Genomic DNA, 114,955 nt, shown 5'->3' on the forward strand with positions numbered 1-114,955 from the left:
CCCGACGGCGCCGTCCGGCAGCGCGATATCGGCGTGATGCTGCCGATCGGACTCCTCGACGAGGCGACCGGCCAGCTGTACGGGTACCGCCACGGCACCGACAAGGAGCTGACCACCGTGTACCGCGATGGCCAGTTGCTGGGATCGGCGCCGTCCGCGCAGGCGGCCTTCCCCATGACGCCGGAGCGGGCCCGGTACCGGGTGGTGACGGACGTGCAGCGGAACCGGCCGGGGTGGACCACCTCCACCAAGGTCAACACCGCCTGGACGTTCCACTCCGCGTACGACGGCGACGGCGACCAGTGGGCCAAGCTGCCGGTGATCTCGATCGACTACGACCTGGACGTCGACCTGAACAACAGCGTGCCGGCGCAGTCGACGGTCGGCGTCAAGCTCGGCTTCCGCTATCCGAAGGGTGTGGACGGGCTGCGGATCACCGAGACGAAGCTGTGGGCGTCGTACGACGACGGCGCCACCTGGCAGCAGGTGGCCGTCACCGCCGACGGTGCCACCGGCGCGGCGGCGGCCGTCAAGAACCCCGCGCTGCGCGGCAGCAACGGTTTCGTCACCCTGAAGGTGCAGGCCACCGACGCCGACGGCAACTCCGTCGAGCAGATCGTGACCCGCGCCTACCGGCTGCGATAACCCCCGCCGGGATCGCCCCCGTCCACAACGTGGGCGGGGGCACTCCCATCAGGACGGGATAAGTCCCGACTGGGCGGCGTACCAGGCCAGTTGCATCCGGCTGTCGGTCCCGGCCAGCTTCATCAGCCGCTGGATCCGGCGCTGCACGGTGCGTTCGCTGGTCCCCAGCCGTGTGGCCACCGTCTTGTCCGGCATACCGGAGAGCAGGTACGTCAGCAGCGCGACGTCGACGTCGTCCCACGCCGGCATCCCCTCGGTCACACCAGTGGCGGTGAGCCGCAGCGGCGTGGCGGTCTGCCAGACCCGCTCGAAGAGCGCCACCAGCAGGTGTACCAGTGCCTGACCCCGGACCAGGAGGAACCCGGGATCGATGCCGGCCTGGTCGGGCAGCATCGGCAACAACACCGACGCCCGGTCCACTATGATCATTTTGCTGGGCAGGTCCGCGGCGATCCTGATCTCATAGCCGTGCTTGAGGAACCTGCCGATCTCCTCCGGCGTCCGCGGGTCGTCGAGGGCCGCACGTTCGTACACGTAGCGGTAGCTGGGCACCTCGTCCGAGACCTCGAGCTCGCCGTCCAGCACGTACGGCGGCCGGAAGAACGCCAACACCTCCCGCCGGGCGCCCCGCTCCATGTTGTCGATCCAGGTCGCGAGCTGCTCGGGGGTGGTGAGCGCCTCCACCTCGCTCACCGCGGCGGCCGCTCCCGTCCGGTACACCTCCATCAGCTGGCTCAGCCTGCCCTGGACCCGTTGCAGTGCGGTCTGCTGCTGCACGATCAGGGCGCCGAGCCCCACGTCCGGCGGTACGACCGTGTGCAGGTCGCCCTCGCACGTCACCAACCCGAGCGCGACCAGCCGCGCCAGCACGGACGCCGCAGCCGGTGCCGGCATCCCGAGCACCTCCGCCAGCTCGGCGACGGTCGCCCGGCGCCGCCCCAGCAGCTCGATGTAGACGGACTCGTCCTGCTCGCTGATCCCCAGACCGTGCATCCGTCACCCAATCCCACCGTCGTTACGGCGCTGCCCCCACGCGACCAGGCCGTGTCCCGTCGATCGCGCCGGTGCGCGGCGGAGTCCAGGCGGTCCGATGCCTCGACCCGCCACAGCCGGAACATGATCGACAGGACACCACCATGCCGGGCGGCGAGGGCCGGAGGCAATGGCGGGAGAGCTTGGGTCTCCTGGTCGAGGGCCTGATTCCGGCGATCGTGACGGCGGATGGGATCCGCCGAGCAGTGCGCTGGGTGAGACATGCCGATCCGGCCGTTTTGCCATGCGCGCCGACGGGACCGGGGAGAGTGGACGCAGAGCCTCGCGTGCCGAAGGGGAACTCGTGCGACCGACCCACCGCCGGCTGGCGGCGCTCCTGGCGATCGCCGCGGCGGTTCCGATGGCCGAGGCCCTCGTGCTGGTGCTGATCGGGTTCGTCCCGGCGGAAGGACTTGCCCCGCAGGCCTCGGCGGTCTGGCCGTACGACTCCTACCACGACATGCGCTGGCTGCTGGTCTACCACAATTCGTGGCTGATGTTCGGGTCCGGCCTGCTGGGCCTGATCGCGCTGCGGGCGGTGCTGTCCGCGGCGCTGGTGAGCCTGGCCTGGCCGGGCCGGGTGCCCCGGCCGCCGTACCGTGCGCTCCTGGTGCGCAACATCGGCGTGGCGGCCCTCGGCGCGGTGATCGTCCTGCCCTTCGCCGCGTACTCGATCGCGGCGTCGGTGGTCTCGCTGTCCTGGTTCCTGTTCGCCGCGCTGGTCCCCATGATGTTGCTCGCCCCCTTCCTGCAGCGGATGTCGGTGGGGCGGGGTGGGTGGCGCGGGCTGCCCTCGGCCGAACTGGTCGGCTGGTCGCTGCTCGACTTCGCGGTACTCACCCTGGCCGGCGGGGTGGTGTGGAGCGCCCCCGAGGGGTGGACGCCGCCCGTCGCCGCCATTGCCGGCGCGGCCAACGGGTTGTTGTGGAAACAGTCGGTGCGGGCAGCCCTTCTCCAGACGCGGGTGCGGTGGCCGCGGGTGCCGGTCGTACCGGTCGTCGTGGTGCTGGCCCTGGCCGTCCCGCTGACCTCGCAGGTGCTGTCCGAGCCCGGGCAGCAGATGAACACCTTCGCGCCGCCGATCTTTACCAGGCCGCTGCCCGAGCGGGTGCCCTACGCGTTGGTCCTGCTGGCCGGCCACAACTCCGCCTACGACGGGCGTCCCGCGGCGGACCCGAACGTGCAGGTGTTCTCCTACGTCGGCCTGGACCGGGGTGGCCGTCCGCTGCCGTACCGGGCCGAGGCCACCCATCGGTCGCTGGAGTCCAGCTCCCGGTTGCTCACCGCACAGGTCGACGCGTTGCACCGGCGGACCGGCCGGCCGATCGCCCTGATCGCGCAGAGCGAGGGGGTGATGGTGGCCCGCACCCATCTGCGGGACCGGCCCGACTCTCCGGTGCGGGCGCTGGCCATGTTCAGTCCGCTGATCCGCACCGGGCGGACCTACTACCCACCGCCCGACGCCGGTACCGGTTGGGGAGTGGCGACCGGGTGGCTGCTGCGGCTGATGTTTCATGTGACGACCATCGGTAGCAAGGCACCCACGACGCCCGACGAGCCGTTCATCCGCTCGCTGCTCGACGGGGCGCCCTTCTACCGCTACCAGATGCTGTGCCCGGTCCCGGGCGTACGGATGGTCGCGTTCCTCCCCACGGTGACTGCGGCGGAGGCGCCACCCGGCGAACCGATGCGGATCCCGGTGGTCGAGGTGCCGGCCTTCCACGGCGGCATCATCGGCCGGGTCACCGCCACCGACCAGTTGATCAGCTTTCTTGCCGGTGCGGACATCACGCGCACCCGCCGGGAGTACGGCCCGCTCGAGCGGCTGGGGGAGGCCTGGCAGGCGCCCGCCCTGGCGATCCGGGTGAATCCGGTGTGGCGGGCCGCCGCACAACCCGGCCGGCCCTTCACGCGGACCCGCTTCTGCGGGCCCGTCAGACCGGCCTGACACCGGATGCCTCGGTGTCTCCCGGCGAAAGCAGCCGGAGATAATCCTCCGGACGCCAGCCGGCGATCATCTTGGTGAAGAGCCGCGCGCCGAGCCGGCGGTAGAACCGCTGCGCCGCGGCGTTCTCGGGCTTGACCTCCCACCGGATGGTGAGGCGGTCGACGGCGGCGCGGCGAGCGAGCGCCGTCATCAGCTGTCGCCCCACCCCGCCGTCGCGGGCCTGCGCGCGGACGTACAGGTCGTCCAAGGCGAGGATGTCCCCGCCGGTCCACAGGTGCAACCGGCGCTGCGCCGACACGTAGCCCAGCGGTTCGCCCGCCCGCTCGGCCAGCAGGACGGTGACGTCGGCGCGTGCGAGCAGGTTGCGCCACCCCGCGGCGGTCACGGTGACGTGGGCGCTGTCGCCCTCGTGGGCGGCGATCTCCCGGACCAGGGTGTCCACGGTCGTCGCGTCGTCCGGGCCGGCCCGGCGGATGGTGATGGTGTCGCTCATGGTGCTCTCCTGTTCGTTCGAAGGTGGCGGCCGGGCGGCACCGGCCGCGGCCGGTGCCGCCCGGGAGGGATCACGGGGTGCCGACGGCGGCGAGGACGTCCAGCCGGGCGGCCCGCCGGGCGGGCAGCAGCCCGGCGAGGAGGCCGGCGGCGAGGGCGACCGCCAGCACCAGGAGCAGCCGGCCGGCCGGCACCGTGAGCACGGTCGGGGCGTCGCGGCCCAGCGCCCGGACCGTGGCGGCGGCGAAGCCGCCGCCCAACGCGATCCCGAGGACGCTCGCCAGCGCGGCGACGAGGACCGCCTCGCCCCGGATCATCCAGCGCAGTTGCCGGCGGGTCATCCCCACCGCGCGGAGCAGACCGATCTCTGCGGTGCGTTCGGTGATCGAGAGGGCGAGGGTGTTGGTGATGCCGAGCAGCGCGATCAGCACGGCCAGCATCAGCAGCACCGTCACCAGACCGAGCACCTGGTCGATCATCTGGGTGCGGCCGGCCACCGCGGCGGCCTGGTCGCGCAGTTGCGCGGTCGGAGTCTCGGCCAGGGCCATCCTGATCGCCCGCTCGGCGGCCGCCCGGTCGGTCCCCTCGGCGGTGCGGATCAGCACGCTCGCGTCCATCTCCTCGCTGTAGAGCCGGGCGAAGGTGTCCAGCGAGACCAGGTAGTCGGTGGACAGCGCCCGGGCGTCCCCGTCCCGTAGCAGGCCGACCACCGGAAGGCTGCGGGTGCCGGTGCGGGAGAACGTCATGGGCAGGTCGTCCCCGACGGCCAGGCCCCGGTCCCGGGCGACGTGCTCGGCCAGCACGACGCCCCCGCCGTTCAGCGCCTCCAGGTTGCCGGCGGTGAAGTGCAGGGACGTCACCCGGGGCAGGGTCGACGGGTCCACGGCGGTGAGAGCCTGGGTGGCGTCCCCGTCGCGCCAGTGGCCGTAGCGCAGCCGGGACGCGACGGCGACCTCACGCAGCCGGCTCACCCGGTCATACACCGTGGGGGAGAGGCCGCCGAGCATCTCGTTGCGGGCGCTCTCCACGACGTGATCGGCGGTGATCACCTCGGCGTACGACTGACGGACCGAGCTCTTGACCGACGTGCCGAGGACGGCCATGAAACTGATCAACGCAAGGCCGAGGGCCAGCGCCAGGGCGGTCGCTGCGGTACGGCGCGGGGCGCGGGCCGCCGACGCGGTGGCCAGCCGGCCGGTCACCCCGGCGGCGGAAAGAGGCCGGCCGACGAGGCGTACCAAAGCCGGGGTGATGGCCGGGCCGAGCAACGCCAACCCGCTGACGGCGCCCAGCGCCGCCACGCCGAGGAGCGGAACCGGCGCGTCGACGGTGAGCACCGCCGCGGTCGCGGCCAGGCCGGCCGCGGCGGCCAGCGCACCCGAGACCACCCGGAGCCGTCCGGCGCGGGCGGCGGTCGCCTCCCGCAGCGCCGCGACCGGCGCCACCGCCGCGGCCCGCCGAGCCGGGCCGACCGCCGAGCCGACCGTGACGAGAACGCCGACGGCGAAGGCCACCAGGACGGTCCGGACGGTCAGCACCAGCCCGCCCTCCGGCAGCGGTACGCCGAATGCCCCGGCCAGGTTCCGGATGCCGGTGGCGGCGGCGACGCCGAGGCCGAGCCCGACGGCCGAGGCGGCGAGCCCGACCAGCAGCGCCTCGCCGAGGACGGAGCGCAGCACCTGCCCGCCGGTCGCACCGGCGGCCCGTAGCAGGGCGAGTTCCCGGGTGCGCTGGGTGATGACGATGGAGAACGTGTTGGCGATCAGGAACGCGCCGACCAGCAGGGCCGCCGCCGCCAGGGCGAGCAGCACCAGTTGCAGCCAGCCGAGCTGGTCGCGGGCGGCCGCCGCCCCGGCCGCCGCGATGTCCCGGCTCGGCGTGACCTCGTAGCCGGCACCGACGGCGGCACGGATCCGGTCCCGCAGTTCCTCCGGCGCGACGCCGGGCGCGGCGACCACCGCCACCTCGGAAACGGCGGAGCCGAGCCGGAGCAGGCGCTGCGCCGACGGGAGGGTGACCAGGGCGAGCGTGCTGTTCGGCAGGCCGTCGCGGGCGCCGAATCCGGCCAGTCCGACCACCCGCAACCGCGCGGTGTCGCTCGCCCGGACCGTCACGGTGTCGCCGAGCCCGATCCGGTGGCCGCGAGCGGTGTCCTCGTCGATCACCACCTCGTCGTCCGCGGCCGGCGGCCGGCCGCTGCGGACGGTGAACGCACCCACCGGCGGTGGCAGCCAGGAGGAGAGCACGGACGCCCCGCTCGGCACGACCGCTGTGCCGCCCACCTCCAGCAGGCCCTGGCCCCGGGCCAGTGGCTGGGCGGCGGCCACGCCGGGCACCGCGCCGATCCGCTCCGGCAGGCCCGCCGGCAGCGGGTCCCGGGCGACCTCGACACCCATGGCGGAGTCGAAGGCGACCGCGTCCCGCACGGTCAGGTCCACGCCGGCGGTCGCGGTGCGGAACTGGTCCTCCAGCAGCCGGCCGGACGTGTCGGTGAGGATCAGGCCGCCGGTGGCGAAGGTGACGCCGAGGACGACCGCGAGCAGGGTCAGCGCCAGCCGGGTCCGGCGGGCGAGGGTGGTACGCAGGGTCAGGCGCCACATGTCAGTTCCCTCCGGCGGCGGGCGCGCCGAGGCGCGCCATGTGGGACAGGATGGCCGGCACGGTCGGTGCGTCGAGCTCGCCGTCGATCCGGCCGTCGGCGAGGAACACCACCCGGTCGGCGTACGCGGCGGCGTGCGGGTCGTGGGTGACCATCACGATGGTCTGTCCGAGCTCGTCGACGGCCTGTCGCAGGAAGCCGAGCAGCGCCTCGGCCGCCTGCGAGTCGAGGTTCCCGGTCGGCTCGTCGGCGAAGACGATCTCCGGGCCGGTGACCAGCGCGCGGGCCACCGCGACCCGCTGCTGCTGGCCACCGGAGAGTTCCCCGGGCCGGTGCCGTAACCGGTCGGCCAGGCCGAGGGTGGCGACCAGGTGAGCCAGGCGTCCCTGGTCGGGCCGGCGGCCGGCCAGGGTGAGCGGCAGGACGATGTTCTCCCGCGCGGTCAGGGTCGGCACCAGGTTGAAGGCCTGGAACACGAAACCGATCCGGTCCCGGCGCAGCAGGGTGCGCTGTCGCTCGGTCAGCCGGCCGAGATCCGTCCCGCCGAGCAGCACCTGCCCGGCGTTGACGGTGTCGAGGCCGGCCAGCGCGTGCATGAGCGTGGACTTGCCGGAGCCGGACGGGCCCATGATCGCGGTGAACCGGCCGGCCGGGATGGATACGGTGGCGCCGTCGAGGGCGCGGACGGCGGCGTCGCCGCGGCCGTAGGTACGGACGATGTTCCGGGCCTGCACGGCGACGGTGGTGGCGGGCGCCGGGGCGGTGCTCGTGGTCATCGGGGATCTCCTGGCTGGGTGGGTCGGGGGCGGGTGCTCAGCGGGCGGTTCGGCGGTGCGGCGGGGTGCGGGTCGCGCGAACGGTGGCGACGTGCCGGTCCCGGCGCAGCCGGCGGACCAGCTCGGCGCGCTCCAGCTGAAACAGCTCGGCGGTGAGCAGGTGGTTCATGGCGACTCCTCGGTCTGGTGCGGATCAGCGACACGAGGAGAGTCGCCCGTCGCGCTGTCCGGACGCTGGCTGTCGAACCGGTGGGGGCGGACAGCGGATGGACAGCCGGCCGCCAGCGGCCCCGGCCAGGCTGGCGGCATGGTGGAACGGAACGAGCGCGGGGCATCAACGCGGGTGACGACCGTGCGGCTGCCGCCCGGGATCTGCCGGCGTTGCGTCCGCGCGGTCAGCGGGCGGGTGAGTGACCTGCCCGGGGTGGTGTCGCTGGAGTTCGACGTGGACGCCGCCACGCTGCGGGTGGGCGGGGAGGTGGATCCGGCCGCGCTGCGCCGGGCCGGCCTGGCGGTGTGCCCGGACGGCCCGGACTGCTCCGGTTAGCGGCCCGCCGCCAGGTCTGCGGCGGCTCGCCGGGCCGCGTCGGCCTCCTGCGGTCGACCCGCGGCGGTCGCCGCGTCGGCCGCCAGCGACCAGAGCCGGCGCCGCGCCCACGGGAACTCCTTCTCCCGCAGCAGGTCCAGGGCACGGCGGCACTCGTCCGCCGTGCCGACGGCGTCGCCTTCCGCGTACCGGATCCGGGCCCGGCCCCAGGCGGCCCAGGCCTGGCAGCGTGGGTTGCCGCTGCGCCGGGCGGTGTCGTCCGCCTCGGTGAGCAGTTCCGTCACCCCATCGACCTCGCCCCGGTCCAGAAGGGTGTGCGCGAGCTGCACGAGCGTGAACGCCGTCGCATGGGGGGAGGGGTTGCGCCGTGCCTCGGCCACCGCCTCCTCCAGCGTGGCGATCGCCTCGTCGGGCCGACCGGCCTCGCGCAGCGCGATGCCGAGGTGCGCCAGGATCCCGGCGGGCAGCAGCAGGTCGCCCGCCTTCCGCGTCCACTCGAGGCTGCGGGCCCACTGCTCGGCGGACCGCTCGAAGGCTCCGGTCCGCAGGTCCAGCAGCGCCTCGACGTAGTGGACCGTCCCGTGCCACCAGGGGTCGTCGGTGTCGCCGCGCTCGCGGACCGCCTGGGCGACCATCGTCCGGTACCGGTCCGGGTCGCCGTCGTACTGGCCCTCCCACGCGACGACCAGCCGGGAGGTGGCGCTGTTGACCCGGTCCCCCAGGCGCTCGAACGCCACCACGCTGTCCCGGGCCGCGGCCCGGGTCTGCTCGGTGGGGTAGTAGACGCCGAGCAGGCCGATCCGCTGCAGGGCGGCGGCCCGGGCGGCCGGCGCCGGGACCCCGGCGGCGAGCAGCGCGGTCAGGGCGCGGACCCCCTCGTAGCGCGGGCCGTAGTTCCAGTACAGGAAGAGCGCGTCCGCCAGCCGTAGGCCGGCGTCGACCCCGTCGCGCCGGTCCAGGCAGCGGTCGATCGCCGCGCGGAAGTTGTCGTGCTCCTCGGTCAACCGCGCCCAGGCGTCGGTGTCGGACCGCGCGTGCGGTCCGTACCGCTCGGCCAGTTCGGTGAAATGGGTGAGGTGCCGGTCGCGGGCCACCTCCGTCTCGCCGGCCTCGGCGAGCCGGGCGGCGGCGTACTCCCGGATGGTGACCAGCAGCCGGAACCGGCCGGTCGTCGGATCCGGCACCACGAGGGACCGGTCGACCAGGCGGAAGAGCAAATCGAGGACCTCGTCGGCGGCCAGGCCGTCGAACTCGCAGACCCGCTCGGCGGCCGCCAGGTCCCAGCCGCCACGGAACACCGCCAGCCGGCGCAGCAACCGCCGCTCGGCCTCGGAGAGCAGGTCGTGACTCCAGTCGAGGGTGGCCCGCAGCGTGCGGTGCCGGGCCTCGCTGGTCCGCGCGCCCGCCGTCAGCAGGGCGAACCGGTCGTGCAACCGGGCCGCGATCTCGCCCGGCGGCAGCGCCTTCACCCGCGCGGCGGCCAGCTCGATGGCCAGCGGCATGCCGTCGAGCTGCCGGCAGATGTCCGCCACCACCGGAGCCGTCGTCCCGTCGAGGACGAACCCGGGACGCACGGCCCGCGCCCGGTCCACGAACAGGGCCACCGCCGGGCTGTCGCCCAGTCGCGCGAGATCGGCCGGCCCGTCGGGTACGCCCAGTGGCGCCACCGCGAGCTGGGTCTCGCCGGGTACGGCCAGCGCCTCCCGGCTGGTGGTCAGGACGGTCAACGCCGGGCAGGCCGCGACGAGCTGCTCGACCAGTTCCGCGGCCTCGTCGATGACGTGCTCACAGTTGTCGACCACGAGCAGGATGCGGTCGGCGCCGAGCCAGGCCACGAGCGCGGCGCTCGCCGCCGGCCCCGGCCCCCCGGCGGGCACGCCGAGCTGACCGGCGACCGCCTCGGGCAGGTCCGTCCCGGTCGGCAGGGTGGCCAGGCGGACCAGGTGCACCCGGTCGGCGAGGGCATCGTCGGTGTGGCGTGCCACCTCCAGCGCGAGGGTGGTCTTGCCGACCCCGCCCGGTCCGGTCAGTGTCACCACCCGTGCCTCGCGCAGCCGGTCGAGCACCCGGTGCACGTCGTCCTGGCGGCCGATGATCGAGGCCAGCCGGCGGGGCAGGTCGTCGCGTTGCGGCGCGCGGCGAGCGGGTGTCGGCGCCGCCGCCGTCCGGGTCGGTGCTGCCGCGGGCGGGGCGGACGGTTCGGCCACGGCCGGGGCGGGCACCTGCTGGCGCAGGATCGCCTCGGCGAGCGCCTGGAGTTCCGGTGCCGGGTCGATGCCCAGCTCGTCGGCGAGGCGGTGGCGCAATGCGTGGTAGGCGGTGATCGCATCCGCCTGCCGCCCGCCGTGGTAGAGCGCCAGCATCAGCAGCCGGTGCAGCCGCTCGCGCAGCGGGTGGGTGGCGACCAGGCGTTCGAGGTCGGCCACCGCCTCGGCCTGCCGGCCGGCCTCCAGCAGCAGTTCCAGCCGGTCCTCCACCGCGCCGAGCCGCAGCTCTTCCAGGCGCGCCGCCTCCGCGAGGGCCCAGTCGGCGTCCCCGACGTCAGCCAGTGCCGGCCCACGCCACAGCCGCAGCGCCTCGTCGAAGCGGGCCAGCGCCGTGGCCGGCCCGTCGCCGGTGGTCGCGCTGCGCGCCGATTCCAGCAGCCGCTCGAAGCGGTACGCGTCCACCGCGCCGGCGGTGACGGCGAGCTGGTAGCCGGGGGCGCGGGTGACCAGCAGGTCACCGCCGGCCCCGGCGGACGCCAGGGCGCGGCGCAGCTTGGACACCCGCAGTTGCAGCGCGTTCGCGGCGTCGGACGGCGGCTGCTCGCCCCAGAGCGCGTCGGTCAGCGCGTCGGCGGAGACTACCCGGCCCGCGGCGAGGACCAGCCGGGCCAGCAGCGCGCGGACCGCCGGGGCGAGCGGCGTGGCGGGGCGGCCGGCCACCCGGAGCTCGACGGTGCCGAGCACCCCGAAGCTCACCGTGGGCTCGCTGTCCCGGCTCATCGCGCTCCCGTCCGCCGCGGCGGACGCCATTGGGCCCGCTCCGGTCGCCGGGCGGCTGCCCGGGCGGGCCCCATGGTACGTCCGGACCGTCCTCGCAACGATCATCCGAAGGGCGGTGAGCTGCCCCGATCAGGCCGGGATCACGGATCGGACCGGAGCCGTCCGCCGGTCCTCGGCCAGCCGGGCGGCCAGCACCTCGGCGTCCCGGCCGACCCAGCCGAGCACCGCCGAGCCCCGGGCGCGTTGCCAGGGCAGGCCGAGAAAGTACAGCCCCGGCCAGTCCGTCACGCCTTCCCGCTGGACGGGCGCGCCGGACGGGTCCAGCACCGGCACCTCCAGCCAGGGGTAGTGCGGGCGGAAGCCGGTGGCCCAGAGCACCGCGTCCACACGCCGCCGCCCGCCGTCGGCGAACCGGAGGCTCTCCCCGTCGGCGTCCACCACCCGACCGACCCGGTCGACCCGGCGCAGCAGCCCGGCCACATCGGTGCCGATCACCGGGTTCTGGGCGGCGATCCGGCGGCCCAGAACACTGTCCGGGCTCAGCCGCATGGTGCCCAGCCGGGAGAACCACCAGAAGATGTCCCGGCCCAGCCAGCGCTGGGGCAGCACCGGGCCGAGGGTCGGCGCGGCGAGCGCCACCCGGCGGCCGTCGCCGGCGAGTTCGGCGGCGATCTGCACCCCGGTGTTGCCGCCGCCGACCACCAGCACGTCGTGCCCCGGCAGTTGGCCGGGCCGGCGGTACCGGCTGCTGTGCAGTTGCGCGACCCGCGGCGCGAGCTTCCGGGCCACGTCGGGGATCCGGGGCGTGTGGAACGCCCCGGCGGCGACCACCACCCGCCGGGCGCACAGGCTTCCGGTCGACGTGTCGATCGTGAAGCCGCCCGCCGTGCCGGGGCGGACCGAGGTGACCCGGCAGCCGAGCCGCACCGGTAGGTCGAAGTGGGCGGCGTACCGGGTGAGGTAGTCGGCGACCTCGTCCTTGCCGGGGTGCCCGTCCGGGGCGCCGCGGAAGGGCAGGCCCGGCAGGGCGGAGAAGCGGCGCGGCGTGAACAGGGTCAGCGAGTCCCACCGGTGCCGCCAGGCGTCGCCGACCCGGGCGTGCGCGTCGAGGATCGCGAAGGGCACGCCGGCGCGGCGCAGGTGGTGGCCGAGCGCCAGCCCGGCCTGACCGCCTCCGACGATCACAGTGTCCAGGTCCATCGGTCCGTCTCCTCTCGTACCGGTCAGGCGACCTGGTGGCCGGCTTCGCCGATTGCGGCCACCACCGCGGCCCGGCCGGCGTCGCCGTCGACCCGGACGGTGCGGGTCGCGAGGTCCACCGCCACGGCACGGACCCCGGCGACCAGGCCGACCTCCTCCCGGATCGCCTCGACGCAGCGGCCACAGCTGATGTTCGGCACGGAGAGCACGAGCTGGTGCACGGTTCACTCCTTCGTTCGGCGGGCCGCCCTCGTGGCGGCCCGGCGGTGCGAACCGTGCCGGGCGGCGCTGTCCGCGCCCTGTCACGTACGCCGGAACGGGCAGACGGGTCGCGGACAGCGGGCGGACAGCAGCGGCCGGGAGCGTGGCGTCACCGGCCGGCGAGGGCCGCCGGACCAGCGAGGGCGCCTGCGACGCCCCGGTAACGAGAGGAGCAGTGCGATGACGACACCGACGGTCGTCTCCGGCACGCTGGACATCGGCGGGATGACCTGTGCGTCCTGCGTCCGGCGGGTGGAGCGGGCGGTGAGCCGGGTCGAGGGCGTCGAGCGAGCCGAGGTCAACCTGGCGACCGAGACGGCGACCGTGGTCTACGACCCGGCCCGGGTGACCCCGCCGGCGCTGATCACGGCGGTGGAGCGGGCCGGTTACACGGCCACGGTCCAGGCCGACGAGCCCCGCCGGGCGGACGCCCCGGCCGCGGAGAGCGCGGATGACGACGCCGAGCTGACCCGGACCGGGGATCGCGAGGTCACCCGGCTCAAGCGGACCTGGCAGCTCACCCTGGCCACGGGACTCGCCATGATGGTCCTGATGTACCTGCCGCTGTCCGTCGACGCGATGGACTGGCTGATGCCGGCGCTGCTGGTCGTCGCGACCGTGGTGCAGTTCGGGGCGGGCCGGCCGTTCTACCGGGCGGCGTGGGCCGCGGCCCGGCACGGCGGCGTCAACATGCACACCCTGGTGGCCCTGGGTACCACGGTCGCGTACGCCTACAGCGCCTTCGTCACGCTCTGGCCGGCGGCGGCCGAACGGCTCGGCCTGCCGCTGCACGTCTACTTCGAGATCTCCGTGGTGGTCATCGCGCTGGTGCTGACCGGGCGCTGGATGGAGGCCAGGGCGCGCCGGCAGACCGGTGCCGCGATCGGGGCACTGCTGGGGCTGCGTCCCAGGACCGCCCGGGTGCTCCGCGACAGCACCGAGATCGAGATACCGGTCGACCAGGTCGTCGTGGGTGACCTGGTCCGGGTCCGGCCCGGCGAGAAGGTGCCGGTGGACGGCACCGTCACCGAGGGCGCCTCCACGGTCGACGAGAGCATGCTGACCGGCGAGAGCATGCCGGTGTCGAAGACCGCCGGGGACCATGTCATCGGCTCGACCGTCAACCGGACCGGCGCCCTGGTGTTCCGGGCCACCGCGGTGGGCCAGGACACCACCCTCGCCCAGATCGTTCGCCTGGTCCGGGAGGCGCAGGGCGGCAAGGCGCCGATGCAGCGGCTGGTCGACACCGTCTCCGCCTGGTTCGTCCCGGCGGTGCTCGGGCTGGCGCTGCTCACCTTCGCCGTCTGGGCGATCGCCGGACCCGCCGACGGGCGGCTGACCCTCGGCATCGGCGCCGCCATCGCGGTGCTCATCATCGCCTGCCCCTGCGCGCTCGGCCTGGCCACCCCGACCGCGATCATGGTCGGCACCGGCAAGGCCGCCGAGCTGGGCATCCTCATCTCCGGAGGTGAGGCGCTGGAGCAGGCCCGGCGGATCACCACGGTGGTGCTGGACAAGACCGGCACGCTGACCCGCGGGCGTCCCGACGTCACCGCGGTGCACACCGCCGACGGTGTCGACGCCGACCGTCTGCTGGCCTACGCCGCAGCGGCCGAGACCGGCTCGGAGCATCCGCTCGGCGAGGCGATCGTCCGGCACACCCGCGCCCGCGACCTCGCCGTACCGGCGGCGGACTCCTTCGCGGCGGTGCCCGGGCACGGCGTCGAGGCGCGGGTCGAGGGCCGCGACGTGCTTCTCGGCAACGCCGCCCTGATGCGTCGCCACGGCGTCGACGTGACCGCCCTGTCGGGCCAGGTCACCGCCGTCGCCGCCGCCGGTGGCACCCCCGCGTACGTCGCCCTCGACGGCCGGCTCGCCGGCGTCGTCGGAATCGCCGACACGCTACGGCCCGAGTCCGTGGAGGCCGTGGGCCAGTTGCGGGCGCTGGGCCTGGAGGTGTGGATGCTGACCGGCGACAATCCGGTCACCGCGCAGGTGGTCGCCCGCGAGGTCGGCATCGAACACGTGATCGCCGATGTACGGCCCGAGGAGAAGGCCGCCCGGGTCGCCGCCCTCCAGGATCGGGGCGCGGTGGTGGCGATGGTCGGCGACGGCATCAACGACGCTCCGGCGCTGGCCCGCGCGGACCTGGGCATCGCCATCGGCACCGGCACCGACGTGGCGATCGCCGCATCCGACATCACCCTGGTCGGCGGGGACCTGCGCGGCATCGTCTCGGCGATCGCGCTGTCCCGGCGTACGGTCACCACGATCAAGCAGGGCCTGGGCTGGGCGTTCGGTTACAACGCCCTGCTCATCCCGGTGGCCGCCGGGGTGCTCCACCCGACCTGGGGCATCCTGCTCGACCCGTCGCTCGCCGCAGCCGCCATGGCGATGAGCTCGGTCAGCGTGGTCACCAACGCGCTGCGGCTGCGCCGCTTCCGCCGCCCCGAGACGGCGGCCGCGCTGCGGCCCCGCCTGAGCGCCCGGCTCGGTGAGTGGGCGTACCTGACCGGAGTCGCCGCGCTCGCGCTCGCCGTGGGCGCCGGCTTCACCGCGCTCAGCCGCACCGACGCCGCCGGCCGGGGAATGAACGGGGTGCTGGCCTGGACGCAGGACACCGGCATGCCGATGCGGCCCGCGATGAGCACCATGATGACCGCCGAGACGGAACCGGTGCCCGCGGCGGACGCCGGGGTCCGGGTCGACGTGGGGATGCCCGCCGCGGTGGTGCCCGGCCAGCCCGCCACGCTGCGGATCCGGGTCACCGACGCAGAGAGCGGCCGGCCGGTCCGGGACGTGGGCCGCAGTCACGAGGCGTGGATGCACCTGATCGTCGTGCGCGACGACCTGGCCAGCTTCGCCCACGTCCACCCGCGACCCTCGAGCCGGCCCGGCGAGTTCGACGTGACGCTCACCTTCCCCACCCCCGGCCGGTACATCGTGCACACCGAGTTCCGGCGCAAGGGCGAGCTGACCGACGTGCTGCAGCGGCACGACCTGGTGGTCGGCGACCCCGCGGAGGTCATCCACCAGCGGCCGGTGGTGTCCGGGCGGCAGCAGGTCGTCGACGGCGTGCAGGTGACCCTGGACGGGACCGCGAAGGTCGGCGGCAGCCACTTCACCTACCGCTTCGCCGACGCGGTCACCGGCCGGCCGCTGACCGGGCTGCGGCCGTACCTCGCCGCCGCCGGTCACGTGGTCGTCATGTCGGCGGCGGGCGACAGCTTCGCCCACGAGCACGCCGAGACCTCCGACGCCGACGGCCGGCCCGTCTTCGCCCTGCCGGGTCAGACCTACGGGCCGAACCTGGACCTGCACGTCGACTTCCCCCGGCCGGGCCGCTACCGGCTCTGGGGCCAGTTCCGCCTCGCCGACGGCCACGTGATCACCGCGCCGTTCACCGTCGACGCCCGCTGACCGACCCACACCCGGAAAGGAACACGCCATGCAGATCGCCGTCCTTCTCTTCGACCGGTTCACCGCCCTCGACGCCGTCGGCCCGTACGAGGTGCTCGGCCGGCTCCCCGGCGCCCGTACCGTCTTCGTCGCCGACCGGCCCGGCCCGGTCACCACCGACATGGGCACCCTCGCCCTCACGGCCACCGCCGCCCTGGACGAGGTGACCAGCCCGGACGTGCTGGTGGTCCCGGGTGGCCCCGGGCAGATCGCCCGCATGACCGACGCCCGGTTGCTCGACTGGCTGTGCACCGTCGACGCCACCACCACCTGGACCACCTCGGTCTGCACCGGCTCGCTGCTGCTCGCCGCGGCCGGGCTGCTGGACGGCCGCCGGGCCACCTCGCACTGGCTGGCCCTGGACCAGCTGCCCGCGTTCGGCGCCGAGCCGACCGAGGATCGGGTGGTGGTGGACGGCAAGTACGTCACCGCCGGCGGGGTGTCGGCCGGCGTCGACATGGCGCTGACGCTGGCCGGCCGGATCGCCGGGGACGCCGTCGCCCAGGCGATCCAGCTCGGCATCGAGTACGACCCCCGGCCGCCGTACCGAGCTGGATCCCCGCGTACCGCGCCGGGACCGCTGGTCGCCGCGCTGCGCGCGGACCCGCATCGGGTGCTGGGCTGAGCAGCCTGCCCGGGCGGCTGTCCCTTCGGGAGCCGGCGTGGAACGGAGGGCGGGAGTGTCTCCCGCCCTCCGTCCGGTCTACTGGGTGAGTTCGGCGACCTGTTCGGCCGTCAGCCGAAGCACCTCAGCGGGTGCTTCCGCGCGCATCCGGGCCGCGGCGGGCGGGTCGGCGGGCCGGCGCAGATGCCAGTCCGTCGTCGCCTGGTACGCGGCCACCACCGACAACAGCCGGTCCTCCGCGTACGGCAGGCCGCCCAGAATGGTGCCGATCGGCACGCCGGCGGCCGTGAACCCGATCGGGAAGGCGATCTCCGGCAGACCGAGGATGTCGAACGGCACCGGGTCGGTCTGCACCACCACGTCGCACACGTCGAACAGGTCGTCGAGCACCCGTTCCATCAGCAGCAGCTTGGCTCGCTGGCCGGTGAGGAACTCGTTGCCTCCCATCAGCGCTCCCTGCAGCCAACTGGTCACCGACACACCGAAGCCGCGCAGGTCGGTGCGCAGGTACGGCATGAACGGTTCGCTGCGCTCCGGCAGCCGGATGTTGTTGAAGGTGCCACCGGTCAGCTGGCTCCACCCGTCCGGCAGGGCGACGTCCACGAGCGTGGCGCCGGGTATCTCGGCGAGCTGGGCCAGGTACGCCTGGCGGGCCGCCGCGGTGGCCGAGGTGCCGTTGGTGAATCCGGGCAGCACCCCGATCCTGGTGGCCCACCGCAGCCTGATCCGGTCCCGCCGGTAGACCGGCGTGGCCGCGTCGATCAGGTCGGGCACGTCGGGCAGCCCCTGGCTGCGCGGGTCCGCCGGGTCCTCGCCGGCCATCGCGGTGAGCATGATGGCGGCATCCTTGGCGTCCCGGGCCAGCGGGCCCGGATGGTCGCGGGTGTAGCTGAGCGGGATGACGCCGGTCGCCGGCACCCGGCCCATGGTCGGCTTGAGCCCGGTCAGGTTCTGCGCGTTCGAGGGGGCGGTGATCGAGCCACCGGTCTGGGTGCCGATGCCGGAGGTGGCCAGGCGGCCGGCGACCGCCGTGGCGGTGCCGGTGGATGACCCACCGGGGTCGGTGTTGCGGTTGGTCGGTGTCCAGGCGTTCACGGTGGTGACCACGCCGGCGGGGGTGGTGGCACGGGTGGTGGCCAGCGGGCCCATCTGCGTCTTGCCGAGGACGATGGCGCCGCCCGCCTTGAGCCGGGCCACCGCCGTCGCGTCGTACGGCGGCACGAAGTCCTGGAACAGGAAGGAGTTCGCGGTGGTGAGGACGCCTTCGGTGAAGTAGTTGTCCTTGATCGCCAGTGGTATGCCGTGGAGTGCGCCGGTCCGTGGCCGCTGGGCGGCGTCGCGGGCCGCCGCACCGGCCGCCTCGGCGAGCACCAGGTTGAAGGCCTGGTAGGTGCCGTCGTACGTGGAGATGCGCGCCAGGTACGCCTCGACCAGTTGCTCGGGGGTCAGCTTGCCGGCGCGGATGAGCCACGCCGCCTCGGCGATGGTCAGCTCGGTCGGATCGGTGACGGCCTCCGGCCGGGGCCGGGTGTAGGCGTTGGGCCGGTCCAGGGCCCGGCTCGTCGTCCCCGGGTTCACGGCCAGGGCGCTGTTCGCCACCGCTGTCGAGGGCGCGGCGACGGTGGCGCCCGCGGCGGAGGCGACGGCCAGCGCGGCGGCGCGGGCCAGGAACGCCCGGCGGTCGATCGAGCGGTCGAGTGGTTCGACAGTCATGCCTTCCGCCATTCTGCGCTGTTCGAGGGGTACAGGACCGGCACGTGTTGCTGCGACAGCGCCCTCCCGACAGCGGGGTCCGTCGCGCCGGGGGCGGGCATCTGGTACGCGGCCAGCGCCGTCACGGTGCCGCGCAGGAACGAGCGCAGCGAGGCGAGCACCGACTCCTGGCCGGGCGAGCCGGTCTCCGGGTCGGGGGTGTTGCCGGGCGGGAGTTGGTCGAGGTCGATACCGAGAGCGGCGAGCCGGGCCCGGATCAGGACGTTCAGCTCGGCGTCGGTGGGCGGATTAGCGGCCATGGGTGCTCCTCTGGTGCTGCACGTCGCCGTGTTCCATCGAAGTGAGCCGAACCTAGGTCGGTGGCCGCACGCGGGCGCATGGTCGGCGGTCAATTTGAGGAACTTTTGAGTGCGGCCGTCCGACGTGGACCGGCAGAGGACCGGAAAGGTCACGGGGAGATAACTGTGGGGTCGATGACCGCCGAAGATCACTAGCCTCGATGGCTGACCAGGCGACCTCGTCTGGAGTTGGGTGGAGGATGGATGAACCTTCGGAGGAGACCGGTCTCGCCCGTTGCGGCGGTCGGTGCACTGGCCATCATCACGAGCCTCACCACGGGCGCCCTGCCGTCGGCGGCGCAGGCCGCTCCGGCGTCGGTGACTGCGGACGCCCCGATCACGCACGAGGAGAACCCACGGGTTCCCGAGGGCGCGGCGTGGACGGAGACGTACTTCCCGTCCTCGGACGGCAGTGGCGTCGAGCTGCACGCCGACGTGCTGCGTCCGGCACACCTGTCGCCGGAGACTAAGACGCCGGTGATCCTGTCGGTGGGGCCGTACATCTCGCACGCGGGGGAGACCTCTCCCGCCGGGTGGGACCGGGTCGGACCGTCGGCGCGCTTCCAGGACCTGATCGACGGCGCACGGCTCATGGAGCGTGGATACACCTTCGTGATGGTCGACCTGCGCGGCTTCGGGGGCAGCACGGGCTGCCTGGACTTCCTCGGCCCGGGGGAGCAGGCCGACATCACGGCGGCCGTCGAGTGGGCGGCGAGCCAGCCGTGGTCGACCGGCAGGGTGGGCATGTACGGCAAGTCGTACGACGCCAACACCGGGCTCGCGGCCAACGTCCTCAAGCTCCCGCCCCTGCGGGCGATCGTCGCCCAGGAACCGACGTGGAACAGGTACAACTACCTGTTCAGCAACGGAGTGCCGCGCTCCAACGCGACCAGCAGCCCGCGGAGCTACTACTCGATCGCGACGATGCGGCCGCTGGCCGATGACAGCGACCACTACAAGGCGAACGCGGAGTACGAGAAGAACCACCCCGAGTGCGAGAGCGACAACCGCACCAACACCCAGGACCCCGACCCGAAGTCGGCGTTCTGGCGTGCCCGTGACTTCGCTTCCCGTGCCGCCGGCTCCCAGACGCCGCTGTTCGTCACATCGGGCTTCATCGAGGACAACACCAAGCCCGAGGAGATGCAGAAGTACCTGGCCAATCACCAGGGTCCGGAGCGCGGCTGGCTCGGCCAGTGGGAGCACGTGCGCGGCAACGAGACCAACGGTCAGGGCAAGCTCAAGATGGGCCGGGCGGGCTGGTTCGACGAGGTGATGCGGTTCTACGACCAGCACCTGCGCGGCATCGAACCGACGGTGGCCGACCCGGCGTTCTCCGTCGAGGACAGCCTCGGGAACTGGCGCGCCCAGCCGACCTGGCCGGTGACCAACGACGCGTACAAGGCGAAGCTGTCGCCCGGCCGGTACGTCGACAACGGCGCCCAGACGCAGCGGACCGCGCTGTCGACGGCGGCGCCGGAGGTCCCGGGCTCGGACATCGAGTACGCGCCGGAAACCGGGTCGTTGACGGCCGACCAGGCGGCTCCGGTCGACGCCGACACGCCCGGCAGCAGCTACTGGACCTTCTCCACGTCCGCGTCCGAGCAGGTGCGGATCACGGGCACGCCGGAGGTCACGCTGAAGACCCGGGGAGAGGGCAACGTCTGGGTGCGGCTGTGGGACGTCGCTCCCGACGGCAGGGCGACGATGTTCAACGAGAACGTCGCGGTGCTGGACCACAGCGGATCGACCTCGTTCGCCCTGAAGGCGACGGACTGGACCTTCACGCCGGGACACCGGCTCGGGGTTCAGATCGGCACCATCGCCTCACGGGGCTGGCGTCCCGTTCCCTCGGGTCAGACGATCACGGTCACCGACGCGCGGCTCGCCGTGGAGGTGCAGGACCCGCGGTTCGACACGCCCACCCAGGGTGACCGGTCGCCGTACCTGGACCAGTACGTGGCGGCGAACACGATCACCCTCGACGACGTCGGCGCCCCCACCTTCCCGCTGAGCGTTTCGAAGCACGGCTGACCACCCACCGGCTGCCCGGCACCCGCACGGCGGGTGCCGGGCAGCCGGCTGTGTCCGGTGCGGCGCCTGACTTGACGAACCAGATGTTATCGCTCACAGTCGATGACTGAGGGGCGACGAGCCGGTGGCTTACCGGGTAGGCCTGGCTCGTCAGGAACCTCGGATCGGGCATTGGCCAGGGCATGCCTCCATCCTGTTAGCGCTAACACTGATGGAGGTACGGCCATGCGTCGCGGTCCGCCCGTCCCGGTGGACCGTTCCACTCTTGGTCATTGAAGGAGGATCATGCCTGCCTCTGACAGTTCCCCAGCTCTCGCGCCGCCGCCGCGACGGCCCAGGTGGCTGCCGCGGCTCGTCGCCGCCGCCGTGGCGGCGGTGGTGGTCGGTGGTGCCGCCGCGGTGGCCGTGTCGACACCCGCCAACGCGGCGACGGTCGACACGAGCGCCTGGTACGTGTTGCTCAACCGCAACAGCGGCAAGGCCCTGGACGTGTACAACCTCGCCACGAACGACGGCGCGCGGATCGTGCAGTGGGCCCGGAACAACGGCAACCAGCAGCAGTGGCAGTTCGTGGACTCGGGCGGCGGCTACTACCGGCTGCGGTCACGGCTGTCCGGCAAGGTGCTGGACGTCTACAACTGGTCGACCGCCAACGGCGCCAACGTGGTGCAGTGGACCGACGGCAACCAGGCCAACCAACAGTTCCGGCTGGCCGACTCCGACAGCGGGTACGTCCGCTTGATCAACCGGAATAGCAACAAGGTGGTGGAGGTGCAGGGCGCCTCGACCGCCGACGGCGGAAGCATCGTGCAGTACGACGACTGGAACGGCCCCAACCAGCAGTGGCAGCTCGTCCGGGTCGACGGCGGGAGCAACCCCACCACGCCGCCGCCCAACGGCTCGTGCACCCTCCCGTCGACGTACCGCTGGTCGTCGACGGGCGCCCTGGCGAACCCGAGGTCCGGGTGGGTCTCGCTCAAGGACTTCACCAACGTGGTGCACAACGGCCGGCACCTCGTCTACGCCACGACGCACGACACCGGAACGTCGTGGGGTTCGATGAACTTCAGCCCGTTCACGAACTGGTCCGACATGGCCTCGGCCGGCCAGAACGCGATGCCGTTCGCCGCTGTCGCGCCGACACTGTTCTACTTCGCCCCGAAGAACATCTGGGTGCTCGCCTACCAGTGGGGCGGTACCGCGTTCTCCTACCGGACGTCGAGCGACCCCACCAATGTGAACGGGTGGTCGTCGCCGCAGACGCTCTTCGCCGGAAGCATCTCGGGTTCCGGCACGGGACCCATCGACCAGACGCTCATCGGTGACAGCACCACCATGTACCTGTTCTTCGCCGGGGACAACGGCAAGATCTACCGGGCCAGCATGCCCATCGGGAACTTCCCGGGCAGCTTCGGTACGTCATCGACAGTGATCATGAGCGACTCGACCAACAACCTCTTCGAAGGGGTCCAGGTCTACAAGGTCCAGGGCCAGAACCAGTACCTCATGCTGGTCGAGGCGATCGGCTCGCAGGGCCGCTACTTCCGCTCGTTCACGGCCAGCAGCCTGGGCGGCTCCTGGACGCCGCAGGCCGCTAGCGAGAGCAGCCCCTTCGCGGGCAAGGCCAACAGCGGCGCCACCTGGACCAACGACATCAGTCACGGGGATCTGGTGCGCAACAACCCCGACCAGACCATGACCATCGATCCCTGCAACCTTCAGCTGCTCTACCAGGGGCGTGCCCCGAACTCCGGCGGCGACTACGGCCTCCTGCCGTACCGGCCGGGCGTCCTGACGCTGCAGCGTTAGTGGCGTGACACAGGGTGAGGTTGGGCGGGCTCGGTGCACGGCCGGGCCCGCCCGGCGCCGGCTACCGGGACGCCTGCTTCGGCGGGCGGGATCGGGCCTGGGCGTACACTGGCGCTGGCCTCGTGCCGGGCTGCCCTGGACGCTCGGCCAGGCCGGGTGCAGGGCTGGGGATGGTGCGTCCGGCCGCTCCGGCGTCGACCGCCGGAGCGCGGCCGGGGCTTGGCGGGGAGGGTGAGGGCCGTGCGGGGTCCCGCGATGACGGACGTGGCCCGCCTTGCGGGGGTTTCCCATCAGACCGTGTCGCGGGTGCTCAACGGGCATCCCAACGTCCGTGAGCAGACGCGCCTGCGGGTGCAGGCCGCGATCACCGAGCTGGGCTACCGGCCGAACCGGGCCGCTCGTGCCCTGGTGACCGGCCGATCGCAGGTCATCGGGGTGGTCGCGCAGAACACCACCCTGTACGGCCCGGCGTCGTTGCTGGCCGCGCTGGAGCAGACCGCCGCCGAGGAGGGTTTCGCGGTCACCGTGGGCAGCGTGCGGGACCTGGACCGGGTTTCCATCTCCGCGGCGGTGGAGCGGCACCTGGCGCACCGGGTGGCGGGAATCGTGGTGATCGCTCCGGTCGAGTCGGCCGGTGAGGCGCTGGAGCACCTGCCGAAGGACGTCCCGCTGGTGACGGTCGACGGCGATCCCCGCCGCCCCGTCCCGTTGGTGACGGTGGACCAGGAGGCGGGCGCGCGGGAGGCCACGCGGCACCTGCTGGAGGCGGGGCACCGCACGGTGTGGCACGTGTCCGGCCCGGCCGACTGGTTCGACAGCGCCGGGCGCATCGAGGGCTGGCGGGAGGCGTTGCGTGCGGCCGGGGCCGAGGTGCCACCCCTGGTGCCGGGGGACTGGTCGGCGGCGTCGGGCTACCGGTGCGGGCAGATGCTGGCGCGGATGCCCGAGGTGACCGCGATCTTCACGGCCAACGACCATCTGGCGCTGGGCGTGCTGCGGGCGCTGCACGAGTACGGCCGACGGGTGCCCGACGAGATCAGCGTGGTGGGATTCGACGACGTGCCGGAGGCGGCGTACTTCATCCCGCCGTTGACCACGGTCCGGCCGGACTTCGCCGCCGTGGCGCAGGCCAGCCTCGACCTGCTGCTCGCGCAGATCGAGTCGGGTGCGGTCGGCGAGTTGCGGCAGACCGTCGCGCCGACCCTCATCTCCCGGCAGAGCGTGGCCGCCCCGCCCCGGTGACCTCGCGCGGCCGGGGGCGGCCGCAGGTCGCGCCGGACCGGCGGGGCGGTGCACTCCCAGGTGATGGCGGGGGTGCCGGCCTTTCGGCGTTCAGCCACTCGGGACCGGTTGGCTGGCGTCAGATGTGATCGTTCACAGGCGACGGATGACCCCGGCGTGCTGTGCTTCCGGCGCCATCACCTCCGTGTTACCGGACTGTTGCCGTCGCATCTTGACCGCCGCCGATGTGAGCGCTAACAATGTGACCCACGGCACGCGGAGGTGGACATGGTGGGTGTGGACGGAGCGGGGGACCGCTACGTCGTCGGGATCGACTTCGGGACACTGTCGGGCCGGGCGTTGGTGGTCCGGGTCGGTGACGGGGCGGAACTCGGCACCGCGGTCCACGCGTACCGGCACGGGGTGATCGAGTCCAGCCTCCCGGGCGGGGTGCCACTCCCGCCCGACTGGGCCCTTCAGGACCCCGAGGACTATCGCGACGTGCTGCGCCACGCGGTGCCGGCCGCCGTGGCCGCCGCCGGGGTCGACCCGGCCCGGGTGATCGGTGTCGCCACCGACTTCACCGCCTGCACCGTCCTGCCCACCCTGGTGGACGGCACCCCACTCTGCGAGGTGCCGGAGCTGCGAAACCGGCCGCACGCCTGGGTGAAGCTGTGGAAGCACCACGCCGGGCAACCGCACGCCGACCGGATCAACGCCCTCGCGCGCGAACGCCGCGAGACCTGGCTCCACCGGTACGGCGGCAAGATCTCCGCCGAGTGGCAGTTCGCCAAGGGCCTGCAACTCCTCGACGAGGACCCGGAGACCTACCGCCACGCCGCGCGGTTCGTCGAGGCGGCCGACTGGATCGTCTGGCAGCTGTGCGGAGCGGAGACGCGCAACATCTGCACCGCCGGCTACAAGGGGATCCGCCAGGACGGCCGATACCCGTCCCGGGACTTCCTGGCCGCGCTCGACCCGGGGTTCGCCGACTTCGTCGACAAGCTGGACGGCCCGTTGCTGCCCATGGGCGCCCGGGCCGGTGGCCTGACCGCCCAGGCCGCGGCCTGGACCGGGCTGCCCGAGGGCATCGCCGTCGCGGCCGGCAACGTCGACGCCCACGTCACCGCCGCCTCCGCGCAGGCCCTGGTGCCCGGCCACCTGGTCGCCATCATGGGCACCTCCACCTGCCACGTGGTCAACGGCGCCGAGCTGGCGGAGGTGCCCGGCATGTGCGGCGTCGTCGAGGGTGGACTGAGCCCCGGAGCCTGGGGGTACGAGGCCGGTCAGAGCGGCGTCGGCGACATCTTCGGCTGGTTCGTCGAGCACGCCGCGCCGGCCGGCGCGGACTCGCACCAGCGCCTCTCCGAGCTGGCCGCGGCGCAGCCGGTCGGCGCCCACGGGCTGATCGCGCTGGACTGGTGGAACGGCAACCGCTCGTTGCTGGTCAACCACGACCTGAGCGGCCTCGTCGTGGGGCTGACACTGGCCACCCGGCCGGCGGACGTCTACCGCGCGCTGCTGGAGGCGACGGCCTACGGCACCCGCATGATCATCGAAGCGTTCGTCGCGGCGGGGGTGCCGGTCCGGGAGCTGGTGATGGCGGGCGGCCTGACCGCCAACCGGCTGCTCATGCAGATCTACAGCGACGTCACCAACCGGCCGTTGAGCCTCATCGGGTCTGCGCAGGGACCGGCGTTGGGCTCGGCGATCCACGCAGCGGTCGCCGCCGGCGCCTACCCGGACGTCTACGCGGCCTCGGCCGCGATGGGCCGGGTCGACCGCGACACCTACCGGCCGGACCCCGACCGGGCGCGGGCCTACGACGCGCTCTACGCCGAGTACCGGTCCCTGCACGACCACTTCGGACGCGGCGGCAGCGACGTCATGTCCCGCCTGCGCGCGATCCGCAACGCCGCCGTCGAGTCGACGGCGGCACCGGTCCCCCCGATGGAGGTGGTCGCATGAGCGCCGAGCTCGATCAGCAGCTCCGGCGGCTGCGGGAGAGCGTCGCCCGGTTGCACGGCGAACTCACCCGCCACCGGCTGGTCGCCTGGACGGCGGGCAACGTCTCCGCCCGCGTGCCCGGCCACAACCTGATGGTGATCAAGCCGAGCGGCGTCGACTACGACGACCTCGCCCCGGAGAACATGGTCGTGTGCGACCTCGACGGCGTCGTGGTCGAGGGTGACCTCACGCCGTCGAGCGACACCGCCGCCCACGCCTACGTCTACCGCGCCCTGCCCGAGGTGGGCGGCGTGGTGCACACCCACAGCGCGTACGCGACGGCCTGGGCGGCCCGCGGTGAGCCGATCCCCTGCCACCTCACGGCCCAGGCCGACGAGTTCGGCGGTGAGATCCCGATCGGCCCGTTCGCCCTGATCGGCGGCGACGACATCGGCAAGGGGATCGTGGCGACCCTCGCCGGGCACCGCTCGCCGGCGGTGCTCATGCGCAACCACGGCGTCTTCACCATCGGCCGCGACGCCCGCGCCGCGGTGAAGGCCGCGGTGATGTGTGAGGACATCGCCCGCACCGCGCACCTGGCCCGGGCGCTCGGCGCGCCGCTGCCGATGGCGGCGGCCGACGTCGACGCCCTGCACCACCGCTACCAGACCGTCTACGGACAGCGACCCCCCTCACCGGCGAGCCCCTGACGGCCGCCCCGATCGCGCGGCCGTTCCCCGGACCGGTCGCGTCGCACCACCCACCACCAGCGCAGGCCGTGCGTCCACGGGGGCGCGCGGCCTCTCAGAACGCTTACCCCGAGGAGATTTGCGGTGAAGAGAATGAGGACACACCCGCGGTCCCGCAAGGTCATCGCGGTGCTCACCGCCGCGCTGCTCGCCACCGGCGCGGCGGCCTGCGGCAACAGCGACACGGGCGGCAACGGCGGCGGCGACGACAAGATCACACTCGGCTTCTCCCAGGTCGGCGCGGAAAGCGGCTGGCGTACGGCGAACACCACCTCGATCAAGGAGGCCGCGACGGAGGCCGGGATCGACCTGAAGTTCGACGACGCCCAGCAGAAGCAGGAGAACCAGATCAAGGCCATCCGCAACTTCATCCAGCAGAAGGTCGACGTGATCGCCTTCTCGCCGGTGGTGGAGTCCGGATGGGACACCGTCCTCAAGGAGGCCAAGGACGCCAAGATCCCGGTCATCCTCACCGACCGGTCGGTCGACTCGGCCGACAAGTCCCTCTACAAGACCTTCCTCGGATCGGACTTCGTGAAGGAGGGCCGGCTCGCGGGGGAGTGGCTGGTGCAGAAGGAGCAGGCGGCCGCCGGCCCGGTCAACATCGTCGAGCTGCAGGGCACGACCGGTTCGGCGCCGGCGAACGACCGGAAGAAGGGCTTCGCCGAGGCGATCGCGGCCAACCCGAACCTCAAGATCATCGCTTCGCAGTCCGGTGACTTCACCCGTGCGGGCGGGAAGCAGGTGATGGAGCAGTTCCTGAAGGCCAACCCGAAGATCGACGTGCTGTTCGCGCACAACGACGACATGGGCCTGGGCGCGCTGGAGGCGATCACCGCAGCCGGGAAGATGCCTGGCAAGGACATCACCATCATCACGGTCGACGCGGTCAAGGACGGCATGCAGGCCCTCGCCGACGGCAAATTCAACTTCATCGCCGAGTGCAGCCCGCTGCTCGGTCCCCAGCTCATGGACCTGGTCAAGAAGGTGCACGACGGCGAGGAGGTCCCCGCCCGGATCGAGACCCAGGAGACCACCTTCACCCAGGAGCAGGCGAAGGAAGCACTCCCGAACCGCAAGTACTGACTCCGACCGCGGAGGCCGGGCCCCGGCGTCCCGGAAGCGGCGGCCGGGCCCCAAGGCCCGGCCGCCGCGCCGACACCGCGCACGGCCGCACCGACCAGAAAGGCCCGGTGGCATGACAGGTAGCGATCCAGTGCTGACGATGACCGGGATCAGCAAGTCCTTCCCCGGGGTACGCGCGCTCGACACCGTGGACTTCCGCCTCTTCCCCGGCGAGGTGCACGCCCTGATGGGCGAGAACGGCGCCGGCAAGTCCACCCTGATCAAGGTCTTGACCGGCGTCTACGGCGCCGACCACGGCACGGTCACGCTCGGCGGCGAGCAGGTGTCGTTCGCCGGCCCGATGCAGGCCACCGCCGCCGGGGTGAGCACCGTCTACCAGGAGGTCAACCTCTGCACCAACCTCTCCGTGGCGGAGAACATCTTCATCGGCCGGGAGCCACGCCGGCTCGGCGCCGTCCGGTGGGGTGAGATGCGCCGCCGGGCCCGCGGCCTGCTCGCCCGGCTCGACCTGGACATCGACGTAAACGCACAACTCGGCGGCTACTCGCTGGCCGTGCAGCAGATGGTGGCGATCGCCCGCGCCATCGACATCGAGGCCCGGGTGCTGGTCCTGGACGAGCCCACCTCCAGCCTCGACGCGGGCGAGGTCGCGCAGCTGTTCCGGGTCATGCGGCAGCTACGCGACGACGGCATCGCGATCCTGTTCGTCACCCACTTCCTCGACCAGGTCTACGGCATCGCCGACCGGATCACGGTGCTGCGCAACGGCCAGCTCGTCGGCGAGTACGCGACGAGCGAGCTGCCCCAGCTCAGCCTGGTGGAGAAGATGATCGGCAAGGAACTGCGCGTGCTGGAGCGGCTCGACGAGCAGTCCCGGCAGGACGCCGACCCCTCGGGGGCGAGCACGCCGCTGCTGGACGTGCGCGAGCTGGGCCGCCGGTCCGCGGTCGCTCCCTTCAGCCTCGCCATCCGGGAGGGGGAGGTGGTCGGCCTCGCCGGCCTGCTCGGCTCGGGCCGTACCGAGGTGGCGCGGCTGCTGTTCGGCGCCGACCGCGCCGACCACGGCAGCGTCCGGGTGCACGGCACGCCCACGTCGCTGCGTACGCCGGTGGCCGCCATCGGCCACGGCATCGGCTTCTGCTCGGAGAACCGGCGGGCCGAGGGGATCGTCGCCGACCTTTCGGTGCGGGAGAACATCATCCTCGCCCTGCAGGCCGCCCGGGGCTGGCTGCGGCCCGTGCCCCGCCGGCGGCAGGACGAGTTGGTCGACCGCTACGTGCGGTCCCTCAGCATCCGGCCGGCGGACCCCGACATCCCGGTGGGCAACCTCTCCGGCGGCAACCAGCAGAAGGTGCTGCTCGCGCGCTGGCTCATCACGGAGCCGCGCCTGCTGATCCTCGACGAGCCGACCCGGGGCATCGACATCGGCGCGAAGACCGAGATCCAGCGGCTGGTCGCCCAGCTCGCCGACGGCGGCATGGCGGTGCTGTTCGTCTCCGCCGAGCTGGAGGAGGTGCTCCGCCTCAGCCACACCATCGCCGTGATGCGCGACCGCGAGATGGTCGCGCAATTCGCCAACGACCAGACCGTCGACGCCGACCGGATCATGCAGAGCATCGCCGCCGGCGCGGGGCACGAGGGGGTGCCGTCATGAGCAACCGAAGCGCCGGCTATCGGGCGCTGGCGGCGCACCGGCTCTTCTGGCCGGTCGTCGTCCTCGTCGTCCTGCTGGTCGCCAACACCGTCTACCGTCCCGGCTTCCTGTCCGTGCAGATGCGCGACGGGCACCTGTACGGCAGCCTCATCGACATCCTGCGCCTGAGCGCACCGCTGATCCTGGTCGCGCTCGGCATGACGCTGGTGATCGCCACCGGCGGCATCGACCTGTCGGTCGGCTCGCTCTGCGCGATCAGCGGCGCCATCGCCTGTCTCCACATCAGCCGGCAGCCCGACCAGAACAGCGTCGGCGGCGTGCTGACCGCGCTGGCCCTGGGGCTGGGGGTGGCCCTGGTGCTCGGCGCCTGGAACGGCGTGCTGGTCGCCGTCATCGGCATCCAGCCGATCATCGCCACGCTGATCCTCATGGTCGCCGGGCGGGGCCTCGCCCAGCTCATCACCGAGGGGCAGATCCTGACCATCAACTCCGGCCCGTACAAGGCCATCGGCGTCGGTCACCTGCTGACCCTGCCGCTGGCCATCTTCCTCGCCCTGGCCGTGGCCCTGCTGGTCGCCGCGGTGACCCGGCGGACCGCCCTCGGCCTGATCATCGAGTCGGTCGGGGGCAACGCCCGGGCCAGCCGCCTGGCGGGCATCCGGTCCGCGCGGATCACGTTCCTCGTCTACGTGATCAGCGCGGCCTGCGCCGCGGTCGCCGGCTTCATGATGACCGCCAACGTGTCCAGCGCCGACGGCAACGCGGCCGGCCTCTGGGTCGAGCTCGACGCCATCCTCGCCGTGGTCATCGGCGGCACCTCGCTCGCCGGCGGCCGGTTCTCCCTGAGCGGCACCATCCTCGGCGCGCTGCTCATCCAGACCCTCACCACCACGGTGTACGCCATGAACATCTCGCCCCAGACCTCGCTGCTGTTCAAGGCGGTCGTGGTCATCGCGGTCTGCCTCATCCAGGCGCCGGGCTTCCGGGCCCGCTTCGCCCGACGCCGGGCCCCGGCGGCCGCCCCCACCCCCCTGGCCGAGCAGCCGAAGGAGCAGGTGCCGGCATGACGACCCTGTCCCTCATGGCCACCCGCACCTGGTCGCGGCTGCCGCGCCGACACGTCCCGGTCCTGGCCACCCTCGCGCTGCTGCTCGTCCTGTACGGCGTCGGCGTCTCCCAGTACCGCGCGTTCTCGAACATCCAGGTGATCTTCAACGTCTTCATCGACAACGGCTTCCTGCTGGTCGTCGCGGTCGGGATGACGTTCGTGATCCTCACCGGCGGCATCGACCTCTCCGTCGGCTCGGTCGTCGCGATGACCGCGATGGTGTCGGCGTTCCTGTTGCGGGAGGGGCTGCCCGCCGCGCTGGTGCTACTCATCGCGTTGCTCATCGGGCCGACGCTCGGGTTCCTGATGGGCTGCGTGATCCACTTCTTCGACATCCAGCCGTTCATCGTCACCCTCGCCGGGATGTTCTTCGCCCGCGGAATGTGCACGTTCATCAGCGGCTCGTCGATCCCGATCACCGACGGGTTCTGGACCAGGATGTCACAGCAACGCATCGGCGACCCCGGCGGCAACTTCGTCTCGATCAGCGTGCTCATCGCCTTCGCGGTGGTCGCCGTCGCCGCGTACACGCTGGCCTACACCCGGCTGGGCCGCAACGTGTACGCCATCGGCGGCAACCCGCAGTCGGCGCTGCTGATGGGGCTTCCGGTGGGGCGGACCCGGATCGCCGTCTACACCGTCAGCGGTCTCTGCGCGGCGATCGGCGGCATCCTGCTCTCCTTCTACACCCTCTCCGGCGCGCCGCTGATCGCCGTCGGCATGGAGCTGGACGTCATCGCCGCCGTGGTGATCGGCGGGACCGTGCTCACCGGCGGCTCCGGCTACGTCTTCGGCACCGTGCTCGGCGTGCTGGTCCTCGGCGTCATCCAGACACTGATCACCTTCGACGGCAGCCTCAACTCCTGGTGGACCAAGATCGTGATCGGCGGCCTGCTCTTCGCGTTCATCCTGCTCCAACGTCTGATCGGAATCCGCTACAAGTGACCGACCATCTCGCGGAAGGCAACCCCATGGCATCGCACGCTGGGCCTGAGATCTGGTTCCTGACCGGCAGTCAGGCCATGTACGGCGAGGACACCCTTCGCCAGGTGGCCGACCAGTCGCGGCAGATCGCGGCGGCGCTCGACGACTCGCCGCACATCCCGGCGCGCGTCGTCTGGAAGCCGGTCCTGACCACCAGCGGAGACATCCTGCGGGTCTGCCGCGACGCCGCCGCGCAGGGAGCCGTCGGCGTGATCGCGTGGATGCACACCTTCTCGCCGGCGAAGATGTGGATCGCCGGCCTGGACGCGCTGCGGACGCCGCTGCTGCACCTGCACACCCAGGCCAACGTCCGGCTGCCCTGGGACGAGATCGACATGGACTTCATGAACCTCAACCAGGCCGCGCACGGCGACCGGGAGTTCGGGTTCATCCAGACGCGCCTCGGGGTGGCCCGCAAGACCGTCGCCGGGCACGTCACCGACCCGCGCGTGGTGGCGCGGGTGGGCGCCTGGGCGCGGGCGGCGATCGGCTGGTCGGCGATGCGGTCCCTGCGGCTGGCCCGCTTCGGCGACAACATGCGCGACGTGGCGGTGACCGAGGGCGACAAGGTGGAGGCGGAGCTGCGCTTCGGGGTCTCGGTGAACACCTACGGGGTGAACGACCTCGTCCAGGTGGTCGGCGAGGTCACCGACGCCCAGGTGGACGAGCTAATCAAGGAGTACGACGACAGCTACCGCATGGTGCCCGGGCTGCGGCCCGGCGGCGACCGGCACGACTCGCTGCGCTACGCCGCCCGGTTGGAGCTCGGCCTGCGCGCCTTCCTCGAAGCAGGTGGCTTCCGCGCCTTCACCACCAACTTCGAGGACCTGGGCGGCCTGCGCCAGCTGCCCGGCATCGCGGTGCAGCGACTGATGGCCGACGGCTACGGCTTCGGCGGGGAGGGCGACTGGAAGACCTCCGTCCTGGTGCACACGCTCAAGGCGATGGCGGTCGGCGTCGACGGCGGCACCTCCTTCATGGAGGACTACACCTACGACCTCGCCCCGGGCCGGGAACTGGTCCTGGGCGCGCACATGCTGGAGGTGTGCCCGAGCATCGCCGCGGACGTGCCCTCGGTGGAGATCCATCCGCTGAGCATCGGCGGCCGGGAGGACCCGGTCCGGCTCGTCTTCGACGCCCGGCCCGGTCCCGCGGTCGTGCTCGGCCTGGCCGACATGGGCGAGCGGTTCCGCCTCGTCGCCAACGAGGTCGACGTCGTGGCGCCGCCGCAACCGCTGCGCCGGCTGCCGGTCGCCCGGGCCGTCTGGCGCCCCCGCCCGCACCTGGCCGGCTCCGCCGAGGCGTGGATCACCGCCGGCGCACCGCACCACACCGTGCTCTCGCAGGCCGTGGGAGTGGAGGAGCTGCACGACCTGGCCGAGATGAGCCGCACCGAGCTGCTCGTCATCGACGCCGGCACGGACCCGCGCCGCTTCGCCGAGGAGATCCGCTGGAACCAGGCGTACTACCGGCTCGCGCGGGGGTTCTGAGGCGGGCGGTCAGGTGGCCAGGGCGGCAGCCAGCCGCAGGGTCGCTGCCCGTAGCCGGTCCGCCCCGATGTCGTCGAGGACGGCGCGCACATGCTCGGCGGCAAGCGTCGCGAGCAGGGCGTGCGCGTCCGCGGCCGGATCCGGACGGCCGGCGAGGAGCAGGGTCACGTGCCGGTGCCAGAACCGGTACGCCCCGATCCGGTAGCGGGCGCCGGGCGCGGCGGTCTCCGAGATCCGGACCAGGTCGAGGTGGCCGAGCAGATAGTCCAGGTACGCCTCGACGAAGGCGTGCAGGCGGTCCCGTGCCGGGGGCGACGCCCCGGCCGGACCGGGCCCGAGCGGCGCGGGACCGAACAGGATCGCCTCCTGCAGCGTGCGTTCCTGGGTGTCGAGGAGGGCGGTGGCGAGCCCCGCCTTGTCCCCGAAGCGCCGGAACAGGGTGCCCTTGCCCACTCCCGCCGCGGCGGCCACCGCCTCCATGGAGACGCCCTCGACGCCGTGCTCGCGGAAGAGGGCCGCGGCGGCGTCCAGCACGGCGGCGCGGTTGCGGGCGGCGTCCGCCCGCTCGCGCGGGGGTGTCGTACGCAACTCGACGAGTTCGGCCGGGGGAGTGGCGTAAGCGGACTGCGGTCCGCTATCGTTCCGAGGCATAAACGGACTGTAGTCCACTTCTCTGGAGGTTGTCATGACTGCCCGCATCACCCGCGAGGAACTGCGCACCGCCGTCGACGCCGGGACCGTGACGGTCGTCGACGCTCTCGGCGGCGACTACTACGCCCGGCAGCACCTGCCCGGCGCCATCCCGCTGGTCGAGGCCGACGTGGACGAGCGCGCCGGTGAGCTGCTGCCGGACCGCAACGCGCCCATCGTCACCTACTGCTCCAACCCGGCCTGCCCGAACAGCGGCCGGGTGGCCGACCGCCTCACCGCGCTCGGCTACACGGACGTCCGCAAGTACGCCGAGGGCATCGAGGACTGGGTGGGCGCCGGCCTGCCCACCGAGTCCGGCGCGCTCACCCGTTGAGCCGGCGCGGGGAGGTCGTGCCCGCGACCTCCCCGCGCGATCCGCCCGCGCCGCCGGATCCTCCTCCGGTGGCTAGGGCGTCTCGCCCCGCACGGACCGGTCGGCGGCGCGGCGCAGGCGGTCGTGCCGGGGGAGGTCCTCGGGGGCCGGCATCCGTTGCAGGTCCTCCGTCTCCTGGATCAGGTAGTGCGGCCGGCGTTTGGTCTCGTAGTAGATCCGGCCGATGTACTCCCCGATGACGCCGAGGATCATCATCTGGATCCCGCCGAGGCCGATCACGCTGACGATGATGGTGGTGTAGCCGGGGACGTCGATGCCCTTCTCGACGGCGTCGGCCACCACCCAGATCATGTAGCCCAGCGCGATCAGCGTGAGGAACAGGCCGCCGTAGATGGCCAGTCGCAGCGGCCGGTTGTTGAACGACAGGAGACCGTCGAACGCGTAGTTGAAGAGCTTGCCGAACGTCCACCGGCTCCGGCCGGCCTGGCGTGTCTCGTTGCGGTGCGCGACCACGACGGTCCGGAACCCGATCCAGGAGAACAGCCCCTTGGAGAACCGGTTGTATTCCGGCATGGCCAGCACGGCGTCCACCGCGAGGCGGGACAGCAGCCGGAAGTCACCCGCCCCGTCCAGCAGCCGTACGTCGATCCACCAGTTGACCACCCGGTAGAAGGACCGTGAGGCCAGCATCCGCAGGAACCGGTCACCATGCCGGTCCCGGCGGGCGATCACCTGGTCGAACCCCTGGCGATACAGCGCCACCATGTCGGGCAGCAACCGCGGCGGGTGCTGGAGGTCGGCGTCCATGATGACCACGGCGTCCCCGGTGGCACGCTCCAGGCCGGCCAGCATCGCCGCCTCCTTGCCGAAGTTCCGGCTCAGCGACGTGTACCGCACCGACGGGTCGCGGGCGGCCAGCCGGCGCAGCGCCACGAGGGTGCCGTCCGCGCTCCCGTCGTCGACGTAGACCACCTCGACGTCGACGTCGGACAACTCGGCCAGCGCGGCGGTCACCGCCCGGTGCAGCCCCTCCACCGACGCTTCCTCGTTGAAGCAGGGCACCACCACCGACAGCCGCACGTCGTCACCCCGCCCGGTCAGAGGTGGTAGACCAGCACGCCATCGCGCTCCTCCCGGGTGATGCCCAGCCCGTCGACCGGCCGGGCCGCGATGCCCTCCCACGGCGTACCGGCCGCCCGGTCGGGCAGGGCCACCACCGACCGGATCCCGATCCCGCGCAGGTAGGCCACGCTGGCCGGATCGGGGAAGGAGGTCGCCGCCACCCGGGTCTGCGCAAGGCTGACCGGCTCGAAGCCGGCCAGCCCGTTGGCCACCCGGGGGAACCCGTCGGTCGTCCACAGCATGTAGTGCAGATCGTTCGTGCCGCCGATCGGCAGCAGCAGGACAGGTTCCTCCGCCACCCGCATCGCGGCCGGCGGCCGCGGCACCACCGGGTGCGGCGTGCGGTTGACCCCCTCCACCGCGACCAGGGCCAGCGGCACCAGGAGGGCCGCCGGTGCCAGGACCCGGGTCCACCTGCCGGTGGGCGCTCGTCGCGCCGGCTCGGCGAACGTCGTCACCAGCCCGGCCGCCAGCACCGCCAGCAGCAGGCTGGTCCAGTGCATCATCCGGCCCGGTGTCCGCAGCGCGTCCCAGCCGGGCAGGTGCCGGGACAGCGTGAGGTAGCCGGGGTCGCCGTCGCCACCCAGCGTGGCGCCGAGGCCCAGCAGCACCGTCACGAGGACGCCGAGCCCCAGCGCGACCCGTTGCCGGACCGGGTAGACCGAGACGAACAGGCCCGCCATGGCCATCCCGATCAGGGCCATCCCGGGCAGCAACGCCATCTCGGGGGGCCAGGACAACTGTTCCCGGGCCGCCGCGTGCGGCTCACCCCACAACCAGGAGTCCGCCGGAGCGGTGACGAAGCCGATCAGCGGCGGCGAGAACATCTCCGTCCAGTCCAGGGATCGCACGGCCTGCGGATTGAGGTCCACGACCCGCAGGTAGACCAGCCCCAGCAGCAGCGTGACCGCGCCGAACACGAGCCCGCCGGCCAGATCCGCCAGCAGCAACCGGCGGCCGAACGGGAGCCGCTCCCGTCGCCGCCACCACGACCAGCCGTAGCTGCCGGCGGCCACCAGCACCACGGCGAGCAGGAAGTAGACCAGTGGCAGCCCGATGCCGAAGCCCAGGCTGACCTGCCAGGCGGCGACGATCCACCCGCCCAGTGCCCACCCCGGCCGGCGCCGCTCCGGGCGGTACCCGTGCCGCAACGACCAGCCGTGACCGCGCGCCAGCATCGCCAGGGACAGCGCGATCCCCCCGCTGGACAGGATGTTCAGGTGACCCGCGTGCGCCAGCCGCCACGGCGCGTACGCCCACGCGACCCCGGCGACCGCGCCGCCCCAACGGCCCGCGCCGAGCTGCCGGACCAGCGCGTACGCCCCGACGAACGCCAACGCGTGCACCAGCACGTACAGGACGTTGTAGCGGACCAGGGCGGCCTCGAAGCCCGAGCCGAGCGCACCCAGCGGGGCGTACCCGAGGAGCGTGTCGCTGTAGGCGAACGTGTACCTCTCGGGATAGAACGTGTTCGAGTGCCAGAGGTCGAACGGGTGGCTCAGCAGGGCGTGGCCTGACCAGGCCACCTGCCACGCCTGCAACGTCGGATCGCCGAGGTCGCCCGGAACCGTGCTCGCCGGATGCCGCATGGTGGGCCAGGTCAGCACCACGGCGAGCAGCAGCGCACCGACCGCCGCGGCGGTCCATTCGTGGCGCAACCAACGCCACCGGGCCAGGTGGTCACGGTGGGGCGCGGCGGGGGCCGGGGGGTGGCCGTCGCGCGCGGCGGCCGGCGGGCCGTCGGCGGCTCGGGTGGACATGAATATGCATGATCCTCGATGTTGGGCGCGTTGTCGACGGGTGGTCCGAGATGTGGACCCGGGACGCCGGCCATAGGCGTTGGCTATGACTGCGGTCCGGGAATGCCGGCTACCGGAGACCACCTCCCGCGCGAAGCCTGGAACCGTGATCGTTCTTGCTGACGCGCCCAGCCGTCGCCGCACGCCCGTCAGGGCCACCGGGCTCGGCGCGGCGGTGTTGCTGGGTCTCGCCGCGACGGTCGCCGGCACGCTGGTACCCGTGGTCGGCGCCCCCGTCTTCGCCGTCGTCGCCGGGGTCCTGCTGAGCCCGCTGACGCGGCGCCGGTCCGCGGCGATGGCGCCGGGGCTGAACCTGGCCAAGGGCCCGGTGCTGCAGTTGTCGGTCGTGTTCCTCGGCGCTCAGCTGTCGCTCGGGCAGGTGCTGTCGGTGGGCGCGGGGTCGTTGCCGGTGATGCTGGGCACGCTCGCGGTGTGCCTGCTGCTGGCCTGGTCGGTGGGGCGGCGGCTCGGCGTTCCCCGCGATCTGCGCACGCTGATCGGTGTCGGCACCGGCATCTGCGGCGCCTCCGCCATCGCGGCCACGACACCGGCGATCCGGGCGAAGAGCAACGACGTGGCGTACGCGATCTCGACGATCTTCCTCTTCAACGTGGCGGCCGTGCTGGTGTTTCCGCCGCTCGGGCACGCGCTGGGGCTGAGCGCGCACGAGTTCGGGCTCTTCGCGGGCACCGCCGTCAACGACACCAGTTCGGTGGTGGCCGCCGCGGGCGTGTACGGCCCGGACGCCGCCGGATACGCCGTGGTCGTCAAGCTCGTCCGTACCCTGATGATCATCCCGGTCGTCCTCGTCCTCACCACCCTGACCCGCCGCGGCGCGGACCTGCCGGAGACCTCGAAGGCCCGCCTCGCCGCCTCCCTCGTGCCCTGGTTCCTGGTCGCCTTCCTCGCCGTGGCCGCCCTGAACACCGCTGGGCTGATCCCGGCCACCGCGCAGGCCGCCCTGCACCAGGCGGCGCTGCTGTTCATCGCGGTCGCCCTCGCCGGCGTCGGCCTCTCCACCGACGTGGCCGCCCTCCGCCGCACCGGCGCCCGGCCGCTGCTGCTCGGCCTGATCCTCTGGGCCGCGGTCAGCGCGACCAGCCTGGGCCTGCAGTTCCTGCTGGCTCGATGACGAGGTGCGGGACGGGCCGGACGGTGCAGCACCTGTGACAGACTGCGCGGGATGCCACTGCCGCCCTGGATAAGCGACCTGCCGGCGCTCGACCTCCTGCTGTCCGTCGCCGAGACGGGAAGCGTCGGGCGCGCGGCGCAGGCGCACGGGATCAGCCAGCCCAGCGCCAGCGCGCGACTGGCGAAGCTGGAGCGGCGGCTCGGCGTACCGCTGCTGGTGCGGTCGCGGCGCGGGAGCCTCCTCACGCCCGCCGGCGAGACGGTCGTCGCCTGGTCGCGCACCGTCATCGACGCCGCGCAGACCCTCGCCGACGGAGTTCTCACGCTGCGCGCCGACCGGCAGGCACGGCTGCGTATCGCGGCGAGCCTCACCGTGGCCGAGTACCTGCTGCCGGCCTGGCTGCTGGGCCTGCGCCGCACCCATCCCGGGCTGGACATCTCGGCCGACGTGGCGAACAGCCACGGCGTCGTCGAGGCGGTCCGCTCGGGCGCGGCGGACCTCGGGTTCGTCGAGTCACCCGACATCCCCGCCGACCTGACCGCCCGCGTCGTGGGCGACGACCGGCTCGCCCTGGTCGTCGCCGCCGGCTACCCCCTCGCCGCGCACGCCTGGCGCGCACTACGGCCCACCGATCTCGCCGACCAGCCACTGCTGCTGCGCGAACCGGGCTCCGGCACCCGCGATACGTTCCTGAACGCGATCGCGCACGCCCTCGGCTTCGCGCCGTCGCTGCCGCACGCCATCACCCTCGGCTCGACCACCACGATCCTCGCCACGGTCCGCGCCGGTGGCGGCATCGGTGTGATTAGCGCCCGTGCGGCCGCGCCTGCCGTCGCCGCGGGAGAGCTGGTCGAGCTCCGGGTCGAGGGCCTCCCACTGACCCGCCCGCTGCACGCCCTCTGGCTGGGCCGCACCCCGACCGCCCTCGGCGCGGAACTGCTGGCGATCGCCGCGGCCGCCTCCGCGGACTGACGGCCGGCCGGCTCCACCGGGGCAGGGGACCGGAGGGGGCGGTCAGCCCGGCCGGTGCACGCCCGCGTCGCGTGCCCGGGCCACCGCCTGCGCCCGGTCGGCGACGCCGAGCTTGAGCAGGATGTTCGAGACGTGGTTCTGGACGGTCTTCGTGCTGATCCCGACCCGGGCCGCGACGGCCTGGTTGGACTGCCCGGCGGCCATCCGCGCGAGGATGTCGAACTCCCGGTCGGTGAGCTGCGGGAACGGTCTGGCTGGGCCGGTCTCGGTGAGCGCCGCGAGCATCCGGTCGGCGACCCCCGAGTCGAAGATGGCCTGGTCGGCGTGGACGGCGCGGACCGCGCGGATGATCTCCTCGGGTTCGGCGTCCTTGAGCAGGTAGCCCCGCGCTCCGGCGCGTACCGCCTGGCGGACCATGACGTGGTCGGAGTGCATGGTGAGCACCAGCACCCGGGTCCGCGGGTTCTGGCTGCGGATCTGCTCGGTGGCCTCGACCCCGCCCCCGCCGGGCATGTGCAGGTCGATGATCGCCACGTCAGGATCGTGTTCGCGGACCGTCGCCACCGTCCCGGCGGTGTCCGCCGCCTCGGCCACCACGGCGATCCCGGGCACGCTGTCGAGGAGCCGGTGCAGCCCCATCCGGAAGACGTGATGGTCGTCGGCGATCACCACCCGCAGATCGCTCATCGCCGCCCTCCGGCCGGGAAGACCGCCGCCACCCGGGTGCCGCCACCCGGGCGGGAGCCCAGCTCGAACCGGCCGCCCAGCTCCCGTACCCGTCGTCGCATCGAGCCCGTCCCGACCCCGGCGACGTACCGCTCGCCGATGCCGCACCCGTCGTCGTCCACCCGCACCCCGAGCCCCCCGCCCCCGGTCAGCGACACGGTACAGGTGGCGGCGCGGGCGTGCCGCAGTACGTTCGCCACCGCCTCCAGCACGACCAGATACGCCGCCTCCGCTACCGCCGGCGCCAGGTCGGCGTCCGCCACGCTCCGGTGGACGTACCGGAACGACGGCGCACCAGCCAGCGCCGCGCACCGGTCGAGGTGCTCGGCGACCGCCCGGACCAGGCCGAGGTCGGCCACCGCCGCGGGTTGCATGGCGTCGATGATGCGGCGCACCGCCGTGGCCGCCGAACGCACCTGCCCGGAGATGACCTGCAGGTCGGCGGCGAGCCGAGCGTCCACGCCGGCGTCCCGACGCACCCCGTCCAGCGCCAGCCCGATGCCGGACAGCAGCGGCCCCAGGCCGTCGTGCAGGTCGTGCCGGAGGCGGCGGCGTTCGTCGGCGCGGGCGTGCACCGCCCGCTCCTGGACCACCCGCAACTCGGTCGCGAGGCGGACGGCGTGCAGCGCCGACCCGATCCCGTGCGCCAGTTCGGTCAGCAACGCCAGGTCGGCGCGGGCGTACGGCTCGCCCGGCACCCGGGGGCCGACCGTGAGCGTCCCCACCAGCTCGCCGCGCCACTCCAGCGGCACCTCCACCGAGGGCTCCCCGAGCGGCGTGCCGACCCGGGCCACCTCCTCGCCCACGCCGTCGGCGAGCAGCCGGACCGACACGTACGGGGCGCGCAGCGCGCGGGCCACCACGGTGGCGGTGGTCCCGGGCAGTTCCGCCGGGTCGGCGACGGCCCGCAACTGCCCGCGCAGGGCGGCCAATGCCTCCAACGGCTCCTCCCGCTGGCCGAACAGCCAGCGGGTGACCGCCCGCTGCACCCGCCGCCGCACCGGGTCCGCGGTGGCGGCCACCACGGCGGACGCGATCAGCGCCAGCCCCGGCGCCGGGCCGACCGCGGTACCGAGCACCGAGACCACGCCGAGGTAGACCGCGAAGATCAGCGCGGTGAGCGCGGCGAGGACCACCGTGCGCCGGATGAACGGATCGATGTCGTACAGCCGGTACCGGCGGACGGAGAGCGCGATCGCGCCGACCAGCAGCACCGGGATGAGGAAGTAGCCGACCTGGGCCACCGGGCGCGGCATCAGCCCGCCCACCAGTTCGATGGTGAGCACCAGAGCGACCCCGTACCAGAGGAACTTCAACTGCTGGCGCTGCGTCCGGTTCCCGCGGCGCCAGCGGACGGCGAGGCTGGCGAGCGCCGCCAGAACGGCGGCACCGACGGCGACCGCCGAGGCGAGGGCCAGCGCGGGAGAGAAGCCGACCGCGAGCGGGTTGGCCGGCTGGTCCGGGGTCGGCAGCGGGCCGGGCCCGAGCGCGCCGTCGAGCACGGTCACGGCGGTGGCCGCGACGCCCAGCCAGGGCACCCAGCGCCAGGCCGGCGTCGGCGGCCGCCCGTCCGGGAAGATACCCGGCAGCACCGTGAACAGCGGTACGACGAACATCGCCCACAGCCACAGTTGCACCCAGGCCGCCACCTGCCAGCCCGGCCAGCCGAGCGCGGTCCAGCCGGCTGCGAACACCGCGCCGGCGCCGGAGGCCCCGGCACCGAGCAGCAGCCCGCCCACGGCCCGGCCGTCGGGGCTGCGCCGGAGCCACCAGCCGGCCGCCAGCAGCAGGAGACTGTGGACCATGTTGCTGGCCAGGGTCCAGCTGCCGCCCGGCCCGACGACGATGACGAGCAACCCGCCGGTGACGGCCGCCAGGGCGAAGACCGCGGTGACGGCGGCCGCGCGCAGGCTCCCCCTCAGGCCGCCCGCCCCCGCCGTCACCGCAGCTCCGCTCATCGCGTACCTCCTCAGCGGGCCGGCTCGACGGCCGGCTCGACCGGAACGCCCTCGCCGTGCGACCGGAGTGCGGTGACCAGCAGCAGGAGCCCGAACACGGCGTAGACGGCGGACAGGGCCATGGGCATGACGAGATCCGCCAGCAGGCCGACGATCAGGATGGCCCCCCACCAGCGCACGCCGCGGTCGAGCACGAAGGCCAGACCGGTCACCAGCACGCCGAGCATCATGACGTAGAAGAGCGCCTCGAGCGACATCACCGAGGCGGGCAGGTCACCACGACCGAGGATCCCGCCCCAGACCACGGCGGCGAGCGCGATGAGCAGCGCCGTGACCGGCCCGAAGGCCAGCAGCGCCGCGCCGATCCGGCCCAGGCGGCCGGTGCGCTGCCGCCGCCGGGCCCACAGGGCCAGGAACGCCAGCGGCAGCAACCCCCAGTAGGTCTCGATGGTCAGCCGGGCCACCCACTGCGGCCACTCCTCGCCGCCCGTCTCGTGGACGTGCCGCACGAGCAGCACATGTCCGGCGGCCATCACCGCGCAGGCGGTGATGGCGAGGCCGACGGCGCCCAGTGGGAGCCGGGCCAGTCTTTCGATCAACGTACGCATTGCGCTCTCCTTCCGAGCTGTCCCTGGCTCGAAAGGGTGCGGGCCGGCGTTCCCGGGTGGCACGGGCGCAGGCTCCCGACCGGTCCGGGAATTCCTCTCAGCCCGTCTGACCGGCCGGTTGGAACAGTTCGATCAGGTTGCCGGCGGGGTCGGCCAGCAGGATCTGTTGCCCGCCCGGGCCGGCGACGACCTCGCTGCGGAACGGCAGGCCGGCTGCCCGGTGCCGCGCGATCTCGGCGGCCAGATCGTCGACGGTGAGGTGGATGCGGTTGCGCCCGGGGGTGGCGGCGTCCGCGGGGGTGGCTCGGGCACCCGAGCTGACCGGCCCCGACAGCAGCAGTCGCAGGGGGCCGCGGACCACCTCGGCGAAGGCGGGCGCGGCGTCGGCGCCCAACTGGAAATCGAGGTGGGTGGTGTAGAAGTCGACGGCTGCCGCGACGTCGTCAACCACGTAGCGGACGCTGGCGTACCCGTGGCTTCCGGTCATGGCGCGGACCCCCTTTGCTCGAGGACGGGTAGCAGATGGCGGATGCGGGTGTCGATGTCGGCCGCGGTGCGGGTGAAGGCCCGATGGTCGGCCTGCCCGCGGTCACCGGCCGACGCAGGGTCGGGGATGCTCCAGTGGATGCGGCACGGGTGGTGCGGGAAGTCGGGGCATGCCTCGCGGGCCCGGTCGCACAGGGTGATCACGAAGTCGAACCGGCGTCCGGTCAGCGTGTCCAGGTGGCGCGGGCGCTGACCGGCGACGTCGATGCCGTACCGCTCCCGCAGTACCCGCACGCCACCGGGATGCAGGCGCGGCCCCGGCCGGATCCCGGCACTGCTCGCCTCGACGTGTCCCGCCGTGTGCTGGCCGAGCAGGGCCTCCGCGATCGGTGAGCGGCCGCTGTTGCCCGTGCAGACGAACAGCACGGCGAGGCGGCGCGCCCGCCGCGGGCGGCCGGCGGGCAGCGGCGGGCCGCTGCCTGGCCGCAGGGCCGGGTGCAGGGCGGTGCCGGCGCCGGCGAGCCCTTCGGCGCAGCGGTCCAGATCGAGGTGGTAGTAGCTGTCGCGGCCGTCGAAGCTGCTCCGGGTGACGGTGACCAGACCACCGTCCCGCAGCAGCCGCAGGTGGTAGGAGACCAGGTTCTGCGGCTCGCCGGCGAGCGTGGCCAGCTCGCGGACCCGCAGGTCGCTGCCGGCAAGCTCGGTCAGCAGCCGCCAGCGCAAGGGATGAGCGGCCAGCCGCAGGAACGCTGGGGCGGCCGCCCCGGACGCACCCACGACTGCGAGGATACATCAAACCTGTTTGATCGATAGGACCGTCGCAGTGACCGTACGTCAGCTCCGTTGCTGGCACGGCACGCAGTGGCGGGCGGAGGGCAGGATCTCCAGCCGGGCCGTCGGGATGTCCTGGCCGCAGCCGTCGCAGACGCCGTAGCTGCCCTCGGACATCCGCCTCAGCGCCTGTGCGGTGTCGGCGATGCCGCGCTGGGCCACCTCGATCAGCCGGCGCAGGGTGTCCGGGTCGTGGCCGCCGTGGTCACGCTGCCGCGCGTGCAGCGTCAGTTCCGTGAGTTGGTCGGTGTGCTCTCCGAACTGGCGTTCCAGCAGCTCGCGCAGCATCTCGGTGCGGTCGTTGAGGGTGTGCGTCATGGTGGTGCTCCTCTCCGGAGGATGGTCGGGTTCAGTCGCTCGCCGGGTGCCGCGTCGCCGCGACCGCGGCCATGCCGGCGCCGGTCAGCGCGGCGGTACGCGGTGACGCGGCGCGGTGCACGGTCGCGCCCAGCGTGGCGACCAGCCGCGCGGTCAGGTCGGGCCGGGTCGCTCCGTCGCCGACCACGATCACGCCCCGCGCCAGGGCGGCGCGGACCAGCAGCCGCTGGGCCGGCTCCTGTCGCAGCTCCCGGACCAGCCGCGTCGTCGCGTCGGCGAGCATGGTGGCGGTCACCGAGTGGTTCAGGTCTCGGGTGCCGACCTCGGCGCGCCGGGCGGCGACCACCCGGCCGTTCTCCAGCAGCGCCACCTCGGTGAGCTGGGCGCCGATGTCGGCGAGCAGCAGGGTGCCGGCGGCGGCGCCGGCGCCGATGGCGCCCGCGCGCACGCTGTCGACGAAGAGCAGCCGGGAGGGCGCGAGGACGGCGTTGAGCACGCGGCGTGTCGCTTCCTGGTCGGCCGGAGTGGCGAGGACCGGCCGGCAGGCCACCACGAGCGCCCCCACCGGTACCGGGGCGCGGTGGTCGCGCAGCAGCCGCCGCAGTTCGGTGGCACAGGCCGGGGCGTCGACGACCCGTCCGCGCCGCACGACCGGTGTCCGCAGGCCCTGACCGACCGGGACGCTGAGCACCCCGCCGGGTCCCAGCCAGATCCGTAGCTGGGCGCTGCCGAGGTCCACGGCCAGGGGCTCGGGGCCGACGGCCACCGCCGGGCGGGTGGTGTGGGACCGGCCGACCAGCATCCCGGTGCGGTCCGAAGGGTGAACGGAAGTGACGTTGCCGGACATACCGACCTCTTCTACGGTGGGATTCCCCGCCGTCCGACGGACGGGCGGTGTGCGGTGGGAGGGTGGCCGGGCCGTTCCGGTCGACCGTCAGGCCGCGGCGCTCGGCGGCGTCGGCCTGCCGGGCCTCAGGGCCGCCGGCGTTGCGCCGGCGGCGCGGGCACGTGCCCGGTCCCGCGGACGGGGCCGCCGGGCGGGCCGGGAATCCGGGCCGGTCCGAGCCGGGACAGCCGCGGACGACCGGCGGACACGGGCGGCGTCGTAGCCACCGGCGTGCGGGTCATCATCACCGCCTCCTCGCTGCTCGGGTACCGCGTCGGACCTCCAGCGTCGCGCGGAAGCAGAGGGTTGGCATTGCCCGTGACCGGCCAACAAGTGCCCGCCTGATTGCCGGCTGCCGGAGAACACCATCGCTTGCCGTCCGGCCGCCATCACCGTTGGTGGCGGTCCGCGATGCCGGCCTCCTCCCCGGGGGCGTCCCGGCATCGGGCCTCGAACGATTCTTGGCGGAGGCTATGGTGGCCGCATGCGCAACCACCAGCACCCCGTCGGCGTCGGGCGGCCCTTCGCGCTGTCGATGCTGGCCGTGCTGGCGGTTGTCGTCGCGGCGGTCCGGGCCGGCTGCGCGCTCGGCATGTGCATCGTCGTCCGGCTGGACCGCGCCGTCGCGGGCTGCGTTCCCGCGTGGTCGGCCGATCGGGCGCCGCCGGCCGTCGTGCGAGCCGCCCGACCGTCCACCGTGCTGCCCTAGCGCCGGCCCGCTCCGGGGCAGCCGTCCCGCAAGGAGCTTCCCCTGTGCACATCGAACGCACGACGCTGCCCGGTATCGGAGTACGACACACCTTCACGACCGGGCAGGGCCGCCGGATCGGCGTCGTGGAGTACCAGGCCGGCGACCGCCGGGACGTCGTCCACGACGACCCCGACGATCCCGACTGCATGATCAGCCTCAGCCTCACCCGTGCCGAGGCCAGCGCGTTGGCCGCCCTGCTCGGCTTCCCGGAGCTGGTCGCCGTGCCGGCCTGACCCGCTAGGCAGGCAGCGGCCGGCGCGGCCAGTCCAGTGCCCGCGCGCCGAGCGTGGCGGCGTGCAGGGTGAACCGGTCCCGGGGATCGGCGGGGTCGTAGCCGCTCAGCGCCCGGATCCGGTCCAGTCGATAGGTGACGGTGCGGACGGACACGTGCAGGCGGCGGGCTGCCTCCGTGGCGACCTCGCCGCAGGCGAAGTACTCGTTCAGGGTGTCCAGCAGCGGCTCGGCGCCGCCCCGGGCCTGGCCCAGCGGCGTCAGCACCGCCTGCACGAGGTCCACCATCGCCGCCTGGTCCCGCAGCAGGACGCGGTAGATGAGCAGGTCGTGGGCGTCGATCACCGGCGTGTCGGCGTGCAGTCGCCGCGCCGTGGTGAGCGCCTCGCGGGCCTCCTCGTAGGACCGGGCGATGCCGTACACGCCCGGGTGCGGGCGGCCCACCGCCACCTGCCACGGCCGGCCCCGCACCAGACGGTCCAGCTCGCCGTGCATCAGCCGCCCCAGGTCTGCCGCCGGCCCGCCGTCGCCTCCGCCCCGGTCGGGCGTCACCGTGTCCGCCGGGGCGATCACCACGAGCAGTCCCTCCTTCGTGGCCACCAGCACGTCCCGGTCGCCCAACCGGTCGAAGATCACCCGCTCCAGCGCGCTGATCGCCGCCTCGGTGTCCGGCAGCCGGTGACCCGGCGCGGCGAGCGCGACCTGGTGCACCCGGGCCAGGTCAAGCCCGAACGGCTCGGCCCGCTCCACCAGCCCGCCCAGGTCGGAGTCGCCACGCAGCAGGTCGTCGACGAGTTCGCGGCGCAGCGTCTCCTCCCGGCGGACCAGGTCCCGGCGGGCCGCCGCATAGCCCTCGGCGAGAGTGGCCACGGCGGTGTCGACCACGTGGAGCACGGCGTCCGCGGCCGCGCGTACGGCTTCGCTGTCGGTGGAACGCGCCAGGTGCGGCAGGTGCCGCCAGAGCCGCCGTGCCGCGGACAAGTAGAGACGGACGGCCCGGCCCGCGGACACCCCCTGCTCGGCGGCGCGCCGGCCGAGCGCCCCCACCGCGTCGAGTTCGCCGCGGCGCGGCCGACGGCCGGTCACCGCCGCGTCCGTCAACAGCCGTAGATAGTCGCCGAGCAACTCCACCGGCACGCCGCCGGCATCGGCGCTGGCCCCGCGGGCCACCTCGGTCAGCCAGGCGTCATCGCCGCGGCCCCCGGCCGCAGCCGGTCGGCGGACGCTCTCGGTCATCGCGGTCTCCCCGTGCGGGGCCGGCACCGAACGCCGACCCGATCCGTCCAGCCTATGGCCGGGGCACGGCGTGCCGGCCGGCTCTCGACAGCATCCTGCACGCGGCAAGGGCCGTCCCCCTCACGGGATGACGGCCCTCGCGGTGTACGTGCGGCTCAGCCGGGGATCTCCCGGGGGTCGCGGCTGCGGGGGTACGTGTTCTTCTCGCCGATGGTGCCGTCCTGCTTCTTGATCACGTGTTCGGCGTCCCGCTTCTTGGCCATGTCCCGGCCGGCGGCCTCCGCCTCCTCCTTGGTGCCGTGAACGCTGCTCGCGCGCTGGTTGCCCTCCGGCCGGTTCTTCCACTGGCCGTCCTGCGGATACGTTTCGATGTCGCCCTTCGCCATGGTCGCGGCCTTTCTGGTCGTCATGGTCGGTCACGAATATCTGCCCGGCCCGGGTACACCTTGAAACGTGGTCGTGGCTCCCGCCGCCCCGACGTCGGCCTGCGTATCGTGACCCCGGGGAAGGGCGGTGGCACGGTGCCGACCAGTCGACTTGAGGCGTTCAGTGACGGCGTGCTCGCCATCATCATCACGATCATGGTGCTGGAGCTGAGGACGCCGGAGGGCCACCGGTTCTCCGACCTGCTGCACACGGCCGGCGTGGGGCTGCTGACGTACCTGCTCAGCTTCGTCTACGTCGGCATCTACTGGAACAACCACCACCACATGTTCCACCTGGTACGCAGGATCAGCGGCCGGGTGCTGTGGGCCAACCTCGGGCTGCTGTTCTGCCTGTCGCTGTTCCCGTTCACGACGGGCTGGATGGACGAGTCGAGGTTCGCGCGGACCCCGGTCGTCATCTACGGACTGAACCTGCTCGCTGCCGCCGTCGCGTACTTCGTGCTGCAGACGGTCATCATCCGGCAGGAGGGAGCCGACTCGCCGCTGCGCCGGGCGATCGGCAGGGACGTCAAGGGCAAGATCTCCCCGGCGTTCTACGGCGCGGGAATCCTCAGCGCCCTGCTGGTCGACCGCGGCGGGCGGGTCGGCGTGGGGATCGCCCTGGCGTGCTTCGTCGGCGCCGCGATCCTGTGGATCGTGCCGGACCGGCGCATCGACCGGGCGGTCCGCGAGCACGAGACCCCGGCCTGAGGCGGCGCGGCCACACCTGGCCACACCTGGCCGCACCGGCATCTCCGGCCTCGTCAGCTCAGGTCACGGAACCGCTGCAGGATGATGACGACGAACGCGACCAGCAACGGTGCGGCGACCAGGTCGAGGATCCGCAGGGTCCTCCGCCGCGCCGGCCGCCCGGTGAGCTGCACCACGATCCGGGAGCTGAGGGCCAGCATCAGCAGGGCGAGGACGGCCGCCTGGACGGGCCCGGCCCGGGCCACGGTGAGGGCGACGTCCATCATTCCGCCGCCCTCCGTCGCCTCCGGCGGTGCCGCAGCCCGCACCGGCCCAGCTCGATCAGGGCGGCCAGCGACGCGGTCGCGGTGAGGACGGCGATCCCGAGCGTCGGTGAGAACCGGTGCAGATGGATCATCCCCTGCGCGACCAGGATGCCGAGGGCGAGGCTGAGCGCGACGCCGACGACGAACCGGCTGGAACCGTCCGGTATCCGGATCAGGCGCGCGCACGCCAGCCCCGGCGCCACGGCGAGATAGCCGAGGACGACAACCGCCCGCAGGATGCCCGGCACGTCCCAGAGAACGAGGTTGAGCACGCCGGCGCCGGCGAGGAGCGTCACCAACGGCGGCCAGGGCGAGAGCGGAAGGTCCGTCCGAGCGGAAGCAGGCAGACCCCGATCCTCGGCCGTACGGGATTCAACGATCTCGGTCACCGCCGCCGCCCCTCTCGTCATTGCTGAGGACATAGACCCTCGCCCCGGAGTTGGTGTAGACGAGCCTGAACCGTCCCGAGTCGACGACCTGGCGTTCCAGGGTCTCGCCCCAGCCGCGCGGCTTGCCGAGGAACGACTCCGCGAAGACGAACTGCCCCTTCGTCATGATCAGGTACGCGCCCTTCGGGTTGCGCCGCATCTCCTCCTCGATCGCCACGACGCTCGTCGGCCCGAGGTCCTCGCCGAGGGGCCGGTACCGGTACCGTTCGACGCCCTGCGCCCGCCAGGGGACGTTGGACGTCACCGAGACGAACGAGACGCCCGCCGGAGCGTGTGCGTAGAGCCACTCGACGGCCCGGTGGTCGGCCGGGCGTACCTGCTCGAACGCCTCGTTGCCGTATCGGGCGACGAAGAACGCGCCGATGAGCACGGTGCTCAGCACGCCCGCGACGAGGGCCGAGGCGACGCGACGCCGCGCCGGCCACACCGGGACCAGCAGCGCGGCCAGCAGGATCGCCATGAACGGCAGGGCGAAGGCGTAGACCCGAAGGAAGATCTCGCCGCCGTAGCTCTGCATCCCCAGGAGGAGGAACGGTGCCCCGGCGAGCGCCAGGAGACCCAGGTCGGCATCACCCCGGCGCAGCCGCCGCCACGCGCCGGCGGCCGCCAGCCCCCAGACCGACACCGTGAAGAGGAGCCGCAGCAGCACGACCACCTGGTGACCCGCGTCGCCCCGCACCCGTTCGACCGCCCCGTCGTTGATGGTGCCGCCGACCTGTCCGAAGGAGCCGAACATGTCGTCGAGGTGCCCCGCCCAGTACACGACGGCGCCGTAGCTGATGTAGGCCATGAGCACGACGGCGAGCAGGACCGGCAGCGTACGGAGCGTGCACCGGCGGACCAGCGTCAGCGCACCGACGGACACCACGATCGCGATCGGGGTCAGCTGATGGCTGACGGTGCTGGCCGCGAAGAGGGCGAGGACCACCGCCACCAGGCCGACCAGCGACGCCGGGCCGGCCTGATGGGCCACGGGTTCGAGCGACAGCGGCCTCGGCGGCAGCCGGAGCAGGCGCAGCAGCCGACCGACCGGGCTTCGCCGGGACCGCCTGCTTCGGCTGCCGTCGTGCCGGGCGGGCCGGAACCAGCGCAGCAGCAGCATCAGCAGGACCAGGTAGAAGAGGTAGTTCAGCGCCTGGGGGCCGAAGTAGTCCTGCCCCACCCAGTTGGCGGGAACGAACAGCCAGAGGGCGAGCCACGCCGTCCGGGCGTCGGCCGACGTCAGCCGGGCCAGCCGGAACACCGCGACGCCGTAGAGCAGGTTGAACCCCACGGGCGCCCAGGCGAGCAGCGGCATGGCGTCCGGCAGCCCGGCCGCCCGCGTGGCCATGGCCGTCAGCGCGAAGAATCCGGGCCAGCTGAAGCGGGCGTCCAGCTCCGGCAGCGTCTCACCGGTACGGGCGATGTAGTCGGCGAAGCCGACGTGCAGCCAGCCCGGGATCATGCGCGGCAGCGGCTCGATGATCGGGGCCGCACCGAAGAGCAGGACGACGAGCACGACCACGTGCGCGGCGAGCAGGGCGTCCGAGGCCGGGCGGGTGCGGAGGACGCCCTGCAGGAAACTCCCGGTCAGCAGGGCCAGTGCGGCGTACAGCTCGGGCCGGAGCGCGGTGATGAGGCCGAGCGACCCGATGTCGGCGACGTCCCCCCGCCGCAGGGCCCAGACCCCGAGCGCGAGGGCTGCCGCGGGCACGGCCCACTCGACGCCGGCGAGCAGGCCGTCCCGGATCCGCTGACCGGCGGCTGCCGCGGGGGCGGCGGCCAGCAGCGCCCCGTCACCGCTCACGACGCGCGCCGTAGCAGCCGGATCATCGACGGCAGGACGGCGCCCGCCACCACGACCTGCCCGGCGAGGTAGGCGACGCCGACCCCGACGACCCCGATCTCGTCCATGGCGACCAGCGCCAGCGACAGGACCAGCGTGCTCGTGGCCGCATGCACGGCGATGATCCGCCCGACCCGGCGTTGCACGCGGGAGGCCGCGACGAAGACGGTCAGCACCAGCTTGGGCAGCACCGCGACGGCGAAGAGCCGCAGGATGCCGGAGCCGGTCGCGGCGTAGCCGGTGCCGAACAGGGTCAGCAGCAGCGGCGCCGACACGCAGAGCAGGATGACCGCCGGCACGAACAGCAGCAGGCCCCGCCGCAGCACCTGCCGTGCGTACGCCGCGAGCCGCGATTCGTCGGCGGCGGCCTCCACGGTGAGCGAGGTGCCGAAGTGGTACGCCACCAGCTCCAGGGAGCCGCCGAGCAGCCAGGCCACGTAGAAGACGCCGTTGGCCTCGGCGCCCAGCCGGGCGGTCACGATCAACGGCAGGGCGTTCGTGCCGGCCTGCATGAACAAATATCCGACGTAGTCCAGCGCCACGAACCGGGCGAGCACCCGACGGCCCGGCAGTGGCGTTCCGGTGTGGCGCCCCCGCTGGCGGGGCAGCAGCCGGCGGAAGACCAGCACGTTGATGGGGACGAGCGCCGCGATGACCGCCAGGTTCCACGAGACGAAGATGCCCAGGCTCGGTATGGCCCCGGCGAGCAGCACCAGCAGTGCGATCTTGAGGAGCCCGAAGACGGTGTTCTCGATCGGGACCCAGACGACTCCGCGCAGGGCGGTCAGCACGCTGTCCTGCAGGGTGAAGACGCACCAGCCGGCGACGGACAGGGCGAACGCCAGAGCGAGCAGGGGAGTGCGGTCCAGGAAGCCGAGCCGGTCGCTGACCCGGGGGGCGAGCAGCAGGAAACCGCCGCTCAGGGCGAGCGCTGCGAGACAGGTGAGCCCGTAGGAGTATCCGACCAGCCGACTGCCCTGACCGGCGGCGGCCGGCAGGAACCGGGCGAGGGCTCCGTTCAGATTGAGCTGCGCGAGGTTGCTGAGAAATGTCATCGTGGACACCATCGCCGCCCCCACGCCGAGTTCGGCCGGCGAGTAGAGGCGGGCGGCGAGAGCCCAGTACGTGATGCCGAGCAGTGAGCTGACCGCCGTGTTGAGCATCAGCGCGTAGACGTTGCCGTTCAGCGGGTCGCGCAGGTGCTGCCGCAGCCGGACGCCGATCGGCGCGGCGACGGTGCCGACGGCGGGGGTCGCGCGGCCCACCGACGGGTCCGCCGTCCCGGCTCGTGGGGCGCTCACGACATCAGCCCTCCTCCCGTCCCGCGTGCTCTCCCAACGGTCACGACGTCTGCCGGCTCAGCCGCGGCTGCGCGGCGTGCACCAGGTGGCGGGCCCGTCGGTACGCGCGCCAGCCCCTGGTGAGCAACCGCTCGCCGTGCCAGGCCAGTGGTCGGCCGGTGCCGTCGAGCAGGGCCCCGATGCCGGCCGCACCGGTGTCGCGTTCGATCAGCACCCGGGCGATGGCGAAGACGTTGTCGCCCGGGTGGCTCAGCGCGTTCTTGACGCCACAGGCGGAGGAGTAACCGGCGGCGAGCACCGCGGCCAGCACGGCATCGCTGTGGTAGCCGTACGGGTAGGCGAAGGACCGGATCGGAATTCCCAACCGGTCCTCCAGCACCTGCCGGCTCCCGGCGACCTCCTGCCGCAGTTCGGTGCGGCGAAGGCAGTCGAGGGCGCGGTGGCTGCGGCTGTGCGACCCGATCTCCACGCCGTGCGCGTGCAGGTCCCGTAGTTGGTCCCAGTCGAGGGACGGATCCCCGCCCGGCGACGGCGTCGCGCCCACCCGGGCGGCGATGACGAACGCCGTCGCCGTGAGCCCGTGCCGGCGGAGCACCGGCAGCGCGGTGTCGGCGAGGTCGGGAAAGCCGTCGTCGAAGGTGACCAGCACCGGTCGCGGCGGCAGCGGGGCCAGGCCGCGCAGCACGGCCGCGTAGTCGCTCACGGTCATCGGCGTGCGCTCCCGCGCCCGGATCAGCGCCATCTGCTCGTCGAAGTCGCCCGGCGACACCGACCAGCGCAACGTGCCGTCGCGGCGCAGGTCTCCGACGCTGTGATAGCAGAGGACGGGGACGATCTCCGGTGCCGGGTTCATGGGCGGCTCCTCGCGAATCGGACCGCGGCTGCGGCGTAGTGGACCGGTCCGAGCGCCAGCCCACAGAGTTCAACGGCCGTGAGCCAGGTGGGATAGCCCTTCTGCTTGCGGTCGTTCTTCGCCGACCCGGGCCGCAGGGCGTAGGCGACGCCACGGGGCAGCCGCGCCAGCAGCTCCCGCCGGGTGGTGGGGTCGTTCGCCAGGCATTTCGTCAGCACCGCGCCGAGGCCGGCCCCGTACGAGTACATGGTCCGTCGGAGCGCCCGCATCTCCCGTCGGTGGGTGTGCCAGACGATGGCCCCCGGCTCGTACGCCAGCACGTGTCCGGCCAGCACCGTCCGCAGCAGGACGTCGATGTCCTCCCCGCTGCGCAGCCGCGGATCGAAGCCGCCCAGCCGCAGCAGCGCGTCCCTGCGGAACGCCATGTTGGCGCCGGAGCCGTACGAGCCGGGCAGGTACGGGTGCAGCGACCGTGGGGGAGGGTCCACCCGACGGGTGGCTCCCGCCTCGATCGTGGCGAACCCGGCCCGGTCGAACCGCCGCCGCTGGCAGCCCTTGCCGTAGCCGCCGTACTGCTCCAGCCAGATCTGCGACGGCGTGTCCAGTTCCCGGGCGAGGACCTGGCCGGTCACCGCGGCGACGCCGTCGTCGGTGAAGCCGTCGACGAGGCTGCGCAGCCACCCCCGGTCGAGGACGAGGTCGTCGTCGGCGTAGGCCACGATCGTGCCCCGAGCCTCGGCCAGACCCCGGTTGCGGGCGTGCGCGACGCCGGGTCGCGGCTCTCCGGCGTAGCGGAACCGGGGATCGCCGGCGGCGCGCCGGGCGACGATTCGCGCCGTCTCGGTGACCCGCGGCGCGTTGTCCACGACGATGATCTCGTAGTCGGGGTAGTCGAGCGCGGCGAGCGAGTCGAGGGTGGACTCGAGCAGCGGTGTGCGTCCACAGGTGGGCACCACCACGCTGACGAACGGGGGGTGCTCCGCCGCCGGTGGGCGCGAAGGACACGATCCGGCGCCGCCGGCCTCCGCGGCCGGTGTGGAGTCGAGACGGTCGAGCGTGGACAGGCCGTCGTGCCGCCGGTGCGCGTCGATGGCCGCGGCCAGCCGGGACCGGATGGCGGCGGTGAGCGCCGGCGCCGCCAGCCCGCCGGCTGGCAGCGGGACCTCGACCAGCCCGAGCGGCTGCCCGTGCAGCCGGACCAGGACCTGCGCGACGCCGTACCGGGTGTCGTCCGGCCCGCCGGTGTCGGGTATGTCGGGCACCCCCTCGGACAGTTCGACGGTGACCACCCGAACCGGCGCCGGACCCGCCCGGCGCCGGGGGACCGGCGTGCTCATCGCCTGGGGGGCGCGCAGGGCGTGGGCGGAGACGTAGCCGGCGGCGGTGACCAGCAGCCCGGCGGCGATCGCCGCGGAGCGCACCAGCCCGGCAGGGTCGCCGTGCCGGAGCTGGCGCAGCCCGCGGCGCACGCCGGCGGGCAGGGTGCGGCGGGTGTACGTGCGCTCGGTGGCGAGCCCGGCGTCACTGCCGACCAGCCGGGCGACCACGGCCTTGGAACGCCCCTCGGAGAAGCACCGCTGCCGGAAGTAGCGCCACGTCGCCCGGTCCGCGGTCACCCGGTGCCGCACCCGGGCCGCCGGCTCGTAGAGCACCACGCCGTCCGGTTCGAGGTCCCGGATACGGATGCAGAGTTCCGTCTCCTCGCAGCCGACCGGGGTCCGGCCGACCCGGCCGAGCGCCGGGTCGAAGCCGGCGGTGCGGTCCAGGACCGACCGCCGGAAGGACATGTTGCAGCCGATGACGTTCCGCACGGGGGCGACCTCGGTGGGCTGGCCGGTGAAGCTGCACCCGACCACCCAGTCGAACTCGGGGGGCAGCCACCGTGGCCGTGCCTCCTCCCAGTCCGGCAGGGCGTGGCCGCCGACCGCGAGCACCCGCTCGTCCCGGTAGTGCGGCAGCAGCCGGGCCAGCCAGTCGGGTTCCGCCGCGGCGTCGTCGTCGAGGAAGGCGACGATCTCACCGGTCGCCCGGGCCAGCCCGGTGTTGCGGGCCGCCGAGAGGCCGCGCGGGCCGGTGCTCGGAACGACGGTCAGCTCGGGGAACGTGGCGCGTACCCGCTCCAGCAGCGCCGGGTTGTGGTCGACGACCACGACGACCTGTGCCGGCGGCACCTCCTGCGCCAACGCGGAGCCGACGGCCCGGACGATCTGGTGCCACCGCCGCTCGGTGTAGACGCAGATGACCACGGAGACGGCCGGGGCCGCGCCGGACCCGGCCGGTGCTTCCGGAACGAGGACGGTGATCGGCTCAGACGTTGACGAGGACGCGTTCGACGTTGCTGCGGACCCAGCGTGGATCGTCATGGTCACCTTCGGAGTCGAGGAAGAGCAGGATGTGGCGTAGCCAGTAGAGGAGGAGGGCCGGGCGCGGTGGGATGTCGTCCAGCCAGTCGGCCACCTCGCCGGCGGGGACGTCGAGCGTCCGGTCGATGCCGTGCCGCAGCGCGTGGACGACGATCTCGCCGAGTTCGTCGCCGCGGGCCAGCCGCCGGGCGAGGACGTGCAGGTGCAGCAGATCGTGCAGGGGGAGTTGCCGGTCCGCGGCCTGGTCCCAGTCGACTATTCCGGTCACCTGACCGTCCAGTGAGGTGGCCAGCAGGTTGCCGGGCCAGAAGTCGCCGTGGATCCAGGAGGTGTGCACGGTGCGGCCGACGAGGGCCACCATGAGCTCCTCGCGGAGCCGCCGGACCGGGTCGAGGAGCCGACCGCCGCGCGGATGGCGGGCGAAGAACTCCTCCAGCCGCCGGAGCGGGGCGTCCACCCACCCCGTCACGGCGGCCCGGTCGAGCAGGGTCCGTTCCCGGGTCTGCGCGTGGAGATCGCGGATGACCCGGCCGGCGGAGGCGAGCAGCGCGCCCCGCCGGGTACGCCGCAGCATCATCCCGCTCGCCGGAGCGCCGCGCAGCGCCCCCTCCACGCAGTAGTAGCGCCCGTCGATCTCCCCTTGTGCCGCGCAGTACGGCAGGACCGGGCGCAGGGCGGGCAGGCGCGGGTCCGCCCGCAGCAGGTCGAGCACCTCGGTCTGGCGCCGCAGCCCCTCGACGGCCCGGCCGGTCCAGGGCACCTTGACCATGTATCGGCCGTCGGTGCCGCGGCCCCGTACCGCCGCCACGGCGACGGACGTGCTGGTGAAGGTGACGGTCTCGGTCCGCCACCAGGTGTCGTCGGTGGCGGTCGCCCGGGCGACCAGGCGCGGAGCGACCGTGGCGGTCCAGCTCCGTTCGGGCCGGTGCAGCCAGGAGGCGAGCCGGTCCCGCAGGACCGGCTGCGCCCACTGGACCGCGCTCCTCACCGCGTCCTCCGCTCGACGTAGTGCCGCCAGATCCGGCCGAGCGCGTCGGCGAGCACGAGTTCCGGCGCCCGGTCGGCGTCCACCCGCTCCAGGTGCGGAATGCGCCGGCGCAGCCGCCGGTACTGCTCGCGTTCCCGCTCGAGGTGCTCCGGGTCGTACTCCCCGGAGCGCCGGTACATGACCGATCCCGGGACATCCAGCAGCAGCACCACGTCGGGTGCCGGGCAGAGCCGGCTCAACAGTTGGAAGTACGGCCACTTGAGCCACACCAGCGGCCCGCGCGGCGGGAGCAGCGCGTCGTAGACGTACCGGTCGTAGACCACCGTCCGGCCCAGGAGCCGGTGGCGCAGGGCAGTCAGGTACCGGCGCCACACGGTGAACGGGCGCAGGGAGACACGTACGGCCTGCTCGGCAACGCTGCGCGGCGTCTCGGTCGACGGCCACAGCCCCATGTAGACCCGGCGAACCGGAAAGTAGAACGCCGATTCGAGGCCCTGGGCCAGGGTGGATTTCCCCGCCCCGTCGGGGCCGAGGAGGGCGATGTCCGCGCCTCGGCGGCTCCACGCCTGCAGGGGCCGCTCGATCGCGCGCAGGGTGGCCGAGCCGACGACACGGCGCGCGACGCCGATCGGACGGGCCCGCCACCAGGCGGCGAGCAGCTGCCGGCGTACGGACGGCAGTGCCACCGGACGACCGGCCCGCCAGTACGCCAGGACCATCCGAGCCGTCCGGTCCGGCAGCGCCCGGGGGAGTGGACCGTCGAGGGCGGCGTGGTCCTCCACATGCCGCAGACGACGGAGGTGGTGCCCCGCGACGGTGCCCTTGTCGAGCACGCAGTGCAGCAGCAGCGCCCAGAACTCGTCCCCGGGTGCGAGCACCCACACGTCGTCCTGGCGGACCCGGCGGTCCAGGCACTGCCCGGCGACCGGGATGCGCACCTCGAAATGACGGCCGTAGGCGAGTTCGGTCACCAGGTCGAGTTCGATCCACGAGCTGGTGGCCTCGTCGAGCCCCAGGAAGAACCGGTGACTGCCCCGGCCGTGACCGGCCAGGCGGATCAGGCCGTGGGTCTCGATGACGGCGACCGCCCGCGCGAGATCGGCCGGTGCGATCAGGAGGTCCAGGTCGCCGGGGCCGGTGAGCGCCTCGGGACCGCCCCGCAGCAGGCACCAGCGCACGCCGGCCCCGTCGAGGCCGGCCAGCACCGCCCGGACCAGCCCGTGCGTGGTCCCCGCCGATCGGGGCGGCGGTGGCGGCGCCGGACACTCCGCGGTCCTCGCCGGCATGGTCAGGTCGTCGCCGCTCATCGGGTCTCCGCCGAGGGTGCGGCCGCGTCGGTCACGCGCAGGCACGGGCCCGCCGGTGCGGTGGGCGCCGTCGGCCCGGGGACCCCGAACTCCACCGGCGTGCCGGCCCGCAGCGGGAGGTAGCGGACCTCGTACGGCCCGAGGCTCAACGGCCGTCCCTGGATCTGCAGGTCGATCCGGTCGCCTGCGTTGTGTACCAGGAGGACGCCCTCCCGGCCCCAGGCCAGGCCCAGCTCCGGTGCCGGCCACGAGACGGCGTCGGGTCCGGTACGGCCGGCGAGCACCTGCTGCAACCGGGCGACCGCCTCCCCGTACGCCAGGGGCCGTCCCCCGCCGTCGCCGTTCGTCGAGGTCCAGAGCGCGGGCGCGTGCGGCTGAGCGGTGTCGCCCTGGGGTTCCCAGATCAGTGCCGCCGCCGCGCCCTGGTCGGCCATGTGCAGGAGGGCGGCGACGGCCCGCGCGGTCAGTTTCTGCTGTCCGGCGGCATCGGCCCGGCCCACGTGGAACTCGCTCCACCAGATCGGCAGGGACGTCCGCTGACGCAGCCATCGGGTGAGCGCGCCGAAGAGTTCGCCGCTGGTGGTGGTCGCGGTGATCGTGTCCTGGTCGCGGGTGGACAGCCCGGCGTCCACGGCGACGAAGTCCGCGCCGTGCTTGTGCCGGAGCCAGTAGTCCAGCGCGTCGAGTCCGCGCTGGTCGACGACGCCACAGGTGCCGGCGAGCGCCGACGGGTGACTGGCGTTCTTCGCGTCGGCCCAGATGTCGATGACGACGTACGGGCCACCGACGGCGATGGTGGAGTCCACCGCCTTGAGCGCGTCGTACACGAGGTTGTAGAGCCTGGTGTAGGACTCGTAGTCCCAGCGGTTCCCGGCGGCGTTCCAGAAACCCTTCATCTCGTTCCACACCTGGAAGTGCCGGACGTCCGGATAGCGCCTGGCGACCGCCGCGGCGAGCGCGGCGAAGTCGGCGTAGTGCTCGGGACGGGGCGCGACCTCCAGCCGCTTCCAGTCGGTCTGCCCGGGACGGCCACCCTTCATCCAGTCCGGGGCGCAGCAGAGCGTGATGACCGGGGTGCCGCGGGTCGACCGGATCAGCTTCATCCGCCGGTCCAGGGAGGACCAGTCGAACCTGCCCGGGCTCGGCTGCGGGTTCTCCGCCCCCCAGCCGAGGATGTGCTGATTCTGGTAGCTGGCGGTCGCCGTCAGGACGGCCTTGGCGGAGGTGAGGGCGGGCGCGCTGCCCCAGTCGTCGATCGAGTAGCGGGTATGCGTGACGCCCAGGGACAGGGTGCCCGGGTCGGGACGGTGGCTCTGCGGCGCCGACCAGTCGTATCCGGCCGCGTCCGAGCCGATCGGGAGGCCTCCGGCGTCCTCCGGCCGGTTCGGGGCGGGACGGTCGAACGTCACGAGCAGCGCGATCGCCGCCAGGGCCGCGGCGAGGACGAGCCACCGGCGGCCGGCCGGCCCGGACAGGCCCGGCCGGCGACGGGGGGTACGGGTCATCACTACTCCCGCACCTGCCGGAGCGCCAGGATCCGTCGTACGCCACCGCGGGCGCGCTGGACCAGCGGGGTGATCGGCAAGCGCTCGATCCGGTAGCTGGCGTAGTCCTGGCTGACCGCGCCGAAGCGGCTCTTGAACAGCTCCAACGAGGAGACCCGAGCCGAGTCGCCCATGTTGTAGGACGTGCAGCCCGCCGCGACCGCGTCCGCGATCGCCGTCTTGTGCAGCAGGTAGTTGGCGTAGACCGGGCCGGCGAGCTTCTCCAGCATCGCGCCCCGCCAGTACATGGCCGTCCGCGCGCCGAGCAGCACGACGATCGCGGCGACCGGCCGTCCCTCGTGGTACGCGACGTACACCCGGCACCGGGATCCGAGCGTGGCCGCGACGGTGCTCAGCTTCCGGGGCGGTTCCCGCCGGGCCGCCAGCCGACGCGCGAGCGGCAGCGGGAGACCGTCGCGGCGCGCCCACCGGTCGACGGACTCCCGGTAGAGCTGCTGGAAGACCGGGACCAGATCGCCCGCGTCGTCGCACTCGACGAGAACGCCGGCTCGCTCCGCGCGCCGGATCCGGTTGCGGGTGTCGCTGCGGAACCGCTTGCGCCAGACCTCGTCGAAGCCGCCGTCGAGGGGGAGCGTCTGCGTCATCCGCTCCTCGCGGTGCACCCCGGCGGGCACCGCCGCCTCCCAGGTCGCCGCCGTCGCCGGGTCCGGGCGGACCAGGGTGCTCAGCACGTACCGCTGCCCCAGGTCGGCGACCACCATCCGGACGTCCTCCGGTCGGAGTTCGCCACCGTCGCAGACCAGCCCGCCCGGTCCCCAGCCGACGGGAAGTCCGAGGTCCGTGGCGAGGACCGGACCGAGTCCCGGGCGCCGTACCAGCGGAAGGACGAGTCGCCGTCCGTCGGCCGTCTCGTAGAGCCGGGAGACGTCCTGGTAGCCCTCGACCTCGCAGACGCAGCGGAGCCACGTCGGCGTCTGGCTGGGCAGGGCGTTCGGCGCGGAGGCGAGCACCTGCTCCCACGCGTCGACCGGCGCCGGACTCGTCACCCGCAGCGGTCGCGGGTCGCCGGACGCCCCCCGGAGGCCGGGCTCCAGGCTCGTTCCGACGCTCACGAGGAGCCCAGCTGAAGGTCGGCGTGCCAGTAGCGCTGGGTGTCGTCGTTGCTGGCCATGACCACCATGCCGGTGACGCTGGTGACGCTCTGCTTGGTGGTCGTCACGTTGTTCATGTTGGCGGAGTCGGCGTCCCGGATGACCGGCGTGCCGCGGCCGTCGGGGAAGGCGATGCTGCTCATCGGGGAGCTCTTCATGAAGATCGTTCCCGGGTAGCCCGTGTAGGGACATCCACTGTCCGGCGCGGTCATGAAGACGTACAGCGTCTGGTTTTCGGAGTCGAGCAGCAGGACGGGCCGGGTGTGGCAGTCCTTGATCCGCCCGACGCGGTAGCTGGACCACTCGCCGGTCGACGGATCCCGGGCGAGGAGCATGATCAAGGGTGCCGAGGTCGCGGCGCCGGCGTCGTCGAGCCCGGTCTTGATGACCGCGAAGACCCGACCGGACGTGTCGGCCTGGAGTGACTTGAGGTTGATGTGGTCGTCGGCGGTGTTCGGGCCCTGGATGGCCGTACGCGTGACGTTCCAGGTGTCGCGGGGCGCACCGTCGACGTGCTCGGCGAAGTAGATCGCGGACTTCACCTGGTTGCTCCACATCACACCGGCCCGGGCGTCGCCGAAGGTCACCACCGACGAGATGTCGTCGCTGGACAGGCCGGTGGCGGCGGTGACCGGAAGCACGAACGGCGTGCCCCAGACCGCGTCCCCGCCCGTGGTGTTGTTGACGTAGACCTTCGAGCCCTGCGTCCAAGTCGCCCAGAGCGCGCCCGTGGAGTCCTTGTCGATGGTGAGGGTCTCGCTGGAGTAGTTGGTGATCTGCGCCGGGAATCCGGTGTCGCGGGAGTACGTCTCCGTCGCGGGGTTGTAGCTGAAGCGGTAGAGCCGGGCGGGGTTCCCGGAGGCCGCGCCCGAGGAGGAGCTCGCCCGGACGTGCGAGGAGACGTAGAGCCTGGTGCCGTCCCACAGCACGTCGGACCGGGTCTTCGGCCGGTTGTCGACGACGGTCCCGGTGTCGACCCACTGCTCGGTGGAGCGGTCCAGCCGGAAGATGTGGTGGGTCTGGCTGCCGGTGTGGAAGAGCACGGCCCACCACGCGCCGTCGTTCCACCACAGCTTGCTCTCCGGCTTCTCGCCGGTCGCCGCGGAGCCGTCGCCCGCAGTGGACGGACCGACGTAACCGATGTCGCCGGCCGCCCTGGCCGGTGTGGCGAGCCCACCGGGCAGCGGTGCGGCGCCGATCAGCACGCCGAGCATCAGGGCCAGGGCGTAGGACGTGCGCGCCGGCCGGGCGCGGCGCAGTGCACGGATCATCATTGCGGCACCTCGCTCAGGGCCGGGCTGCTCTGCTCGGCGGCCAGGGGCTGCCACCGGTGCAGCACGCGGTGGTCGATCGGGTCCACCACGGGCCGGGGGCGCCGTACGATCCGCTCCCGGAGGAGCGTCCGGAGCACCCGCTGACCGTCCCGGAAGGTACGCAGGTTGGAGGTGCCGCAGCGGCGGGGGAGTTCGTTGCTCGGCACCTCGGCGATGCGCAGGTTCGCCTTCAGCGCGTGGACCACCAACTCGGTCTCGATCTCGAAGCCGTGCGCGGTCAGCGCGAGCGCCGGAAGGCAGTCCCGACGGAACGAACAGAAGCCGTAGCACAGGTCCGTGAAGCGGACGAGGAACAGGGTGTTCGTCAGCCGCACCAGCAACTGGTTCCCGGTCCGGCGCAGCGCCGTCAGGTCGGTCGACCCGCCGGCGGTCAGGAACCGGGAACCCTTGACGAAGTCGTAGCCGTTCATGAGCGGGGTGACGAAGCGGTGGATCTCGGCGGGATCCATGCTGCCGTCGGCGTCGATCATCACGATCAGGTCGCCGGTGGCGGCGGCGAACGCCACCCGCGCCGCGTCGCCCTTGCCCCGGCAGTGCTGGGTCAGCACCACGACGTCCGGCCGGATGGCGCGGGCGACCTCGACCGTACGGTCCGACGAGTGCCCGTCGACGAGAACCACCTCGTCGACCATCGACGGCAGGCGCTCGAGCACCCACGCGATGTTCTGCTCCTCGTTGAGCGTCGGGATGACCACGCTCACGGTCTGTCGCCCTTCGCGGCCGTTGACCACGGCGGCGTCGTCCTCGGGCCGCTCCCGCATCCGCAGGATGCTCAGTGGCCGATCACCAAGTCCGGACGGTACGGGGAGCGGCGGCTCGGACAGCAGATCGGACACCTGCGCATCGATGTCCCGGTTCAGGGTCATCGGATCCCCTCCCCGACGGGCCGCGTCAGGCCGTTCCGCGGTGCGAGATCCGTCTCCGGCCCACGACAGGGGGCGACCTTCGATGTCCTTCTCATCAGCTCCTCTTCTCCCGGACGGCGCGCAGCATTGAACCGTTTATTGCTAATTGTCCGGTTTGCGGCGATTCGGCAACTTTGCGCCGAGATGTACAGAGGGCAAAGTTAACACCACGCAAAGGAGAACATGCGGGATTTATTTGACGCGTCCGGTTGAATGTGGACGAACTATCGAGTGGGGTATGCCCGCCCCGGCCGATCCGAGCCGGACCGGTCGGCTGACCTCGTCCGTGGCCGCGCCCGCAGCGTCTACGAAGGCGCGTCGATGCCGAGCCGGGAAGGGGGGTCGGCGGTGCAGCGGCGGCGGCAGGTATCGACAGGACCGGGACAGTGACCGGCTGTAATCATCTGGATCCACTGTTCCGCCGTCCGGCCGGCCCACTCTGCGATTTGCATTTTCGCTGCTCAGCGGGCTGCATCCGAGCCGGCTCGGACAATGGCCCGTCAACGGATTTCCATACTCCATATTCAGGAATATCCGTGGGTCAGCACTATCAGTGAGCGGCCGCGCCGCTACCGCCGCAGCAGGCTGCGGCTCACCGCCGTGCGCGACGCACTAGACGTGCGTGATCACGTTCTTGCCGTACGCGGTGAGGGTCTTCTCCTTGTCGTCATGCATGAGGTAGAGGGCGAAGTTGCGGACCCCGATCTCCTTGAGCTCCTGGAGCCGGTCGACATGAGCCGACTCGGGGCCGAGCAGGCAGAATCGGTCGACGATGGCGTCGGGCACGAAGTCGGTGGACGGATTGCCGGCGCGGCCGTGGTGTGAGTAGTCGTAGCCCTGGCGGCCCGTGATGTAGTCGGTCAGCGCCTTCGGTACCACGCCGGAGTCGCCGTAGCGGGCGACCAGGTCGGCCACGTGGTTGCCGACCATGCCGCCGAACCAGCGCAGCTGATCCCGTTGGTGTACGAGGTTCGTGCCCACGTAGGCGGGGGCGGCCACGCACATCGTGATCGAGTCCGGATCCCGGCCCGCGGCGCTGGCCGCGTCGCGTACCGTGCCGATCGTCCAGCGGGCGATGTCCGGGTCGGCGGTCTGCAGGATGAAGCCGTCGGCCTGCTCGCCGACCAGCCGCAGCGCCTTGGGGCCGTAGGCGGCCATCCAGATCTCCAGCCTGCCGTCACGCACCCACGGGATGCGCACCAGCGTGCCGTGGTGCTCGACGTCGCGTCCCTCGGCCAGTTCCTTGATCACCCGCATGGCGCTGCCGAGGGTCGCCAGGCTCGCGGGCGGTTGGCCGATGACCCGGCGGGCCGAGTCGCCGCGGCCGATCCCGCAGACCGTCCGGTTGCCGAACATGTCGTTGAGGGTGGCGAAGAGCGACGCGGTGACCGACCAGTCGCGGGTGCTCGGGTTGGTCACCATCGGTCCGACGATCAGGTGCTTGGTCGCGGCGAGGACCTGCGAGTAGATGACGAACGGCTCCTGCCACAGCACGCAGGAGTCGAACGTCCACCCGTAGCGGAAGCCGTTGTCCTCGGCAGCGGCGAGGCCCGCCACGACGTCGCGAGCGGGCGGGTCGGTCTGCAGAACGACACCGAAGTCCATGGTCAACTCCTCGTCAGACCAGGTACTGGCTGAGGTCGCGCTTCAGGAACCTGCCGTGCCCGGCGGCGCCGTGGAAGGCATTGTCATCGACGACGATCCGGCCGCGGGACAACACGGTGGAGACCTTCCCGGTCAGCCGCATGCCCTCGTACGCGGAATAGTCGACGTTCATGTGGTGGCTGCCTGCGGAGATGGTCTGCTCGGCCGTCGGGTCGTACACCGTGATGTCCGCGTCCGCGCCCGGGGCGATGACCCCCTTGCGTGGATAGAGACCGAACATCCGCGCGGGCGTGGTCGAGCTGATCTCGACCCAGCGCGGCAGGGTGATCTCACCCTTCACGACGCCCTGGTAGAGCAGGTCCATCCGGTGCTCGACGCCCGGCATCCCGTTGGGGATCTTGGAGAAGTCTCCCCGGCCCAGCTCCTTCTGGTCCTTGAAGCAAAAGGGGCAGTGGTCGGTGGACACCAGCGACAGGTCGTTGGTGCGCAGGCCCCGCCACAGCTCCGCCTGGTGCTCCCTGGGTCGCAGCGGGGGAGAGGCGACGTACTTCGCGCCCTCGAAGTCGGGCCTGGCCAGGTCGTCCAGCGACAGGAACAGATACTGCGGGCAGGTCTCGGCGAACACGTTCTGTCCGGTGTCGCGGGCCTGGGTCACCGCGTCGAGGGCGTGCGCGGCGGACAGGTGCACGATGTACAGCGGCGCGCCGGTGACCTTCGCCAGGGTGATCGCCCGGGAGGTCGCCTCGCCCTCCAGCTCGGGCGGCCGGGTCAGCCCGTGCTGCACCGGGTCGGTCCGACCGCTGGCCAGTGCCTGTGCGACGAGCTGGTCGATGGCGATGCCGTTCTCCGCGTGCATCATGATCATCGAGCCGGTGTCCCGGGCCTTCTGCATCGCCCGCAGGATCTCCCCGTCGGTGGCGTAGAAGACGCCCGGGTAGGCCATGAACATCTTGAAGGTGTTCACGCCCGCGTCGATGCAGGCCTCCATCTCCTTGAGCGAGGTGTCGTTGACGTCCGAGACGATCATGTGGAACCCGTAGTCGATCGCGCAGGTGCCGTCGGCCTTGCTGTGCCACTTGTCCAGTGCGGACAGCAACGACGTTCCCTTGCCCTGCACGGCGAAGTCGATGATCGTGGTCGTGCCGCCCCAGGCCGCCGCGGTCGTCCCGCTCTCGAAGGTGTCGGCCGAGAAGGTGCCCCCGAACGGCATCTCCATGTGGGTGTGGCCGTCGATCCCGCCCGGCACCACGTACTTGCCGACGGCGTCGATCACCCGCTCGGCGCCGGACGCCCACTGCTGGGCCAGCCCCGAGTCCGGCGCGGCGAGCGCGGCGATCCGCTCGCCCTCCACCAGCACGTCCGCCGGGTACTCCCCGGTGGCGTTGACGACTGTTCCGTTGCGGATGACGATGCTCACGGCGTCACCAGCGATTCGTAGGTCTCGGGCCGGCGGTCGCGGTAGAACGCCCACAGGTCGCGCACCTCGGCCAGCCGGTCCATGTCGAGATCGCGGACGACGACCTCCTCCTCGGTGTCCGACGCGGCGTCGCCGACCAGTTGCCCCCGCGGGTCCACGAAGTAGGACTGGCCGTAGAAGTCGTTGTCGCCCAACGGTTCCACGCCGACCCGATTGATCGTGCCGACGTAGTACTCGTTGGCGACTGCGGCGGCCGGCTGCTCAAGGCGCCAGAGGTACTCCGACAGGCCGCGGCTCGTGGCGGAAGGGTTGAAGACGATCTTCGCACCTGCCAGCCCCAGTGCCCGCCAGCCTTCCGGGAAGTGCCGTTCATAGCAGATGTAGACGCCGATGCGGCCCACCGCGGTGTCGAACACCGGATAGCCGAGGTTTCCCGGCCGGAAGTAGAACTTCTCCCAGAAGCCCTTCACCTGCGGGATGTGGTTCTTGCGGTGCTTGCCGAGGTAGGTGCCGTCGGCGTCGATCACCGCCGCCGTGTTGTAGTAGACGCCGGGTTGTTCCTGCTCGTACATCGGCACGATCAGCACCACACCGTGCTGCTCGGCGATCTCGCGCATCAGCGCGGTCGTCGGCCCGTCGGGGATCGCCTCGGTGTACGAGTAGTAGTCGGCGTCCTGCACCTGGCAGAAGTACGGACCGTAGAACAGCTCCTGCAGGCAGACGACCTGCGCGCCCTGCGACGCGGCACTGCGGATCGCCTCCACCGCGTTCGCGATCATCGACTCCTTGTCGCCGGTCCACTTCTGCTGCACCAGTCCGGCGCGGACGATGTTGCTCACCTGATCTCCCCCTTCGCATGGCTGCCGCGCGGCGGCATCGACAGCGCCAGGTAGACGACGAACCCGCCGACCAGACCGGCGAGCCAGCTGTAGTCGTAGAGCGGCTTGAGCCACGGGATGAACCCGTCCTCGGGGAACGGCCCCTTGCCGGGTGCGGAGTAGGCGCCCCCGACCGCGAGGACCGCGCCGACGACGGTGGCGACGATGGCCGTCCAGTTCCAGCCGCCCGAGAACCAGTACCGGCCCTCGGGACGGTAGAGGCCGGACAACTGGAGGCGCGTGCGGCTGCGGACCCAGTAGCCCGCGATGAGCACCCCGGCGACGGCGCCGAGCAGGCCACCGTAGAACCCGAGCCACACGAAGATGTAGATGTTGGGGTCCTGCACCAGCCGCCACGGCTGGATCAGGATGCCGAGCACACCCGTGATCAGTCCTCCGGTCCGGAAGCTGACCAGCCGGGGTGCGGCGTTGGAGAAGTCGTACGCCGGGCTGACCGTGTTCGCGGCGACGTTCACCGACAGCGTCGCCACCACCACCGTGAACAGGCCCAGCGCGACGACCAGCGGGTTCTCGAACTTGGCGGCGAGCTGGATGGGGTCCCAGATCGCCTCACCGTAGATCACGGCCGTGCCGGAGGTGATCATGATCGACAGGATGGCGAAGAACGACATCGTGGTGGGCAGGCCGAGGACCTGGCCGTACGCCTGCTGCCGCTGGCTGCCGCCGAACCGGGTGAAGTCGGGGATGTTCAGCGACAGGGTCGCCCAGAACGCGATCATCGCCATCAGGGATGGTGCGAACAGCTTCCAGAAGTCGGCGCCCCAGCCCAGCTTCGACGGCTCGGACAGGATCGGGCCGAGCCCGCCGGCCTCGACCAGGACCCAGATCAGCAGGGCGACGGCCACCACGATGACGAACGGTGCCGCCCAGTTCTCGAAGCGCCGCAGGGTGTCCATGCCCCGCCAGATGATCGCCATCTCGATCGCCCAGAACGCGAGGAAGGAGGCCCACAGCGTCCACGGGTGGTCCATGACCTGCGCCGCGTCGACCCACCAGGAGCCCAGCAGTTTCCCGGCGATCGCGTAGATCGCCTCGCCGCCGATCCAGGTCTGGATGCCGAACCAGCCGCACGCGATGAACGCGCGGAGCAGGGCCGCGAGGTTGGCGCCGCGAACTCCGTAGAACGCGCGGGCGAAGACCGGGAACGGAATTCCGTACTTGGTGCCCGCGTGGCTGTTCAACAGCATCGGGACCAGGACGAGCAGATTGCCCAGCGTGATCGTGAGGAACGCCTGCACCCAGTTCATGCCGAGCTGGATGAGCCCGGCGGCGAGCAGGTAGGTGGGGATGTTGTGCGCCATGCCGATCCACAGCGCCGCGAAGTTGTACGTGTTCCAGGTGCGCTTCTCGATCGGTACCGGGGCCAGCTCCTCGTTGAAGTAGCGGCTGCCGGCGATCGTGGAGAAGTCGCGCAACTCGACCCGGCCGTCGGGATGGGTGATCTGCGTGCCGGGTTCGACCGCGGTGGTTTCGGCCGGGGGCAGGGGTTCGACGGTCATCGGTCACCTCCTGTTACGGTGCCGCAACACTGGCCGACCAACCCGGCTCACGCGCTCCTGGTGGGCGGTTCAGCGCGATCTTTATCTGGGAATGGTGAGTGTCGCGAGCCCGCCGCGGGCAGCGGCAAAGTGTCCACGCTTGCCATGATCGGGACACACTCTGTCCACGGCATGCCCGCGCCGACCTGTCAATCCGCGCGGTGGGTGGATTGGGGCCGCGAGGTGCCTACGCGTCGAGTTCGTGCACCAGGAGCGCGACGTACAGCGACAGCACCGACTCCGGGTCCTCCAGCGACACCCCGAGCACCTGCGCGATCCGCGACAGCTGCTGGTAGTAGGCCGTACGTGACAGGTGCGCCGCAGCGGCCGCCGCCGACTTGTTCCCGCCCTGCTCGCAGTAGCAGCGCAGCAGCTCCACCAGCCGGCTACGTTGGTGGGCGTCCCGCGCCAGCAGCCGGCCCAACTCCCGATCCGCGAACGCCTGGACCCGCTCGTCCTCCCGGAGCAGGTGCAACAGGCCGCGCAGGCGCACGTTGTCCAGCCGGTGGTAGAGCTGCGCACCGGGCGTACGGAGGGCCGCCCCCGCGACGTGGGCGGCCTCGCCGAGGCTGCGGCGCACCTCGGCGACGTGTGACACGGTGGTGCCGACCGCCATCAGCACCGGGCCGGCTGCCGAGCGGTGTACCTCCTCGGCCAACCGGCGGAGGACCGCGTCGACCCTGGCGTGCGCGGGCAGCGACAACAGCGCCCGTACGCTCGTGTCGTCCACGACGCCCACCAGGGCGGGCACTGACACCCGCCGTGCGGCCGACGCGGTGACCTCGGCGAGGTCGCGCAGCACCTCCTGAGTGGCCAGCGCAGGCGCGCGTGGCGTCATGTGCCCGGGCCGGATCGCCACCCCGACGAGCTGCCGCTGTTCGAAGCCGACGCCCAGCGCGGACGCCCGGGCGGCCAGATCCGGCGGCGGTACCGCCTGACCGAGCAGTTGCGCGAGCAGCATCCGGTGCGTCTGCCGCTCCAGACTCTCCCGATCACGCGCCACGAGCCGGTGCACCGCCAGCGCCGACGCGGCCCGCTCCGCGACCACCATGTGCCGGTGCGGCGGAGGGTCCGGCGAGAGCAGCACCAGCCGTCCCCAGTCGGCGCCCTGTGCCCCGACCACCGTGATCAACCAGCCGGCCTCCCCGTCGTAGGCCGTTCGCTCGGGCACGGCCACGGAACGGGACCGCTGATTCCAGTCCGCGAGCAGCTCGGTGGGATCCTGCCCGGCCGCGTCGTACGCGAGCACCTCGTGCCCCAGCGTCTCGAGCACGACGGGCAGCCCGGAGATCCTGGCCACCTCGCGCAGCACCTCGGCCGGCTCGGCCCCGGCCACGGTGAGTGAGGTGAACGTCTCGTGCACCTGCTCGGCGGCCCGCAGCTCGGCGAGCTGGGCGTCGACGATCAGCGCCACCACCGCCTCGGTGACGGACACGAACCGCGTCTCCTCCGCCAGCGTGATCAGGGGGAGCCCGTGCCGGTCGGCCGCTGCCACGAGCGCGTCGGGTACGTGATCGTTCCACCGGCGGACCAGCTCGATGACCAGTCCCGCCGCGTGGACCGCGGCCAGGTCGTCCACGTAGCCCGTGAGCGCCGCCGGCTCATCCGGCAGCGCGATGCCGGTGGTCAGGACCAGTTCGCCACCGCGGAGCAGGTGGGCGATGTCGGCGACCTCCGCCACGTGGACCCAGCGGACCCGGCCCTGCATCCCGGCCGATCCGGCCACCACCTGCGGCCTCGCACGCCGGATCACCGGCAGCGCGAGGGCTTCTGCGACGGAGGGATACATCGCGACCTCCCCACTGCCGGGATTGCACACAACGTAATGGCAGCGACCGCGGAGCGGTACAGGTTGCACATAGCGGTTGGACAACGAATGCCGCCACACTCGGCCTACCGGCGGAGATACGGAGGACGCGATGGCGCACCGCGAGCTGCTGACCAGACACCGGTCCGTGATGCCGAAGTGGCTGGCGCTTTACTACGAACAGCCGATCGAGTTCGCCAGCGCGTCCGGCCGCCGGGTGACCGACCGGGAGGGACACACCTACCTCGACTTCTTCGCCGGCATCCTGACCAACGCGATCGGCTACGACGTGGCCGAGATCAGCGACGCGGTCCGGTCGCAGATCGACACCGGCGTGCTGCACTCCTCCACGCTCTACCTGATCCAGTCGCAGGTCGAGCTCGCGGAGAAGATCGCGGAGCTATCCGGGATCCCGGACGCCAAAGTGTTCTTCACCAACTCGGGCACCGAGGCGAACGAGACCGCGCTGATGCTCGCCACCCAGCACCGGCGCAGCGAGCAGGTGCTGGCCCTGCGCAACTCCTACCACGGCCGCGCGTTCGCCACCGTCGGCATCACCGGCATCCGCGGCTGGTCGGCCAGCGCGCTCAGCCCCGTCAAGGTGAGCTGGGTGCACGGCGGCTACCGCTACCGCAGCCCCTTCCGGGACCTGTCCGACGCGGACTACGTCCGCGCCTGCGTCGCCGACCTGCGCGAGATCATCGAGACGACGACCGCGGGTGACGTCGCGTGCATGATCGTCGAACCGATCCAGGGCGTCGGCGGCTTCGCCACCCCACCGGACGGGCTGTTCGGCGAGTTCAAGAAGGTGCTCGACGAATACGGGATCCTCCTCGTCTCCGACGAGGTGCAGACCGGCTGGGGCCGCACGGGCGAACACTTCTGGGGCATCCAGGCGCACGGCGTCGTACCGGACGCGATCACCTTCGCCAAGGGCCTGGGCAACGGCCTGGCGATCGGCGGAGTCGTCGCCCGGGCAGACCTCATGGACTGCCTCGGCGCCAACTCGATCTCCACCTTCGGTGGGAACCCGCTCGCCACCGCCGGCGCGCTGGCCTCGCTCACCTATCTCCTGGAACACGATCTCCAGGCCAACGCCGCAGACCTGGGCGCCCGCCTGCTCGACGGCCTCCGTGCGGTCGCGCGGGGGCATCCCGTGGTCGGCGATGTCCGCGGCAAGGGCCTGATGATCGCGCTGGAACTCGTGGGACCCGACGGTGCGCCCCACCCGGCGGCCGCCGCCGCGCTGCTGGAGGAATCCCGGAAACGTGGACTGCTCGTCGGCAAGGGCGGCCTGTACGGCAACGTCATCCGCCTGGCACCACCGATGACACTGACCCGCGCCGAGGCGGACGAGGCGCTCGAGATCCTCACCCAGTCGATCGAGGCCGTGGCCAAGGAGGTGCAGCCGCGATGAGGACCACCCACTGGATCGGCGGCAAGCCGTGGAACGGCGTCGCCGAGCGCGTCGGCGACATCTACGATCCCGCCACCGGACAGATCACCGGGCACGTCGACTTCGGGACCGCCGCGGTCGTCGACCAGGCCGTCGCCGCCGCCGGCGAAGCCTTCACCCGCTGGCGTACGGCTTCCCTCACCCAGCGGTCGAACGTGATGTTCGCCTTCCGGGAACTGCTGAACGCCCGCCGGCCCGAACTGGCCAGGATCATCACTGCCGAGCACGGCAAGGTACTGTCCGACGCCGCCGGGGAGATCCAACGCGGGCTGGAGAACGTGGAGTTCGCCTGCGGCATCCCGTCGATGCTCAGGGGCGGCTTCAGCGAGAACGCCTCCACCCAGGTCGACGTGTACTCCATCCGGCAGCCGCTCGGCGTGGTCGGGGTGATCACCCCGTTCAACTTCCCCGCCATGGTGCCGCTGTGGTTCGCGCCGAACGCGATCGCGTGCGGCAACAGCGTGGTCCTCAAGCCGAGCGAGAAGGATCCGTCCGCGGCGAACTTCCTCGCCGAACTGTTCGCCGAGGCCGGGCTGCCGGACGGGGTGTTCAACGTCGTGCACGGCGACAAGGAGGCGGTCGACCGGATTCTCGAACACCCGGCGGTCAAAGCGATCTCCTTCGTCGGCTCCACCCCGATCGCCCGCTACGTCTATGAGACCGGCACCCGCAACGGCAAGCGGGTGCAGGCGCTCGGCGGCGCGAAGAACCACATGGTCGTGCTGCCCGACGCCGACCTCGACCTCGCCGCCGACGCCGCCGTCTCGGCCGGCTTCGGCTCGGCCGGCGAACGCTGCATGGCCATCTCCGTCGTCGTGGCCGTCGACCCGGTCGGCGACGCGCTGGTCGGCAAGATCAGCGAGCGGATCCCTGCGCTCCGGGTCGGCGACGGCCGCCGGCCGGGCTGCGAGATGGGACCGCTGGTCACCGGCGCCCACCGCGACCGGGTGGTGTCGTACCTGGACGCGGGACGCGCCGCGGGGGCGGAGCTGGTGATCGACGGGCGGAGCCACTCTGTCGACGGTGAGCGAGGCGGCTTCTGGCTCGGGCCGACCCTCTTCGATCGCGTCGGCACGGACATGTCCATCTACACCGACGAGATCTTCGGACCGGTGCTCTCGGTGCTGCGCGTGCCCAGCTACGACGACGCCGTCGAGGTGGTCAACGCCAATCGCTACGGCAACGGCACCGCCATCTTCACCAACGACGGCGGCGCTGCCCGGCGCTACCAGAACGAGATCGAGGTCGGCATGGTCGGCGTGAACGTCCCGATCCCGGTCCCGGTCTCGTACTACTCCTTCGGCGGTTGGAAGGACTCCCTGTTCGGCGACGCGCACGCGTACGGGCCGGAAGGAGTGAACTTCTTCGTCAGATCCAAGGTGGTCACCAGCCGGTGGCTCGACCCCTCCCACGGTGGAGTGAACCTCGGCTTCCCGCAGAACAGCTGAGCGCGCTCGCCTTGACAGGCGGGAGAACCCTCCCTAGCTTTACAAGCGTAAGCTTGTACAAGTCACAGCTTGTAAAGCTGGGAGAGGAGACCGGGATGACCGGCACCACGAGCACGCGGAGCAAGGACTTCACCTCGGTCCTCAGCCTCCCGGCGAACCCCGAGAGCGTCTCGGAGCTGTTCACCTCCGCCGCCGGCGTCAGCCGTTGGTGGGGCCCGACCGAGGGCGACGGCGCCGTCGGCGGCGTTCTCGTCACCAGCTTCGGCGAGCACGGTGCGAACGCGATGCGCGTCCTCGAGGCCGGGCCCGCCCGCGTGGTCTGGGAGTCGATCGCACCCGACGGGACCGCACCGACCGGACACACGCGGGAGTGGCTCGGCACGACGATGGAGTTCGACATCGTTCCTGCCGGCACCGGCACCGAGCTGCGGTTCCGACACGCCGGCCTGACCCCGCAGCTCCCGTGCTGGGACGCCTGCGTCGCCGCCTGGAACTACTTCCTGGCGAGCATCGACACCCTCGCCAGGACCGGCACCGGCACCCCGTTCGGGGCCTGAGACCCTGGTCCCATGGCCGAACGGAAGCAGCTCCCGCCCGAAGGACCCGACGCGGTCCTCCGGGCGCTCGCCGACCCGCACCGGCGCCAGATCCTGCGCCTCGTCCAGCACGCCGAGCTGCCCGCCGGCCGGATCGCGGCGAGCTTCACCCTCACCCAGCAGGCGGTCAGCCAGCACATCGGCGTGCTCCGGCAGGCCGGCCTCCTCACCGAGCGGCGTGAGGGCACCCGCCGCCTCTACACGCTGCGCCACGAGTCCCTCCAGCCGGTGCGCGACCTGCTCTCCGAGTTCTGGCCCGACGCCCTCGGCCGCCTGAGGCAGGCCGTCGAGACGGCCCATCCCCGACCACCGGAGAGGAAGCCGTGACCGCCGAGATCCGCAACGACGTCATCGTGGCGACCGAGCACATCAAGGCACCGCCCGAGGTCGTCTTCCCGTACCTCACCGACCCCGCGCTCATCGTCCGGTGGATCGGCGACAAGGCCGAGCTCGACCCGCAGCCCGGCGGCGTGTTCTCGCTCGACATGGGCGACGTCGCGGCCCGCGGCGTCTACCTCACCGTCGAGCCGCCGTACCGCGTCGTGTTCACCTGGGGAATCCCCGGCAACGACGCCCTGCCGCCCGGCGGATCGACCGTCGAGATCGTGCTGACGCCGGACGGCGACGACACGATGGTCGTGCTCACGCACCGCGGCGTGCCACCCACCCTCCTCGACACCCACCGCGCCGGCTGGGAGGACCGGCTCGGACGGCTGAGCCTGGCGGCGGCCGGCTGACCCGGCCGCCTCCCGTGCGCGGACGCCCCAGCAGAGGAGGTGCTTCGCAGCAGGCCCGGCGGTGGGCGTGGCTACGATGAGGCCGGTCGACACCGGGGCGTCACCGGCACGAGGGAGGCCACGTTGACCCGGAGCACCGCGCCGCGGACGGTGGCCGACGCCCGGCGCGCCGACCAGGACTGGCGACGCCAGGTGCCCCGGGCCTTCGCCACGCTGCTCTGGGTGATCGCGGTGGTCTGCGCGCTGGCCGCGCTGAGCAGCGCCGTCCGCTCCGACATCCAGCCGGTCCGCACCGCCATCGACGCCCTGCTGCTGCCCGCACCGGCGAACCTGGCGTACGCGGTCTTCCTCGGCACCCTGGCCTCGGCGGTGCTGCGCCGCAAGCGGCTGGCGTACTGGGTGCTGGTCGTCTACTTCACCCTCACCCTGGCCGTCGGCGTGCTGGCCGGCGTGCTGCTGCTGGTGGTCGGCAGCAACGACCTCACCGACGACGCCGGGGAGCGGCTGTTCGACTCCCTGGAGACGGTCGGTGTGTGGATCGGCATCGCCTTCGCCGCCGGGGCGCTGGCCCTGCTGCTGGCCGCCCGGCGGGAGTTCTACGCCCGGGTACGCAGCGGCAGTACCCGGCGCGCCCTGGGGGTCTTCCTCGGGCTCGCGGCGGTCGCGGTCGGGCTCGGCTACCTGCTGCTCCTCGTCGAGCCGGGCAGCCTGCGCACCTGGGTGGACCGGCTCGGCTACGCCATCGAGAAGGTGTTCGGCGGCGCGATCACCCTGGACGTCACCCGGCAGGGGCAGGCGCCCGGCTGGGTCAACCTGCTGCTCGGTGGCTTCGGTGCGATCGCCTTCGTCGCCGGCCTGTTCACCCTGCTCCGGTCGCAGCGGGCCGCCGCCGTGCTGCACCCCGACGAGGAGGAGCGGATCCGGGAGCTCCTCGCCAGGCACGGCGGGCGGGACTCGCTGGGCTACTTCGCCACCCGGCGGGACAAGGCGGCGATCTTCTCGGCCAGCGGCAAGGCGGCGATCACCTACCGGGTCGTCAACGGGGTCAGCCTGGCCAGCGGCGACCCGGTGGGGGACCCGGAGGCGTGGGGGCCGGCCATCGAGGCGTGGCTCGACCAGGCCGGGGCGTACGCCTGGACCCCGGCGGTGATGGGCACCAGCGAGGCGGGCGCCAGGGCGTATCACCGGTACGGGCTGAAGGTGCTGCACCTGGGCGACGAGGCGATCCTGCTGACCCGCGAGTTCGACCTGGACGGGCGGGACATGCGCCCGGTCCGCCAGGCCGTGCACCGGGTGGAGCGGGCCGGCTACACGGCCCGGGTGCGCCGGCACGCGGAGATCCCGGCCGCGGAGCTGTCCGAGCTGGCCAGGCTGGCCACCGCCTGGCGGGACACCGAACACGAGCGGGGCTTCTCGATGGCGCTGGGCCGGCTCGGCGACCCCGCCGACGGCGACTGCGTGCTGGTCGAGGCGCGGGACGGGAGCGGCCGGATACGGGCGCTGCTGTCGCTGAGCCCGTGGGGCGCCGACGGGCTCTCGCTGGACCTGATGCGCCGGGACCGGTCGGCCGAGAACGGGATCACGGAGTTCCTGGTCGCGGCGCTGATGGGCGGCGCACCCCGGCTCGGCGTCGAGCGGGTGTCGCTGAACTTCGCGGTGTTCCGGTCGGTGTTCGAGCAGGGCGCCAGGATCGGCGCCGGCCCGGTCATCCGGCTCTGGCGGCACACCCTCCTGTTCTTCTCCCGCTGGTGGCAGCTGGAGTCGCTGTACCTCTCCAACGCCAAGTACCAGCCGCACTGGACGCCGCGCTACCTGTGCTTCGGTGAGCGTCGGGAGCTGGCCCGGGTGGGCCTCGCCGCGGCGGTCGCGGAGGGCTTCGTCGCCCTGCCGGGCGGGCGGCCCACCCCGCTGCAGGGCGTGCCGCCGGCCGGCGGCGGGGTCGGCTACGTGCCGCCGGCCGCCGCGACGGTCCGGGCCGTGCCGTCCGAACCGGCCGCGGTGCACCTTCCCGAGCAGATCCGGGTACGCCGGGCGAAGCTGGACCGGCTGCGCGCCGAGGGCGTCGACCCGTACCCCGTGGACTTCCCGCGCACCGACGCCTGCGCGGCCGTGCGGGCGCGGCACGCCGGGCTGGCGCCGGACACCGGCACCGGCGAGACCGTGTCGGTGGCCGGACGGGTGCTGCTGGTTCGCGACCACGGGCACCTCTGCTTCGCGACGATCCGGGACGGCACCGGCGACCTCCAGTTGATGCTGGAGCACGACCTGGACCGGTGGCGTGCCACCGTCGATGTCGGCGACCACGTGGGTGCCACCGGGGAGGTGTACGCGACCCGGCGGGGCGAGGTGTCGGTGCGGGTGGCCGACTGGCGGCTGACCAGCAAGTGCCTGCGCCCGTTGCCGGACAAGCACCACGGGCTGGCCGACCCGGAGGCCCGGGTCCGGCAGCGCTACCTCGACCTCGCCATCGATCCGGCCGCGCGGGATCTGCTGCGGGCCCGCGGCGCCGTCCTGCACAGCCTGCGGGGCTCCCTGGCGGGCCGGGACTTCCTGGAGGTGGAGACGCCGATCCTGCAGCGGGTGCACGGCGGTGCGAACGCCCGCCCGTTCGTCACCCACAGCAACGCATACGACCTGCGGCTGAGCCTGCGGATCGCCCCCGAGCTGTATCTGAAGCGGCTGGCGGTGGGCGGGATGGAGCGGGTGTACGAGCTGGGCCGGGCGTTCCGCAACGAGGGCGTCGACCACAGCCACAACCCGGAGTTCACGGTGCTGGAGGTCTACCAGGCGTACGCGGACTACCACGTGATGCGCGAGCTGGCCCGGGAGCTGATCGTGGCCGCGGCGGTCGCGGTGCACGGGTCGCCGGTGGTGACCCGCCCCGGGACGGGCGACACCCTGGACGTCGGCGGCGAGTGGCCGGTCCGCACGGTCAACGAGGCGATCTCCTCGGTGCTCGGCGAGGAGGTCACCGCCGACACCGACCTGGCCGCCCTGCGCAGGCTCTGCGACGCCGCCAAGGTGGCGTACGACCCCCGCTGGGAGCGCGGCGCGGTGTTGCTGGAGCTGTACGAGCGGCTGGTCGAGGCGCGCACCGAGACGCCGACGTTCTACCTGGACTTCCCGACCGACGCCTCGCCGTTGACCCGGCAGCACCGGGCCGACCCACGGCTGGCGGAGCGGTGGGACCTGGTGGCGTTCGGGATGGAGCTGGGCACCGCGTACTCGGAGCTGATCGACCCGACGGAGCAGCGGCGCCGGCTCACCGCGCAGTCGTTGAAGGCGGCCGGCGGCGACCCCGAGGCGATGGACCTGGACGAGGATTTCCTCACCGCGCTGGAGTACGCCATGCCGCCCACCGGCGGCCTCGGCCTGGGTGTGGACCGGCTGCTGATGCTGCTGACCGGCCGGTCGATCCGGGAGACGCTGCCCTTCCCGCTGGTGCGGGAGTCCTCGTGAGCCGAACCGGCCGGGCCCGGGCGCTGCCGGGGCTGGCGCTCGCGCTGGCCGGGGTCCTGTACTCGTCGTGGCTGATCGGGCCGCTGCTGAATCCGGCGTTCGGGCTCCTCGACGGGTACGCCAGCGAGCTGGCCGCCCGGGACCAGCCGTACCACCTGGTTTTCGGCCTGGGTGACCTGGTCGCCGGCGCGCTCGCGTCGGCGACCGGGCTGGCGCTGGCCCGGCGCGCCCGGGGCTGGTCGCGGTGGGCCTGGTGGGGGCTGATCGCCTTCGGCGTGGCCACCGCCCTGGACGGCACGGTGAGTTCGATGGACTGCGCGCCCTCGGCCGACGCGCGCTGCGCCCGGCTCGCGGAGCTGGGCGAGCTGTCCTGGCGCGACCAGGGGCACTCGGTCAGCTCGGCGGCGGCGATCGCCGCCGCGCTGGCCTCACTGCTCGCGCTGCTGCTGGCCCGGCGCGGCCACCGTGCGTCATTGCGCTGGGGGCTGGCGGTGACCGCGGTGCTGCTGGTGGGCACGGCCGGTACGCTGGTCGAGCTGGCCCGCCCGGACGCGGCGCTGGGCGCCTGGCAGCGGGTCCAGCTGCTCGGCCTCTCCGGCTGGCTGCTCTACGCCGGCGGCGTCGCCGCCCGGCCGGGTGACACCGGTTCCCGGACCGGCCCGGCTCCGGCGGCGTGAGCTGCCCGTCGACCGGGGCGGTGGCGACGGGATCCGGCAGGCGTGGCGGCCCCGTTCCGGGGTACACGCGCCCGGCAGGGTCGAGCGGGCCCGCGGCGGCCCGCGGCCGACGTGACGGCGTGATCAGGGGCAGATGTCGCGACACGTGGTGGAGCTGCGCGTACACGGGATTTCCGGGGTGCGGGCGGAGGAACTGCTGGACCACCCGGTGGTGGTCCGGGTCGCTGGCGACCACAACGCCGGCTTCTACCGCCCCCGCCCAGGGTTCGGGGTCCCGTTCGGGCCCGCCGGCGTCACGATGGAGGCGTACCAGTGGCGGAACCTGACGGCGGGCGGGGCGGCCCGCGCCCTGTCGCTGCTGTTCCTGCTGCCCTTCATGTTCAGCAACCTGGCGGCGTGGCTACGGCCGCCCGGCGGCGGCGGCGAGACGGTCAAGGCACTGTGCCGCCTGCTCGGCGCCACCATCACCGTCACCTTCGTGTTGTCGATCGTCGCCGTCGCCGTGGACCTCGTCGGCTGGCAGTGCGTGCCGTACCAACCGTGTACCGCCGGTCGGGGATACCTGTCCTGGCTCGATGAACTGCAGACCGGGCCGCGCCTGGTCGTCCTCGGCGTGGTCCCGGCCGCCGCCATCCGCCTCCTCTGGTGGGTCGGTTCGCGGTCCGCGCGTGCCTACGAGGCGTTCCAGCCCTCGTACGACACCTCGGGCGCCCCGAGCGCCGATCGGCTCGACGCCCGCGGTTTCTGGCGCGGAGAGGCACAGGTCGGGCGGCTCCGGTCGATCCACGTGGCGATCGCGTACGCCACGCTGGACGCCAGCGTCCTCTTCGCGCTCACCGCCCAGGACGGCAGCCCGGTCGGCCGCACGCTCATCGGGGCGACCGCGCTGCTCGCGGCGGCGTGCCTGGCGCTGCTCTGCCTGCCCGCGTTGAGCGCTCCGCACACCGGCTGGGACTGGATCAGGTCCGTCATCCGGGTGCTGCGTGCCGCCGTCGCCGTGCTCACCATCCTCACGGCCGGGTACGCGCTCCTACCGCGTCCCCCCGTGCGGCTGGGAGCGCTGCCCGGCTTCGCCATCACCGTCAACCTGGTGATCCTCGGACAGGCCGCGCTGCTGACGGTGCTCGCGGCGGTCGTCATGTGGCAGCAACGCGCGGCGCCGCCCGAGGCGAGGTCGTTCTTCCGGGGCCTGGGCGCCCCGGTGTTCGGCGCGATCGCCGCCGGTCTCGCGGCGGCCTTCGCCGCGGGACTCGTGTACCGGACGGCCGACGTCCTCGACCGGGGCGCCATTCCGGGCCCGGGACACCCGTCGCCTCCCGGCGCCCCGCCGCTGGACCCGCCGGTCGCCTTCCGGTGGGAGGCGCTGGGCGCCCTCACCGCCGTGCTGCTGGTGAGCCTCGTGGGGCTGTACGTCAGCCGGTTCGGCCGGCGCAGGCGGGACCGGATGGCGGCCCGGATCAGCCAGGAGGACTTTCCCGATGCCCCGCCGCAGGCGGCGGCGCGAGTTCAGGCGGTGCGCCGGGCGATCAGCAGATCACGGCTGGCCGAGCAGTTCAGTCCACTGATCATCGTGTACTTCGTGCTCTCGCTGCTCAGCCTGGCGGTCACCGCGCTCGACGTGGCCGAGATCGGGCCGACCCAGCTGGCGCAGCGGCTCGGCGGCGGCAGCGGCATGTTCGTGGGACTCGCGGCCTATCTCACCGACGCGGGGACGTTCTCGCTGGGGCTGATCGTCGTCGGGCTGCTGCTGGTCGCCGTCATGGCCTACGTCTCCCCGGAGGTCCGGCGCGCCGTCGGGGTGCTGTGGGATCTCGGCACCTTCTTCCCCCGGACGACCCATCCGTTCGCGCCGCCCTGCTACGCCGAACGGGCGGTACCGGAGCTCGCCCGGCGGGTGAGCGAACTGAGCCGGGAGCGGACGGTGCTGCTGTCCGGGCACAGCCACGGTTCCGCCCTGGCCGCGGCGGCCATCCTGCAACTGCCACCGGAGACGTGCCGCCGGGTCGCCCTGCTCACCCACGGCTCTCCGCTCCGCCGCCTCTACGGCCACCTCATGCCGGCCTACTTCGGCGACGACGTCCTGCGTGAGGTCGGCGACCGGGTCGGCTGGCGGTGGCGCAACCTGTGGCGGGCCACCGACCCGGTCGGTGGGCCGGTCTTCTCCACCCACCGGCCCGGCGAACAGCCCGCCGTCGGCGGGCCGGCGGGCCTCGTCGACGTGCGCCTGCGTGACCCCCGCGCGGTCACCGTCGAGCCGATGGACACCGTTCCGCCGCCGATCGAGGCGCACTGGCCGTACCACACCGACCCGCGGTACGCCGAGGCGGTCGCTGCCCTCGCCGACTGCCTCGACCGCGGTGAATCCACCACGCGCGACAGCGCGCGAAGGGACCCGGCCGCCGGGGCCGAATGAACAGGGCGAATGTGTCCTGGGCGGCCCGTCGTCGTTGCCGGTGGCATCGCGTCACTTGACATCTCATACCCCCTGGGGGTAAACATTCCTCCTACCCGTACCCCCTAGGGGTACAAGAAGGAGTGATCGCGATGTCATCCGGTTCGAAGCGCTGGTGGGCCCTGGGGCTCATCGCCCTGGCCCAGTTCATGGTCATCATGGACACCTCGATCATCGGCGTCGCCTTACCACGCATACAGGCCGATCTCGGCTTCTCACCGGAGAACCTGTCCTGGGTGTTCAACGCCTACGTCGTCGCGTTCGGCGGCCTGCTGCTGCTGGGCGGCCGGCTGTCCGACCTGCTCGGCGCGCGGCGCATGTTCGCCGCCGGCTGGCTCATCCTGCTGATCGGCTCCGCCGCCGCCGGCCTGGCCGACAGCGTCGGGGTCGAACTGGCCGCCCGCGCGGTGCAGGGAGCCGGTGCGGCGTTGATCGCCCCGTCGGCGCTCACCCTGCTGATGATGCTCTTCGGCGCCGAGCCCAGGGAACTGACCCGGGCCCTCGCCCTCTACGGCGCGGCCGCGCCCGCCGGCGGCACGGCCGGCGTCTTCCTCGGCGGCGTCATCACCGAATACGTCAGCTGGCCCTGGGTCTTCTACATCAACATCCCCATCGCCGCACTCGCGCTGCTGGCCACGCCGGCCCTGATGCCCTCCGGGGGTACCCGCCGCGGTTCCCTGGACGTTCTCGGCGCGCTGACCGTGACCCTCGGCCTCGGCGCCGCCGTCTGCGGAATCGTCCGCGCCCCCGAGGTCGGTTGGACCTCCGGGCAGACCTGGCTGGTCCTCGCCGGAGCCGTCGTCGCCCTGGCCGCGTTCGTCGGCATCCAGGCGGCACGTCGCGAGCCGCTGATGCGCCTGTCGATCTTCCGTGCCCCGAACCTCGCCGCGGCCAACATCGCCCAGCTGCTCCTCGGCGCAGCCTGGATCCCGATGTGGTTCTTCCTCAACCTCTACCTGCAGCAGGTGTTGGGCTACCGCGCCTTCCCCAGCGGCGCCGCCCTGTTGCCGATGACGATCCTCATCATGATCGGAATGATCGCGCTCGCCCCGCGAGCCATCGCCCGGTTCGGCCCGAAGCCCATGGTGGTCACCGGCCTCGCCATCCTGGCGGTCGGACTCGGCTGGCTCGCCCTGGTCCGGCCCGACGGCAGCTTCACCGTCGACGTCCTGCCCGCCTCCCTGGTCGCCGCGCTGGGCATGTCCCTGGCGTTCATCCCGTCGCTCGGCACCGCCATCTCCAGCGCCCGCCCCGAGGAGGGCGGACTCGCCTCCGGCATCGTCAACACCAGCTACCAGGTCGGCTCGGCGCTCGGCCTGGCCGCGATGACCGCGGTGGCCTCCGCCGCCGGCGCCGACCAGCTCGGCGACCTGGCCGCCCTCACCGACGGCTACTCCGCCGCCTTCGTCGGCGCCGGGATCATCGCCGCCGTGGGCGCGGTCACCGCCGGGATCACCCTGCGCGGCGCCCGGCGACAGCCGGCCCAGGACGCCGAACCGGTGCACGTCGGCTGATCCGAACACACACCATCCACCACCCACCGGACGCCGGTGGATCAGCCCGAGCCCGGCTGATCCACCGGCGCTGGGCGTCGCCGACCGGAGGACGGCGGCGGCAACCACGGTGGGGCGGTCGTCGTCGTGGCCGGGGCGAGCATCTGCATGTCCACGACGAAGCAACCGACGATGCCGTCCCGGGTGCGGCCGATCCACACCGGGTACTCCCCGTCCCCGAACCCGGTGAGGAACGCGATGACGTTCGCTCCGGGTACGACGTCCCGGTGTTCCAGCGTGTCGGAATCCTCGACGTCGAAGTTCAACGGGTCCGTGTCGGCCAGCCGGCCGACCGCGTCGTGCGCGGCCTCGTCGAACAGTGCCATCGTGCCGGTGTCCACCCCGACGCCGAAGAAGTATCCGGGCGCCAGCGTGGCCGGATCCTCGCCGGCCCGCAGCGCGAGGTCCCACGAGGTCACCGGCCGGTCGGCGAGGGTCAGCCGCGCCGCGGCGACGCGGCCGTCGAGCAGCGCCAGGGTCAGCGGGTACGCCCCGGGCGGGACCGTCACCGTGAACGGGCCGACGCCGTCGGGCCAGCGCCGGGTCACCCAGCCCGGGTCCGCGGCGGTCAGCCGACCGGTGGGCAGCCGGAGGACGCCCCCCGGCACGATCTCGCTGACCGCCGTCTCGCCGGTGGCCAGCAGGTGGCGTGTGCCGGGCCGGAACAGGTCCGCCGCGCGGGACGGGTACAGCGGCGGGGCGGGCGTGGGTACGACCGGGCCCGGCCCGTGCCGGCTCCCGCACCCCGCCGCGCCCAGGCCGACCACGGACAGCGCCGCGATCAACGCCTGTCGACGGTGCACGGTCGCCCCCACCTCCCCCTGGATGCTGCCTCGGCCGACAGGCTCTCACCCCGCTCAGCGGGAGGCGAGCCCGGCCTGCCGCAGCAGGTATTCGCGTTCCGGGACGCTCGCCGTCTGCCGTGCCGCGGCACGGTAGTGGGCGGCGGCCGCCCCGTGCTCACCGGCCTGGTGGAGCAGGTGCGCTCGCACGGCGGCGAGGCGGTGGTTGCCGGTCATCCGGGGCTCGGCGTCGAGCGTCTCCAGCAGTGCCAGCCCGGCTCGGGGCCCGTGCACCATGGCGGTGGCGACGGCGCGGTTGAGGGTGACGACGGGGCTGTCGTCGAGCCGTTGGAGCATGTCGTACAGGTGGAGGATGTGCGGCCAGTCGGTGTCCTCGGCGCGGGCTGCCTGGCTGTGCGCCGCGGCGATCGCCGCCTGGATCTGGTAGGGACCTGGTCGGCGGTGCGCCAGTGCCGCGGTGAGCAGCGTGATGCCCTCGTGGATCACGCGGCGGTCCCAGCGGGCGCGGTCCTGCTCCGCCAGCGGCACCAGTTCACCCTCGGGGCCGGTGCGCGCCGCCCGGCGGGCGTCGGTGAGCAGCAACAGCGCTAGCAGGCCGGCGACCTCGGCGTCGTCGGGGCGGGCCCCGTGGAGCGTACGGCCCAGCCGGATCGCCTCGGTGGCCAGGTCGGTGCGCTGCAGGGCGGCCCCGGAGGTCGCCGTGTGCCCTTCGTTGAAGATGAGGTACAGCACGTGCAGTACCGCCCGCAACCGACCGTCGTAGTCGTCCGGGGTGGGCGGTTCGAACCTGGCGCCGGCGTCCCTGATGCGCTGCTTGGCGCGGCTGATCCGCTGCGCCAGCGTCGCTTCCGGCACGAGCAGCGCATGGGCGATCTCCGCCGTGGTCAGCCCGCCCACCGCGCGCAGGGTCAGCGCGATCTGCGACGCCGCCGTGAGCGCGGGATGGCAGCACAGGAAGTAGAGCGTCAGGGTGTCGTCGGGCGGTGTGTCGCCGGTGTCGGCCGCCGGCGCCAGCAAGTCGGCGGAGGGCACCTGCGCGGCGAGTGTCGCCTCGCGCCGTGCGCGGGCCTGCTCGCTGCGCAGGTGGTCGATCAGGCGCCGGGAGGCGACGCGGATGAGCCAGCCCCGTGGGTTGTCCGGTACGCCGTCGGCGGGCCACTGCGTCGTGGCGGCCAGCAGGGCCTCCTGCGTGGCGTCCTCGGCCTCGTCGAAGTGCCCGTAACGGCGCGTCACCGCGGCCAGGACCTGTGGCGCCAGTTCGCGCAGCAGCAGGTCAGCGCTCATCCGTGCACGGGACGTAGTTCGACGCGGGTGGACACCGCCTCGGCGAAACGGCCGGCCAGCTCCACCGCCCGGTCGTGGCTCGCCACGTCGATGATGCCGAACCCGGCGAGGAACTCCTTGGTCTCGGCGTAGGGCCCGTCGGAGACCACCGGTGTGCCGCCACGGGTGTCGACCGTCAGCGCGCGCGCCGGCTCGGACAGGCCGAAGGCGGTGACCAGCTCACCGGTCGCGGTGAGTTCCTCCTGCAACGCCTGCATCGCCTGGAAGTGGGCGGCGATCTCCTCCGGGGACATCGCGTCCGGGCCGGTACCGGCCAGCGCCTCCCAGGACGACGGCTCGCCGTAGGTCATGACCATGTACTTCACCGTCACCTCCGCATCCCGTCAATGCGGACATTGATACCAGAAGAGCCCGGCGGAAAAAGTCCTAAAAAAATCTCGGGCGGTGTGTCGAGAACTGGCGGACGGCTCCGACGTCACGGGCAGAGGCACGACGACCCGACGAGGAGAGCCCCATGACCACCACCGTCACCACCCGTTCCGACAGCCGCCCGACCGCGCCGCGCCGCGCCGATCGCCCGGTGGGTGCTGCAGGTGTTCCTCGCCGTGCAGTTCGCCTCGGGCGGCGTGCTCAAGCTCATCGGCGACGCGCGGATGATCGACCTGTTCACCGACATCGGCGTGGGGCAGTGGTTGCGCTACCTGGTCGGCGTGTGCGAGGTGGCCGGAGCCGTCGGCCTGCTGGTCCCGCGGCTCGCCGCGCTCGCCGCCCTCGGCCTCACCGGGCTCATGGCCGGTGCCGTGGTCACCAACCTGCTCATCGGCGCGAGCCCCGCGATGCCGGCCGCGTTCCTGCTGCTCGCGGGCATCGTCGTCTACAGCCGCCGCGCCCGGCTGCGCCGGCCCGCCGCTGCCCGCTGAACCCCGGCCGCTCACCCCACCCGAGGAGAGGAACCACCGCCATGACCGACGAGACCATCGGCGGCACCCCGTCCGCCGGCGCCCCCCACCCGACCCTGAGGACCCTCGACGTACTGGTCGGCACCTGGCAGGTGTCCGGGCCCGGGCACCACGGCACCGTCACCTACGAGTGGATGCCCGGCGGTCACTTCCTGGTCCAGCACGTCGACCTGGTCCAGGACGACCAGACCACCACCGGCGTCGAGTACATCGGATACGACGCCGAGAGCGGCACCCTGAAATCGCACTTCTTCGGCAGCACCGGAGACATCCTGGAGTACGTGTACGAGGTGGCCGACGGCGAGCTGACCATCTGGTTCGGCCAGCCCGGCTCACCGGCGAGATACCGGGGCACCTTCGACGCGGAGGGCACCACCGCCACCGGGGCGTGGGCCTGGCCCGGCGGCGGCTACGCGTCGACCATGACCCGCGTCCGTCCCTGAATCGGCCGTGCCGGGCGGCTCGACATCGGCGGATGTCGGGCCGCCCCGGCGGGACGTGGCCGGCTCCCCGCTCCGACGGGGAGTCAGGGGCTGCGCGGGGCGACCAGACCCGACTCGTAGGCGAAGACCACGAGTTGGGCACGGTCGCGGGCCCGCAGCTTCGTCATGGCCCGGTTGATGTGGGTCTTCGCGGTCGTCGGGCTGATCACCATGCGGTCGGCGACCTGGTCGTTGGACAGGCCCTGCGCGACGAGGGCGACGGCCTCGCGTTCGCGGTTGGTCAACTCGTCCATGCCCGCGTCGGTGCCGGTGCGGAGCGGCTGGGTGACGTACCGGTCGATCAGCTTGCGGGTGATCGACGGCGCCAGCAGGGCGTCGCCACGGGCGGCGACGCGTACGGCGTGCAGGAAGTCCTCCGGCTGGATGTCCTTGACGAGGAATCCGGCCGCGCCGGCGCGCAGCGCGTTGAAGACGTACTCGTCCAGTCCGTAGTTGGTCAGGATGACGACGTGCACCCCGGCCAGGGCCGGATCCGCGGCGATGCGCCGGGTCGCCTCGATGCCGTCGACGACCGGCATCTGGATGTCGACGAGCGCGATGTCGGGCAGGTGCGCCCGGGCCAGCGCCACGGCCTCGCTGCCGTCGGCGGCCTCGGCGACCACCTCGATGTCGTCCTCGATGTCGAGGAGCGCGCGGAATCCACTGCGGATGAGCGGCTGGTCGTCGACCAGCAGGACACGGATCACGAGAGCCGGTCCACGGGAAGTTCGGCCTGGACGGTGAAGCCGCCCTCGCGGCGGGGCGCCGCCGTCAGGTGACCGCCGAGGGCGGTGACCCGTTCGCGCATCCCGAGCAGCCCGACGCCGGGCACCGGCGCGCTGTCCGGCGTGGTCCTGCCGTCGTCGTCGACCCGGATGAGCAGGGCGTGGGGCCGGTAGTCGATCCGGACCCGGGCGCTGGCGGCAGCGGCGTGCCGGGCCACGTTGGTCAGCGACTCCTGGACGATCCGGTAGGCGGTCCGGTCCACCGCGGCCGGCACGTCGTCCCGGTGGCCCTCGATCGTCAGCGTCGCGTCCAGGCCGGTCGTCCGGGCCCGTTCCACCAGCTCCGGAACCTGGTCGAGCCCGCGCGGCGGGTTCCGGTCGTCGTCGCGCAGCGCCTCCAGGGTCGCGCGCAGTTCCCGGGCCGCCTCACGACCGGCCTCCCGGATCGCCAGCAGGGTTTCCGGCACCTGTTCGCCCCGCTTCTGAGCCAGGTGGACGGCGACCTCGGCCTGCACCTTGATGACGGAGATCTGGTGGGTGAGCGAATCGTGCAGCTCCCGTGCGATGTGCAGCCGCTCCTCGTCGGCGCGGCGCCGCGCGGTCTCCTCGCGCGTCCGCTCGGCCTCGTCGGCCCGGCGCTCAGCCTGTCGCAGCGCCTCGCCCGCCGCGCCGGCGGCGATCAGCCAGGCCAGTTCGAGCGCGCCCCGGGCCCGCGCGAACGCCTCACCCGTGTCGTGCAGGCCCGAGACCATCGCCGCGACCGGGAGTGCGGCCAGCATGAGCAGGCTCGCCGCCACGGTGACGGTGCGGTGTCCCGCCCGCACCGCGCCGTACACCGCGAACAGGTACGCGACGGCCGGCACGTCGAAACCGGCCGCCTGGTGACCCACCGCGCACAGCCCGGTGACGGCCAGGACGGGAACCGGAGCGTGGCGGCGCGCCGCCAGGGCCAGGCCGCCCGCCGCCAGAAGCGCGTACCCGAGCAGGTCGCGGCCGGTGGCGGCGTGCGGCCCGGACAGCCCGGTGACCAGCAGGATCACCGCCACACCGCCGGCGATCGCCCAGTCGCCGGCACCGATCCGTCTCCTGCCCATGCGCGCACCCTAACCGGCCGGCCACCCCGGGCGACTCCTGCCCACGGACGATCGGCCGGGTACCGCGGACGCGGTAGCTCGCCGCGTTCTGCGACATCCGTGGCAGCCGGATGGGCCCTTTGCGGCAGCTCGAAGTGCCCGCGCCGGCAGGACGACAGGTGGCGGGGCCGGCGGACAGGATCGGACACGTCCGGTCCTCAAAGGGAGAAGGAGCATCCTCATGTCCACCCGTCATGTGTTCACCGCTTACGCCTCGACCGCCGTCGATCCCACCACCATGACCACCGGACGGCTCTTGGGCAGCGTGGCCGCACTGGTGGCGCTGGCCGGCGTGGTCGTCGGTGGGCTGGCCCTGGCCCGCTCCGCCGGCCGGATCGGCAACGGCAACGGCAACGGCAGACGAGGGGCCCTGGTCGCCCTGGTGGCCGGGCTGACCGGCATGGTCCTCGGCGGGGTGGTGGTGGCCGCCGCCGAGGGTGGTCCCGGCACCGGCTACGGCATCGTCGGTGGCTTCCTGGCCCTGGCGATCGGCCTTGTCGCCACGGTCCTCGGCTGGCTCGCCCTGGGCCGCTCCCGCCGCACCGCCTGACCGGCCGGCCGGCCTGCCGACGTTGCCCCGGTACGTCGCAGGCCTGCCGGATGTCAGGGAGAATGCGTAGGTGAGTCCCGAGATCCTGCTGTTGTTCGTCCTGGCGGCCGTCGCGGTCATCGTCTTCGCGCGGTGGCTGGCGTCGCGCAGCGGTCTGCCCTCGGCGGCGCTCCTGACGCTGATCGGCATCCTCTACGCGCTCCTGCCGGGACCGAACATCACGCTGGACCCGCACATCGTGCTGACCATCGTTCTGCCACCGCTGCTGTACAGCGCGGCGCTCGACTCGTCGCTGCTGGCGATCCGCAGGAACCTGCGCATCGTGGTGAGCCTCTCCGTGGTCCTGGTGCTCGTGACCGCGATGGCCATCGGGATCGGGTTCCACCTGTTCGTCGCCGGGGCGACCCTGGCCGCGGGTGTCGCGGTCGGCGCGGCCGTGGCGCCTCCCGACCCGGTGGCGGCGCTCGCGGTGGGCCGGCGGGTGAACCTGCCACCGAAGCTGGTCACCATCATCCAGGGCGAGGGGCTGCTCAACGACGCGACCGCACTGACGATCCTCAGCGTGGCGGTGACCGCGGCCGTCAGCGGCACCTTCTCCTTCGCCGCGGCCGCCGGGAAGTTCGTGCTCGCGGCGGCCGGCGGGATCGTGGTGGGCGCCGTGGTCGCGTGGGGTGTCCGTGTGGCGCGGCCGTTGACCAGGGACCCGTTGCTGTCCAACGCGGTCTCGCTGGCCACGCCGTTCGTGGCCTTCCTGCTCGGCGAGGAACTGCACGTCTCCGGAGTCCTCGCGGTCGTGGTCGCCGGGCTGATCGTCGGGCATTACACGCCCCGGCTCGCCTCCGGCGCCAGCCGGCTCCAGACGAGCGCGGTGTGGCGGCTGGTCGACTTCCTTCTCGAAGGGTTCGTCTTCCTCCTGATCGGTCAGCAACTGCCCAAGGTCGTGCACGGACTGCGGCAGTACGACACCTCGACGATCGTCATCGCGGTAGCGGTGTCGGTCGGCGTGGTGCTGCTGCTGCGCCCGTTGTGGCTGGTCCTGAACCAGTTGCTGCCCCGCTGGATGCACACCCGCCTCGGCGGTGCCTCCGAGTACGACGACGACACGCCGGGTTCCGCCCGCCGCGCCGCGTGGGAAGCGCGCAACGCCCGGCGGCTGACCGGACGCGAGGTCGTCGCGCTCAGCTGGTCCGGCACGCGCGGCGTCATCACCCTCGCCGCGATCTTCACGCTGCCGGTGGTGACCGACAGCGGAGCACCGTTCCCGGACCGGGACCTGCTGCTGTTCTGCGCCTTCGTCGTCGTGCTCGTGACGCTGGTCGGCCAGGGGCTCACGTTCGCGCCGTTGGTGCGGGCGTTGGGCCTGCGTGCCGACGAGGCGGACCAGGTCCGGGTCCGGAACGAGGCACGGTCGGCATCGGTCGAGGCCGCCCTGGCGCGGCTGTCCGAGGTCGCCGCCGAGGAGCCGGAGAACATCGACGCCGTCGAGTCGATGCGCGCGCAACTGCACGGCCGGCTGACCCGCTACCGCGGTCGCCTCGACCTGCTCCAGGCGGCCGACCTGCCCGGGGTGCCGGTCTCACCGGCGTACGAAGCGGCGCTGCGCATCCGCCGGACCGCGATCGACGCCCAGCGCGAGGAGCTGCTGCGGTGGCGGGACGCCGGCCAGCTGCCGGACGAAGGGCTGCGCGTCCTCGAGCGCGAACTGGACCTCGAGGAGCTGCGCCTGCCCGCCCGGCTACCGTGAGAAGCCCCGGCCCGGCGCCCGCCGGTACGGTGACCTGGGCGGCTTGACGTGGTTACCAGCCCGGCGGAGGAGTGGCGTGCATGGTGGCGACACCTGCGGCCGGCAGCGGTACGGGGCCGGCGGACAGTGACCCGATCGCGAAGAGCGTCGGCTTCCGTTCCGATCGTGGCCCGGTGCTCGCCGCGATCATGCTCAGCACCGGGCTGGTCGCCCTGGACTCCACGATCATCGCCACCGCGGTGCCGTCGATCGTGCGCGACCTCGGTGGTTTCTCGCAGTTCCCGTGGCTGTTCTCGATCTACCTGCTGACCCAGGCGGTCACGGTGCCGATCTACGGCAAGTTCGCCGACTCGCTGGGACGCCGGCCCGTGATGTTCTTCGGCATCGCGCTCTTCCTGCTCGGCTCGATCCTGTGCGGCGTCGCATGGAGCATGCCTGCGCTGATCGTCGCGCGCGCCGTGCAGGGCATCGGGGCGGGCGCCGTGCAGCCCATGAGCATGACGATCGTCGGCGACCTCTACACGGTGGAGGAACGCGCGCGGGTGCAGGGCTACCTGGCCAGCGTCTGGGGCATCTCCGCGGTGCTCGGCCCCACCCTCGGCGGCGTCTTCTCCGAATACCTGTCGTGGCGGTGGATCTTCTACCTCAACCTGCCGCTCGGTGCGGTGGCGGCGTGGGCGCTCGCGCGTCACTTCAGCGAACGGATCACCCGCACCAGGCACCGGGTGGACTACGCGGGCGCGGCCCTGCTCACCGTCGGATTCGGGCTCATCATCCTCGGGCTTCTCCAGGGTGGCGTGGCCTGGCCGTGGGCGTCCGTCCAGAGCGTGGCGATCCTCGTGACCGGGGTCGTCGCGCTCGCCGCCTTCGTCGCCGTGGAGCGACGCGCCGCCGAGCCGGTGCTCCCGTTGTGGGTGTTCGGCCGCCGTGTGCTCGCCGGAGGCAGTCTCACCGCGCTGTGCGTCGGCGCGCTCACCATCGGACTGAGTTCCTACCTGCCCACGTACGCCCAGGGGGTGCTCGGCACCAGCGCGCTGGTGGCCGGATTCGCCCTCGCGGCGTTGTCGGTCGGCTGGCCGCTGGCGGCCAGCCTCGCCGGGCGGATCTACCTGCGGGTCGGCTTCCGTGACACCGCCCTCATCGGCGGCGTCTTCGTGATCGGCGGCGCGGCGCTGACCACCCTGCTCGCGCCGGACTCCGCGATCTGGGCGGCCGCCGCAGCCGCCTTCGTGCTCGGCGTCGGGCTCGGGCTGACCGCCAGCCCGACCCTGGTCGCCGTGCAGTCCGTGGTCGGCTGGGACCGCCGGGGCGTGGTCACCGGGGCCAACATGTTCAGCCGGTCACTGGGCAGCGCGGTCGGCGCCGCCGTCTTCGGGGCGATCGCCAACGCCACCCTCGCGGACCGTTTCGCGCATCCGCCGGCGGAGGTCGGCGCCCGGCTGCCCGAGCACGTCGACGCCACGAGCCTCGTCCTGGGCGGGCACAGCCGGTCCGCCGAGCCGGCGGTGGCCGACTACGTCCGCACGTCGCTGTACGACGCGACGCATCACGTCTTCATCGCGCTGGCCCTGCTGGCGGTCCTCGGGCTCGGTGCGGTGCTGCTGATGCCGCGCCGCAGCGACCACCTCACCTTCGAGTAGCTGCCCACCGCTGCGACCGGCTCCCGGCCGTCCTGCCGGAGCGGGACACACAACCCCGTCCTCGGCGAGCCACAACCATCAGTTGTGAGTGCATACGATCAACCGGTGGACACGGAGGCAGTGCGATCGTTCGTCCGGGCGGCCGAACTCGGCCAGTTGCAGCATGCGGCCGACGAACTGGGCGTGACCCAGCAGGCGGTCTCCAAGCGGATCGCCGCCCTGGAGCGCCAGCTGGAGGTGCGGCTGTTCACCCGCACCGCCCGAGGGGTCGAGTTGACGCTCGACGGTCAGGCGTTCCTCCCGCACGCGCGGAGCATCGTCACGGGCGTCGAGCGCGCCGTCGCGGCGGTCCGGCCGGGCTCCCGGGCCCTCCGGATCGACGTTCTCGGCCTGCGCAGCGCGCAGGCAGTCGTCCTGCACGACTACTGGCGGTCGCATCCCGGAACCCGTCTCGACGTGGTGACCCTCCGGGTCGACGACCCCCGCGTGGCGGTCGCCGCCGTCGAGGCGGGCGATGTCGACGCCTCGTTCCGCACCGTCACCGACCCGGCCACGCTGCCACGCGGCGTGCAGATGATCCACGCCTTCGACTCCCCGCTGGAACTTCTCGTCGGCCCGAGACATCCGCTCGCCTCGGCGCGACGGCTGACGCCACCGCAGTTGCGCAAGCACCGGATCTGGGTGCCGGGCATCGCGCCCCGGAGCGAATGGGCGGACTTCTACGACCAACTCGCCACCGACTTCGACCTCCGCATCGACGCGGCGGGCCCGCACTTCGGCGACGAAGTGCTCCTGGACACCCTCGCGGACTCCGCCGACGTGGCCACCCTCGTCGGGTCGCGCGACCGGTACATCTGGCCGGCGAACCACGACCTGCGCCGCATCCCCGTCGTGGATCCGACGCCGGCGTACCCGCTCTCGCTCATCCTCCCCAGCACGAATCCGCACCCGGGACTCCGCGCGATCGTCGCCCACCTGCGCAGCCTGCCGGGGCTCCCGGAGCCGGTCTGGCTCCCGTCCTGGCACCGGCGCCAGGGCGCGGCGACCGGCGACCTCGCGGATGCCGGCACACCCCACCCCCGACAGAGATGACGTGACATGTCCAGAGACCGTCTCCTGCGCATCCACAGCGCCGAGTTCCGGGCCATGGCCGAGCGGGTTCTGCGGGTCAGCGAGCTCACCTCCCGCCTGAACGCCCTGCCCTTCTCCGACGAGGCGGGCAGGGCGGAGCTGTTCGAACGGATCCTCGGGCGGCCGTTGCCGGCGAAGGTCACGATCTATCCGCCCTTCTTCACGGACCACGGTCTTCACCTGGACCTCGCGGAGCGTGTGTTCATCAACCAGAACTGCACGTTCCTGGACTACGCCGGCATCCGGCTCGGCGAGCGGGTGATGGTCGGCCCGAAGGCCACGTTCATCACCGTCGGCCACCCGGTCGATCCCGAGGAGCGGCGGGGCTGGCTCAGCGGCGCACCCATCGACGTGGCGGAGAACGTGTGGATCGGCGCCGGCGCCACGATCCTGCCCGGCGTCAGCATCGGCCGGGACGCCGTGGTCGCGGCCGGCGCGGTGGTGGCCGACGACGTTCCGCCGGCAAGCCTGGTGACCGGCGGCAAGGCCGCCGTGCGCCGACGATGGTGACGGCCCGTTCGAGGCCGTCCCGCCTTCGCCGGCACACGGCGGCCGCGCAGGGGGAGGGAACCATCAGAGGCGGTCGAGGTCGATCGCGTCGGCGATGGCCCGCATCCCGGCATCGTTCGGGTGCAACCCGTCGCCGCAGTCGTACGCCGCCCGGAGGCCCTGCTTCTCCGGGTCGGCGAGCGCCCGGTCGAGGTCGATCACGGCGTCGAATTCGCCGCTGGTGCGGATCCACTGGTTGACCGCGACCCGCGGTCCCTCGGCCGGTTCGTACATGCTGCCCACCACCGGAGTCAGGGTGGCGCCGAGGACGGTGATTCCGCGGGCGCGAGCGGCGCGGATCAACGCCCGGTGGCCGGCAATGAGATCGTCCTCGCTCACCTCGGGCGAGGGACCGCAGCCGAAGTCGGGCAGCCCGCTGGTGCCGAGATCGTTGAGGCCGGCCAGGACGATCACCGTACGGACGCCGGGCTGGTCGAGCACGTCCCGCCGGAAGCGGGCCAGAATGCTCTCGCCGTAGCAGGTCGAGCCGGTGAGCAGCTTGTTGCCGTTGATCCCGGCGTTCGCCACGCCCATCGGCCGGCCAGCGGCGGCCAGGCGTGCGGCCAGCTGGTCGGGGTAGCGGCTGTCCGCGCCGGGTGTGGAGCCGTACCCGTCCGTGATGGAGTCCCCGATGGTCACCACCGTGCCCCGGGTCGCGCGGGCGCCGCCCGCCACGTCCACCCCGGTCAGGTAGTACCAGGAGTCGCTGACCTCGCCCGCGAAGGCGCGGCCGCCGCGGTCGTACCGGTGGTCGCCGGCGGCGCGGTAGGTGGTGGTCAGCCCGTTCTCGTGGAAGGTGGCGGGACCGGTGGGCCGAGCGGCGTACAGGGTGACGGTCAGCCGCTCCAGCGGACTCGTGGGCAGGAACACCGCGTCGGAGGCGGCGTCGCGGCCGGCCGGGATCGTGACGCCGGCCGAGCGGCCGAAGGTCAGCCGGCGGACGGTGCCGGGCCGGATCTCCGCGCCCGCGCGGGTCCGGCCGACGGTCGCGCCGGTCAGGCGGAGCGGCCCGGTGCCGTAGCGGTTGGACAGCCGGATCCGCACCTGGTCGCCCCCGACGCTCAGCCGGACGACCTGCCGCACCGACTGATCGCTGAAGCCGTCCGTGGACCAGTTCGGCCCGTCCCACTCGTTGCCCGGCACCGGGTGCTGCGGCGCGCTCGCCCAGCTGGTCGACCAGCCGCGGGTCGCGTCGTGGTGGCTGGCGGCCCCCGCCGGCGCCGCCGGGGCGATGGTCGCCAGGCCGGCGACCACCAGCGCCGCGCCGATCGCGCGGTGACGACGTTTCGGATACATCGTGGAACACGTCCTTTCAGAGCCAGTAGGTGTCGTGGCGGAGGAAGAACTCGGTCCGTTCCTCCTCACTGAGTGCCGCCAGCCCGGCCAGCCCCTCGAAGTAGCCCTCGCGGGGTGCGCCGGGCGCGAAGTGCAGCAACATCGACGCGGGTAGGCCGGACTCGTTGCGGAAGGCGTGGACTCCGCCCTCGGGCACGTGGACGAAATCGCCCGGTTCGGTGTCGATCCAGCGACTGCCGTCGTAGATCCGCACCGAGCCGTCGAGGATGTAGAACGACTCGGAGATGCGGCGGTGGAAGTGCGGGGCCGGGCCGCTCGGTGTCGGCCCCATGTCCCAGCGGTAGAGGCCGAACTGACCGTTCGTGGTGGCGCCGGTGGCCAGGTAGTGCGCCCCGCCGCCGTTGGCGTGGCGCAGCTCGGGCCGGGTGTCGGCCCTGCGGTACGTCGCGCTGGCCTCACCGGCGGCGCCGAGGTACCGCGGTGGGGGGTACGTCATGTCGGTTCTCCCTCGATCCGTGGCGTGACCGGCGCTACCGCCTCGCGGCGGGCCGGTAGCGCAGCAGGACGACGCCCGAGCCGAGCTCGGTCTGTCCGAGGAGTTCCAGGTCCGCCGTGCCGCCGTCTCGGAACAGCAGGTCGCCGTCCGCCACCCGGCCGTTTCCCACCAAGACCGGGTGCAGCCAGAACCGCAGCTCGTCGAGCAGGCCGTTGTCGAGCAGGGTGCGGGCGAGCCGGCCGAACCCGTACATCAGGATGTCCTTGCCGGGCCGCTGCTTGAGCTCGGCGACCTCCTTCGCGACGTCACCGGCGAGGATCGTGGAGTTGTTCCAGTCGGCGCGTCGCAGGGTCGTCGAGACGACGTACTTCGGCAGGCTGTTCATCCGGTCCGCGAAGCCGGCCTCGTCGCGGGGCATGCTCGGCCACGCCTGGGCGAAGCCCTCGTACGTGGCGCGCCCCAGCAGCAGAGCGTCGCTGCCGAACAGCTGCTCCAGCGCGTACCGCCGGCCCTCCTCGGCCGAGTACGGCGGCATCCACAGGTGCGGGTTCGCGATGACGCCGTCGAGGGAGAGGTACGTCGAGGCGATCACCCTCCTGGTGGGCGCGGCGCTCGTGCCAGTCATCGTTCGCGGTCCTTTCGCTCGTACCGGCCGGCCTCGCCGCCGGTCCCGTTCACGTGGGCCCAGCCTGCTCCCGGCGGGGGTCGGCGGACATCCGTGCGGCCACGGATTCGCGTACGGAAAGCCGGTACTGATGTCCCGGACCGAGGTGCGGGACAATGAGGTGTGTCCTCGACCAGCACCGAGCGGCCGTCCAGACGTGAGGCGGAGGTGCTCGCCCTGCTCCGGCTGCGGCTGTCGAACGCCGAGATCGCCGAGAGGCTGTTCATCTCGGTGCGCACGGCGGAGAGCCACGTCTCGTCGTTGCTGCGCAAGTACGGCGTCGCCGACCGGTTCGAGCTGGCGGCACTCGCCGAGCCGCCGCAGGGCGGCGCCACGCCGGCCGGCAGGCTGGCCGGGGTGCCCGACCCGCGTACGGAATTCGTCGGGCGCGGTCCCGAGCGGGACGCGATCCGCACCGCCCTGGAGCACAACCGGCTCGTGACCCTGGTGGGCCCCGGCGGGGTGGGCAAGACCCGGCTGGCCTGCGTGGTGGGCGCGGCGGCACGCTCGTTTCCGCTCGGCGGGGTGTTCGTCGATCTCGTGCCGGTCCGGGACGGCTTCGTGGCCCAGGCCGTGGCGGCCGCGGTCGGGGTCACCGAACGGGCGCAGCAGCCGCTGCTGCCCGCGATCGTGGATCGCCTCAGCCAGGGCCGCACCCTGCTCGTGCTGGACAACTGCGAGCATCTGCTCGATGCGGTGGCCGAGTTCGTCGAGCGGGTCCTGTCCGCCTGCCCGGATGCGACCGTCCTGGCCACCAGCCGCGAGCGCCTCGCCGTGCCCGGCGAGCAGGTCGTCCCCGTGGCGCCCCTTCCGCCGACCACGGACGCGGTGGCCCTGTTCCAGGACCGGGCCCGGGCGGCCGACCCGGACTTCGCCGCGGATCCGGCGGTCGTCGCCGACCTGTGCACCCGCCTCGACGGGATGCCCCTGGCGATCGAGCTGGCTGCCGCGCGAAGCGCGTCACTGGGCGTGACGGGCCTACTGGCCGCCCGGGACGACATCCTGCGCCTGCTGGCCGGTGGGCGTACCGCGGACGGGCGGCACCGCTCGCTGCGCGCGGTGCTGGACTGGAGCCACGACCTGCTGGACGACGAGGAACGCACCCTGTTCCGGCGCCTGTCGGTCTTCGTGGGGAGCTTCGACCTGACCGCCGCGGCGACGGTCAGCCAGGCGGCCGGGTCCGGTGCGGTCGCCGACCTGCTCGGGCGGCTCGTGGAGAAGAGCCTCGTCGTCCACGTCCGGGGCGGGACGAGCAGGTGGCGGCTGCTGGAGACGGTCCGGGCCTTCGCCGCCGGACAGCTCGCCGTGGCCGGCGAGGAGCCGGTGCTGCGGGAACGGCACCTGCGCTGGGCCGCGGCGACCGCATCGGGCCTGGAGCGGTGGCCGGCCGACCGGTCGCGCGGGCACCGCGGCGCCGGCGACCGGACCTCGGAGGCGGGTCGGCCGGCCGACTTCCACGCCGTCGCCGACGACCTCCGGGCCGCCCTGGCGAACTGCCCGCCGGGGCCGAGCCCGCTCGCCCACCAACTGGCCCGTTCACTCGGCCGTCTCGCGTACGCGCACCGGTTCCTGCTCGAAGCCGCCCGTCATTTCGAGCGCGCGGCCGCCCACGCGCCCACCCCGGCCGACGCCGCCCGGGACCTGCGCAGCGCGGCCGACTGCGTCGTGGTCGTCACCAACTCCAGCCCGTGGGCGTTCCGTCAGCTGCTGGCTGCCGCCGAGCGGGCGGGCGCGGCCGGCGACGGCGACGCCCGGGCCGTCGTACTGGCCCGGGCGGTGGAACTGGCCAACCGGTTCAGCTCGGAGCCGGCCGCCGAGATACCCCAGCAGCGGCTGCGCGACCTGCTCGACGAGGCGACCGCGGGTGGGGCGCCGCACCGGCCCGCCGTGGCCGCCTGCCTCGCGCTGGCGACGGCGTGGGCGGCCCGCGGGCAGTGGCGCGACCCGGATCCGGAACTCGCCGCCGCCGCGGTCGCCGCTGCCCGCGCCGCGGGCGATCCGGTGCTGGTCAGCGCCGGCCTGGAGGCGGTGAGCGCGGCAGCCACCAGGGCCGGCCGGCTACGCGAGGCGCACCGGGTCGCCGGTGAACGCATCACCCTGCTGCCCAGGCTGCCGCGCGACGATCCCTACGCCGGCCCGGAGATCGTCGACGCGTTGCACATGGCGGCGACGTACGCCCTCGCGGCCGGCGACATGCCGGCCGCGCTGGCCGCGGCCCGCCGCGTGCAGCACGACGACCTGGTGAGCAACCACCCGTACGCGTCGGCGAGCAAGCTGATTCCGGCCCTCGCCCTCACCGGTCGGTTCGCCGAGGCGGTGCGCCATGCCGGCGACATGTGGGCCGGTTGGCAACGGGCGGGCCGCCCGCCCGCCCCCTGGCTGTCGCCGGTCATCCTGGCGGCCGCGCTGGCGCACGGCCTGCTCGGCGACGCCGAGAGCTTCGGCCGGTGGCGGAGGCGGGCGCTTGCGGTCACCGGCCTCGCCGATGCCGAGCACCTGCCGAGCCTCGTCCCGTTCCTCGCCTTCGTGGACGCGCGGTTCGCCGTGCACACCTCCCGGCTGGAGGGCGCGGCGGCGCTGGTCCAGCGCGCCTTCGGTGACTACCCGCAGAGCAGGTACGAGCCCTACGCCCGGGCCGCCGCCGCCGAACTCGCCGTCGTCGCCGGCCTGCCCGACGCGTCCGAGCGCCTGGCCGCGGCGGCGCCGGTGTGCGGGGAGAACGACTGGGCGGCTGCCTGCCTCACCCGCGCCGCCGGTCGGCTGCACCACGACGAGGAGGCCCTGGCCACCTCGGTCACGGCGTGGGAGCGCAACGACGTCCGGTTCGAACGCGCCTGCACCCTGCTGTTGCTGCCCGCCCGGGCCGCCGAGGGGCGTGCGGAACTGGCCGAGCTGACCCACCGCTGAGTGGCCGAGGGCGCCCCACACCGTCGAGGCGGTGATCTTGCGGCTTGTCCATTGTGGGATCATGACGGCTCATGTGCGCGGTTTCCGCGCCGAAGCATCTGGAGGTACGTGTGCGCGGATCAGCGCGACGACTGGCCGTTGGAATTCTCGCCGCGACCCTTGGCGCGGTGACACTCGCCTCGCCCGCGCAGGCGGCGACGAATCCGTTCACCGCGGCGCAGGCGTGCAACAACGACTTCGGTGGTTCGTGGGCGTACGCCAGTGACGGCCACCGGTCGATCTACGCGCCGGACGGCACCAAGGTGGGCGACGTCTACCTGATGTACAACAGCGCGAGCGGCTACAACTGCGTCGCCACTCTCAAGCGGGTCGCCGTCGGCTCGACGACCGGAGCCTCCGCGGGGATCCGGGTGGAGGGCGGATCCTGGGTCGACGACTCGGGTAACTTCAAGTACTACGCCGCGATCCAGCGCTCCGCCGTCGACAAGTGTGTGATGTACCGCGGTGAGGTCCTGTACGGCACCAGTTGGCAGAGCGCCGGCCGGTCCAGCTGGGGCAACTGCGGCTGAGCGCCACCGCGCCGTGACCGCCGACGTGCGGTGAGGTCTCCGGCGGACGGTTCGGCGACCGGACCGAACCGGAAGCCGGAGACACTCGTACCAGGAAGAAACTTCCAGCTCCGGGTCACGCATGGAAGGATTTCTTTCAGTCGATCTCGTTGGTAGTGTGCTGCCGTGCCTCCCCCTCACACCGTCAGCGCTCCACCGGACGACGCCGCCGAGACCCTGGAATCCGCGCCCGCCACCGTCCGGCGGGGGAAGCCGGCCCGCGTCACCGAGACCGGTCTCGGGTGGCTCCTTCTGCTGCCGTCGGTCGTGGTCTTCGCGCTGTTCGTGTTCTGGCCGCTGGGGCGGACCCTCTACCTGTCCGTCCACGGCAACGACCTCTTCGGCGCCCCGTCCGTCTACGTCGGCGCCGAGCACTACCGGGAGATGCTGTCCGCCGAGTTCGGCAAGGTGCTGGCCACCACGGGCCTGTTCACCCTGTTCTCCGTGGTGCCGGCCGTCCTGGGCGCGCTCTTCGTGGTGCTGCTACTGGAGGCGCGCATCCGCGGCGTACGGGTGATGCGCACCGCCTTCGCGCTGCCCTTCGCGTTCTCGGTGGCGACCGCGTCGGTGGTCTTCGCCGTCATCTACAACCCGGCGATCGGGGTGGCGAACGGCCTGCTCGGCTCCCTCGGGATCGACCGGGTCAACTGGCTCACCGACCCGTCGATCGCGCTGCCCGCCGTCTGCGCCGCGACGGTGTGGATGAATTTCGGTTACAACGTCCTCGTGCTCTCCGCCGGCGTGGCGGCGATCTCCCCGGAGGTGGTCGAGGCGGCGCGGCTCGACGGCGCGTCCGGCTGGCGGCTGGCGTCCCGGATCACCGTGCCGCTGCTCTCCCCGCAACTGTTCTTCCTCGTCGTGGTGTCCACGATCCACGCGCTGCAGAGCTTCGGGCAGATCCACATCCTGACCAAGGGCGGCCCGGACCAGGCCACGACCACGCTGGTCTACTCGATCTACGAGAAGGCGTTCGCCTTCGGGTCCTCCGACTTCGGCTCGGCCAGCGCCCAGGCAGTCGTGCTCCTGGTCGTCATGCTCGGCTGCACGGCTGTCCAGTTCGGCATCCTCGAACGGCGGGTCCACTACCGATGAAGAAGTTCAGCCTCGGGCGGGCCGCCGTCTACGTCGTGCTCGGCCTGGCCGCCATCCCGGTCCTGTTCCCCATCTACTACGGCTTCGTCGGCGCCGTGATGGGCCCCGGCGACCTGGCGACCTACCCACCCGCGCTGGTGCCGCACGAGCTCCACTGGCAGAACATCGGTGACGTCTTCCGCTCGGTGCCGCTCGGTCGCTTCTACGTCAACTCCGCCATCCAGGCCGGCGCCGTCACGGTGGCGCAGATCGTCACCAGCATCCTGGCCGCGTACGCGTTCGCGTTCCTTCGCCTGCCGGCGAAGGCGGCGACGTTCGGTCTGTTCCTCGCCACCCTCATGGTGCCGTGGGAGGCGATCATCATCCCCAACTACCTGGCCATCTCCGGATGGGGCCTGGCCCGGGGCGGGTTGACCTACCTCGGCCTCGTGCTGCCCTTCCTCGCCTCGGCCTTCGGCACGTTCCTGCTGCGGCAGGCATTCCTGCAGTTCCCGACCGAGCTGCGGGACGCCGCGGTGATCGACGGCTGCGGTCACTGGCGCCTGTTGTGGCGGGTCATCGTGCCCCTGTCCAAGCCCTCGATCGCGGCGGTCGGCGTCTACGTCTTCCTCTCGGCGTGGAACCAGTACTTCTGGCCGCTGATCCTGATCCGCGACTCCGAATTCCAGACGCTGCAGATCGGCATCTCGCAGCTCAACGACGCCGAGGTGGCGCAACCGGGCCTCGTCCTCGCGGGCGTCGCGCTGTCCCTGCTCCCGACGTTGGCTGTCGTGCTCTTCGGTCAGCGCTACATCGTCCGCGGCCTCACCGCCGGCGCGCTGCGTTAACTCGTGAAGAGGAGAATCCGTGAGACAACCCAAGCTCCGCCGGGCCGTGACCGCGTTCGTCGCCCTGGCCGCCGCCGCCGCGCTGACGGCGTGCGGCGGATCGGGATCCGGCACCGACTCGGCCAAGGACGCGCTCGACGCCCCGGGCGCTGAGGTGCTCGAGAAGGCCACCGACAAGACCACCATCGAGTTCTGGCACGGGATGAAGGGCGCCAACGCCGCGGCGATCGACAAGCTGGTCGCCGACTTCAACGCCCAGAGCGGGGGCAAGGTCGAGGTCAAGGCCATCTACCAGGGCAACTACGACGAGACGATCGCCAAGTACAAGGCGTCCGTGCAGCAGAAGAACACGCCCGCCCTGGTACAGATCTACGACATCGGCTCCCGTTTCATGGTCGACTCCAAGCAGACCGTGCCGATGTTCAAGTTCATCGACAAGGACAAGTTCAACGCCGGCGACATCGAGCCGAACATCGCCAACTACTACTCGATCGACGGCAAGCTGCAGTCGATGCCGTTCAACACGTCCACCCCGCTGCTGTACCTGAACAAGGAGGCCTTCGTCCGGGCCGGCCTCGACCCGACGAAGCCGCCGACGAACCTGGACGAGATCGGGGAGATGGCGAAGAAGCTGACCGTCAAGGACGCCGGCGGCAAGACCGTCCAGTACGGCTTCGGCGCCGCCATCTACGGCTGGCTGCTGGAACAGCTGATCGCCACCGACGGCAAGGAGTACTGCGACAACGGCAACGGGCGTAAGGGCCTGGCGACGAAGGTGCAGTTCGATCAGGAGACCGGCGTCCGGGTCGCGCAGTGGTGGGTCGACCTGGTGAAGGGCGGCTACGCGACCAACACCGGCCGCAAGACCGACGACGCCCAGGCCGCCTTCAAGGCGGGCACCGTGGCGATGCACCTGGAGTCCACCGGCGCCATGCGCGGCTACGTCGAGGCCGCGAAGGGCAAGTTCACCGTGCTCACCGCGCCGTATCCGAAGGCGAGCAGCTCGGCCACGGGCGGGCCGATCATCGGCGGCGCCTCGCTGTGGATCAACGGGGTCGGGCACAGCGACAAGGAGAAGCGTGCCGCGTGGGAGTTCGTGAAGTTCGCCGTGAGCCCGGCCGAGCAGGCCAAGTGGCACACCGGCACCGGGTACGTGCCGGTCAACGCCAAGGCACTCGACGAGCAGATCGACAAGGACTGGGTGGCGCAGTACCCGCAGTTCAAGACCGCCGTGGACCAGCTCCACGCGCTGCCGCCGTCGGTCGCGTCGGCCGGCTGCCTGCTCGGCGTGATGCCGCAGGCCCGCAAGGCGTCCGAGGACGGCCTGGAGGCCGCGATCGTCGGTAGCAAGCCGGCCGACCAGGCCATGAAGGACGCCGCGGCGAGCGTGCAGCCCGCGATCGACAGCTACAACAAGTCGGTCGGCTGACCACCAGCGCCACCGATCAGCCTCCGGTCGAGGGGCCGGCTCCGACAGAGCCGGCCCCTCGATGCTCGTCGGCACGAGGCCCGGCCGGCTCAGACGACGTAGGCGTACAGGTCGACGATGGTTCCGTCGGCGCGGTGCAGCCCGGCGGAGTCGCCCTTCGTGCCGTTCCAGACGGCGGTGGTGCGGCCGTTGTGGTAGGTGGTCGGGTCATCGGTGCCCGGGCCGGTGTACACCCGCAGCGCCCCGCCCGGCGGGATGACGTAGCCGTCGCCCACCACGATCCGGTCGGACGACTGGCTCCGCAGATACCAGCCGCTGACGTCCACCGGCCGTCCGGAGGCGTTGCGCAGGACGACATGCTCACCGGCCCACGGCGACTCGTCGCCGGGGGAGTGGTGGACGATGTCCTCGACGACCACACCCGCCGCGCCGGGCACCGGGTCGCGGCCGCGCAGCATGTTCCTCAGGGCGTACGGATAGTTGGTGATCATTCCCTCAAGGCCGGCGTCGACCCCCCACCGCCACCACTCCGGCGAGTCGACCGTCCACGGCACGACAGCCATGCCCGCCTTGATCACGCGGGCCACGTCCTCGGGCCGCAGCCGGCGGATGTCCGGGTTGACCGAGCAGACCCACCCGGCCAGATCGGTCAGCTTTCCGCTCGCCGGCACGTCGTAGGCGATCAACGACACCGCGACGTCCGGCAGTTGCGCGTGGAAGTCCCGGATGGCCTGCTCGTCGAACGACCCGACGATGAGCGGCCGCGGCCGGGCGCCCGGCTCGATCCAGTCCCGACGCCGGCGCAGCCGGTCGGCGACGGCGTACGCCAGCCCCGGATTCACCGCGGGCGACTTCAGCTCCAGGTTGAGGCCGATGCGATCTCCGAGCAGGTCGAGCAGTTCGTCGATCGTCAGGATGCGCTGGCCGACGAAGTCGTCGTCGTACCACCCCCCGGCGTCGAGCCTCTTGAGCTCGGCGAGGGTGAAGTCGTGCACGTTCCACGGTGCGCGGTCCGCGAACGCCATCCTGGCGTCGGTGGTGCGGGGGAGCGTGACATCGTGGATGACCACCAGCTCCCCGTCGGCGCTGAGCTGCACGTCGGTCTCGATGTAGTCGGCGCCCTCGGCGATCGCGAGCTCGAACGCCGCCGCGGTGTTCTCCGGTGCCGTACCCGACGATCCGCGGTGGGCGTACGCCGTGGGATGCCCGCCGCTCGGAGTGACCGGCGAGGCCGGGTGCGCCCGGGGAGCCGGGGCGACCACCGGCACCGCCGCGTCGGAGGGCGCGCCGGCGGCCAGGCCGGAGCGTGGGGACCGGCTCACGCTCATCCAGGAACCTCCTCCGGTCGAGGAGCGGGCCTCAGTAGCGGTAGAGGCTCTCCAGCGGGCACATCACGATGCGGGGCTGAGCCGTGGGGTCGAGCCACCGCAGCACGCTGACCAGGTCGGCGTGCGACAGGCTGACGCAGCCGGCCGTGGGGCCCGACGGCGTGCTGCTGAACTCGTGCAGGAAGATCCCGCTGCCCGCGTTCGCCACGGGCTTCGCCACGTTCGGCGGCATGTTGTAGGTGATCACGGCGAAGTGCGTGTACGCGGGCTTCTCCTGCCACAGCGCCTCACTGAGGCCACCGGGGTTGGTGGTCGTGTGCTGGAAGGTGTTGTAGGCGGACGAGTTCGGGTTCTCGTTCCACCAGTCGTTCACGACGAGCTGGTGGTAGGGGTGCCGGACGCCCGGGTTCGCCGCGATGCCGTACATCGTCGGGCCGATGGAGTAGACGCCGGTCGGCGTGGTCGGGACGCCCTCGATGTGATGGTCGCTGAAGAACTGGGAGCCGATCCGCGCGGACAGTGCCGCGGAGACCGGCGTCCAGCGGCCGTCGACCTTCGCGAACGTCTCCAGCGTGGCGTAGCTGGTGCGGTAGCTCGCCGCGGTCACGACGACGACCTGCCGCGTGCCCGTCGGCAGGGTGCGGAGCATGCTGGCCTTGTTGCTCGGCGAGTAGTAGCGCGGGCGGGGCGGGTCGGTGGTGGCGCCGGTGGTCGATGCCGCGGCGGGCGTCGCTCCCGAGGCGAGGACGGGAGCCGCGACGCCGGCCGCCGTGCCGAGAATCAGGGATCTCCGCTTCATTCGGCAGATCCTTTCACGTCGATGGCCTTCCGGCCGTCCCCCGCGCGGCGATGACCTGCCGCGGAATTCAGATCGTGCGTCGTAGCGCGGTCTCCACGGCGTCGATCAGCGGATCCCCGTCGGTGCGTGGGTGCCGTGCGAGACCGAGCTCGACGTCCGGCAGCGTGGGCAGGGCGTCCGCGTCGTGGCAGGCCATGACCGGTTCGAGGTTCGCGGGCATGAGCGCCGCGACGCCGAGCCCGGCCCGCAACGCGGCGAGCACACCGACCAGGCTGTTGCTCTCGAACGCCACCCGCCAGGGCCGATCGGCGCGTTCCAGCGTCTCCAGCACCGACCGGCGCCAGGAGCACGTGCCCGTGAACAGCACCACCGGCAGCGGATCGGCGGCCACGTCCACGCCCTGGCCGATCGCCCAGACCAGCGGGCGGCGTACCGTCCAGCGCGGCGGACCGGGGAGGTCCGGCGCCTCGTCGAGCACGAGTTGGACTCGGCCCGCGTCGTAGGCCTCGCGCATGGCGGTGGTGGACACGCTGAGCACCTCCAGCGTCGCGCCGGGGTGCAGCCGGGCGAGGTCGGCGAGGGCCTGCGGAAGCTGCGACGCGGCGAGGTCCTCGAGCAACCCGATGCCGCAGCGGCCGGTGAGCGCGCGCCCGGTCTCGGTGAGTGCCTGTGCGGAGAGCGAGAGGATGCGTTCGGCGTACGGCAGAAGCTCCTCACCGGCCCGGGTCGGCGAGACACCGGACGGCGACCGGTGCAGCAGCGGGCGGCCGACGACGCTCTCCAGCTTGCGCAACTGCTGGCTGAGCGCGGGCTGGGTCTGCCCGAGCGCGGTCGCGGCGCGGCTGATGCTGCCCGCCCGCACGGCGGTGACGAACGACCGCAGCAACGCGGTCTCCAAATCCCTGGGCATAAGAATCGATTATGCCATCTCCAACGAATTAAGCACTTCCTATCGCCTGGCGACGGTTCTAGCGTCAAACGGTGAGGAGATACCGGGAAGTGCTCGCCGTGCCGGGGATGGCGTCCCTGCTGGGCGTCTCGCTGCTCGCCCGTGCCGCGATCACGGCCGACGTGATGGCCCTGACGATGTGCGTCGTGCTCGGCCTGGGCCTGAGCTACGCGGCGGCGGGCGGTGTGGCGGCGGCGCTGACCGCCGGAGTGGCGCTGGGCGGGCCACTGCTCGGCCGCCTGATCGACCGGCGGGGCCTGCGGACCGTCCTGCTGGTCACCGTCGTGGTGCAGGTCGTGTTCTGGCTGAGCGTGCCGATCCTGCCGTACGGGATCCTGCTGGGCGCCGCCTTCGTGGCGGGCCTGCTGATGCTGCCGGCCCAGGCGGTGACCAGGCAGGCGATCGCCGCGATGACGACGGCCCGGCACCGCCGGGCCGCGTTCGCGCTGGAAGCGGTGCAGGGCGAGCTGTCGTACGTCGTGGGCCCGGCGGTGGTGATCCTGGCTGCGGCAACGACGTCCCCGGACGTGGTGGCGTGGGGCGTCGGCGCCGCGATCGCGGCCGGCGGGGCCGGCATCGCCCTGCTCAACCCGCCGCTGCGGGACGAGGGCGAGGCGGCTGCGGGCGCGGCCGGGCGGCCGCCGCGCCGCGAGTGGCTGGGCGTCGGCATCGTCGCCGTGCTGATGATGGCGTTCGGTGCCACGACGCTGCTCAGCGGCGTCGACCTCGCCATCGTCGCCACGCTCCGGGAAGCAGGTCAGATGTCCTGGGCCGCCGTGGTCGTCGCCGTGTTCGGCGGCGCCTCGGTCGCCGGCGGGCTGATCTACGGCGCGCTGCCCCGGCCGCTGCCCACGTGGCTGCTGCTGGGCCTGCTCGGGCTCGTGACGATCCCGGCCGGGCTCGCCCGCGACTGGCCCTGGCTCTGCGTGGCCGTGGCCGGCGCCGGGCTTCTCACCGCGCCGACCCTGTCCGCGGTGGCCGACGCGGTGAGCCGGCTGGCGCCGGCCGGCGTGCGGGGTGAGGCGACAGGTCTGCAATCCTCGGCGCAGAGCGCGGGTTTCGCGCTCGGATCCCCGATCGCCGGAGTGGCGATCGACGTCTCCGTGCCCGCGGGCGGCTTCGCGGTGGCCGGGCTGGCCGGCCTCGCCGCCGCGCTGGCCGGAGGCCTGCTGTCCCGCCGGTTGCCCGCCCGAGCGCGGTCCCCGCTCGGGGATCCCGCGCACGACGGGGCGCCGGGCCTGGAGCCGAGCGGGGCCCCCGACCGGCGGTGACGCCGGCCGGAGGCCCGGACGCGATCGGGTCAGGTCAGTCGGACTCCGCCGGCGGGAGGTAGGCGCCGGGCACGTCCTCCGGCGCGAAGATCTCGTCCTCGCCGGGGTACGGCTTCTTCCAGTCGTGCGCCTGGTACCAGGTGAAGTGGTTCATCTGGGCGGGATTGGCGTAGTCGGGCTTGGCGTCCGGCCCGGTCAGCCGCTGGTGCGACTTCCACTCGTCCCACCGCGCCGCCAGTTGCTGCTTGTCCGCCGGCACGGTCGCGGCCGGCGCGGCCGCGGCGAGGGGGTTCTGCGGTGCGGGGGTGTCCAGACCGCAGGAAGGCGGCGTGGCCAGCCCCGCGGTCAGCGAGGTCCGGTTGGGCACCGCGGTGAACGGCGTGAGGTCCGGCTTCCTGGTGAACGCCTGACGCATCGGGCTGGCCGCGCTGTCCTTCTGGTTCATCGGGTGGATCCCGAGGATCTGCTCGATGGTCCGGATCATCGTGATCTGGGAGTAGTAGTGGTTGTCCACGACGCCGCGCTGGGCCCAGGGGCTGATGATCTGGATCGGGGCGCGGTGGCCGTCGACGTGGTCGAGGCCGGCCTGGGAGTCGTCCTCGACCACGAAGATCGCCGAGTCCTTCCAGTACGGGCTGTGCGAGATCGTGTCGACGATCTTGCCGACGGCGAGGTCGTTGTCCGCGACCTGAGCGGCCGCGTTCGGCGGGCCACCGGTGTGGTCGCTGGAGAGCCAGAACATGTTCAGGTTCGCCGGCCCGTTCTTCTGGAAGTCACGGTTCCAGATCTCGTAGCGGTAGATGTCCGGCACGCCGAGGTCGTACTTCGGGAAGCCGGACACCGACACGCTGTTGAGCGACGGGATCGGGGAGGACGAGACCAGGCGGTACGCGGTGTCCTGCCCCGTCGCCGCCATGTTCTTCGTGTCGCAGTACAGGTTCTGCCAGGTGGCCCCGGCCGGCTTGGTCAGGAACTGGTGGAACTCGCCGAAGTTCCGCACGGTCCTGCCCGCCGCCTGCGCGCCGGTCCAGAGGAAGCCGGTCCGCTGGTGGCCGAGGGCGTCGTCCTCGGTGTCGTAGCTGCGGATGTACTCGCCGGCCGTGGACTCGGTGTACTCCGGGTTGTCCGCCTGCATCAGCCAGTTGTGACCCTCGGCCGAGTTCGTGCCGATGTCGTAGGTGTTGTCGTAGAGCCCGAACTGCCGGGCCAGCGCGTGCTGGTTGGGCGTCACGTTCTCGCCGAACTGCGCCAGCGACGGGTCGCCGTTGCCTCGGGGGTCGTCACCGAAGACCTGGTCGTAGGTCCGGTTCTCCTTGACGATCAGGAAGACGTGCTTGATCGTCGAGGGGTCGCCGAGCCGCTGCGGCACGGGCACCGGCTTCGCCTTGTTGCCCTCGGCCAGCTTGACCGAGCCGCCGGTCCAACCGTTCTGGCTGAAGACCTTGGCGGTCTCGGACCTGATGACCTTGTCGCTGGGCAGCGGAAACCGCTGAAGGCTCGACGTGGTGTCGTGGGTGCCGTGCCCCGCGCCGGTGGTCGGGCGGCGGGCGTCGATGCCACGGGTGTGGGAGATCAGCACGTCCGTGCCGACGGTGGTGATCTCCGCGGGGAAGTAGTCCGTCGGCAGCAGGCCGACGTAGCTGACCGGCTCCAGCGGGGTCGTGTACCGGTAGACGGCGACGGCGTTGGCGCGACCGAGCGTCACCAGCAGGTGGCCGTCGTCGGTGAGCGTCACGGCGTTGGGCTGGTAGCCCACGGTCGCCTCGGGCCACGGCTGGGTGGCGATGGTCTGGACGACCCTGTCGCGCGCGGTGTCGATGATCGACACGTCGTCGCTGTTGGTGTTCGTGACGAACAGCGCGCCGTTCTTCGCGTACAGGGCGGTCGGGTGCAGGCCCACATCAATGCTCGCGACGGCGGCGGCCGGGTTCGCCAGGTCGATGACGCTGACCGTCCCCGTCGTGGTGGAGGCGGTCACCTGGTCGGCCGGCACCTGGGTGTTGTACGAGTTGATCGTGGGCTCGCCGGGCTTCGCGGGACGCCCGCCCTCGTTGCTGACGTAGAGCTTGCCGCCGACCATGATCAGGTCGCGCGGGGCGTTGCCCACGGCCCAGCTCTGCCGGATGGCACCGGTCGCCGTGTCGATGGCGACCACCCGGTTCTGGCCGTTGACGGCGGAGTACACGGTGGAGCCGTCGGGCGAGAACACCGCCTCACTCGCCAGCGCCCGCCGGGGCCCGTCCTGCGGAATCCGGATGAAGGCCGGATCGGCGAGGGTGCCGTCCGGGTTCACCGTGAACGTGCGGTAGCCGTCGGCCTGGCCCAGCCACAGCCGGGAGCCGTCGGGCGAGTACGTGGGGCCCTCCTGGCCCACGTCGTTGCCGCTGATACGCAGGTCCGCCGCCGCGTTGTTGCCGACGAGCTGCTGTACGCGGTAGTTCTTCAGGTCCACGATGGCCAGGGCCATCCCACCGTCGGTGACCGAGGCCGCCAGGTGCGAGCCGTCCGGGCTGACGGAGGACGACATGATCTTGCCGTTGTTGAGGACGAGGCGCTCGCCGATCGGGTCGAGATACTGGTCGTCGGAGACGACCAGGCCTTTGTCGGTCAGCTGGCCGACCTGGTCGGTGCCGAACTGGTGCGTCTGGGCGAAACTGATGCCGGTGCCGGCCGCGACGACGACGGCGGTGGTGCCCGCCGTGACGAGGGGGAGCCGGCGGCCGATGCGTCGACGGAGAAGGCCGGGTAAGCCCTTCTCGACACGCCGACGGCGGCGTGTTACCTGCATGGGGGTCATCCCTTCGTGGAGTGGAGCAGTTCGACGTTGCCGTCGAACTGCCAGAGCGGGTTCGGCGCGTCTCCGGTCGGGGTCCGCACCAGGAAGTAGCCGTTCACTTCCTTCGGTCCGTCGCCATCGGCCACGAACCGCCCGTCGGGGGTGACGTCGAGCTGGTAGATGGCCGTCCCGGCGGCCTCGACGTCGGGGAGGTGCCAGGAGACGACGCATCGCCAGTCGTTGCCCGGCCCCTCGGCGGCGAGCTTGCCGCCGCCCTTGTTGCAGGTCGCCGTCGCCTTCAGTTGCGCCTCGGTGACGTCGGGCCGGTGGAGCTGCTCGGTCTGCAGGCGGTAGAGGTGGGCGAACGCCGTGGCGACCGACCGCTCCACCTTCTCCCGCGCGATACCGGAGCCCGTGGCGGGCGTCCCGGCGGCGACGACGCCGGCCGTCACGGCGAGCAACCCGACCAGCGGCAGCACCGCGACGGTGACCGCACGGCGCCCCGAGCCGTCCTCGGTCGGGTTGGTGAAGTCGCGCCGGACGAACAGCAGGTACGCCAGCGCCGTCGCGGTCACGGCCCACAGCAGGCTGACCCCGATGCCGATCAGGAGCGGGCCCAGCTGAGCCGGGCCGGTGAACAGGCCGTTCCAGGCGATGAAGGCGTAGCCGGGCAGCGCTAGGCGTACGGCGACGGGCAGCGGCAGCATCTGTGCGAGCTGCATGGCGAGCGCGACGAGAGCGGGCAGCAGCAGGCCCATCGGGGACCGCCCGAGCGCCACGGACCCGAGCAGCCCGACCGCGGCCAGCGCCAGGGTCGGTGCGAGTACGCAGACCCAGGCGAGCAGCACCTTCCCGGCGGCCTCGCCGGGCGTGAGGAGGTGGCCGTCGAGGCCCACCAGCGGCTGGTCGCCGACCGCCACGAGCCCGCCCACCGCACTGGAACCGGCCAGCCCGGCCACGAGCAGCAGGATGACGGTGAGGCTCGACAGTGCCTTCGCGGCGAAGATCCGTCGGGGGGACCGGACCGCCACGAGCAGGTGACGCCAGGTGCCGAGCCGGTCCTCCGAGGCGAACACGTCGCCGGCGACCACCGAGGTCACCAGCGGAAGCGCCCAGGTCCCCGCGAAGCCCAGCGTCACCAGCGGCCCGGCCCACCCCGTGGCGTGCATCCAGCGGCCGAAGAGAGTGTCGACCGGCAGCGAGCTCTGCTGGCTCACCGCCGCGACGAACAGGGCCGGCGCGATCCAGCAGGCGAGGACCAGCAGGCGGATCCGCCACTGCGAGACGAGCTTGACCAGTTCGAAGCGGTAGCCGCGCGCCACGGAGACGCGGCGGGCGTCGGCGACGGGGGCGTCCGCGACGGTCGCGGTCATCGGCCGGCCTCCTGCTGCTCGGTGAGGGTGAGGAACGCGGCCTCGAGCGGCGACACCACGGGCGCGAGTTCGCGCACCGCGATGCCCGCCTGCACGAGCCGCACCACCAGGTCGTCCAGGGCGGGCACCAGCGCGTGTACGACGAGCGCCTCGCCGTCGGGCCGCGTCCCGGCGCCGCCGACGACGCGGATCCCGGCCGTGTCGCCGGCCAGCCGCCGGGCCGCCGGCGGGTCGGAGGTGAGCAGCCGGTAGTCGAGTTCCCGGTTCTCGGCGGCCAGTTTGCTCAGCGGCCCGGAGAAGACGACCCGGCCGGTGGCGAGGATGGTGACCTCGGAGCACAGCGCCTCGAGGTCGTCCATGCGGTGGCTCGACAGCACCACGCTGGTGCCGTCGGCCGCGAGCCGCGCGAGGACGCCGTGCACGTGCTTCTTGCCCGCCGGGTCGAGGCCGTTGGCAGGCTCGTCAAGCACGAGCAGCCGTGGCCTGGTGAGCAGGGCGGCGGCGAGCCCGAGCCGCTGACGCATGCCGAGGGAGAATCCGCGGGTCCGGTCGTCGGCGACATCGGTGAGCCCGACCTGGTCGAGCAGATCGTCGATCCCCGCCGCCCGGGCCTCGCGGCCGCGCAGGGCGGCCAGCGCGGCGAGGTTCTGCCGCGCGGTGAGCGAGGGGTAGAGGGCCGGCCCGTCCACGAAGCCCGCGACACCCTCGGGAGCGGCGAGTGCCCGCCCGACCGGCGTACCGAGGATCTCGAGGCGGCCGCCGTCGGCGACGGCCAGGCCCAGCAGGAGGCCGAGCAACGTGGTCTTGCCGGCGCCGTTCGGCCCGACCAGGCCGTGGATCTGCCCCTGTGCCACATCGAGATCGACGCCGTCCAGCGCGACGATGTCGCCGAAGCACTTGGTGATCCCGCGAGCCCGGATGCCGAGGAGTCCGTCCATGAGCCCCTTCTTTCGTAGCCCTGAGCAACGTAAGGAGGGGACCCGACCCGGGCAGGGACAGACTTTGAACGTTCGGGGAACGGGAGAGGACGGGCAGACACGGCGACGCCCGGCCTCCGTCCTCAGTGCACGCCCGGCCGGTCGCGCGCCACGAGCCGGGACCGGTGGCCCGGCCGGTCGTCGGGGGAGGGGGCGGTCAGGGCGCGGTGCGCAGCCGGCCGGCGGCGGCCAACCGCCGTACGGCGGCCTCGTGCGGCACGGCGTGGCTCGTGCGTCCGCCCACCCCGCGGGTGGTCGTGGCGGCGAACAGTGAGTTGAGCAGCGCCTCCTCGACCGAGTCCAGGACGGCGGCGAAGATCGGGTCGAGCTCCGCGTCGGGAACGGCCGGCCGGCCCGGCTCCGCCGTGCTGAACGCGATCGCGTAGTCGCCGCTGCCGTGGGCGTACGCGGCGCCGACCCGGCCCATGGCGAAGACGGCCCGGCGGGCGAGCCGCCCGAGCTGCCGGGCGTCCAGCGGGGCGTCGGTGGCCACCAGGATCATGCACGAGTTGCCGGGCGGCTCGGCACGGTCGGCCTGCGGGACCAGCTCGTCGACCGGCAGGGGAACACCCAGCACGGTCAGCACGCCGCCGAAGTTGGCCTGCACCAGGGCGCCCACGGTCACCGGGGTGTCCGCCGTGTGTACCGCCCGGGACGAGGTGCCGATGCCCGCCTTGTAGCCCAGCGCCGTGGTGCCGGTGCCGGCGCCGACGCAGCCCTCCGCGGGCGGCTCTCCGGACGCCCCGTCGATGGCGTCGAGCACGTGCCGCTCGGTGATCGGACGCCGGCGGATGTCCGACAGGTGACCGTCGTTGGTCTCGCCCACCAGCGGGTTGAACGACAGCCCGTCCGGCCGGCGCCGCATGAGGTGGGTCAGGACCGCGTCCGCCGCCCGGAACACCGACAGCGTGGCGGTCAGCACGATCGGCGATTCCAGGACGCCGAGCTCGTCCACCTGGGTCGAGCCGACCAGTTTCCCGTACCCGTTGCCGGTGTACACGGCCGCCGGGACGGTCCACCGCCGCGGGCCGAGCTGGGCCGGCACCACGGCGGTGACGCCGGTGTGCAGCTCGGCCCCGTCGTCGACGGTGGTGTGCCCCACCAGCACGCCGGCGACGTCGGTGATCGCGTTGTGCCGACCGGTCGGCAGCGGCCCGACGACGACGCCGAGGTCGCGGGCGCGGCGGCCGGGCTGCCTCACGGCCGCCGCCAGCGGATCTCGCCGCCGACTACGGTCGTCATGACCTTGGTGTGCCGCACCGCCTCCGGGGACTCCCGGTAGGGATCGGTGTCCACCGCGATGAAGTCGGCGAGCTTGCCGGCCGCGAGGGTGCCCTTGCGGTCCTGCTCGCCGGCCGCGGCGGCGGCGCCCAGGGTGTGGGCGCGGACGGCCTCGGCCATGCTCAGCCGCTGCGCGGGCTGCCACCCGCCGGCCGGTGTGCCGTCGGGGCGGGTGCGGGTCACGGCGGCGTACAGCGCGGCGAAGGGGTCCGGGCTCTCGACCGGGGCGTCGGAGCCGAACGCCAGCGTCACGCCGGCGTCGAGCATGCCACGCCACGCGTAGGAGGCCAGATCGTGGCCGGCCAGCAGGGTGTCGACCAGGTCGATGTCGCTGGTGCAGTGCACCGGCTGCATCGATGCGACGATGCCCAGGGCGGCCATCCGGCCCAGGTCGGCGGGCCGCAGGTGCTGCGCGTGCTCGATGCGGTGCCGCAGCCCCGGTGTGCGGCCGATCGCCTCGTAGGCGTCGATGACCAGGTGGTTGGCCCGGTCGCCGATGGCGTGCGTGGCCACCGCGATGCCGGCGCCCGCGGCCGTGGCGAACAGCCGGACCAGATCCTCGTACGGGGTGACCGCGATGCCCACGTTGTCGTGCTCGCCCGCGAAGGACCTGCTCATGTGGCAGGTGTGCGAGCCGAGTGCCCCGTCGCTGAAGATCTTCACGGGCCCGGTGCGTACCCAGTCGTCGCCCTGCCCGGTGCGGCGGCCCTCGGCGACGGCCGCCTCCAGGTGGACCATCGGGATCGCCTTGTGGACGCGCAGCTTCAGCTCGCCCGCGTCGCGCAGGGCGAGGTAGGCGGCCCGGCAGTCCTCCCCGTCGATGTCGTGCACGCTGGTCAGGCCCAGCGCGAGCAGTTCCTCCTGCCCGGCGCGCAGCAGGTCGCGCAGGTCGGGGGAGACCATGAGGTCGCGCAGGGGATCCGAGGCCACCTCGCGGAGGATGCCGGTCGGCTCGCCGCTCGCGTCCCGGACGATCTCGCCGCCCACCGGATCGGGCGTGCTCGCGTCGATACCGGCCAGCCGCAGGGCCGCGGAGTTGGCCCACACCGTGTGGCCGTCCACGCTCGGCAACGCGACCGGCAGTTCGGGACAGACCGAGTCCAGGGCGTACCGGTCCGGCTGTGCGGGCGGATTCCAGGTGTTGCTGTTCCACCGGCCACCGAACAGCCAGGCGCCCGGCCGCAGCCGCGCCGCGTGCTCGGCCACCATCGAGAGCGCCTCATCCAGGCTGCGCGCCCCGCGCAGGTCGACGGCGCCCAGGCTCTGCGCGTACTGCGCGGTGTGGATGTGGGCGTCGTAGAGCCCGGGGAGCACCGCGGCGCCCTCCAGGTCGATCAGCTCCGCTCCCCGGCCCGCCGCGTCGCGCACCTCCGCCTCCTTGCCGACGGCCAGCAGGCGCTCGCCGTCCACGGCCAGGGCCTCGGCCGAGGGGTTGCCGTCGTCTCCCGTGTGGATGGTGGCGTTGCGGTACACGCGGATGCTCATGTCGCTCTCACGGTCTCGAGGGGTGGTGGGCCATCACAGTAAACCGCTCAGCGCCACGACCGCCGGTCCCGGGCGAGGCGAAGGCGAACACGGGTCCGCATCCGCGGTCATCGCGATCTACACTCCCGCCTCGTGCCGACGAAGACGACGATTCCGAGCGGTTGTCCCACGTGCGCCCAGGACCTCGTCCAGGTGGATGGCGGGACCGACTCCTGGTGCCCCTCCTGCCGCTGGAACCTCGACGTGTACGACCCTGCTCTGGCTCCGTGGCGGGGCACCAGACTGATCGGCCGGTGGGGGTTCCGGCGTGGGCTGGAGGTCGACCGGGCGACGCATGCGGAGCTGCTCGCCGACCCGGAGGTCCGCTCGGCCGGAACGTCACCCGCCGAGGTCTGGCTGGTGGTCTTCTCCGTGGTGCTGGCGCTGATCGGTGTGGCCGCGGCGGGTCACCTCGCTTGGCTCGTCATGGCCGACGACCTGCCACCGGGGGTCCGGCTGGTGCTGGCGCTCCCCGCCGTGCTCGTCCTGCTGCTCGTCAAGCCCTCGT

General features: G+C 72.7%; 99 protein-coding genes (2 of these 99 only partly in view). 44 read left to right on the top strand and 55 right to left on the bottom strand.

Annotated elements, in window-relative coordinates; translation table 11 throughout:
- Window positions 1-645, top strand: the final stretch of a protein-coding gene (locus ABZW14_RS14650; protein WP_355345399.1) for a S8 family serine peptidase. The gene continues 3,108 nt to the left of window position 1, outside the view; only the last 645 of its 3,753 coding nucleotides appear in the window; its start codon lies off the left edge, out of view; its stop codon occupies window positions 643-645.
- Between the two features lie 48 nt (window positions 646-693).
- Here ABZW14_RS14650 and ABZW14_RS14655 read toward each other — a convergent pair whose 3' ends face one another.
- Window positions 694-1,638, bottom strand: coding sequence for a helix-turn-helix domain-containing protein (locus ABZW14_RS14655; protein WP_355345402.1), 945 nt, complete (start codon window positions 1,636-1,638; stop codon window positions 694-696).
- Window positions 1,639-1,981: 343 nt separating this feature from the next.
- Between ABZW14_RS14655 and ABZW14_RS14660 the strand changes: the two genes are divergently transcribed.
- Complete coding sequence (locus ABZW14_RS14660) at window positions 1,982-3,625, top strand: hypothetical protein (protein ID WP_355345405.1); 1,644 nt, start codon at window positions 1,982-1,984, stop codon at window positions 3,623-3,625.
- On the opposite strand, the gene ABZW14_RS14665 is transcribed toward ABZW14_RS14660, so the two are convergent.
- The 4 genes from ABZW14_RS14665 to ABZW14_RS14680 form a co-directional block, all read right to left on the bottom strand.
- A complete protein-coding gene (locus tag ABZW14_RS14665; RefSeq protein WP_355345408.1) occupies window positions 3,612-4,118 on the bottom strand; it encodes a GNAT family N-acetyltransferase in 507 nt (168 codons plus the stop codon). The two genes, ABZW14_RS14660 and ABZW14_RS14665, sit on opposite strands and share 14 nt — an antisense overlap.
- A 70-nt stretch (window positions 4,119-4,188) precedes the next feature.
- A complete protein-coding gene (locus ABZW14_RS14670; RefSeq protein ID WP_355345410.1) occupies window positions 4,189-6,717 on the bottom strand; it encodes an ABC transporter permease in 2,529 nt (842 codons plus the stop codon).
- Window position 6,718: 1 nt separating this feature from the next.
- Window positions 6,719-7,492: an ABC transporter ATP-binding protein gene (locus tag ABZW14_RS14675; protein WP_355345413.1), complete on the bottom strand. Its 774-nt coding sequence runs from the start codon at window positions 7,490-7,492 to the stop codon at window positions 6,719-6,721.
- 37 nt (window positions 7,493-7,529) lie between these two features.
- Entirely contained in the window at window positions 7,530-7,661 is a 132-nt protein-coding gene (locus tag ABZW14_RS14680; protein WP_355345416.1) for a hypothetical protein, read from the bottom strand.
- A 138-nt stretch (window positions 7,662-7,799) separates the two neighbouring features.
- Between ABZW14_RS14680 and ABZW14_RS14685 the strand changes: the two genes are divergently transcribed.
- A complete protein-coding gene (locus ABZW14_RS14685; RefSeq protein WP_355345419.1) occupies window positions 7,800-8,039 on the top strand; it encodes a heavy-metal-associated domain-containing protein in 240 nt (79 codons plus the stop codon).
- On the opposite strand, the gene ABZW14_RS14690 is transcribed toward ABZW14_RS14685, so the two are convergent.
- The 3 genes from ABZW14_RS14690 to ABZW14_RS14700 form a co-directional block, all read right to left on the bottom strand.
- Window positions 8,036-11,026, bottom strand: coding sequence for a BTAD domain-containing putative transcriptional regulator (locus tag ABZW14_RS14690; protein WP_355345422.1), 2,991 nt, complete (start codon window positions 11,024-11,026; stop codon window positions 8,036-8,038). The genes ABZW14_RS14685 and ABZW14_RS14690 overlap by 4 nt on opposite strands.
- A 129-nt stretch (window positions 11,027-11,155) precedes the next feature.
- On the bottom strand, window positions 11,156-12,226 hold the full coding sequence (locus ABZW14_RS14695) for an NAD(P)-binding domain-containing protein (RefSeq protein WP_355345425.1): 1,071 nt from the start codon (window positions 12,224-12,226) through the stop codon (window positions 11,156-11,158).
- Window positions 12,227-12,249: 23 nt separating this feature from the next.
- Window positions 12,250-12,447: a heavy-metal-associated domain-containing protein gene (locus ABZW14_RS14700; RefSeq protein ID WP_355345428.1), complete on the bottom strand. Its 198-nt coding sequence runs from the start codon at window positions 12,445-12,447 to the stop codon at window positions 12,250-12,252.
- A gap of 220 nt (window positions 12,448-12,667) precedes the next feature.
- Between ABZW14_RS14700 and ABZW14_RS14705 the strand changes: the two genes are divergently transcribed.
- Together ABZW14_RS14705 and ABZW14_RS14710 are read left to right on the top strand one after the other, a co-directional pair.
- Window positions 12,668-15,907: a heavy metal translocating P-type ATPase gene (locus ABZW14_RS14705; protein ID WP_355345431.1), complete on the top strand. Its 3,240-nt coding sequence runs from the start codon at window positions 12,668-12,670 to the stop codon at window positions 15,905-15,907.
- Between the two features lie 28 nt (window positions 15,908-15,935).
- A complete protein-coding gene (locus tag ABZW14_RS14710; protein WP_355345434.1) occupies window positions 15,936-16,571 on the top strand; it encodes a DJ-1/PfpI family protein in 636 nt (211 codons plus the stop codon).
- 78 nt (window positions 16,572-16,649) lie between these two features.
- Here ABZW14_RS14710 and ABZW14_RS14715 read toward each other — a convergent pair whose 3' ends face one another.
- Together ABZW14_RS14715 and ABZW14_RS14720 are read right to left on the bottom strand one after the other, a co-directional pair.
- Window positions 16,650-18,284, bottom strand: a complete 1,635-nt coding sequence (locus ABZW14_RS14715; protein ID WP_355345437.1) for an amidase — start codon at window positions 18,282-18,284, stop codon at window positions 16,650-16,652.
- Entirely contained in the window at window positions 18,281-18,583 is a 303-nt protein-coding gene (locus ABZW14_RS14720) for a hypothetical protein (RefSeq protein ID WP_355345440.1), read from the bottom strand. The genes ABZW14_RS14715 and ABZW14_RS14720 overlap by 4 nt, the downstream gene beginning before the upstream one ends.
- 243 nt (window positions 18,584-18,826) lie before the next feature.
- On the opposite strand from ABZW14_RS14720, the gene ABZW14_RS14725 reads away from it, so the two are divergent.
- The 10 genes from ABZW14_RS14725 to araA all read left to right on the top strand — a co-directional run bounded on the left by ABZW14_RS14725 (window position 18,827) and on the right by araA (window position 32,704).
- Window positions 18,827-20,656: a CocE/NonD family hydrolase gene (locus ABZW14_RS14725; RefSeq protein ID WP_355345443.1), complete on the top strand. Its 1,830-nt coding sequence runs from the start codon at window positions 18,827-18,829 to the stop codon at window positions 20,654-20,656.
- A 285-nt stretch (window positions 20,657-20,941) separates the two neighbouring features.
- Entirely contained in the window at window positions 20,942-22,465 is a 1,524-nt protein-coding gene (locus ABZW14_RS14730; protein WP_355345446.1) for a non-reducing end alpha-L-arabinofuranosidase family hydrolase, read from the top strand.
- 255 nt (window positions 22,466-22,720) lie between these two features.
- A complete protein-coding gene (locus tag ABZW14_RS14735; protein WP_355345732.1) occupies window positions 22,721-23,707 on the top strand; it encodes a LacI family DNA-binding transcriptional regulator in 987 nt (328 codons plus the stop codon).
- A gap of 267 nt (window positions 23,708-23,974) precedes the next feature.
- Complete coding sequence (gene araB / locus ABZW14_RS14740) at window positions 23,975-25,654, top strand: ribulokinase (RefSeq protein ID WP_355345449.1); 1,680 nt, start codon at window positions 23,975-23,977, stop codon at window positions 25,652-25,654.
- On the top strand, window positions 25,651-26,343 hold the full coding sequence (locus ABZW14_RS14745; protein WP_355345452.1) for an L-ribulose-5-phosphate 4-epimerase: 693 nt from the start codon (window positions 25,651-25,653) through the stop codon (window positions 26,341-26,343). The genes araB and ABZW14_RS14745 overlap by 4 nt, the downstream gene beginning before the upstream one ends.
- 132 nt (window positions 26,344-26,475) lie before the next feature.
- Window positions 26,476-27,468 carry an ABC transporter substrate-binding protein gene (locus ABZW14_RS14750; RefSeq protein WP_355345455.1) on the top strand — a complete coding sequence of 331 codons (993 nt, stop codon included), beginning with the start codon at window positions 26,476-26,478 and terminating at the stop codon, window positions 27,466-27,468.
- A gap of 112 nt (window positions 27,469-27,580) precedes the next feature.
- Entirely contained in the window at window positions 27,581-29,122 is a 1,542-nt protein-coding gene (locus ABZW14_RS14755; RefSeq protein WP_355345457.1) for a sugar ABC transporter ATP-binding protein, read from the top strand.
- Window positions 29,119-30,189 (top strand): ABC transporter permease, encoded by a 1,071-nt coding sequence (locus ABZW14_RS14760; protein ID WP_355345460.1) that lies wholly within the window; start codon window positions 29,119-29,121, stop codon window positions 30,187-30,189. Before ABZW14_RS14755 ends, ABZW14_RS14760 begins: the two co-directional genes overlap by 4 nt.
- Window positions 30,186-31,175 (top strand): galactofuranose ABC transporter, permease protein YjfF, encoded by a 990-nt coding sequence (gene yjfF, locus ABZW14_RS14765; RefSeq protein ID WP_355345463.1) that lies wholly within the window; start codon window positions 30,186-30,188, stop codon window positions 31,173-31,175. Before ABZW14_RS14760 ends, yjfF begins: the two co-directional genes overlap by 4 nt.
- A gap of 26 nt (window positions 31,176-31,201) precedes the next feature.
- Complete coding sequence (gene araA / locus ABZW14_RS14770; RefSeq protein ID WP_355345466.1) at window positions 31,202-32,704, top strand: L-arabinose isomerase; 1,503 nt, start codon at window positions 31,202-31,204, stop codon at window positions 32,702-32,704.
- 9 nt (window positions 32,705-32,713) lie between these two features.
- Here araA and ABZW14_RS14775 read toward each other — a convergent pair whose 3' ends face one another.
- A complete protein-coding gene (locus ABZW14_RS14775; RefSeq protein WP_355345469.1) occupies window positions 32,714-33,355 on the bottom strand; it encodes a TetR family transcriptional regulator in 642 nt (213 codons plus the stop codon).
- Window positions 33,356-33,389: 34 nt separating this feature from the next.
- On the opposite strand from ABZW14_RS14775, the gene ABZW14_RS14780 reads away from it, so the two are divergent.
- On the top strand, window positions 33,390-33,728 hold the full coding sequence (locus ABZW14_RS14780) for a rhodanese-like domain-containing protein (RefSeq protein WP_355345472.1): 339 nt from the start codon (window positions 33,390-33,392) through the stop codon (window positions 33,726-33,728).
- Window positions 33,729-33,800: 72 nt separating this feature from the next.
- Here the strand turns inward: ABZW14_RS14780 and ABZW14_RS14785 are convergent, their stop codons facing one another.
- Both ABZW14_RS14785 and ABZW14_RS14790 read right to left on the bottom strand, forming a co-directional pair.
- Window positions 33,801-34,808: a glycosyltransferase family 2 protein gene (locus tag ABZW14_RS14785; protein WP_355345475.1), complete on the bottom strand. Its 1,008-nt coding sequence runs from the start codon at window positions 34,806-34,808 to the stop codon at window positions 33,801-33,803.
- 17 nt (window positions 34,809-34,825) lie between these two features.
- Window positions 34,826-36,610: a hypothetical protein gene (locus ABZW14_RS14790; RefSeq protein ID WP_355345478.1), complete on the bottom strand. Its 1,785-nt coding sequence runs from the start codon at window positions 36,608-36,610 to the stop codon at window positions 34,826-34,828.
- 145 nt (window positions 36,611-36,755) lie between these two features.
- Between ABZW14_RS14790 and ABZW14_RS14795 the strand changes: the two genes are divergently transcribed.
- Together ABZW14_RS14795 and ABZW14_RS14800 are read left to right on the top strand one after the other, a co-directional pair.
- Window positions 36,756-37,781, top strand: coding sequence for a putative sulfate exporter family transporter (locus tag ABZW14_RS14795; RefSeq protein ID WP_355345481.1), 1,026 nt, complete (start codon window positions 36,756-36,758; stop codon window positions 37,779-37,781).
- 51 nt (window positions 37,782-37,832) lie between these two features.
- Entirely contained in the window at window positions 37,833-38,753 is a 921-nt protein-coding gene (locus tag ABZW14_RS14800) for a LysR substrate-binding domain-containing protein (RefSeq protein ID WP_355345484.1), read from the top strand.
- A 42-nt stretch (window positions 38,754-38,795) separates the two neighbouring features.
- Here the strand turns inward: ABZW14_RS14800 and ABZW14_RS14805 are convergent, their stop codons facing one another.
- From ABZW14_RS14805 to ABZW14_RS14835, 7 genes are all read right to left on the bottom strand, one after another.
- Complete coding sequence (locus ABZW14_RS14805) at window positions 38,796-39,440, bottom strand: response regulator transcription factor (RefSeq protein ID WP_355345487.1); 645 nt, start codon at window positions 39,438-39,440, stop codon at window positions 38,796-38,798.
- The gene (locus ABZW14_RS14810; protein WP_355345489.1) at window positions 39,437-41,437 is read right to left on the bottom strand and encodes an ATP-binding protein; all 2,001 of its coding nucleotides are present in this window, start codon (window positions 41,435-41,437) and stop codon (window positions 39,437-39,439) included. Before ABZW14_RS14810 ends, ABZW14_RS14805 begins: the two co-directional genes overlap by 4 nt.
- Window positions 41,438-41,448: 11 nt before the next feature.
- Window positions 41,449-42,045: a hypothetical protein gene (locus ABZW14_RS14815; protein ID WP_355345491.1), complete on the bottom strand. Its 597-nt coding sequence runs from the start codon at window positions 42,043-42,045 to the stop codon at window positions 41,449-41,451.
- Window positions 42,046-42,142: 97 nt separating this feature from the next.
- A complete protein-coding gene (locus ABZW14_RS14820; RefSeq protein WP_355345494.1) occupies window positions 42,143-42,532 on the bottom strand; it encodes a VOC family protein in 390 nt (129 codons plus the stop codon).
- Window positions 42,529-43,308 (bottom strand): helix-turn-helix domain-containing protein, encoded by a 780-nt coding sequence (locus tag ABZW14_RS14825; RefSeq protein WP_355345497.1) that lies wholly within the window; start codon window positions 43,306-43,308, stop codon window positions 42,529-42,531. The genes ABZW14_RS14820 and ABZW14_RS14825 overlap by 4 nt, the downstream gene beginning before the upstream one ends.
- Window positions 43,309-43,365: 57 nt before the next feature.
- Entirely contained in the window at window positions 43,366-43,680 is a 315-nt protein-coding gene (locus ABZW14_RS14830) for a TraR/DksA C4-type zinc finger protein (RefSeq protein ID WP_355345500.1), read from the bottom strand.
- Window positions 43,681-43,711: 31 nt separating this feature from the next.
- Window positions 43,712-44,527 (bottom strand): rod shape-determining protein, encoded by an 816-nt coding sequence (locus ABZW14_RS14835; protein WP_355345503.1) that lies wholly within the window; start codon window positions 44,525-44,527, stop codon window positions 43,712-43,714.
- A 523-nt stretch (window positions 44,528-45,050) separates the two neighbouring features.
- On the opposite strand from ABZW14_RS14835, the gene ABZW14_RS14840 reads away from it, so the two are divergent.
- Window positions 45,051-45,275: a hypothetical protein gene (locus ABZW14_RS14840; protein ID WP_355345506.1), complete on the top strand. Its 225-nt coding sequence runs from the start codon at window positions 45,051-45,053 to the stop codon at window positions 45,273-45,275.
- 44 nt (window positions 45,276-45,319) lie between these two features.
- A complete protein-coding gene (locus ABZW14_RS14845) occupies window positions 45,320-45,550 on the top strand; it encodes a potassium transporter TrkA (RefSeq protein WP_355345509.1) in 231 nt (76 codons plus the stop codon).
- Between the two features lie 4 nt (window positions 45,551-45,554).
- On the opposite strand, the gene ABZW14_RS14850 is transcribed toward ABZW14_RS14845, so the two are convergent.
- Both ABZW14_RS14850 and ABZW14_RS14855 read right to left on the bottom strand, forming a co-directional pair.
- On the bottom strand, window positions 45,555-46,784 hold the full coding sequence (locus ABZW14_RS14850; RefSeq protein WP_355345512.1) for a helix-turn-helix domain-containing protein: 1,230 nt from the start codon (window positions 46,782-46,784) through the stop codon (window positions 45,555-45,557).
- 155 nt (window positions 46,785-46,939) lie between these two features.
- Window positions 46,940-47,194: a DUF2188 domain-containing protein gene (locus ABZW14_RS14855; RefSeq protein ID WP_355345515.1), complete on the bottom strand. Its 255-nt coding sequence runs from the start codon at window positions 47,192-47,194 to the stop codon at window positions 46,940-46,942.
- 84 nt (window positions 47,195-47,278) lie between these two features.
- On the opposite strand from ABZW14_RS14855, the gene ABZW14_RS14860 reads away from it, so the two are divergent.
- Window positions 47,279-47,920 carry a TMEM175 family protein gene (locus ABZW14_RS14860; RefSeq protein WP_355345518.1) on the top strand — a complete coding sequence of 214 codons (642 nt, stop codon included), beginning with the start codon at window positions 47,279-47,281 and terminating at the stop codon, window positions 47,918-47,920.
- Window positions 47,921-47,973: 53 nt separating this feature from the next.
- Here ABZW14_RS14860 and ABZW14_RS14865 read toward each other — a convergent pair whose 3' ends face one another.
- The 17 genes from ABZW14_RS14865 to ABZW14_RS14945 all read right to left on the bottom strand — a co-directional run bounded on the left by ABZW14_RS14865 (window position 47,974) and on the right by ABZW14_RS14945 (window position 69,454).
- Window positions 47,974-48,186, bottom strand: a complete 213-nt coding sequence (locus ABZW14_RS14865; RefSeq protein ID WP_355345521.1) for a hypothetical protein — start codon at window positions 48,184-48,186, stop codon at window positions 47,974-47,976.
- Window positions 48,183-48,521: a hypothetical protein gene (locus ABZW14_RS14870; protein ID WP_355345524.1), complete on the bottom strand. Its 339-nt coding sequence runs from the start codon at window positions 48,519-48,521 to the stop codon at window positions 48,183-48,185. The genes ABZW14_RS14865 and ABZW14_RS14870 overlap by 4 nt, the downstream gene beginning before the upstream one ends.
- 76 nt (window positions 48,522-48,597) lie before the next feature.
- The gene (locus tag ABZW14_RS14875; RefSeq protein WP_355345527.1) at window positions 48,598-50,460 is read right to left on the bottom strand and encodes a hypothetical protein; all 1,863 of its coding nucleotides are present in this window, start codon (window positions 50,458-50,460) and stop codon (window positions 48,598-48,600) included.
- Window positions 50,457-51,800, bottom strand: a complete 1,344-nt coding sequence (locus tag ABZW14_RS14880; protein WP_355345530.1) for a hypothetical protein — start codon at window positions 51,798-51,800, stop codon at window positions 50,457-50,459. The genes ABZW14_RS14875 and ABZW14_RS14880 overlap by 4 nt, the downstream gene beginning before the upstream one ends.
- A 40-nt stretch (window positions 51,801-51,840) precedes the next feature.
- Window positions 51,841-52,653, bottom strand: coding sequence for a polysaccharide deacetylase family protein (locus tag ABZW14_RS14885; protein ID WP_355345533.1), 813 nt, complete (start codon window positions 52,651-52,653; stop codon window positions 51,841-51,843).
- Window positions 52,650-55,016 (bottom strand): glycosyltransferase, encoded by a 2,367-nt coding sequence (locus ABZW14_RS14890; protein ID WP_355345536.1) that lies wholly within the window; start codon window positions 55,014-55,016, stop codon window positions 52,650-52,652. Before ABZW14_RS14890 ends, ABZW14_RS14885 begins: the two co-directional genes overlap by 4 nt.
- Window positions 54,961-56,004 carry an aminoglycoside phosphotransferase family protein gene (locus ABZW14_RS14895; RefSeq protein WP_355345539.1) on the bottom strand — a complete coding sequence of 348 codons (1,044 nt, stop codon included), beginning with the start codon at window positions 56,002-56,004 and terminating at the stop codon, window positions 54,961-54,963. Before ABZW14_RS14895 ends, ABZW14_RS14890 begins: the two co-directional genes overlap by 56 nt.
- Window positions 56,001-57,311 carry a hypothetical protein gene (locus ABZW14_RS14900; protein WP_355345542.1) on the bottom strand — a complete coding sequence of 437 codons (1,311 nt, stop codon included), beginning with the start codon at window positions 57,309-57,311 and terminating at the stop codon, window positions 56,001-56,003. The genes ABZW14_RS14895 and ABZW14_RS14900 overlap by 4 nt, the downstream gene beginning before the upstream one ends.
- Window positions 57,308-58,816 carry a hypothetical protein gene (locus tag ABZW14_RS14905; protein WP_355345545.1) on the bottom strand — a complete coding sequence of 503 codons (1,509 nt, stop codon included), beginning with the start codon at window positions 58,814-58,816 and terminating at the stop codon, window positions 57,308-57,310. The genes ABZW14_RS14900 and ABZW14_RS14905 overlap by 4 nt, the downstream gene beginning before the upstream one ends.
- Window positions 58,817-58,818: 2 nt before the next feature.
- Window positions 58,819-59,928 (bottom strand): GNAT family N-acetyltransferase, encoded by a 1,110-nt coding sequence (locus ABZW14_RS14910; RefSeq protein ID WP_355345548.1) that lies wholly within the window; start codon window positions 59,926-59,928, stop codon window positions 58,819-58,821.
- On the bottom strand, window positions 59,925-61,241 hold the full coding sequence (locus tag ABZW14_RS14915; protein ID WP_355345551.1) for a hypothetical protein: 1,317 nt from the start codon (window positions 61,239-61,241) through the stop codon (window positions 59,925-59,927). Before ABZW14_RS14915 ends, ABZW14_RS14910 begins: the two co-directional genes overlap by 4 nt.
- Window positions 61,238-62,167 carry a glycosyltransferase family 2 protein gene (locus ABZW14_RS14920; RefSeq protein WP_355345554.1) on the bottom strand — a complete coding sequence of 310 codons (930 nt, stop codon included), beginning with the start codon at window positions 62,165-62,167 and terminating at the stop codon, window positions 61,238-61,240. The genes ABZW14_RS14915 and ABZW14_RS14920 overlap by 4 nt, the downstream gene beginning before the upstream one ends.
- A 651-nt stretch (window positions 62,168-62,818) precedes the next feature.
- Window positions 62,819-63,811 carry a TIGR03842 family LLM class F420-dependent oxidoreductase gene (locus ABZW14_RS14925; protein ID WP_355345557.1) on the bottom strand — a complete coding sequence of 331 codons (993 nt, stop codon included), beginning with the start codon at window positions 63,809-63,811 and terminating at the stop codon, window positions 62,819-62,821.
- 13 nt (window positions 63,812-63,824) lie between these two features.
- Window positions 63,825-65,228, bottom strand: a complete 1,404-nt coding sequence (gene hydA, locus ABZW14_RS14930; protein ID WP_355345560.1) for a dihydropyrimidinase — start codon at window positions 65,226-65,228, stop codon at window positions 63,825-63,827.
- A complete protein-coding gene (locus tag ABZW14_RS14935; protein ID WP_355345563.1) occupies window positions 65,225-66,067 on the bottom strand; it encodes a nitrilase-related carbon-nitrogen hydrolase in 843 nt (280 codons plus the stop codon). Before ABZW14_RS14935 ends, hydA begins: the two co-directional genes overlap by 4 nt.
- Window positions 66,064-67,626: an NCS1 family nucleobase:cation symporter-1 gene (locus ABZW14_RS14940; RefSeq protein ID WP_355345566.1), complete on the bottom strand. Its 1,563-nt coding sequence runs from the start codon at window positions 67,624-67,626 to the stop codon at window positions 66,064-66,066. The genes ABZW14_RS14935 and ABZW14_RS14940 overlap by 4 nt, the downstream gene beginning before the upstream one ends.
- A 226-nt stretch (window positions 67,627-67,852) precedes the next feature.
- Window positions 67,853-69,454 carry a PucR family transcriptional regulator ligand-binding domain-containing protein gene (locus ABZW14_RS14945; RefSeq protein ID WP_355345569.1) on the bottom strand — a complete coding sequence of 534 codons (1,602 nt, stop codon included), beginning with the start codon at window positions 69,452-69,454 and terminating at the stop codon, window positions 67,853-67,855.
- A 130-nt stretch (window positions 69,455-69,584) separates the two neighbouring features.
- On the opposite strand from ABZW14_RS14945, the gene ABZW14_RS14950 reads away from it, so the two are divergent.
- From ABZW14_RS14950 to ABZW14_RS14990, 9 genes are all read left to right on the top strand, one after another.
- Window positions 69,585-70,889: an aspartate aminotransferase family protein gene (locus ABZW14_RS14950; protein ID WP_355345572.1), complete on the top strand. Its 1,305-nt coding sequence runs from the start codon at window positions 69,585-69,587 to the stop codon at window positions 70,887-70,889.
- On the top strand, window positions 70,886-72,376 hold the full coding sequence (locus tag ABZW14_RS14955) for a CoA-acylating methylmalonate-semialdehyde dehydrogenase (protein ID WP_355345575.1): 1,491 nt from the start codon (window positions 70,886-70,888) through the stop codon (window positions 72,374-72,376). The genes ABZW14_RS14950 and ABZW14_RS14955 overlap by 4 nt, the downstream gene beginning before the upstream one ends.
- 95 nt (window positions 72,377-72,471) lie before the next feature.
- Window positions 72,472-72,933 carry an SRPBCC domain-containing protein gene (locus ABZW14_RS14960; RefSeq protein ID WP_355345578.1) on the top strand — a complete coding sequence of 154 codons (462 nt, stop codon included), beginning with the start codon at window positions 72,472-72,474 and terminating at the stop codon, window positions 72,931-72,933.
- A 12-nt stretch (window positions 72,934-72,945) separates the two neighbouring features.
- The gene (locus tag ABZW14_RS14965) at window positions 72,946-73,299 is read left to right on the top strand and encodes a metalloregulator ArsR/SmtB family transcription factor (RefSeq protein ID WP_355345581.1); all 354 of its coding nucleotides are present in this window, start codon (window positions 72,946-72,948) and stop codon (window positions 73,297-73,299) included.
- Entirely contained in the window at window positions 73,296-73,709 is a 414-nt protein-coding gene (locus ABZW14_RS14970; protein ID WP_355345584.1) for an SRPBCC family protein, read from the top strand. The genes ABZW14_RS14965 and ABZW14_RS14970 overlap by 4 nt, the downstream gene beginning before the upstream one ends.
- Before the next feature lie 123 nt (window positions 73,710-73,832).
- A complete protein-coding gene (gene lysX, locus ABZW14_RS14975; protein WP_355345587.1) occupies window positions 73,833-77,168 on the top strand; it encodes a bifunctional lysylphosphatidylglycerol synthetase/lysine--tRNA ligase LysX in 3,336 nt (1,111 codons plus the stop codon).
- A complete protein-coding gene (locus ABZW14_RS14980) occupies window positions 77,165-77,845 on the top strand; it encodes a DUF998 domain-containing protein (protein WP_355345590.1) in 681 nt (226 codons plus the stop codon). The genes lysX and ABZW14_RS14980 overlap by 4 nt, the downstream gene beginning before the upstream one ends.
- A gap of 133 nt (window positions 77,846-77,978) precedes the next feature.
- On the top strand, window positions 77,979-80,258 hold the full coding sequence (locus ABZW14_RS14985; protein WP_355345593.1) for a hypothetical protein: 2,280 nt from the start codon (window positions 77,979-77,981) through the stop codon (window positions 80,256-80,258).
- 131 nt (window positions 80,259-80,389) lie between these two features.
- Entirely contained in the window at window positions 80,390-81,811 is a 1,422-nt protein-coding gene (locus ABZW14_RS14990; RefSeq protein ID WP_355345596.1) for an MFS transporter, read from the top strand.
- Window positions 81,812-81,852: 41 nt separating this feature from the next.
- Here the strand turns inward: ABZW14_RS14990 and ABZW14_RS14995 are convergent, their stop codons facing one another.
- The 3 genes from ABZW14_RS14995 to ABZW14_RS15005 are packed head-to-tail and all read right to left on the bottom strand — an operon-like array spanning window position 81,853 to window position 84,293.
- Window positions 81,853-82,653, bottom strand: a complete 801-nt coding sequence (locus tag ABZW14_RS14995) for a DUF4241 domain-containing protein (RefSeq protein ID WP_355345599.1) — start codon at window positions 82,651-82,653, stop codon at window positions 81,853-81,855.
- A gap of 54 nt (window positions 82,654-82,707) precedes the next feature.
- A complete protein-coding gene (locus ABZW14_RS15000) occupies window positions 82,708-83,937 on the bottom strand; it encodes a sigma-70 family RNA polymerase sigma factor (protein ID WP_355345602.1) in 1,230 nt (409 codons plus the stop codon).
- Window positions 83,934-84,293: a YciI family protein gene (locus ABZW14_RS15005; protein ID WP_355345735.1), complete on the bottom strand. Its 360-nt coding sequence runs from the start codon at window positions 84,291-84,293 to the stop codon at window positions 83,934-83,936. Before ABZW14_RS15005 ends, ABZW14_RS15000 begins: the two co-directional genes overlap by 4 nt.
- A 228-nt stretch (window positions 84,294-84,521) precedes the next feature.
- On the opposite strand from ABZW14_RS15005, the gene ABZW14_RS15010 reads away from it, so the two are divergent.
- On the top strand, window positions 84,522-84,857 hold the full coding sequence (locus tag ABZW14_RS15010; protein ID WP_355345605.1) for a DoxX family protein: 336 nt from the start codon (window positions 84,522-84,524) through the stop codon (window positions 84,855-84,857).
- A 41-nt stretch (window positions 84,858-84,898) separates the two neighbouring features.
- Window positions 84,899-85,339, top strand: a complete 441-nt coding sequence (locus tag ABZW14_RS15015; protein ID WP_355345608.1) for a hypothetical protein — start codon at window positions 84,899-84,901, stop codon at window positions 85,337-85,339.
- Window positions 85,340-85,422: 83 nt separating this feature from the next.
- Here the strand turns inward: ABZW14_RS15015 and ABZW14_RS15020 are convergent, their stop codons facing one another.
- Both ABZW14_RS15020 and ABZW14_RS15025 read right to left on the bottom strand, forming a co-directional pair.
- Window positions 85,423-86,085: a response regulator transcription factor gene (locus ABZW14_RS15020; RefSeq protein ID WP_355345611.1), complete on the bottom strand. Its 663-nt coding sequence runs from the start codon at window positions 86,083-86,085 to the stop codon at window positions 85,423-85,425.
- Window positions 86,082-87,197: a histidine kinase gene (locus tag ABZW14_RS15025; protein ID WP_355345614.1), complete on the bottom strand. Its 1,116-nt coding sequence runs from the start codon at window positions 87,195-87,197 to the stop codon at window positions 86,082-86,084. Before ABZW14_RS15025 ends, ABZW14_RS15020 begins: the two co-directional genes overlap by 4 nt.
- A gap of 220 nt (window positions 87,198-87,417) precedes the next feature.
- Here ABZW14_RS15025 and ABZW14_RS15030 point away from each other — a divergent pair, with 220 nt between their 5' ends.
- The 5 genes from ABZW14_RS15030 (at window position 87,418) to ABZW14_RS15050 (ending at window position 92,811) form a co-directional block, all read left to right on the top strand.
- Window positions 87,418-87,786, top strand: coding sequence for a DUF6223 family protein (locus ABZW14_RS15030; protein ID WP_355345617.1), 369 nt, complete (start codon window positions 87,418-87,420; stop codon window positions 87,784-87,786).
- 70 nt (window positions 87,787-87,856) lie between these two features.
- Window positions 87,857-89,530, top strand: a complete 1,674-nt coding sequence (locus tag ABZW14_RS15035) for a Na+/H+ antiporter (RefSeq protein ID WP_355345620.1) — start codon at window positions 87,857-87,859, stop codon at window positions 89,528-89,530.
- A gap of 80 nt (window positions 89,531-89,610) precedes the next feature.
- Window positions 89,611-91,170, top strand: coding sequence for an MDR family MFS transporter (locus ABZW14_RS15040; protein WP_355345623.1), 1,560 nt, complete (start codon window positions 89,611-89,613; stop codon window positions 91,168-91,170).
- A 105-nt stretch (window positions 91,171-91,275) separates the two neighbouring features.
- A complete protein-coding gene (locus ABZW14_RS15045; protein ID WP_355345626.1) occupies window positions 91,276-92,262 on the top strand; it encodes a LysR family transcriptional regulator in 987 nt (328 codons plus the stop codon).
- A gap of 6 nt (window positions 92,263-92,268) precedes the next feature.
- Window positions 92,269-92,811, top strand: coding sequence for a DapH/DapD/GlmU-related protein (locus tag ABZW14_RS15050; RefSeq protein ID WP_355345629.1), 543 nt, complete (start codon window positions 92,269-92,271; stop codon window positions 92,809-92,811).
- 63 nt (window positions 92,812-92,874) lie between these two features.
- Here the strand turns inward: ABZW14_RS15050 and ABZW14_RS15055 are convergent, their stop codons facing one another.
- Genes ABZW14_RS15055 through ABZW14_RS15065 form a run of 3 tightly spaced genes read right to left on the bottom strand, consistent with a single transcriptional unit; the run spans window position 92,875 to window position 95,267 of the window.
- Entirely contained in the window at window positions 92,875-94,146 is a 1,272-nt protein-coding gene (locus ABZW14_RS15055) for a GDSL-type esterase/lipase family protein (protein ID WP_355345632.1), read from the bottom strand.
- A gap of 16 nt (window positions 94,147-94,162) precedes the next feature.
- Window positions 94,163-94,642 (bottom strand): cupin domain-containing protein, encoded by a 480-nt coding sequence (locus ABZW14_RS15060; protein WP_355345635.1) that lies wholly within the window; start codon window positions 94,640-94,642, stop codon window positions 94,163-94,165.
- 34 nt (window positions 94,643-94,676) lie between these two features.
- Window positions 94,677-95,267 (bottom strand): dihydrofolate reductase family protein, encoded by a 591-nt coding sequence (locus ABZW14_RS15065; RefSeq protein WP_355345638.1) that lies wholly within the window; start codon window positions 95,265-95,267, stop codon window positions 94,677-94,679.
- 162 nt (window positions 95,268-95,429) lie between these two features.
- Between ABZW14_RS15065 and ABZW14_RS15070 the strand changes: the two genes are divergently transcribed.
- The 5 genes from ABZW14_RS15070 to ABZW14_RS15090 all read left to right on the top strand — a co-directional run bounded on the left by ABZW14_RS15070 (window position 95,430) and on the right by ABZW14_RS15090 (window position 102,169).
- Entirely contained in the window at window positions 95,430-98,213 is a 2,784-nt protein-coding gene (locus ABZW14_RS15070; RefSeq protein ID WP_355345641.1) for a LuxR C-terminal-related transcriptional regulator, read from the top strand.
- Window positions 98,214-98,380: 167 nt separating this feature from the next.
- Window positions 98,381-98,782 carry a hypothetical protein gene (locus ABZW14_RS15075; RefSeq protein WP_355345644.1) on the top strand — a complete coding sequence of 134 codons (402 nt, stop codon included), beginning with the start codon at window positions 98,381-98,383 and terminating at the stop codon, window positions 98,780-98,782.
- Window positions 98,783-98,947: 165 nt separating this feature from the next.
- On the top strand, window positions 98,948-99,913 hold the full coding sequence (locus ABZW14_RS15080; protein WP_355345647.1) for a sugar ABC transporter permease: 966 nt from the start codon (window positions 98,948-98,950) through the stop codon (window positions 99,911-99,913).
- A complete protein-coding gene (locus tag ABZW14_RS15085; RefSeq protein WP_355345650.1) occupies window positions 99,910-100,740 on the top strand; it encodes a carbohydrate ABC transporter permease in 831 nt (276 codons plus the stop codon). The genes ABZW14_RS15080 and ABZW14_RS15085 overlap by 4 nt, the downstream gene beginning before the upstream one ends.
- Before the next feature lie 19 nt (window positions 100,741-100,759).
- A complete protein-coding gene (locus ABZW14_RS15090) occupies window positions 100,760-102,169 on the top strand; it encodes an ABC transporter substrate-binding protein (RefSeq protein ID WP_355345653.1) in 1,410 nt (469 codons plus the stop codon).
- A gap of 89 nt (window positions 102,170-102,258) precedes the next feature.
- On the opposite strand, the gene ABZW14_RS15095 is transcribed toward ABZW14_RS15090, so the two are convergent.
- From ABZW14_RS15095 to ABZW14_RS15105, 3 genes are all read right to left on the bottom strand, one after another.
- Window positions 102,259-103,497, bottom strand: coding sequence for a glycerophosphodiester phosphodiesterase family protein (locus ABZW14_RS15095; protein ID WP_355345656.1), 1,239 nt, complete (start codon window positions 103,495-103,497; stop codon window positions 102,259-102,261).
- 31 nt (window positions 103,498-103,528) lie between these two features.
- Window positions 103,529-104,296, bottom strand: coding sequence for a L,D-transpeptidase family protein (locus ABZW14_RS15100; protein WP_355345659.1), 768 nt, complete (start codon window positions 104,294-104,296; stop codon window positions 103,529-103,531).
- A 67-nt stretch (window positions 104,297-104,363) separates the two neighbouring features.
- Entirely contained in the window at window positions 104,364-105,206 is an 843-nt protein-coding gene (locus ABZW14_RS15105) for a LysR family transcriptional regulator (RefSeq protein WP_355345662.1), read from the bottom strand.
- Between the two features lie 71 nt (window positions 105,207-105,277).
- On the opposite strand from ABZW14_RS15105, the gene ABZW14_RS15110 reads away from it, so the two are divergent.
- Entirely contained in the window at window positions 105,278-106,516 is a 1,239-nt protein-coding gene (locus ABZW14_RS15110) for an MFS transporter (protein WP_355345665.1), read from the top strand.
- 34 nt (window positions 106,517-106,550) lie between these two features.
- Here the strand turns inward: ABZW14_RS15110 and ABZW14_RS15115 are convergent, their stop codons facing one another.
- From ABZW14_RS15115 to ABZW14_RS15135, 5 genes are all read right to left on the bottom strand, one after another.
- Window positions 106,551-109,304 (bottom strand): bifunctional YncE family protein/alkaline phosphatase family protein, encoded by a 2,754-nt coding sequence (locus tag ABZW14_RS15115; protein WP_355345668.1) that lies wholly within the window; start codon window positions 109,302-109,304, stop codon window positions 106,551-106,553.
- Window positions 109,305-109,309: 5 nt separating this feature from the next.
- Window positions 109,310-110,665, bottom strand: coding sequence for an ABC transporter permease (locus ABZW14_RS15120; RefSeq protein ID WP_355345671.1), 1,356 nt, complete (start codon window positions 110,663-110,665; stop codon window positions 109,310-109,312).
- Window positions 110,662-111,603, bottom strand: coding sequence for an ABC transporter ATP-binding protein (locus ABZW14_RS15125; RefSeq protein ID WP_355345674.1), 942 nt, complete (start codon window positions 111,601-111,603; stop codon window positions 110,662-110,664). Before ABZW14_RS15125 ends, ABZW14_RS15120 begins: the two co-directional genes overlap by 4 nt.
- Window positions 111,604-111,799: 196 nt before the next feature.
- Entirely contained in the window at window positions 111,800-112,843 is a 1,044-nt protein-coding gene (locus ABZW14_RS15130; protein WP_355345677.1) for a P1 family peptidase, read from the bottom strand.
- Entirely contained in the window at window positions 112,840-114,408 is a 1,569-nt protein-coding gene (locus ABZW14_RS15135) for an amidohydrolase (protein ID WP_355345680.1), read from the bottom strand. The genes ABZW14_RS15130 and ABZW14_RS15135 overlap by 4 nt, the downstream gene beginning before the upstream one ends.
- A gap of 192 nt (window positions 114,409-114,600) precedes the next feature.
- On the opposite strand from ABZW14_RS15135, the gene ABZW14_RS15140 reads away from it, so the two are divergent.
- A protein-coding gene (locus ABZW14_RS15140; RefSeq protein WP_355345683.1) for a M48 family metallopeptidase crosses the window boundary here: on the top strand, window positions 114,601-114,955 show its start. The gene runs 899 nt beyond the window's last position; 355 of the gene's 1,254 nt are visible here — the first part of the coding sequence; the start codon lies at window positions 114,601-114,603; the stop codon falls past the right edge of the window.

This window comes from Micromonospora sp. NPDC004551, assembly GCF_040609975.1.
Taxonomy (GTDB): domain Bacteria; phylum Actinomycetota; class Actinomycetes; order Mycobacteriales; family Micromonosporaceae; genus Micromonospora.

Coding starts and splice junctions, on each gene's coding strand:
- ABZW14_RS14655 (WP_355345402.1), bottom strand. CDS start 1,638: ATGCACGGTCTGGGGATCAGCGAGCAGGACGAGTCCGTCTACATCGAG.
- ABZW14_RS14665 (WP_355345408.1), bottom strand. CDS start 4,118: ATGAGCGACACCATCACCATCCGCCGGGCCGGCCCGGACGACGCGACG.
- ABZW14_RS14670 (WP_355345410.1), bottom strand. CDS start 6,717: ATGTGGCGCCTGACCCTGCGTACCACCCTCGCCCGCCGGACCCGGCTG.
- ABZW14_RS14675 (WP_355345413.1), bottom strand. CDS start 7,492: ATGACCACGAGCACCGCCCCGGCGCCCGCCACCACCGTCGCCGTGCAG.
- ABZW14_RS14680 (WP_355345416.1), bottom strand. CDS start 7,661: ATGAACCACCTGCTCACCGCCGAGCTGTTTCAGCTGGAGCGCGCCGAG.
- ABZW14_RS14685 (WP_355345419.1), top strand. CDS start 7,800: ATGGTGGAACGGAACGAGCGCGGGGCATCAACGCGGGTGACGACCGTG.
- ABZW14_RS14690 (WP_355345422.1), bottom strand. CDS start 11,026: ATGAGCCGGGACAGCGAGCCCACGGTGAGCTTCGGGGTGCTCGGCACC.
- ABZW14_RS14695 (WP_355345425.1), bottom strand. CDS start 12,226: ATGGACCTGGACACTGTGATCGTCGGAGGCGGTCAGGCCGGGCTGGCG.
- ABZW14_RS14705 (WP_355345431.1), top strand. CDS start 12,668: ATGACGACACCGACGGTCGTCTCCGGCACGCTGGACATCGGCGGGATG.
- ABZW14_RS14710 (WP_355345434.1), top strand. CDS start 15,936: ATGCAGATCGCCGTCCTTCTCTTCGACCGGTTCACCGCCCTCGACGCC.
- ABZW14_RS14715 (WP_355345437.1), bottom strand. CDS start 18,284: ATGACTGTCGAACCACTCGACCGCTCGATCGACCGCCGGGCGTTCCTG.
- ABZW14_RS14720 (WP_355345440.1), bottom strand. CDS start 18,583: ATGGCCGCTAATCCGCCCACCGACGCCGAGCTGAACGTCCTGATCCGG.
- ABZW14_RS14725 (WP_355345443.1), top strand. CDS start 18,827: ATGAACCTTCGGAGGAGACCGGTCTCGCCCGTTGCGGCGGTCGGTGCA.
- ABZW14_RS14730 (WP_355345446.1), top strand. CDS start 20,942: ATGCCTGCCTCTGACAGTTCCCCAGCTCTCGCGCCGCCGCCGCGACGG.
- ABZW14_RS14735 (WP_355345732.1), top strand. CDS start 22,721: ATGACGGACGTGGCCCGCCTTGCGGGGGTTTCCCATCAGACCGTGTCG.
- araB (WP_355345449.1), top strand. CDS start 23,975: ATGGTGGGTGTGGACGGAGCGGGGGACCGCTACGTCGTCGGGATCGAC.
- ABZW14_RS14745 (WP_355345452.1), top strand. CDS start 25,651: ATGAGCGCCGAGCTCGATCAGCAGCTCCGGCGGCTGCGGGAGAGCGTC.
- ABZW14_RS14750 (WP_355345455.1), top strand. CDS start 26,476: ATGAGGACACACCCGCGGTCCCGCAAGGTCATCGCGGTGCTCACCGCC.
- ABZW14_RS14755 (WP_355345457.1), top strand. CDS start 27,581: ATGACAGGTAGCGATCCAGTGCTGACGATGACCGGGATCAGCAAGTCC.
- ABZW14_RS14760 (WP_355345460.1), top strand. CDS start 29,119: ATGAGCAACCGAAGCGCCGGCTATCGGGCGCTGGCGGCGCACCGGCTC.
- yjfF (WP_355345463.1), top strand. CDS start 30,186: ATGACGACCCTGTCCCTCATGGCCACCCGCACCTGGTCGCGGCTGCCG.
- araA (WP_355345466.1), top strand. CDS start 31,202: ATGGCATCGCACGCTGGGCCTGAGATCTGGTTCCTGACCGGCAGTCAG.
- ABZW14_RS14775 (WP_355345469.1), bottom strand. CDS start 33,355: ATGCCTCGGAACGATAGCGGACCGCAGTCCGCTTACGCCACTCCCCCG.
- ABZW14_RS14780 (WP_355345472.1), top strand. CDS start 33,390: ATGACTGCCCGCATCACCCGCGAGGAACTGCGCACCGCCGTCGACGCC.
- ABZW14_RS14790 (WP_355345478.1), bottom strand. CDS start 36,610: ATGTCCACCCGAGCCGCCGACGGCCCGCCGGCCGCCGCGCGCGACGGC.
- ABZW14_RS14800 (WP_355345484.1), top strand. CDS start 37,833: ATGCCACTGCCGCCCTGGATAAGCGACCTGCCGGCGCTCGACCTCCTG.
- ABZW14_RS14805 (WP_355345487.1), bottom strand. CDS start 39,440: ATGAGCGATCTGCGGGTGGTGATCGCCGACGACCATCACGTCTTCCGG.
- ABZW14_RS14810 (WP_355345489.1), bottom strand. CDS start 41,437: ATGAGCGGAGCTGCGGTGACGGCGGGGGCGGGCGGCCTGAGGGGGAGC.
- ABZW14_RS14815 (WP_355345491.1), bottom strand. CDS start 42,045: ATGCGTACGTTGATCGAAAGACTGGCCCGGCTCCCACTGGGCGCCGTC.
- ABZW14_RS14820 (WP_355345494.1), bottom strand. CDS start 42,532: ATGACCGGAAGCCACGGGTACGCCAGCGTCCGCTACGTGGTTGACGAC.
- ABZW14_RS14830 (WP_355345500.1), bottom strand. CDS start 43,680: ATGACGCACACCCTCAACGACCGCACCGAGATGCTGCGCGAGCTGCTG.
- ABZW14_RS14835 (WP_355345503.1), bottom strand. CDS start 44,527: ATGTCCGGCAACGTCACTTCCGTTCACCCTTCGGACCGCACCGGGATG.
- ABZW14_RS14840 (WP_355345506.1), top strand. CDS start 45,051: ATGCGCAACCACCAGCACCCCGTCGGCGTCGGGCGGCCCTTCGCGCTG.
- ABZW14_RS14850 (WP_355345512.1), bottom strand. CDS start 46,784: ATGACCGAGAGCGTCCGCCGACCGGCTGCGGCCGGGGGCCGCGGCGAT.
- ABZW14_RS14855 (WP_355345515.1), bottom strand. CDS start 47,194: ATGACGACCAGAAAGGCCGCGACCATGGCGAAGGGCGACATCGAAACG.
- ABZW14_RS14865 (WP_355345521.1), bottom strand. CDS start 48,186: ATGATGGACGTCGCCCTCACCGTGGCCCGGGCCGGGCCCGTCCAGGCG.
- ABZW14_RS14885 (WP_355345533.1), bottom strand. CDS start 52,653: ATGAACCCGGCACCGGAGATCGTCCCCGTCCTCTGCTATCACAGCGTC.
- ABZW14_RS14890 (WP_355345536.1), bottom strand. CDS start 55,016: ATGACGATCCACGCTGGGTCCGCAGCAACGTCGAACGCGTCCTCGTCA.
- ABZW14_RS14900 (WP_355345542.1), bottom strand. CDS start 57,311: ATGAGCGGCGACGACCTGACCATGCCGGCGAGGACCGCGGAGTGTCCG.
- ABZW14_RS14905 (WP_355345545.1), bottom strand. CDS start 58,816: ATGACCCGTACCCCCCGTCGCCGGCCGGGCCTGTCCGGGCCGGCCGGC.
- ABZW14_RS14915 (WP_355345551.1), bottom strand. CDS start 61,241: ATGATGATCCGTGCACTGCGCCGCGCCCGGCCGGCGCGCACGTCCTAC.
- ABZW14_RS14920 (WP_355345554.1), bottom strand. CDS start 62,167: ATGACCCTGAACCGGGACATCGATGCGCAGGTGTCCGATCTGCTGTCC.
- ABZW14_RS14925 (WP_355345557.1), bottom strand. CDS start 63,811: ATGGACTTCGGTGTCGTTCTGCAGACCGACCCGCCCGCTCGCGACGTC.
- ABZW14_RS14940 (WP_355345566.1), bottom strand. CDS start 67,626: ATGACCGTCGAACCCCTGCCCCCGGCCGAAACCACCGCGGTCGAACCC.
- ABZW14_RS14945 (WP_355345569.1), bottom strand. CDS start 69,454: ATGTATCCCTCCGTCGCAGAAGCCCTCGCGCTGCCGGTGATCCGGCGT.
- ABZW14_RS14950 (WP_355345572.1), top strand. CDS start 69,585: ATGGCGCACCGCGAGCTGCTGACCAGACACCGGTCCGTGATGCCGAAG.
- ABZW14_RS14955 (WP_355345575.1), top strand. CDS start 70,886: ATGAGGACCACCCACTGGATCGGCGGCAAGCCGTGGAACGGCGTCGCC.
- ABZW14_RS14960 (WP_355345578.1), top strand. CDS start 72,472: ATGACCGGCACCACGAGCACGCGGAGCAAGGACTTCACCTCGGTCCTC.
- ABZW14_RS14965 (WP_355345581.1), top strand. CDS start 72,946: ATGGCCGAACGGAAGCAGCTCCCGCCCGAAGGACCCGACGCGGTCCTC.
- ABZW14_RS14985 (WP_355345593.1), top strand. CDS start 77,979: ATGTCGCGACACGTGGTGGAGCTGCGCGTACACGGGATTTCCGGGGTG.
- ABZW14_RS14990 (WP_355345596.1), top strand. CDS start 80,390: ATGTCATCCGGTTCGAAGCGCTGGTGGGCCCTGGGGCTCATCGCCCTG.
- ABZW14_RS15000 (WP_355345602.1), bottom strand. CDS start 83,937: ATGAGCGCTGACCTGCTGCTGCGCGAACTGGCGCCACAGGTCCTGGCC.
- ABZW14_RS15005 (WP_355345735.1), bottom strand. CDS start 84,293: ATGGTCATGACCTACGGCGAGCCGTCGTCCTGGGAGGCGCTGGCCGGT.
- ABZW14_RS15015 (WP_355345608.1), top strand. CDS start 84,899: ATGACCGACGAGACCATCGGCGGCACCCCGTCCGCCGGCGCCCCCCAC.
- ABZW14_RS15025 (WP_355345614.1), bottom strand. CDS start 87,197: ATGGGCAGGAGACGGATCGGTGCCGGCGACTGGGCGATCGCCGGCGGT.
- ABZW14_RS15030 (WP_355345617.1), top strand. CDS start 87,418: ATGTCCACCCGTCATGTGTTCACCGCTTACGCCTCGACCGCCGTCGAT.
- ABZW14_RS15040 (WP_355345623.1), top strand. CDS start 89,611: ATGGTGGCGACACCTGCGGCCGGCAGCGGTACGGGGCCGGCGGACAGT.
- ABZW14_RS15050 (WP_355345629.1), top strand. CDS start 92,269: ATGTCCAGAGACCGTCTCCTGCGCATCCACAGCGCCGAGTTCCGGGCC.
- ABZW14_RS15055 (WP_355345632.1), bottom strand. CDS start 94,146: ATGTATCCGAAACGTCGTCACCGCGCGATCGGCGCGGCGCTGGTGGTC.
- ABZW14_RS15060 (WP_355345635.1), bottom strand. CDS start 94,642: ATGACGTACCCCCCACCGCGGTACCTCGGCGCCGCCGGTGAGGCCAGC.
- ABZW14_RS15065 (WP_355345638.1), bottom strand. CDS start 95,267: ATGACTGGCACGAGCGCCGCGCCCACCAGGAGGGTGATCGCCTCGACG.
- ABZW14_RS15085 (WP_355345650.1), top strand. CDS start 99,910: ATGAAGAAGTTCAGCCTCGGGCGGGCCGCCGTCTACGTCGTGCTCGGC.
- ABZW14_RS15095 (WP_355345656.1), bottom strand. CDS start 103,497: ATGAGCGTGAGCCGGTCCCCACGCTCCGGCCTGGCCGCCGGCGCGCCC.
- ABZW14_RS15100 (WP_355345659.1), bottom strand. CDS start 104,296: ATGAAGCGGAGATCCCTGATTCTCGGCACGGCGGCCGGCGTCGCGGCT.
- ABZW14_RS15105 (WP_355345662.1), bottom strand. CDS start 105,206: ATGCCCAGGGATTTGGAGACCGCGTTGCTGCGGTCGTTCGTCACCGCC.
- ABZW14_RS15115 (WP_355345668.1), bottom strand. CDS start 109,304: ATGCAGGTAACACGCCGCCGTCGGCGTGTCGAGAAGGGCTTACCCGGC.
- ABZW14_RS15120 (WP_355345671.1), bottom strand. CDS start 110,665: ATGACCGCGACCGTCGCGGACGCCCCCGTCGCCGACGCCCGCCGCGTC.
- ABZW14_RS15125 (WP_355345674.1), bottom strand. CDS start 111,603: ATGGACGGACTCCTCGGCATCCGGGCTCGCGGGATCACCAAGTGCTTC.
- ABZW14_RS15135 (WP_355345680.1), bottom strand. CDS start 114,408: ATGAGCATCCGCGTGTACCGCAACGCCACCATCCACACGGGAGACGAC.